This is a genomic window from Paenibacillus sp. S29, from assembly GCF_049319765.1.
GTDB lineage: Bacteria > Bacillota > Bacilli > Paenibacillales > Paenibacillaceae > Paenibacillus > Paenibacillus polymyxa_B.
In genome coordinates, this window is the sequence record NZ_JBMOUI010000009.1 from 57,672 (window position 1) to 173,014 (window position 115,343).

The 115,343-nt window shown below is 47.1% G+C and carries 102 protein-coding genes (1 of these 102 only partly in view); 27 read left to right on the forward strand and 75 right to left on the reverse strand.

The window, feature by feature from the left end:
* The first annotated feature begins 61 nt into the window (after positions 1–61).
* Positions 62–1,528: an amino acid permease gene (locus ACL9RM_RS16450; protein WP_069290395.1), complete on the forward strand. Its 1,467-nt coding sequence runs from the start codon at positions 62–64 to the stop codon at positions 1,526–1,528.
* A 118-nt stretch (positions 1,529–1,646) separates the two neighbouring features.
* Here ACL9RM_RS16450 and ACL9RM_RS16455 read toward each other — a convergent pair whose 3' ends face one another.
* On the reverse strand, positions 1,647–3,023 hold the full coding sequence (locus ACL9RM_RS16455; protein ID WP_250260417.1) for an MFS transporter: 1,377 nt from the start codon (positions 3,021–3,023) through the stop codon (positions 1,647–1,649).
* 47 nt (positions 3,024–3,070) lie between these two features.
* Entirely contained in the window at positions 3,071–4,198 is a 1,128-nt protein-coding gene (locus ACL9RM_RS16460; protein ID WP_250260416.1) for a transglutaminase domain-containing protein, read from the reverse strand.
* A gap of 280 nt (positions 4,199–4,478) precedes the next feature.
* Here ACL9RM_RS16460 and ACL9RM_RS16465 point away from each other — a divergent pair, with 280 nt between their 5' ends.
* The 3 genes from ACL9RM_RS16465 to ACL9RM_RS16475 are packed head-to-tail and all read left to right on the forward strand — an operon-like array spanning position 4,479 to position 6,937.
* Positions 4,479–4,724: a FeoA family protein gene (locus ACL9RM_RS16465; protein ID WP_016820309.1), complete on the forward strand. Its 246-nt coding sequence runs from the start codon at positions 4,479–4,481 to the stop codon at positions 4,722–4,724.
* A complete protein-coding gene (feoB, locus tag ACL9RM_RS16470; RefSeq protein ID WP_250266685.1) occupies positions 4,715–6,724 on the forward strand; it encodes a ferrous iron transport protein B in 2,010 nt (669 codons plus the stop codon). Before ACL9RM_RS16465 ends, feoB begins: the two co-directional genes overlap by 10 nt.
* 36 nt (positions 6,725–6,760) lie before the next feature.
* Entirely contained in the window at positions 6,761–6,937 is a 177-nt protein-coding gene (locus ACL9RM_RS16475) for a FeoB-associated Cys-rich membrane protein (protein ID WP_081112420.1), read from the forward strand.
* 74 nt (positions 6,938–7,011) lie between these two features.
* Here the strand turns inward: ACL9RM_RS16475 and xylB are convergent, their stop codons facing one another.
* Both xylB and xylA read right to left on the reverse strand, forming a co-directional pair.
* Complete coding sequence (gene xylB / locus ACL9RM_RS16480) at positions 7,012–8,535, reverse strand: xylulokinase (protein WP_250266686.1); 1,524 nt, start codon at positions 8,533–8,535, stop codon at positions 7,012–7,014.
* A gap of 57 nt (positions 8,536–8,592) precedes the next feature.
* Entirely contained in the window at positions 8,593–9,909 is a 1,317-nt protein-coding gene (gene xylA / locus ACL9RM_RS16485; RefSeq protein WP_013311966.1) for a xylose isomerase, read from the reverse strand.
* Between the two features lie 134 nt (positions 9,910–10,043).
* On the opposite strand from xylA, the gene ACL9RM_RS16490 reads away from it, so the two are divergent.
* Complete coding sequence (locus tag ACL9RM_RS16490; RefSeq protein WP_250266687.1) at positions 10,044–11,216, forward strand: ROK family transcriptional regulator; 1,173 nt, start codon at positions 10,044–10,046, stop codon at positions 11,214–11,216.
* Between the two features lie 179 nt (positions 11,217–11,395).
* Here the strand turns inward: ACL9RM_RS16490 and ACL9RM_RS16495 are convergent, their stop codons facing one another.
* Both ACL9RM_RS16495 and trxB read right to left on the reverse strand, forming a co-directional pair.
* Positions 11,396–11,626: a glutaredoxin family protein gene (locus ACL9RM_RS16495; protein ID WP_007432162.1), complete on the reverse strand. Its 231-nt coding sequence runs from the start codon at positions 11,624–11,626 to the stop codon at positions 11,396–11,398.
* A 58-nt stretch (positions 11,627–11,684) separates the two neighbouring features.
* The gene (gene trxB, locus ACL9RM_RS16500) at positions 11,685–12,626 is read right to left on the reverse strand and encodes a thioredoxin-disulfide reductase (RefSeq protein WP_023990316.1); all 942 of its coding nucleotides are present in this window, start codon (positions 12,624–12,626) and stop codon (positions 11,685–11,687) included.
* 281 nt (positions 12,627–12,907) lie between these two features.
* Here trxB and ACL9RM_RS16505 point away from each other — a divergent pair, with 281 nt between their 5' ends.
* Positions 12,908–13,639, forward strand: a complete 732-nt coding sequence (locus tag ACL9RM_RS16505) for a ZIP family metal transporter (protein WP_061828899.1) — start codon at positions 12,908–12,910, stop codon at positions 13,637–13,639.
* Positions 13,640–13,720: 81 nt separating this feature from the next.
* Here the strand turns inward: ACL9RM_RS16505 and ACL9RM_RS16510 are convergent, their stop codons facing one another.
* Both ACL9RM_RS16510 and ACL9RM_RS16515 read right to left on the reverse strand, forming a co-directional pair.
* Complete coding sequence (locus ACL9RM_RS16510) at positions 13,721–14,182, reverse strand: hypothetical protein (protein ID WP_250266688.1); 462 nt, start codon at positions 14,180–14,182, stop codon at positions 13,721–13,723.
* A gap of 10 nt (positions 14,183–14,192) precedes the next feature.
* Positions 14,193–14,747, reverse strand: coding sequence for an NAD(P)H-dependent oxidoreductase (locus ACL9RM_RS16515; protein ID WP_061828901.1), 555 nt, complete (start codon positions 14,745–14,747; stop codon positions 14,193–14,195).
* A gap of 132 nt (positions 14,748–14,879) precedes the next feature.
* Between ACL9RM_RS16515 and ACL9RM_RS16520 the strand changes: the two genes are divergently transcribed.
* Both ACL9RM_RS16520 and ACL9RM_RS16525 read left to right on the forward strand, forming a co-directional pair.
* On the forward strand, positions 14,880–15,515 hold the full coding sequence (locus ACL9RM_RS16520; RefSeq protein WP_025724158.1) for an HlyD family secretion protein: 636 nt from the start codon (positions 14,880–14,882) through the stop codon (positions 15,513–15,515).
* Positions 15,516–15,524: 9 nt separating this feature from the next.
* A complete protein-coding gene (locus ACL9RM_RS16525; RefSeq protein WP_069290403.1) occupies positions 15,525–17,048 on the forward strand; it encodes a DHA2 family efflux MFS transporter permease subunit in 1,524 nt (507 codons plus the stop codon).
* A gap of 101 nt (positions 17,049–17,149) precedes the next feature.
* On the opposite strand, the gene ACL9RM_RS16530 is transcribed toward ACL9RM_RS16525, so the two are convergent.
* The 28 genes from ACL9RM_RS16530 to ACL9RM_RS16665 all read right to left on the reverse strand — a co-directional run bounded on the left by ACL9RM_RS16530 (position 17,150) and on the right by ACL9RM_RS16665 (position 55,268).
* Positions 17,150–19,132 (reverse strand): heavy metal translocating P-type ATPase, encoded by a 1,983-nt coding sequence (locus ACL9RM_RS16530; RefSeq protein ID WP_414126422.1) that lies wholly within the window; start codon positions 19,130–19,132, stop codon positions 17,150–17,152.
* Positions 19,133–19,561: 429 nt separating this feature from the next.
* Positions 19,562–21,013, reverse strand: a complete 1,452-nt coding sequence (locus tag ACL9RM_RS16535; RefSeq protein WP_414126407.1) for a PEP-utilizing protein — start codon at positions 21,011–21,013, stop codon at positions 19,562–19,564.
* A gap of 306 nt (positions 21,014–21,319) precedes the next feature.
* Positions 21,320–23,761, reverse strand: a complete 2,442-nt coding sequence (locus tag ACL9RM_RS16540; protein WP_414126408.1) for a heavy metal translocating P-type ATPase — start codon at positions 23,759–23,761, stop codon at positions 21,320–21,322.
* 186 nt (positions 23,762–23,947) lie between these two features.
* The gene (locus tag ACL9RM_RS16545; protein WP_007432172.1) at positions 23,948–24,316 is read right to left on the reverse strand and encodes an ArsR/SmtB family transcription factor; all 369 of its coding nucleotides are present in this window, start codon (positions 24,314–24,316) and stop codon (positions 23,948–23,950) included.
* A gap of 158 nt (positions 24,317–24,474) precedes the next feature.
* Complete coding sequence (locus tag ACL9RM_RS16550; protein WP_250260407.1) at positions 24,475–25,596, reverse strand: NADH:flavin oxidoreductase; 1,122 nt, start codon at positions 25,594–25,596, stop codon at positions 24,475–24,477.
* 202 nt (positions 25,597–25,798) lie between these two features.
* On the reverse strand, positions 25,799–26,134 hold the full coding sequence (cyoD, locus tag ACL9RM_RS16555; protein WP_013311980.1) for a cytochrome o ubiquinol oxidase subunit IV: 336 nt from the start codon (positions 26,132–26,134) through the stop codon (positions 25,799–25,801).
* Entirely contained in the window at positions 26,135–26,743 is a 609-nt protein-coding gene (cyoC, locus tag ACL9RM_RS16560) for a cytochrome o ubiquinol oxidase subunit III (protein ID WP_023990327.1), read from the reverse strand.
* Entirely contained in the window at positions 26,743–28,719 is a 1,977-nt protein-coding gene (locus ACL9RM_RS16565; protein WP_013311982.1) for a cbb3-type cytochrome c oxidase subunit I, read from the reverse strand. Before ACL9RM_RS16565 ends, cyoC begins: the two co-directional genes overlap by 1 nt.
* Before the next feature lie 25 nt (positions 28,720–28,744).
* Positions 28,745–29,728 carry a ubiquinol oxidase subunit II gene (gene cyoA, locus ACL9RM_RS16570; RefSeq protein WP_250260406.1) on the reverse strand — a complete coding sequence of 328 codons (984 nt, stop codon included), beginning with the start codon at positions 29,726–29,728 and terminating at the stop codon, positions 28,745–28,747.
* A 346-nt stretch (positions 29,729–30,074) separates the two neighbouring features.
* Positions 30,075–30,323 carry a hypothetical protein gene (locus ACL9RM_RS16575; protein WP_061828909.1) on the reverse strand — a complete coding sequence of 83 codons (249 nt, stop codon included), beginning with the start codon at positions 30,321–30,323 and terminating at the stop codon, positions 30,075–30,077.
* A 223-nt stretch (positions 30,324–30,546) separates the two neighbouring features.
* The gene (locus tag ACL9RM_RS16580) at positions 30,547–31,893 is read right to left on the reverse strand and encodes a GH1 family beta-glucosidase (RefSeq protein WP_025721514.1); all 1,347 of its coding nucleotides are present in this window, start codon (positions 31,891–31,893) and stop codon (positions 30,547–30,549) included.
* Positions 31,890–34,367, reverse strand: coding sequence for a glycoside hydrolase family 95 protein (locus ACL9RM_RS16585; protein ID WP_414126409.1), 2,478 nt, complete (start codon positions 34,365–34,367; stop codon positions 31,890–31,892). The genes ACL9RM_RS16580 and ACL9RM_RS16585 overlap by 4 nt, the downstream gene beginning before the upstream one ends.
* Positions 34,368–34,473: 106 nt before the next feature.
* Complete coding sequence (locus ACL9RM_RS16590; protein ID WP_250266695.1) at positions 34,474–36,168, reverse strand: ABC transporter substrate-binding protein; 1,695 nt, start codon at positions 36,166–36,168, stop codon at positions 34,474–34,476.
* Positions 36,169–36,242: 74 nt separating this feature from the next.
* Complete coding sequence (locus ACL9RM_RS16595) at positions 36,243–37,145, reverse strand: carbohydrate ABC transporter permease (protein WP_025721946.1); 903 nt, start codon at positions 37,143–37,145, stop codon at positions 36,243–36,245.
* A gap of 15 nt (positions 37,146–37,160) precedes the next feature.
* Complete coding sequence (locus tag ACL9RM_RS16600; RefSeq protein WP_250266697.1) at positions 37,161–38,174, reverse strand: ABC transporter permease; 1,014 nt, start codon at positions 38,172–38,174, stop codon at positions 37,161–37,163.
* A gap of 444 nt (positions 38,175–38,618) precedes the next feature.
* Positions 38,619–39,035 carry a cupredoxin domain-containing protein gene (locus ACL9RM_RS16605; protein WP_250266698.1) on the reverse strand — a complete coding sequence of 139 codons (417 nt, stop codon included), beginning with the start codon at positions 39,033–39,035 and terminating at the stop codon, positions 38,619–38,621.
* 90 nt (positions 39,036–39,125) lie between these two features.
* Positions 39,126–40,892 carry a thiol reductant ABC exporter subunit CydC gene (gene cydC / locus ACL9RM_RS16610; protein WP_414126410.1) on the reverse strand — a complete coding sequence of 589 codons (1,767 nt, stop codon included), beginning with the start codon at positions 40,890–40,892 and terminating at the stop codon, positions 39,126–39,128.
* Positions 40,873–42,633: a thiol reductant ABC exporter subunit CydD gene (gene cydD, locus ACL9RM_RS16615; RefSeq protein WP_250266700.1), complete on the reverse strand. Its 1,761-nt coding sequence runs from the start codon at positions 42,631–42,633 to the stop codon at positions 40,873–40,875. The genes cydC and cydD overlap by 20 nt, the downstream gene beginning before the upstream one ends.
* A complete protein-coding gene (gene cydB, locus ACL9RM_RS16620) occupies positions 42,633–43,646 on the reverse strand; it encodes a cytochrome d ubiquinol oxidase subunit II (RefSeq protein WP_061828918.1) in 1,014 nt (337 codons plus the stop codon). The genes cydD and cydB overlap by 1 nt, the downstream gene beginning before the upstream one ends.
* Positions 43,633–45,039: a cytochrome ubiquinol oxidase subunit I gene (locus ACL9RM_RS16625; protein ID WP_061828919.1), complete on the reverse strand. Its 1,407-nt coding sequence runs from the start codon at positions 45,037–45,039 to the stop codon at positions 43,633–43,635. The genes cydB and ACL9RM_RS16625 overlap by 14 nt, the downstream gene beginning before the upstream one ends.
* A 403-nt stretch (positions 45,040–45,442) precedes the next feature.
* Positions 45,443–47,101, reverse strand: coding sequence for a response regulator transcription factor (locus tag ACL9RM_RS16630; RefSeq protein WP_250266701.1), 1,659 nt, complete (start codon positions 47,099–47,101; stop codon positions 45,443–45,445).
* A complete protein-coding gene (locus ACL9RM_RS16635; RefSeq protein ID WP_165179320.1) occupies positions 47,094–48,884 on the reverse strand; it encodes a cache domain-containing sensor histidine kinase in 1,791 nt (596 codons plus the stop codon). Before ACL9RM_RS16635 ends, ACL9RM_RS16630 begins: the two co-directional genes overlap by 8 nt.
* Before the next feature lie 162 nt (positions 48,885–49,046).
* On the reverse strand, positions 49,047–49,628 hold the full coding sequence (gene def / locus ACL9RM_RS16640) for a peptide deformylase (protein WP_165179319.1): 582 nt from the start codon (positions 49,626–49,628) through the stop codon (positions 49,047–49,049).
* A 299-nt stretch (positions 49,629–49,927) separates the two neighbouring features.
* Positions 49,928–50,902, reverse strand: coding sequence for a polysaccharide pyruvyl transferase family protein (locus ACL9RM_RS16645; RefSeq protein WP_023990345.1), 975 nt, complete (start codon positions 50,900–50,902; stop codon positions 49,928–49,930).
* The gene (locus ACL9RM_RS16650) at positions 50,877–52,256 is read right to left on the reverse strand and encodes a lipopolysaccharide biosynthesis protein (protein WP_023990346.1); all 1,380 of its coding nucleotides are present in this window, start codon (positions 52,254–52,256) and stop codon (positions 50,877–50,879) included. Before ACL9RM_RS16650 ends, ACL9RM_RS16645 begins: the two co-directional genes overlap by 26 nt.
* Before the next feature lie 72 nt (positions 52,257–52,328).
* Complete coding sequence (locus ACL9RM_RS16655) at positions 52,329–53,282, reverse strand: glycosyltransferase family 2 protein (RefSeq protein ID WP_254329508.1); 954 nt, start codon at positions 53,280–53,282, stop codon at positions 52,329–52,331.
* 39 nt (positions 53,283–53,321) lie between these two features.
* Positions 53,322–54,263 (reverse strand): glycosyltransferase family 2 protein, encoded by a 942-nt coding sequence (locus tag ACL9RM_RS16660; RefSeq protein ID WP_235309915.1) that lies wholly within the window; start codon positions 54,261–54,263, stop codon positions 53,322–53,324.
* Positions 54,264–54,467: 204 nt separating this feature from the next.
* Positions 54,468–55,268 (reverse strand): DUF1836 domain-containing protein, encoded by an 801-nt coding sequence (locus tag ACL9RM_RS16665; RefSeq protein ID WP_250266703.1) that lies wholly within the window; start codon positions 55,266–55,268, stop codon positions 54,468–54,470.
* A gap of 206 nt (positions 55,269–55,474) precedes the next feature.
* Between ACL9RM_RS16665 and ACL9RM_RS16670 the strand changes: the two genes are divergently transcribed.
* Together ACL9RM_RS16670 and bacA are read left to right on the forward strand one after the other, a co-directional pair.
* The gene (locus ACL9RM_RS16670; protein ID WP_196765432.1) at positions 55,475–56,863 is read left to right on the forward strand and encodes a hemolysin family protein; all 1,389 of its coding nucleotides are present in this window, start codon (positions 55,475–55,477) and stop codon (positions 56,861–56,863) included.
* Between the two features lie 127 nt (positions 56,864–56,990).
* Entirely contained in the window at positions 56,991–57,788 is a 798-nt protein-coding gene (gene bacA / locus ACL9RM_RS16675) for an undecaprenyl-diphosphate phosphatase (RefSeq protein WP_081112421.1), read from the forward strand.
* Positions 57,789–57,922: 134 nt separating this feature from the next.
* Here bacA and ACL9RM_RS16680 read toward each other — a convergent pair whose 3' ends face one another.
* The 7 genes from ACL9RM_RS16680 to ACL9RM_RS16710 form a co-directional block, all read right to left on the reverse strand.
* Entirely contained in the window at positions 57,923–58,249 is a 327-nt protein-coding gene (locus tag ACL9RM_RS16680; protein WP_025721930.1) for a thioredoxin family protein, read from the reverse strand.
* A gap of 210 nt (positions 58,250–58,459) precedes the next feature.
* Positions 58,460–59,371 carry an aldo/keto reductase gene (locus ACL9RM_RS16685; RefSeq protein WP_250266704.1) on the reverse strand — a complete coding sequence of 304 codons (912 nt, stop codon included), beginning with the start codon at positions 59,369–59,371 and terminating at the stop codon, positions 58,460–58,462.
* Between the two features lie 157 nt (positions 59,372–59,528).
* Positions 59,529–60,272: an alpha/beta hydrolase gene (locus tag ACL9RM_RS16690; protein WP_250266705.1), complete on the reverse strand. Its 744-nt coding sequence runs from the start codon at positions 60,270–60,272 to the stop codon at positions 59,529–59,531.
* 33 nt (positions 60,273–60,305) lie between these two features.
* Positions 60,306–61,286: a siderophore ABC transporter substrate-binding protein gene (locus ACL9RM_RS16695; protein ID WP_250266706.1), complete on the reverse strand. Its 981-nt coding sequence runs from the start codon at positions 61,284–61,286 to the stop codon at positions 60,306–60,308.
* Positions 61,287–61,298: 12 nt separating this feature from the next.
* Positions 61,299–62,057, reverse strand: coding sequence for an ABC transporter ATP-binding protein (locus tag ACL9RM_RS16700; protein WP_250266707.1), 759 nt, complete (start codon positions 62,055–62,057; stop codon positions 61,299–61,301).
* The gene (locus ACL9RM_RS16705) at positions 62,051–63,001 is read right to left on the reverse strand and encodes an iron chelate uptake ABC transporter family permease subunit (RefSeq protein ID WP_209940458.1); all 951 of its coding nucleotides are present in this window, start codon (positions 62,999–63,001) and stop codon (positions 62,051–62,053) included. The genes ACL9RM_RS16700 and ACL9RM_RS16705 overlap by 7 nt, the downstream gene beginning before the upstream one ends.
* Positions 62,991–63,944: an ABC transporter permease gene (locus ACL9RM_RS16710; protein ID WP_129550005.1), complete on the reverse strand. Its 954-nt coding sequence runs from the start codon at positions 63,942–63,944 to the stop codon at positions 62,991–62,993. The genes ACL9RM_RS16705 and ACL9RM_RS16710 overlap by 11 nt, the downstream gene beginning before the upstream one ends.
* A gap of 324 nt (positions 63,945–64,268) precedes the next feature.
* Between ACL9RM_RS16710 and ACL9RM_RS16715 the strand changes: the two genes are divergently transcribed.
* The 4 genes from ACL9RM_RS16715 to ACL9RM_RS16730 all read left to right on the forward strand — a co-directional run bounded on the left by ACL9RM_RS16715 (position 64,269) and on the right by ACL9RM_RS16730 (position 69,188).
* Positions 64,269–64,946, forward strand: coding sequence for a response regulator transcription factor (locus ACL9RM_RS16715; RefSeq protein WP_250268965.1), 678 nt, complete (start codon positions 64,269–64,271; stop codon positions 64,944–64,946).
* A gap of 1 nt (position 64,947) precedes the next feature.
* Positions 64,948–65,865, forward strand: a complete 918-nt coding sequence (locus ACL9RM_RS16720) for a sensor histidine kinase (RefSeq protein ID WP_250266708.1) — start codon at positions 64,948–64,950, stop codon at positions 65,863–65,865.
* A 108-nt stretch (positions 65,866–65,973) separates the two neighbouring features.
* A complete protein-coding gene (locus tag ACL9RM_RS16725; RefSeq protein WP_250266709.1) occupies positions 65,974–66,651 on the forward strand; it encodes an ABC transporter ATP-binding protein in 678 nt (225 codons plus the stop codon).
* Positions 66,648–69,188, forward strand: coding sequence for an ABC transporter permease (locus ACL9RM_RS16730; RefSeq protein WP_250266710.1), 2,541 nt, complete (start codon positions 66,648–66,650; stop codon positions 69,186–69,188). Before ACL9RM_RS16725 ends, ACL9RM_RS16730 begins: the two co-directional genes overlap by 4 nt.
* Positions 69,189–69,299: 111 nt before the next feature.
* Here ACL9RM_RS16730 and ACL9RM_RS16735 read toward each other — a convergent pair whose 3' ends face one another.
* The gene (locus ACL9RM_RS16735; RefSeq protein WP_250266711.1) at positions 69,300–69,830 is read right to left on the reverse strand and encodes a GNAT family N-acetyltransferase; all 531 of its coding nucleotides are present in this window, start codon (positions 69,828–69,830) and stop codon (positions 69,300–69,302) included.
* A gap of 262 nt (positions 69,831–70,092) precedes the next feature.
* Between ACL9RM_RS16735 and ACL9RM_RS16740 the strand changes: the two genes are divergently transcribed.
* Positions 70,093–71,064 carry a ring-cleaving dioxygenase gene (locus ACL9RM_RS16740; RefSeq protein WP_061828937.1) on the forward strand — a complete coding sequence of 324 codons (972 nt, stop codon included), beginning with the start codon at positions 70,093–70,095 and terminating at the stop codon, positions 71,062–71,064.
* A gap of 89 nt (positions 71,065–71,153) precedes the next feature.
* On the opposite strand, the gene ACL9RM_RS16745 is transcribed toward ACL9RM_RS16740, so the two are convergent.
* The 4 genes from ACL9RM_RS16745 to ACL9RM_RS16760 form a co-directional block, all read right to left on the reverse strand.
* Entirely contained in the window at positions 71,154–72,851 is a 1,698-nt protein-coding gene (locus ACL9RM_RS16745) for a M3 family oligoendopeptidase (protein ID WP_053326125.1), read from the reverse strand.
* A gap of 237 nt (positions 72,852–73,088) precedes the next feature.
* Positions 73,089–73,898, reverse strand: a complete 810-nt coding sequence (gene thiD / locus ACL9RM_RS16750; protein ID WP_250266712.1) for a bifunctional hydroxymethylpyrimidine kinase/phosphomethylpyrimidine kinase — start codon at positions 73,896–73,898, stop codon at positions 73,089–73,091.
* Between the two features lie 197 nt (positions 73,899–74,095).
* A complete protein-coding gene (locus tag ACL9RM_RS16755; protein WP_165179296.1) occupies positions 74,096–75,502 on the reverse strand; it encodes a DNA-binding protein in 1,407 nt (468 codons plus the stop codon).
* Positions 75,503–75,748: 246 nt separating this feature from the next.
* Complete coding sequence (locus tag ACL9RM_RS16760; protein WP_250266713.1) at positions 75,749–77,659, reverse strand: bifunctional 2',3'-cyclic-nucleotide 2'-phosphodiesterase/3'-nucleotidase; 1,911 nt, start codon at positions 77,657–77,659, stop codon at positions 75,749–75,751.
* Between the two features lie 257 nt (positions 77,660–77,916).
* Here ACL9RM_RS16760 and ACL9RM_RS16765 point away from each other — a divergent pair, with 257 nt between their 5' ends.
* The 4 genes from ACL9RM_RS16765 to phnE (ACL9RM_RS16780) all read left to right on the forward strand — a co-directional run bounded on the left by ACL9RM_RS16765 (position 77,917) and on the right by phnE (ACL9RM_RS16780) (position 81,434).
* A complete protein-coding gene (locus ACL9RM_RS16765) occupies positions 77,917–78,885 on the forward strand; it encodes a phosphate/phosphite/phosphonate ABC transporter substrate-binding protein (RefSeq protein WP_250260388.1) in 969 nt (322 codons plus the stop codon).
* Between the two features lie 133 nt (positions 78,886–79,018).
* Positions 79,019–79,789 (forward strand): phosphonate ABC transporter ATP-binding protein, encoded by a 771-nt coding sequence (gene phnC, locus ACL9RM_RS16770; RefSeq protein WP_039273947.1) that lies wholly within the window; start codon positions 79,019–79,021, stop codon positions 79,787–79,789.
* On the forward strand, positions 79,786–80,640 hold the full coding sequence (phnE, locus tag ACL9RM_RS16775) for a phosphonate ABC transporter, permease protein PhnE (protein ID WP_250266714.1): 855 nt from the start codon (positions 79,786–79,788) through the stop codon (positions 80,638–80,640). Before phnC ends, phnE (ACL9RM_RS16775) begins: the two co-directional genes overlap by 4 nt.
* Positions 80,637–81,434, forward strand: coding sequence for a phosphonate ABC transporter, permease protein PhnE (gene phnE, locus ACL9RM_RS16780; RefSeq protein WP_013312028.1), 798 nt, complete (start codon positions 80,637–80,639; stop codon positions 81,432–81,434). The genes phnE (ACL9RM_RS16775) and phnE (ACL9RM_RS16780) overlap by 4 nt, the downstream gene beginning before the upstream one ends.
* Positions 81,435–81,520: 86 nt before the next feature.
* On the opposite strand, the gene ACL9RM_RS16785 is transcribed toward phnE (ACL9RM_RS16780), so the two are convergent.
* The 14 genes from ACL9RM_RS16785 to ACL9RM_RS16850 all read right to left on the reverse strand — a co-directional run bounded on the left by ACL9RM_RS16785 (position 81,521) and on the right by ACL9RM_RS16850 (position 95,451).
* Positions 81,521–82,651 carry an aminotransferase class V-fold PLP-dependent enzyme gene (locus ACL9RM_RS16785; protein WP_414126411.1) on the reverse strand — a complete coding sequence of 377 codons (1,131 nt, stop codon included), beginning with the start codon at positions 82,649–82,651 and terminating at the stop codon, positions 81,521–81,523.
* 162 nt (positions 82,652–82,813) lie between these two features.
* Positions 82,814–83,689, reverse strand: coding sequence for a sulfate ABC transporter permease subunit CysW (gene cysW / locus ACL9RM_RS16790; protein WP_069290433.1), 876 nt, complete (start codon positions 83,687–83,689; stop codon positions 82,814–82,816).
* A gap of 92 nt (positions 83,690–83,781) precedes the next feature.
* Positions 83,782–84,615 (reverse strand): sulfate ABC transporter permease subunit CysT, encoded by an 834-nt coding sequence (gene cysT / locus ACL9RM_RS16795; RefSeq protein WP_235306376.1) that lies wholly within the window; start codon positions 84,613–84,615, stop codon positions 83,782–83,784.
* A gap of 78 nt (positions 84,616–84,693) precedes the next feature.
* Positions 84,694–85,758: a sulfate ABC transporter substrate-binding protein gene (locus ACL9RM_RS16800; protein WP_235306377.1), complete on the reverse strand. Its 1,065-nt coding sequence runs from the start codon at positions 85,756–85,758 to the stop codon at positions 84,694–84,696.
* Between the two features lie 354 nt (positions 85,759–86,112).
* A complete protein-coding gene (locus tag ACL9RM_RS16805; protein ID WP_250266716.1) occupies positions 86,113–86,796 on the reverse strand; it encodes a hypothetical protein in 684 nt (227 codons plus the stop codon).
* A gap of 116 nt (positions 86,797–86,912) precedes the next feature.
* Positions 86,913–87,407, reverse strand: coding sequence for a hypothetical protein (locus ACL9RM_RS16810; protein ID WP_250266717.1), 495 nt, complete (start codon positions 87,405–87,407; stop codon positions 86,913–86,915).
* A 28-nt stretch (positions 87,408–87,435) separates the two neighbouring features.
* Positions 87,436–88,485 (reverse strand): leucine-rich repeat domain-containing protein, encoded by a 1,050-nt coding sequence (locus ACL9RM_RS16815; RefSeq protein WP_235306380.1) that lies wholly within the window; start codon positions 88,483–88,485, stop codon positions 87,436–87,438.
* 135 nt (positions 88,486–88,620) lie between these two features.
* Positions 88,621–89,922 (reverse strand): pyrimidine-nucleoside phosphorylase, encoded by a 1,302-nt coding sequence (locus ACL9RM_RS16820; protein WP_235306381.1) that lies wholly within the window; start codon positions 89,920–89,922, stop codon positions 88,621–88,623.
* Positions 89,923–89,954: 32 nt separating this feature from the next.
* A complete protein-coding gene (deoD, locus tag ACL9RM_RS16825) occupies positions 89,955–90,662 on the reverse strand; it encodes a purine-nucleoside phosphorylase (protein ID WP_250266718.1) in 708 nt (235 codons plus the stop codon).
* Positions 90,663–90,750: 88 nt separating this feature from the next.
* Complete coding sequence (gene deoB / locus ACL9RM_RS16830; protein WP_250268966.1) at positions 90,751–91,932, reverse strand: phosphopentomutase; 1,182 nt, start codon at positions 91,930–91,932, stop codon at positions 90,751–90,753.
* Positions 91,933–91,964: 32 nt separating this feature from the next.
* Positions 91,965–93,143, reverse strand: coding sequence for a NupC/NupG family nucleoside CNT transporter (locus ACL9RM_RS16835; RefSeq protein WP_250266719.1), 1,179 nt, complete (start codon positions 93,141–93,143; stop codon positions 91,965–91,967).
* Positions 93,144–93,218: 75 nt separating this feature from the next.
* Entirely contained in the window at positions 93,219–93,614 is a 396-nt protein-coding gene (locus ACL9RM_RS16840; protein WP_013312039.1) for a cytidine deaminase, read from the reverse strand.
* Between the two features lie 30 nt (positions 93,615–93,644).
* The gene (gene deoC / locus ACL9RM_RS16845; protein WP_134903747.1) at positions 93,645–94,307 is read right to left on the reverse strand and encodes a deoxyribose-phosphate aldolase; all 663 of its coding nucleotides are present in this window, start codon (positions 94,305–94,307) and stop codon (positions 93,645–93,647) included.
* A 208-nt stretch (positions 94,308–94,515) separates the two neighbouring features.
* Positions 94,516–95,451 carry a sugar-binding transcriptional regulator gene (locus ACL9RM_RS16850; protein WP_039273918.1) on the reverse strand — a complete coding sequence of 312 codons (936 nt, stop codon included), beginning with the start codon at positions 95,449–95,451 and terminating at the stop codon, positions 94,516–94,518.
* Positions 95,452–95,726: 275 nt separating this feature from the next.
* On the opposite strand from ACL9RM_RS16850, the gene ACL9RM_RS16855 reads away from it, so the two are divergent.
* The gene (locus ACL9RM_RS16855) at positions 95,727–96,140 is read left to right on the forward strand and encodes a chemotaxis protein CheW (RefSeq protein ID WP_250260382.1); all 414 of its coding nucleotides are present in this window, start codon (positions 95,727–95,729) and stop codon (positions 96,138–96,140) included.
* A gap of 60 nt (positions 96,141–96,200) precedes the next feature.
* Here ACL9RM_RS16855 and ACL9RM_RS16860 read toward each other — a convergent pair whose 3' ends face one another.
* The 7 genes from ACL9RM_RS16860 to ACL9RM_RS16890 all read right to left on the reverse strand — a co-directional run bounded on the left by ACL9RM_RS16860 (position 96,201) and on the right by ACL9RM_RS16890 (position 104,687).
* On the reverse strand, positions 96,201–97,319 hold the full coding sequence (locus tag ACL9RM_RS16860; RefSeq protein WP_250266720.1) for a slipin family protein: 1,119 nt from the start codon (positions 97,317–97,319) through the stop codon (positions 96,201–96,203).
* 344 nt (positions 97,320–97,663) lie between these two features.
* Positions 97,664–97,801, reverse strand: a complete 138-nt coding sequence (locus ACL9RM_RS16865) for a hypothetical protein (RefSeq protein ID WP_250260380.1) — start codon at positions 97,799–97,801, stop codon at positions 97,664–97,666.
* 345 nt (positions 97,802–98,146) lie between these two features.
* Entirely contained in the window at positions 98,147–101,065 is a 2,919-nt protein-coding gene (locus tag ACL9RM_RS16870) for a glycosyl hydrolase (RefSeq protein ID WP_250266721.1), read from the reverse strand.
* A gap of 334 nt (positions 101,066–101,399) precedes the next feature.
* Positions 101,400–101,633, reverse strand: a complete 234-nt coding sequence (locus ACL9RM_RS16875) for a hypothetical protein (protein WP_422759382.1) — start codon at positions 101,631–101,633, stop codon at positions 101,400–101,402.
* A gap of 13 nt (positions 101,634–101,646) precedes the next feature.
* The gene (gene ribD / locus ACL9RM_RS16880; RefSeq protein ID WP_250266723.1) at positions 101,647–102,747 is read right to left on the reverse strand and encodes a bifunctional diaminohydroxyphosphoribosylaminopyrimidine deaminase/5-amino-6-(5-phosphoribosylamino)uracil reductase RibD; all 1,101 of its coding nucleotides are present in this window, start codon (positions 102,745–102,747) and stop codon (positions 101,647–101,649) included.
* Positions 102,744–103,508, reverse strand: a complete 765-nt coding sequence (locus ACL9RM_RS16885) for a GTP cyclohydrolase II (RefSeq protein WP_235306387.1) — start codon at positions 103,506–103,508, stop codon at positions 102,744–102,746. Before ACL9RM_RS16885 ends, ribD begins: the two co-directional genes overlap by 4 nt.
* An 81-nt stretch (positions 103,509–103,589) precedes the next feature.
* The gene (locus tag ACL9RM_RS16890; protein ID WP_250266724.1) at positions 103,590–104,687 is read right to left on the reverse strand and encodes an FAD-dependent monooxygenase; all 1,098 of its coding nucleotides are present in this window, start codon (positions 104,685–104,687) and stop codon (positions 103,590–103,592) included.
* A 251-nt stretch (positions 104,688–104,938) separates the two neighbouring features.
* On the opposite strand from ACL9RM_RS16890, the gene ACL9RM_RS16895 reads away from it, so the two are divergent.
* Positions 104,939–105,274: a winged helix-turn-helix transcriptional regulator gene (locus ACL9RM_RS16895; protein ID WP_250266725.1), complete on the forward strand. Its 336-nt coding sequence runs from the start codon at positions 104,939–104,941 to the stop codon at positions 105,272–105,274.
* A 177-nt stretch (positions 105,275–105,451) separates the two neighbouring features.
* Here the strand turns inward: ACL9RM_RS16895 and ACL9RM_RS16900 are convergent, their stop codons facing one another.
* Positions 105,452–105,844, reverse strand: a complete 393-nt coding sequence (locus ACL9RM_RS16900; protein ID WP_039273904.1) for a winged helix-turn-helix transcriptional regulator — start codon at positions 105,842–105,844, stop codon at positions 105,452–105,454.
* 149 nt (positions 105,845–105,993) lie between these two features.
* Between ACL9RM_RS16900 and ACL9RM_RS16905 the strand changes: the two genes are divergently transcribed.
* Together ACL9RM_RS16905 and ACL9RM_RS16910 are read left to right on the forward strand one after the other, a co-directional pair.
* Complete coding sequence (locus ACL9RM_RS16905; protein ID WP_165179278.1) at positions 105,994–106,512, forward strand: DJ-1/PfpI family protein; 519 nt, start codon at positions 105,994–105,996, stop codon at positions 106,510–106,512.
* A gap of 196 nt (positions 106,513–106,708) precedes the next feature.
* A complete protein-coding gene (locus ACL9RM_RS16910) occupies positions 106,709–107,410 on the forward strand; it encodes a YoaK family protein (RefSeq protein ID WP_134904075.1) in 702 nt (233 codons plus the stop codon).
* Between the two features lie 12 nt (positions 107,411–107,422).
* Here the strand turns inward: ACL9RM_RS16910 and ACL9RM_RS16915 are convergent, their stop codons facing one another.
* Entirely contained in the window at positions 107,423–108,598 is a 1,176-nt protein-coding gene (locus ACL9RM_RS16915; protein ID WP_250266726.1) for an alanyl-tRNA editing protein, read from the reverse strand.
* Between the two features lie 237 nt (positions 108,599–108,835).
* Here ACL9RM_RS16915 and ACL9RM_RS16920 point away from each other — a divergent pair, with 237 nt between their 5' ends.
* The 3 genes from ACL9RM_RS16920 (at position 108,836) to ACL9RM_RS16930 (ending at position 112,057) form a co-directional block, all read left to right on the forward strand.
* The gene (locus tag ACL9RM_RS16920) at positions 108,836–109,369 is read left to right on the forward strand and encodes a MarR family winged helix-turn-helix transcriptional regulator (RefSeq protein WP_414126413.1); all 534 of its coding nucleotides are present in this window, start codon (positions 108,836–108,838) and stop codon (positions 109,367–109,369) included.
* 134 nt (positions 109,370–109,503) lie between these two features.
* Positions 109,504–110,823: an HlyD family secretion protein gene (locus tag ACL9RM_RS16925; protein WP_250266727.1), complete on the forward strand. Its 1,320-nt coding sequence runs from the start codon at positions 109,504–109,506 to the stop codon at positions 110,821–110,823.
* A complete protein-coding gene (locus ACL9RM_RS16930; RefSeq protein ID WP_250266728.1) occupies positions 110,807–112,057 on the forward strand; it encodes an ABC transporter permease in 1,251 nt (416 codons plus the stop codon). The genes ACL9RM_RS16925 and ACL9RM_RS16930 overlap by 17 nt, the downstream gene beginning before the upstream one ends.
* Positions 112,058–112,153: 96 nt before the next feature.
* Here the strand turns inward: ACL9RM_RS16930 and ACL9RM_RS16935 are convergent, their stop codons facing one another.
* Positions 112,154–112,714, reverse strand: a complete 561-nt coding sequence (locus tag ACL9RM_RS16935; RefSeq protein WP_061828945.1) for an NAD(P)H oxidoreductase — start codon at positions 112,712–112,714, stop codon at positions 112,154–112,156.
* Positions 112,715–112,875: 161 nt separating this feature from the next.
* On the opposite strand from ACL9RM_RS16935, the gene ACL9RM_RS16940 reads away from it, so the two are divergent.
* The gene (locus ACL9RM_RS16940; RefSeq protein ID WP_061828946.1) at positions 112,876–113,271 is read left to right on the forward strand and encodes a winged helix-turn-helix transcriptional regulator; all 396 of its coding nucleotides are present in this window, start codon (positions 112,876–112,878) and stop codon (positions 113,269–113,271) included.
* Positions 113,272–113,312: 41 nt separating this feature from the next.
* On the opposite strand, the gene arsC is transcribed toward ACL9RM_RS16940, so the two are convergent.
* The 3 genes from arsC to ACL9RM_RS16955 all read right to left on the reverse strand — a co-directional run.
* Complete coding sequence (gene arsC / locus ACL9RM_RS16945) at positions 113,313–113,732, reverse strand: arsenate reductase (thioredoxin) (protein ID WP_061828947.1); 420 nt, start codon at positions 113,730–113,732, stop codon at positions 113,313–113,315.
* Positions 113,733–113,757: 25 nt separating this feature from the next.
* Complete coding sequence (locus ACL9RM_RS16950; RefSeq protein ID WP_061828948.1) at positions 113,758–115,047, reverse strand: arsenical efflux pump membrane protein ArsB; 1,290 nt, start codon at positions 115,045–115,047, stop codon at positions 113,758–113,760.
* An 88-nt stretch (positions 115,048–115,135) separates the two neighbouring features.
* Positions 115,136–115,343 carry the 3' portion of an ArsR/SmtB family transcription factor gene (locus tag ACL9RM_RS16955; RefSeq protein WP_061828949.1) on the reverse strand. Its footprint extends 146 nt past the window's final position, so the window shows 208 of its 354 coding nt (coding positions 147–354); its start codon lies off the right edge, out of view — the gene reads right to left on this strand; its stop codon occupies positions 115,136–115,138.

Sequence of the window (115,343 nt, forward strand, 5' to 3'; positions counted from 1 at the left end):
TCCCCCTCCTTCTGGCTCTTGCCCTGACATGAAATACAATTTCATGAAGGAGTGTTTGAACGTGCAACACAAAGCAACACCTGACGCAACCTTGCGTAAAAGTCTCAAAGCCCGCCATATGACGATGATCGCCCTCGGCGGCTCTATCGGTACGGGCCTGTTCCTCGCCAGTGGAGGCGCGGTTGCCGAAGCTGGACCCGGCGGTGCGCTGCTGGCTTATGCAGCAGTTGGCCTCATGGTCTACTTCCTTATGACCAGCCTCGGTGAGTTGGCTACATTTATGCCTGAATCCGGCTCTTTTAACACCTATGCAGGTCGCTTCGTCGATCCGGCTTTCGGTTTCGCCATGGGCTGGAACTTCTGGTACAACTGGGCGGTGACGATTGCTGCCGAATTAGCAGCAGCGACCGTGCTCATCAAATATTGGTTCCCGGAAAGCCACTCTGCCTGGTGGAGTCTGTTATTCCTAGCCGTAATCTTCGCGTTGAACGCATTGACAGTTAAAGGCTACGGTGAGTCTGAATACTGGTTCGCCATGATTAAAATTGTGACCGTGGTCATCTTTTTGACCGTAGGTGTGCTGATGATCTTCGGCATTATGGGTGGTCCTGCGGTTGGCTTTGCCAACTTCACGGTAGGAGACGCCCCGTTCCATGGCGGATTCTTTGCTGTATTGGGCGTATTCATGGCAGCCGGCTTTTCCTTTCAGGGAACGGAGCTGATTGGGGTAGCCGCTGGAGAGAGCGAAAATCCGCGTGAAAATGTGCCGCGCGCCATCCGTCAAATCTTTTGGCGCATCCTGTTCTTTTATATTCTCGCGATTCTCGTGATTGGATTGATCATTCCATACACCAATCCAAATCTGCTGCGGGGAGATATCAGTGACATCGGGGTCAGCCCGTTCACGCTCGTATTTGAAAAAGCAGGGCTTGCGATTGCTGCTTCTGTTATGAACGCCGTTATTTTGACTTCCGTATTATCGGCAGGTAACTCGGGTATGTACGCGGCAACTCGGGTACTATACGCTTTGGCACGGGAAGGTAAAGCCCCGCGTTTCCTCGGACGTATCAATAGACGAGGCATTCCTATGAACGCTCTGCTGATCACGACCGCTGTCGGTATGCTAGCCTTTCTCGCCTCCCTGTATGGAGACGGTGTAGTCTATAACTGGCTGCTGAATGCTTCTGGAATGTGTGGGTTTATTACGTGGGTCGGGATTGCAGTCAGCCATTATCGTTTCCGCCGTGCCTTTACTGCACAGGGCCACAGTCTGAGTGAGCTTCCATACAAAGCCCGCTGGTTCCCGTTTGGGCCGTTGTTTGCCTTCGCTCTGTGTATCATTGTCATTATCGGGCAAGGGGCGGATGCCTTCACCGGACAGGAGATTGACTGGAAAACGATGATCGCTACGTATATGAGTGTGCCGCTGTTCCTTCTGCTGTGGCTCGGCTACAAATGGATCAAACGTACTAAAATCGTTCCGTTAAAAGAATGTGATTTGAGTCCAGATGCTTCTTCGGATAAATAATAGAAAACAGTAAAAAAAGCCCGTCTCCACATATCAGGGAAAACACGCTGGTAAGCCTGGTCCAAGACCATTTATCCGCATTTTCACCTGTATATGCCCGGAGACGGGCTTTTTCTGTTTATTTGGAGGAAGGTTCCAATGAAGCTGACAAAGACATGGATAAGGCACGACGACTAAAAACACCATATATAACAGCAATCAGCGTCAGCACTGCAGAAAACAAGTACAAATTAACGATGCCTAGATGATCTGCAATCCAGCCCATTAACAGGAGCGAAATACAAAAGGTCAAACTTGTCAGTGTGGCCTGGGCAGACAGCACCTTGGGCAAATCATGTACAGACACACTCATCTGCATCATCGTGCGGCGGGATACGACAGACATTTCCGCAGGTAGTCCCATCAACAACACGATAAGCAGCGTCAGCGGCGGTAATGTGTTCAGTGCGTACCATGCTGTCAGCAGCCCATAACCTGCCATCCCCGCCAACATGGCGGGCAGCAGCCTGCGCTGCAAATGCTTGACGCAGGCGAGGACAACGATGCCGCCGCCAATCGCTCCTGCAAAATACGCTGCATTGATGTATCCCCACCATGCTTCGCTCTTGTGCAAAACCTGCTGGGCGAAAGCAAGCGTGAACGCGCCTACCCAAACCGAACCCCCTAGAAGGTCAATCATATCCATAAAAATAAGAGCTTTCAGTCTGCGACTGGCTCCGATAAGGCTCCAGCCCTCACGAAGTATTTCCTTTTTACGTTTGGGAGGTAGTGCGGGGCTCTCTGATTCCGGGCCATACAGTGTATCTTCCAACTGTGAAGGGGGCAAGTCATGATGCCCTTGCCCGGGCTCAGTACCAGTTTCGGAAACCGAAACATCTCCACCTCGTACCCTTGTTCCAGGTTGCAGCAAATAATGGGCTTTGCCCTCTAGTGGATCTCGAATCAAGCTGGTGAAGATCATTGCTACCATATAGAGTCCGCCAGCCACTAGCAGTGTTTTTTCCGAGCCTAGCATGGCTACGAGCACACCACTAAGCCCCCACCCCGCTAATTGCACCGTCTGATCGCTGACCGACACCAGACTGTTTGCCCGCATGAGTCCTTCCCCGGACGCAAGGCGGGGAATCAGCGCATTACGTGCAGGCGTGGTCCAGCCGTCCAGAAAGGACATGGCTGCCACCAACGTAAACACAATCACCCATATCGGTTCCGTACCCGCTGACCACAAGTGGCCCAGCAGAATAGCGAAGAAAACCAGCTGTCCGAACTGAGAAACGAATAAAATAAAAGGAAGCTGGAATCGGGCCAAAATGAGCGGTGCTAAAAAGCCGCTGATCATCTGTGCTCCCATTCGCAGCAATGGAACGAGCACCGAAGAGAAGATGGAGTCCGTTTCATGAAAAACCAGAGACACAAGTGCCATAATGTAAAGAATGTCGGCCGCATTAGACATGGTCTGCGTGCCAAGCAAATAGGTAAAGGAACGCTTGTGCATATAAATAAAATACTCCTTTGTTAATGTAGCTTTTTACAGCAAGATGATTAGGTCCATTTCAGGGTTACACGAAGATTGCCGGTACTTCCTAGATCCGTAATCTGATAGGAAATGGATTTCAAACCGAGTTGATATAAGGATTGTAAATCCTCCTTGAGACTTCGCTCCGTTCCCTGATAGGCAAAGGTAAGTGTCGTCCCTCCCTTATTTACAATCTTACGTACCTGTTCCTTAATGTCGGCAGATGATTTAACCAGACCCTTGCCGTCTTGCAGCGGATATTCGAGGGTATTGTACAGTTTTTGATACACAACAGCCTTTGATCCTCCGGCAGTTACCAGTGCTGACAAGGTTTCCCGATACGATGTATTCGCTTGAGGATACGGCTTAACCCATGAGTGATCCCGCCGCATTTCGGTATCCGTTAGCAGATAATATGAAGTGCTTACCTCGTTCGCGCGATCCGGGGTTGGATCATCCCATGTCGTATCCATGTGATACCATCGACCATCTAATAAAACCAGATTCCATGCATGCAGCTGGCCCCCTGCTCTTCCTTCCACAATCCGGTTCGTAATGCCTGCACGTTCCAGCATTTTATAGGCCAGCAGTGAATAACCCTGACAGACCGTGCTTCCCGTTTTCAGGCCATCATAGGCTGTGTACTTTTGCTGTGCTTCATCATACTTCAGGCGAACGACGATCCAATCATGAATGGCCTTTACCTTCTCATGATCCGTCATTCCCTTCGTAATAATATCCCCCAGCACCGCTTTAACTGTGCTATCCACATATGCTGTCTGTTCCTTCGTCTCCCGGTAGCTTAGACGAATCGTAACCTGAGCGGAGGTCGTTGTCCCTGTATAGCTGAATGCGTAGCTTTTGATCGTATAATTTACATACGGATCGCTCTCCATGGCCTGTTGGATGGCCGTCTGTAATTGCTGCTTGAGACCGTTCACTCGCCCTTGATATGTAAAGGTCAGCGTTTCACTCCGCGTAGCCATTGCCTGTAAAAGCTTGTTCTGAAGCTGCTGCGATGATACGGATGGAGCCGGCTTAACCGACGTCGCATACACATTGCTGCCCCACTCCACAGCCTGCGGCAGCAACACAGCCAGCGCTGCACCCGCAACCAGACATTTTACAAGCCTAACCCCGATTTTTCTGTTCATACAGAGCGTTCCTGCCCTTCTTAGCATAGTTGTAAACAGCTATATCTTACCATAAAAACAGTTGCCCCAAACGCTCTAGTTTTGTCAGTTGCAGACGAGTAAGGGTGCAGTTCAAGACAGGTTGTGACATCATACTCGGCTATATAACAGATCGGATAATGAGCAAACATGTCGTTCGTAGAGAGTTTTATCACAGCAATCTAGATTTCCTCATGATATGGTACTGGCATCGGAAGTAAATGATATTGATTCTCATTCTAGATCAGAAAGGCTGAGCACTATGCCAGAATGTATCTCACTCCTTCGTACGCCACTGGGTCAGACTGTGCGTTTGCAATCTCTCGCCCCTCTTCATCCCTCATTGCGCCGCCGCTTAACAGACATGGGCATTAACGAAGGTTCCATCATACGGTTAAAAAAAATCAGTTTATTGGGCGGTCCTATTGTCATTGAATGCAACGGCCAGCTGGTCGGCCTTCGCCAAAATCAGGTGAAGCAACTGGAGGTTGTTCCAACATGGACATGATCGCTCTATTCGGTAATCCCAACACAGGAAAAACCTCATTATTTAACAAGCTGACTCGTACGTATGCAGAAGTAGGAAACTGGTCCGGCGTCACAGTGGAAAAGAAAACAGGCATCCTGCGTGACAAGTCTGCCGTATTGGTGGATTTGCCGGGCGCCTACTCTTTACTCCCTCTTTCGCTGGATGAAGGTGTCGCAACTCGATATTTGCTGGAAGAACCTCCTACGGCCCTGATTAACATTGTGGATGCCTCCCAGCTCCAGCGTAATCTCTATCTAACCGTACAACTACTGGAGTATGGCCGTCCGCTTGTACTTGGCTTAAACATGACTGACGTAGCCGATGCCACGGGTCTTCGTGTAAACAAGGATTTGTTAGCTAATCAATTGAACGTTCCCATCATTCCTATGGTGGCGCGTACAGGCAGTGGAAGTAAGCAAATGCTCGCTTCTCTTCGGGAGGTAAGACGTACATCCAATGCTTTTCAATTGGACTACGGCCCTGCCGTTGAAGCTGCTATTACCGATATTTGCGACTTGCTGCCAAATGCACCTGTGCCGCAACTGCGGTGGGCCGCACTGCAATGTCTGGAAGGCAATCCTGTCGTCATGGAATGGATGACGAATGAGGTACAGCGTGAACAAGTAACTGCACGCATCCAACGTTGCGAGGAAGAACTTCTCGGTGAAGGCCATGCCATCACCCCTGCTCAGCGTATTCGTTCTGTACGAACAGCATGGATTGCTGATCTGTGCACCAAGGCACTCGACACCTCCAAACTCAGACCGCACAGCCTGACGGATAGGCTCGATGCACTATTAACTCATCGGTATCTGGGGATTCCGATCTTTTTGCTGCTGATGTACGCTACCTTCAAGTTCACCTTCGATTGGGCGGGTACGATCCTTTCAGATATGCTGGATGGATTTTTTTCAGGGACACTCAGCACTTGGATTTCTGAGTTACTCGTTCACTTGAACGCGTCTGCTTTTACGCAAAGTCTAGTCGTGGACGGCATCGTGGCTGGAGTCGGGGGTGTGCTTGTTTTTCTGCCTCAAATTGCTATTTTATTTCTGATAATTTCAGTGATCGAAGACTCTGGTTATATGGCACGGGTCACGATACTCATGGATCGCCTGATGCAAGCCGTTGGCTTGAACGGGAAAAGCTTCATTCCCTTCATCATCGGATTTGGCTGCAATGTCCCTGCGATTATGGCGGCACGCACCATTGAACAGCCCAGAGAACGCCTCATTACCACATTGCTGGTGCCCTTTATGTCGTGTTCAGCCCGCCTGCCGGTATATGCGTTGTTTGCGGGTGTGTTTTTCCCAACACATGCGGCAAGCATTATCATGCTGATGTATGTGTTAGGAATCATCGTTTCACTTATACTTGCCAAAATTTTTTCCAAAGTATCCATTTTGTCGGGTGAGCCCTCCCTCTTTATCGTGGAACTTCCTCCCTATCGAGTGCCGCAGGCTCTTACACTATTCCGCAGCACATGGGAGAAGGTCAAAGGCTTCGTCCGTAAAGCCGGAACCATTATTCTTGCAGGTTCCGTTGGCATCTGGCTCTTGTCCAATTTCGGTCCGCAGGGCTTCGGGGCAGAAATGAATGACAGCCTGCTTGCCACCGTTGGAGGTTGGTTCGCTCCATTACTGGCCCCTCTCGGTTTTGGCACCTGGCAAGCAGGAGCTTCCCTGCTCACAGGCTTTATGGCCAAGGAAGTTGTCGTATCAACGATGAATATTATTTACCACGTTCCCGATATGCAGGGACTTGAACTACAAGTCAGACAGGCCTTTACACCGCTTGCCTCTTTTAGCTTTATGGTGTTCATTCTGCTGTATGTTCCGTGTCTGGCTACGGTAGCGGTCATTCGTAAAGAAACCCTTTCGTGGCGTTGGACCGCATTTTCTGTGATCTATCCTTTGACCGTCGCATATATCATCGCCGTTTTGATCTATCAATGTGGCAGATTATTAGGTTGGGGTTAAGTCAGGCCCTATAGTAAATAAAAGGAAGTGAATTCCATGATCAATATCATCATTTTATTGGCGATCCTCGGTTATAGTGCGTGGGTGCTGGTAAGATTTTTGCGAAAAAGCCGTCAAGGCGCCTGTGCGGGGTGTTCGTCGAGCAAGTCATGTCCTGGCTGTGCCGTGAGTTCTATGAATGAAGATCATGCGAAAATCAAGAAAAGTATTTAATTCAAAAACTCATCATCACAAAAAAAAGCGGCTCCGGGGGTTTCTTACACCCGGAGCCGCTTCTTATTTACGCTTCACCGATATACTGCCAAATGCTCACTTAGCTCTCGCGTGTGCAAGTAAACTTCACGGTACAGCTCGTATAGGCCTTCATACTGTGCCACACGTTCTGGGTTCGGGGAATATCTCGCTGCTTCACGCAGAAAAGCTTCAGCGCACGCTTGCAGAGATTCAAACCAGCCGCTACCATAAGCAGCCAGCATGGCCGCTCCCAAGGCAGGTCCCTGTTCGCTTTCCAGCTTAATGATATCCGCGTTAAAAATATCTGCCTGCATTTGCAGCCATGCCTCATTACGCGCACCGCCGCCGATGGAAATCACTTCATTCACCATTTTGCCCGTTCCTCTGAGAATATCAATGGATTCCTTGAGCGAAAACGTAATTCCCTCCAGTACTGCCCGTGTAAAATGCGCAAGCTTATGCCCCGCATCCATCCCGATAAAGCTACCTCGAATGGTTGCATCTGGATGAGGTGTACGCTCGCCGACGATATAAGGCGTGAACAGCAGCCCTCGGCTGCCTGGTTCAATAGAGTTCACATCTGCCAACAGTGCATCAAAAGAATGCTCTGGTGCAAAGGTATCCTTAAACCAAGTCAAGCTGTATCCGGCCGCGAGCGTAACCCCCATAATATAATAAGCATCCTGCTCACTATGATTAAAAAAATGTGCCCGTCCCTGCACATCAATATCCTTGCGCTCCTCATAGGAAAGTACAACCCCTGAGGTGCCGATGCTGCACAGGGTGCGGCCTTCGCTCAAAATGCCAGCGCCAATCGCGCCACATGCGTTGTCGGCACCACCTGCAAAGACCTTCGTTTCAGGCGAAAGCCCGCTCTGCTCCGCAATCTCCGGCAGTAGCGTACCCGTCTGATCAAAGGATTCCACCAGCGGCGGGAACAGCGACAACGGTAGGTCAAACGCGGCAGCGATCTCTTCGCTCCACTGCTTGTTCGCAATATCCAGCAGCAGCGTGCCCGCCGCATCCGAATACTCCGTCGCCAGCTCTCCTGTCAGACAGTAGCGCACATAATCCTTGGGCAGCATAAAATGTGCCGCACGGGCCAGCACCTCTGGCTCATGCTCCTGTACCCACAGCAGCTTGGGCAGCGTGAAGCCTTCCAGCGCGCGATTACGTGCGATGTTCAGCAGCTCCGACCCGAGCTTTCCTTCAATACGACGGCATTGTGCTGTTGTACGCGTGTCATTCCACAGAATAGCCGGACGAAGCACTTGTCCTTCCTTGTCAGTCAGCACAAGCCCATGCATCTGTCCCGAAAAGCTAATACCGTCCACAGCATCTGTGTCGCCGATTCCGGCCTTCTCCACAAGCTGTTTCAGTGATGCTAACGTGCCACTGACCCAGTCCTCAGGGTGCTGTTCGCTATACCCTGCCTTCGGCTGATGGAGCGGATAAGACTGGGAGGTTTCATAGGCCACCTGCCCCTTGCGGTTAACCAGCACCGTTTTGACCGCGCTGGTACCCAAATCTACGCCAATGACATAGCGTTCCTGCTCCTGATTTAGCTTCTCCTGCATTGGAGTTCCTCCTTCCTTGTCATCGTGCAGCCGTTGTTTCATATATAAGTCCTGGTATTAGTCAGCCAAAATGTATTGATTTAATGTTGCTTTCAGATATTCCTGACGACCGGATACGTTTTTACGTGGTGTTTCGTTCGCCAAAGCATATTCAGCCAGAGAAGCAAGCGTTGCTTTTCCGGATACGATGTCTGCTCCAATACCTTCTTTAAAGCTGCTGTAGCGCTTCTCAATAAAGTCCTCAAACACACGATCCTCGATCAGTTTGGCAGCTACCTTCAACCCCTTCGCATACGTATCCATACCTGCGATGTGCGCAAGGAACAAGTCTTCCGGCTCAAATGATGCTCTGCGCACCTTGGCATCAAAGTTGATACCGCCACGGCCCAAGCCTTCATTTTGCAGCACTTCATACATGGTTAGTGTGGCATCATACAGATCCACCGGGAATTCGTCCGTATCCCAGCCCAGCAGTAAATCTCCCTGATTTGCATCCAGTGATCCCAGCATGCCGTTAATCCGTGCTACACGTACTTCATGATCAAAAGTATGACCCGCCAAAGTTGCATGATTAGCTTCCAGATTAAGCTTGAAATGCTGATCCAGATCATATTTTTGCAGGAAAGCAATCGTCGTCGCCGCATCAAAATCATACTGATGCTTCGTTGGCTCCTTCGGTTTTGGCTCAATCAGGAACTGGGCGTCAAAGCCAATTTCACGCGCATAGTCTACGGCCATATGGAACATACGTCCCAAATTGTCCTGCTCCAGCTTCAAATCCGTGTTCAGCAGTGTTTCGTAGCCTTCACGGCCTCCCCAGAAAACATAGTTATCTGCGCCCAGACGTTTGCCCACTTCCAGTCCTTTTTTAATCTGAGCAGCTGCGTGTGCGTAAACATCTGCATTGCAAGTCGACGCAGCTCCATGCAAATAACGTGGATGACTAAACATGTTCGCCGTGTTCCACAGCAATTTTTTCCCCGTAGCTTTCATATGTTCCTCAATTAGATCCACGATGGTATCCAGATTGCTGTAAAATTCCTTCAATGACGCGCCTTCTGGTGCAATATCCACATCATGAAAAGCAAAATAAGGTAAATTCAGCTTATCCAGCAGCTCAAAGGCAGCCTCCACACGTGCCTTTGCCAAATCCAGCCCGGTAAACTTGGACCATGGACGTTCCGCTGTTTCTACACCAAAAGGATCGGAGCCGCCTGCAACCAGTGTATGCCAATAGGCCATGCTAAAACGCAAATGCTCCTCCATCGTTTTTCCCGCTACAATTTCCTGTGGATTATAAAATTTGAACGCAAAAGGATTGTCGGATTGCTTGCCCTCAAAGTTAATTTTAGATACCTGTTCGAAATAAGCCATTATAAGTTCCTCCTTTGTAGTAAACGTTTACAAAACCGATTCTAGCACAGTCGAAAGACTTTGTCTATTGCTTAAACTAAGTTTGTTTTTATGATATAATATCAGGAATTACACCAACAGGAAGTGAATTAACCATGAATGTCACTGGCGATCAGGCGCTTGTCAAAAAGCTAAATAAATCCATTGTGCTGGAGCGTATTCGCCTTCATGCTCCGCTATCCCGGGCACAGTTATCCAGTCAAACTGGATTAAACAAGGCTACCGTTTCCAATCTGGTGGCAGAGCTCATCACCGATGGACTTGTATATGAGACGGGATTAGGGGAATCCAGCGGCGGGCGTAAGCCTTTAATGCTGCTATTCAACAGCCGTGCAGGCTTTGTACTCGGTATTGAGGTGAGCGTACAGTACATCAAGGGCGCTCTGACTGATCTGGCAGGCACCATTGAAACTGAGCTTAGCCTTTCCCTTACTCAGCATGATCCCGCCTTTGTTATGGAACAGATTCGAAAGCTCGTTCTGGAGCTCATGCAGACCACTCCTCCCTCCCCTCACGGTATTGTCGGCATTGGGCTGGGGGTGCCGGGTATGGTGGATGAAACCGGAACCGTTTTGTTCGCACCCAATCTGGGCTGGGAAGAGGTTCCGCTGCGGCAGCAACTTGAGGCCGAGCTAGGTCTACCCGTCGTAGTGGATAACGAAGCTAACGTCGGCGCACAGGGCGAGTTGTACTATGGGATGGACGGCGATCACCGACAGCAGGTGCGGGATCTGGTCTACATCAGTGCAGGGGCCGGGATCGGGGCCGGGATTATCATTGATGGCAAACCGTATCAAGGAGCTTGGGGGTACGCCGGAGAGACGGGTCATATGACCATTGATTGGAACGGACGACTCTGCTCCTGCGGTAGTCGCGGCTGCTGGGAACTCTATGCTTCAGAGAAGGCGTATGTAGCATCCACATTGAAACTGCCTGCACAGAATACAGCGGAATTACTGTCATTTGCTCAGCAAGGTGAAGCAAGCACATTAAGCGTCCTTGATGATATTGGGCGATATTTGGGTGTGGGTATTACCAACATTGTGAACAGCCTCAACCCCGGAATGCTTATCATCGGCGGTCCACTGGCGGAAGCCAGACCTTGGTTGGAGCAAAGCATGCGTGATGTGATTGACGAACGTGCCCTGCCCTATCACCGTCGGCAACTACAGATTCGTTTCTCCACGCTTGGCAGCCGTTCGACGATGCTAGGTGCCGCCTATGCAGCAACAGCTCCTTTTCTGGGGCGAGTACGCGTGTCTTTATAAGAAAAAAAGCATACGGGAACACTTAGGTTCCTGTACGCCCACTTTTCTCGGAATTTTGCAAAATCCTATAAAAAAGATTAGAGACTATAAAAGGCCCCCTCCGCAGTATGTAACTGCGATGGAGGCCTTATCTATACCCTATAACGATCCACAGGACCGTCGTCTGCTCTTAGGTTGGATTAAGCGTTCAATACTTTTTCAAACTTGGTTTTGTTCATACCGGAAATACGTTCTTCTCCGATCAGAGTCAATGGAACGGCACGAATGCCCATATCCCAAACCTCTTGTGCAAAAGCTTCATTGGTTTCAATGTTGCGTTCTTCGTACTCTACGCCTTTTTCACTCAAATAGCTTTTTACTTGACGGCAATGCGGGCAGTTTGTAGATGTGTATACTATTGCTTTTTCCATGAATATCACCTCATCATTTATTTTGTTACATCATATTTATTCATATTTCCAAGGATCATTACAGGGCCAGTGCGCTGTGCTCCAAGCTTTCGATGTACTTCTCGCTGTCCATAGCAGCCATGCAGCCACTACCTGCTGCGGTAATCGCTTGTCTGTAGCGAGTATCCTGTACGTCACCACAAGCGAATACGCCAGGCACGTTTGTTTCGGAAGTACCCGGATTTACGACGATATAACCGTTCGCATCCGTTGTAATTTGCCCCTCAAGGAAGCCCGTATTTGGATGATGACCAATCGCCACGAATACGCCGCTAACTGTAATGATTTCCTCTTCACCTGTTGCATTATTCAGTACTTTCAAGCCAGTGACTCCATTCTCGTCCGCAATCACTTCTACAGGAGTACGATTAAGCGCCCATTCAATTTTGTTGTTCGCACGAGCACGATCCTGCATAATTTTGGAGGCGCGCATTTCTTCACGACGATGCACCAATGTCACTTTGGAGGCAAATCGAGTCAGGAAATTGGCTTCTTCCAATGCAGAGTCTCCACCGCCGATGACAACAATTTCTTTGCCACGGAAAAAGAAGCCGTCGCATGTTGCGCAAGTGCTTACGCCACGTCCGATATTATCCTGTTCACCGGGAATACCCAGATATTTGGCAGTCGCCCCTGTGGAAATAATCAGCGTATCAGTAACCAGTTCACCCAAACCTTCTACATCCAATGTAAATGGACGAGCCGTTGTGTCTACTTTGTTTACCCAGCCTGTGCGGAATTCAGCGCCAAAACGCTCCGCTTGCTTACGCATATTATCCATCAAATCGGGTCCCATGATTCCTTCAGGAAAACCTGGGAAATTTTCGACTTCCGTAGTCGTAGTTAATTGTCCGCCTGGCTGTGGTCCTTCGATCACCAGTGGGCTCATGTTAGCGCGTGCCAGATAAATTGCAGCGGTCAAACCGGCAGGGCCGGTACCTATAATAATGGACTTGTACATATCTTGGTTCCTCCTAAAATATCATAAGTATTATATAACGAGTTTTCGGCACCGGGCGCTGGGCAGCTGCATATACTCTAAAAGTAATTCCACCAGAAGCTTATCCCAAAATGTGGACACCCGGATATTGCAAAAACGAATCACTTGTTTTGTAGCCTCTTATGACTTAGACTGATTCTAAATCCTAATTTCATTATGCGGAAATAGCTGTAAACAGTCAAATGAAGTTTTCATGAAGCGAAGTATAAAGATAAATCAGGTATGGAGGGATTATCCCGATTATGAATGACGTTTTTTTAGGTAGCTTTATTTCTGCCCTGTCCACTGGACTCGGCGCCGTGCCCATACTGTTTATGCGCAATATCACGCATCGACTTCGCGATGTTCTGTTGGCTTATGCCGCAGGAATTATGACCTCTGCATCCGTGTATAACCTCATTCCCGAAGCAATCCAGCATTCCAATTGGTTCGTGCTGACTGCGGGAATCCTGCTCGGCTGTCTCGTATTACTAGTGATGGAAATGTACATTCCCCATGCGGATTTGGAGGACCCAGACTCCAAGACCTTTCAACTGGAGTCCAAATCTTTTCTCATTATCGCAGCTATTACATTGCACAATTTGCCAGAAGGACTCTCTGTTGGGGTCAGCTATGCAAGTGAAACTCAAAATCTCGGCAATCTGATCGCCTTCTCTATCGGCCTGCAAAATGCCCCGGAAGGCTTTATCGTAGCGTTGTTCCTTGTGAATCAAAATATCGGCCGTTTCAAGGCCTTGGGCATTGCTACCCTCACCGGAGCCGTGGAAATCATTACGAGTCTGATCGGGTTTTATTTGAGTAGCTGGGTGAACGGACTGGTACCTTACGGCCTTGCTTTTGCCGCCGGAGCCATGATGTTTATTGTCTACAAGGAATTGATTCCCGAGAGTCACGGGGATGGCAACCAGCGGATCGCCACATTCTCTTTTATTCTCGGCTTAATTACGATGATTGGGCTAACCGAATGGCTATAGCCGAGCAACACAAAAAGGCTGCCTTCTGCCTGTAATTCAGACAGATAAGCAGCCTTTTTGGCATGTTCACATGGAGATACCTCATTTTTTTTGGTTCATGGAGCGCAGTGCTTCACGATACTGCTCGTCCTCACTTTTGTGAGTCTCCTTCTCTCCATTGGATATTTGGGAACGTCTATCCTTTTCTTGGTCTTTTTTGGCAAAACCACGTAAAGCCGCACGATAATCCTGATCTCCGTAAGCATCCTTGATGTTCTCGCGATCCTTTTCTACCTTCTTATCCGTCTGGATATCAGGCACCTTGTGTTGTTCCTCCGCATGATGTTCTTCGACGTCGATATCCTTATGCGGCATCTCTCGCGTAGAATCTATCCTTTCACGCACCTCGGGTTCCACCTGTACAGGATAAGGACGTTTGCTTCTTTGCCGTGACTCCTCTTCCGCGGGGCGAGTTTTGGGAGAGGATTTGCGCGTCATCTTTGTATTAAATACCAGCAAAAAAATAAAGGCAACCGCAGCTACTACGATAAAAGCAATGGTCATCGGTAGCCTCCTATTCCCTTTCAGCGCTACGGTACCGTCCCGCTATCTCAGCGACCCGTTTGCCCAAAGAACGACCTAGTGCAAGATCATCACCCGTTGGAAGATTAGGCGGACCATTGGGGTCTGTCTCCACTGGACATGTTACCCCTACGCCGTAATAGGAGCCGTATAATGCATTTTCCGTAATATTAGCGGGCAGTCCTACAATAATCATGCCTTGATGAAGCATCGGAGTAATCAAATTCAGAAGCGTAGATTCCAATCCACCATGAACGGTAGCTGTTGTGCAAAACACAGCGCCGATTTTATCTACCAGCTTGCCCTGCGCCCACAGATACCCCAGCTTATCAATCCAGCTTTTCAGACCGCTGCTGATGGTACCAAAATGGCCCGGACAACCCCATATAATGGCATCCACACTCACTAGCTCATTCACATCGGCCTCATTCACATGCTTTAACAACACTTCCGTATGCTCAAGGTGTGCTCCTTCTGCGATCGAGCGAGCGAGACGTTCGGTATGCCCATTTTCACTGTCATATACAATCATGATTCTGGTCGTCATTATGCGCATCATCCTTTGTCAGCAAAATCATCTTTTTCGCATGCGCTCTTAACCTTGCCCAAAACCCATCTGAATATTATGAATCATTTGACGCATACTTTGAAAATCCAAGAACTAGGGAGGCATGTAAACATGAATTCACGCGCCATATTAGTCAACCTGCTAGTTATTATCATTATTCTGGCAGGTGGTGGAGCCGCCGCCTATTACTACAATCAATCCGCCAACTACATAAAAACCGATAATGCCCAAGTGAGCGGACAAGCAGTTACCGTTGCCTCTCCAGGCGCTGGCAAACTCACAGGCTGGAATGCTGAAGTTGGTAAGACCTACACCGCTGGAAGCACGCTTGGTAATGTAGAAGGGGGAGGAAGCCGAATTAGCGTTACGATTCCAACCGATGGTACCATCGTACAGCAATCTGCAGTCAACAACTCGATTGTTGGGGCAGGCACACCCTTAGCGAAGGCTTTTGATCTAAATAATTTATGGATTACCGCCAATATTGACGAAACGGCTGTACAGGATCTTCAAGTAGGACAGACGGTAGATGTATATATTGATGCTTACCCGGATACGTCCCTGAGCGGTAAACTCGAAAAGATCGGCCTGGCGACCGCATCAACTTTTTCACTACTGCCCACTTCTAACACCACTGCCAACTATACCAAGGTGACACAGGTCGTGCCTGTCAATATTTCCATTCAAGGTTACAAAGGGCTGGGTATTATCCCGGGAATGAGTGCGACCATCAGAGTTCACAAGTAGGAGGCTGTCATGGATCAAAAAATGTCCGTCGGACGTATTCTGTCCGTGCTGCTGCTAGGCGCCTTCATTTCGATTTTGAATCAAACGCTGCTCAACGTGGCCATTCCACATTTGATGAATGATTTTAATGTATCTGCAACAACCGTTCAATGGCTATCCACCGGATATATGCTAACCAACGGGATTCTGATTCCTATCACTGCTTTTCTGATTGAGTCATTCGGAACACGTGCGCTATTCATCTCCGCGATGGGGTTATTTACGGCCGGGTCTGTCGTCTGTGCTACCAGTACCGGCTTTGCGCCTATGCTGGTTGGACGCGTTATTCAGGCCAGCGGAGCGGGCATTATCATGCCTGTGGTCATGAACGTGTTCCTGACTGTGTTTCCCCCCGAAAAACGAGGCGCTGCTATGGGGACCATGGGGATTGCCATGATGTTTGCCCCGGCGGTTGGACCGACTTTATCCGGTTGGATTGTGGAGCACTATAGTTGGAGACTGCTATTTTTGCTGGTGATTCCGTTGGCAATCATTGATATTCTGTTTGCCATACGCTGGCTCAAAAATGTATCCAAGCTAACGAAACCGAACTTTGATCTGTTGGGAACCATCTTTTCCACACTGGGCTTTGGCTTCCTACTGTATGGCTTTAGTTCAGCTGGAGACAAGGGCTGGGACAGCAATACGGTAATACTTACACTCGCTGCCGGGGTTGTGTTTATTGTAATGTTTATCGTGCGCGAGCTGAATATGGTACAGCCGATGCTGGAGTTCCGTGTGTTTAAATATGATATTTTTACCGTATCGACCTTAGTCGGGGCTACCGTCAACATGACGATGTTTGGCGGGATGCTGCTGCTACCGATCTATTTGCAAAATATACGCGGCTTTACGCCGCTGCAATCCGGTCTGCTGCTGTTGCCGGGTGCACTGCTGATGGGTGTGATGTCACCGATATCAGGGGCAGTATTTGACCGTATAGGCGCAAGGCCATTGGCGATCATTGGACTGATTATTACAGCAGTCACAACCTGGGAATTCAGTCTGCTGACCGATGCCACCACCTACGGACATATTATGATCATCTATACGATTCGCAGCTTCGGAATGTCATTGCTGATGATGTCCGTCCAGACGGAAGGGTTAAACCAGCTACCTGCCCATCTCGGTAGCCACGGTACAGCCATGTCCAACACAGTACGGCAAATTGCCGGGTCTATCGGTACCGCTTGGCTCATTACTGTAATGAGCAGCCGAACGACAATTCATGTAGCGGATTATGCGAATGTCGCTACCACCGCCAATGTTCCTTTAACCGAAGGGGTAGCACAGTTGGGACAAACCCTCGCGCAAACGGCGGGCATTTCAACAGAAAGTGGCTCATCGTTGGCGCTACAACAGGTGTACCGAAGTGCCGTTACAGAATCAACGATCCATGGCATTAATGATGCCTTCATCATTGCTACAGGGATTGCGCTGGCGGGGCTATTGTTTTCCTTGTTCTTACGACGATCTACGCCGCGCCGAAGATAGACGTACAGCGTTTCGAGGCTGCAAAAGAAGGAGCATTCACCCCCTTGGATTTTAAGAGGTATGAATGCTCCTTCCTGTTTGTCATCTTGTGATTATTAGTCCTATGACCGCAATAAGCGCAGGCCATTCAAAATGACCAGTATTGTGCTGCCTTCATGCCCAATAACCCCAAATGGCAAGGCTATATCCTGCACAAAGTTGCTGATCACAAGCAGGAAAATGACACTTACCGCGAAGATCATATTTTGTTTGACCACCCGCTGCGCCTTGCGCGCCAGTGCTATCGTCGGAGCGATCTCCTCGATTCCATCATTCATCAGTACCACGTCTGCGACCTCTAGCGCTGCTCCGCTGCCATGCATCCCCATGCCTAGTCCTACGGTTGCTGCTGTCAACGCAGGAGCGTCGTTCACACCGTCGCCGACCATGACGACATGCCCGTACTGCTCCCGCAGCATGCGAATATGGCTGACTTTGTCCTCCGGCATTAAGCCAGCATATACAGCGTCGACTCCAGCCTGCTCCGCGATCACAGCGGCCGTTTCTGGACGGTCTCCGGTTAGCATGACAACCCGGATACCCTGCGCTTGCAGGCGTTTCACGGACTCTTGAGCCTGCGGACGCAGCTCATCGCGTAGTGCCAGCATTCCGGCAATCCGATCATCCGCGAGGATGATGGATACGGTTTTGCCCTCAGCTTCCAGCCGGGCCCGACTCTCCATCCACTCTGGCTCTGCCAGAGGACTAGGTCCATCCAGCACATCTGTGCGACCGATTTTCCATTTCACCCCGCCTATGATGCCTTCCATCCCCCATCCAGTGAGTGCCTGTACTTGCTCAGTTGGGAGAAGCTCTCTCTGTCCCCATTCAGCTTGAGCTTTGGCTACAATCGCTCGCGCCAGCGGATGCAAAGAATAACTTTCAATTGTGGCAACAATCTGCAATAGCTCATCGGCATCGTATTCTGCGGCGGTAATCCAATCCGTGACGACAGGTGACCCCATCGTTAACGTGCCTGTTTTGTCAAAAGCAACAACAGAAGTCAATGCCATATTCTCCACATGTGCACCACCTTTGAACAGGATTCCCCGTCGGGCACGGTTGGAAATGGCCGATAGCATCACTGGCATAATGGATGACACGAGCGCACAGGGTGAGGCCACGACGAGGAACACCATAGCCTTGTAGAACGCTGCTGCCCACGTCCAGCCTAATGCTATGGGTGCACCGGCAATGACGATCAGCGTGACAGCAACAACAATTCGGGCGTACACCGATTCGAACGTTTTAATAAACCGCTGGGAATCAGGAACTTCGGTCTGAGCCTCTTCCACCATACGAATGATTTTTGAAAATAAAGTGTCCTCCGAGGACTGACTCACCTCTACATATAGCACGCCTTCTCCATTAATGGTGCCGGCATATACTTCGTCATCTTCCACCTTATTTACCGGAACAGACTCCCCGGTAATCGATGCCTGATTCACTGCCGAAACGCCCTTGGAGATTCGGCCGTCCGCCGGAATCAGTTCGCCCGGCTTCACCAGCAGCAGGTCGCCTGGCAACAGTTGCTCAATGCCGACTGTTTCCGTCCCCTCGCGAGACAAGCGCAAAGCCGTTTCCGGCTTCAACGCCATAAGCTCAGAAATATCCTTACTACTACGCTCGGTGGTATAGCTCTCCAGCGCACCGCTGAGTGCAAAAATAAAGATCAGCATGGCTCCTTCATTCCAATAGCCAATGGCCGCAGCTCCTAGGGAGGCAGCGATCATGAGCAGATTAACATCCAGATCATGTTCTCGGATCAGTGTTTCGACCCCTTCTCTGGCTTTGGACCAGCCCCCAAGGGCATAGGACACTACATACAGAATGACCGATAGCCATTGCCACCAATGGGAGACTCCCCATGCCATCAGCATCAGCAATCCACTACCTAGAGCAGCTTGCATCTCCTTATTTTTCAGCATGCTTTTAAGCTGAAATTGCGGCTTGCGATTCGGACCGGGTCGTCCGCTGCCACTGTTTTTTGAAAGGGTTCGGTTAGAGGGAGACAATGTATCTTGTAATCGTTGAGCAGCTTGCATCATGTCACGTTCCTTTCCATATTTTGTTCCTTGTACTAGCATTTCATTGAGAATGATATCCATTGTTAAGTGCCCTAAAATAGCACATGCTGCTTCGGGAAGTCCGAAGCAGCATGTTTGACAATGAGAATGATAATCATTTTTGCATCTATACAATTATTTTGGATTAGAGAAACTTTTGTTTTATTATATACCTTTTCTTTTCCACTTGTAAACCAGCAATGGCCTAAATAAAAAAAGATACCCGCGCAAACACCGCAGGTATCCTCCATATTTAAAGCATCCTATTCAGGATTTGCAAAATTCGATTCCAGTCGCTCCAAAGTGCAATATATAGACGAACTAGACCATTTCGATCTATATATTGTTCATTGAAAGTCGCTTATTGGATTTTTGCAAAATCCTCTATTCCAAGAATTCCGGTTATCTTCAGGCTAAAGGAAACTTCCACGCATGATTGTGTGCAGTTCCTGAAGTGTGCTGACGATCTGCGGGCTGTTGCAGTCCCAAACGCGCAGCCGCAAGACGTGCAGTGGGAACCGCTGTGTCCGGGCAAATGACCCCCGTCAGCTCATTCTCCCAGATCGAAATTATATCCAGATAATGGTTAATTCCATCTATTACTACCCATAAAGGAAGCTCAGGCTTTACACGTCGAACAGCTTCCATTATGCATTTTATCGTATCACTATTATTCTCATGACCATCGACACCGGATGGAATCAACTGCTCCTCAGCCCTAATGTCATCGGATGGAGTTGGTATGACTTCTAAAATGACCGTATCGGCAAAACGTGCCAGATCTGCAGCTTGAGCCACCTGCTTGATCTGCCGTGCGCTCACTTCGGACATGTTATTGGAATGGGCTGACTCCCCCGACCGTGCAGCTTGCCTGTTCCCTGTTTGGCTTACGTTAGGCACCAAAGACGGGTCAACTGTCAAAAGCACGCCTACCCGATATGGAATGCACCGAAGACGCCCGCATAAAGTCTGCTCTGCAACGCCGTCAATCCAGTCTCGCGCTGCCCGGAATTCGTCCACGTCAGCCGGATTGCGCACTATAATCTCCAGCTTGGGTTCTCCCCCCTGCCGCACGCTCCGCAACGCCGCACGCAGTAATGCCTCCAGCTGCATATCTTGCAAGCTTCCAATACCCACCGCATTGTTCTGCTCAATTAGGGCTATAGTGAGTGGTGATCCGTTCAAAGACTCGAATAAGCTTTCATATTGTGTTTCCAGCAAACTGATAATTCGGCGGGACAAATGCTCACACAATCCAGGCAGGCCAGATGCCTGGTTAAAGGTTTTGTACGTGTCAGATGCACGTGAACCGGGAATAAGGATGGGATCAGGCTCCCCGTCAGGGGCATGAATCGTCTGTCCAGACTCTGCTACGTCCAGATAGGCATAGCATAGTTTCCCTACACGGCCAGATGCCTGTGACAAGGGACCATGCAGAAGACTATAACCGTCATAACTGCCTATTTCTGATGCTGTCTCTGTGCTTATACGACTCAAACTTGCAGGAGCATCGGCATAAATCCGTATGGAGGTGCGCCTGTATTCATCGCTCCATTTTAGGAGTGTGCCCATTGCTTGCCCAATATCGTTGCCGTTATTCAGCATCGTTTCCCCAAGTAATTCCGGATTCGCAGCCATCAAAGCCTCTGCTCGACTGATTACGCCCTGCTCAGCTAAACCAACCAGCCAGCCCAACGGATCTTCCTCCTGCGTAGCAGATACTTCATGGCTGCCTGCCTTTAGCGTCTCCATAGCCAACCTCTGTGCAGCAGCCTCCATACCCGGCTCTGGAACTTTGAGATCCCGGCTATTTTTGCCACCCAACAGCTCTGCGAATACATGCATCAGTTTAGCCTCCATGCTATTAATCCATCCTTTCTTCCGTCAGCAAGTTGGCACACACGAATTCGAGTACCCCTCCAAACAAAGAAAACGCTTACCCATAATGGAGCAACCGAATCTTACATGGGCCTTACTTGTAAAGCCCCTACCTTAACGTATTAGGCACGCCACACATTTATACATTTCGGCACAACTACCCTACATCCCAAAATAAATCTCTATCCTGCTGGTACAAGACCACTCGAAAAAGGAACCTATAAGATAAACACCCCCGGTCTTCACAGGATGCCTACATCCGATGTTAACCCGGGGGTGTTTATTTTTTTACTCGTAAGAACGAACCTTCAATACACGCATCACATTCAATACGGCTAGCAATGTTACACCTACATCGGAAAATACAGCCTCCCACATCGTAGCAATACCGAATGCTCCCAGCGTAAGAAAAACCGCTTTGACACCTAGCGCAAATATAATGTTTTGCCATACGATACGACGTGTGCGCTTGGCGATATGGATCGCCGTAACCAGCCTTGAAGGCTCGTCGTTCATGATTACGATATCTGCCGCCTCAATCGCAGCATCCGATCCCAAACCGCCCATCGCTACACCGACATCTGCCAGCGCCAGTACGGGTGTATCATTAATTCCATCGCCTACGAACAAAATTTTGTCGCTCGTTTTTTTACTTGCAGACAACTGCTCGATGGCTTCGGCTTTGTGCTGAGGTAACAGTTCTGCCCGTACTTCATCCAAACCCAACTGTCGTCCTACGGCCTCGGCAACAGTCCGATTGTCACCCGTCAGCATGATGGTTTTCACCACACCCAACTTTTTCAGTGAAGCAACCGTTTGGGCTGCGTCTTCCTTAACCTCATCCGAAATCAGAATGCACCCGGCATACGTTCCGTCTACAGCCACATGTACGACCGTTCCTTCATCCAGCGTCCCTGCTTGCTGCGCCACGTTAAATGCCACATGCTCCCGCTCCATCAGCTTGGCGTTCCCGGCTGATACCAGACGACCGTCAATTTGTGCCTGAATCCCGTGACCGGATATTTCACTATATTGCTGAACCCGTTCTGCTCTGAGTTCATTACCGTAGGATTCACGCAGAGAAGCAGCAATAGGATGTGTGGAATGCAGCTCGGCCAAAGCGGCGGTTTCGAGCAAGGTTTCGTTTGTAAAATCTCCGGCAGGATAAATCCCTGTTACACGGAAAACACCTTTTGTGAGTGTGCCTGTTTTATCAAAAACAGCGTATTTCACATGATTCAGAGCTTCAAGATAGTTCCCGCCCTTGATCAGGACACCTGAACGGGAGGCTGCCCCAATTCCCCCAAAGAAGCCCAGTGGAATGGATACTACCAGCGCACAAGGACAAGAAATAACGAGGAAAACAAGCGCACGGTATACCCAATCTGCAAATTGTGCATCTGGCACAACAAGCGGTGGAACAACCGCCAACAACAGCGCTACAATAACCACTACTGGAGTATAGTATCTGGAAAATTTCGTGATAAACTTTTCAGTCGGCGCTTTTTTGGCACTCGCATTTTGCACTAATTCCAAAATTTTCGAGACCGCCGATTCACTAAATTCTTTGCTAACCTCTACCGTTAGAAGTCCGTTCGTATTGATAAATCCACTCAACACGTTGCTTCCCGGCTCTACGGTACGAGGCACGGATTCACCAGTCAACGCAGAGGTATCCACATGCGATTTACCATCTATAACTTTACCATCCAGCGGGATCTTCTCGCCCGGCTTAATTACAATCAAATCCCCAATGCGAACGTCTTCTGGGGACACTCTCCGTACGGACTCAGCCGTCTTCAGATTGGCATAGTCCGGTCTAATATCCATCAGATCACTGATGGATTTACGTGAACGGTTAACTGCAATGCCTTGAAACAGTTCTCCGATTTGATAAAAGAACATGACAGCTACGCCTTCCGGGTATTCCCCAATCGCAAATGCACCAACTGTAGCCAGCGTCATCAGGAAGTACTCGTCAAAGGCCATTCCACGTATCAAACTGCGTACAGCCTGCAAGACAACATCACCGCCAACGATGATATATGCCAGTAAAAATAGGGCCAGCTTGCCTACACCTTCGACAGGTAACCACCAGGCAACAGCCGCAACTACCGCACCAATAGCCAAACGCGCAATCATGCGGCGCATACCGTCCGTACCGTGATCATGCGTATGCCCAGCGTGGCTATCCTCTCCATGCGAATGTGAATGAGTGTGGGTGGCTTCACCATGTTCGTGCTCTGCATGGTGGTTGTGATGCTCGTGTGCATGATCCCCGTGGTCGTGTCCATCGTGCGTATGGGCTTGCTTGCCATGTGCTCCATGATGATGACCAGCGTGGCTGTGAGAAGCATGTTGCCCGACCTCGTGTGTATGCCCTTCACCTTCACTATGATGCTCATGACCGCATGCACAACCATCTGTGCAGTCTGGCTGTACTGCACCAGCATTGCTTCGGCTGTCTTCACGCAGGCGTCCACGAGCATTTTTTACAACCATTCGAACATGTGGCTCAAGTCTGTGAACCTTCCGTTCGGCTTGACGAAATATCTCTTCTTTTTGATCCGAACTTGTGGTCATCGTCAACGTTTTCGTAACAAAATTGACCGAGCAATCCATGACCCCTTCTATTTTACTGACTCCATTTTCAATCTTGAGAGCACAGTTCGCGCAATCCAAACCTTCCAAAATCCATTCATGCCGTTCCGTTCTTTTTAGAGCATCCATAGTCATTGGCCTCCAATTAACTATATATGAGCAACTGTTCATATATTATTTGTTAAGGCCATTATATTCAGGATCAGGGTCAAAAGTCAATGACTCTAGCCCTTTTTAACAAAAAAATCGACTTCAACGGACGAACGCCAAAAGAGCGCCAATCGCTTGGCGCCCTCTGTTGTTTTATCCCAAAAATTATTGATGTGATATGTGCTGATGGGTTTGCAAAAAGATCTGCTCCACATGATTATCATCCAGTGAATAAAACACCGTCTTGCCTTCTTTGCGTCGTTTGACAATACGCAGGTTGCGCAAATAACGAAGCTGGTGGGATACCGCAGATTGTCCCATGTTCAACACCTGGGTCAGATCATGAACACACAGTTCTTTTTGTGCCAGGGCATAAATCAGCTTGATTCGTGTCGGGTCACCCAGTGCTTTGAACAGCTCCGACATTTTGTAGGCGATGGAATCCTCAACAAGGGAAGATTTTATGCGCTCAATTTCCTGATCTGAACCGTGACAAGCCGGCTCGCAATCCAAAGCTTCCGTTTCAGAATTCATCCTTTTCACCCCGTGTATTTCGACTTGATGCTCCTATTATAGCAAATTCGTAGAGTTTACGAATAGCTTATATTACAGCTTGCCCTGTAACAGAAAACTTCCAAGTCTCAATGCTTGCCTAACACTATAGCTTTACACTACTTAGAGCTTTATAAAGCTTAATTCAATGTTTTTAATACTTCATCACTGTAAGGAATAATTTCATCTATTTGTTGATCACGTAACTTCACCGCAAACGCTGGATCAACCAGCAAAGCACGCCCAACCGCAACCAGATCAGCTTCCTCTCGTTCTACTTGCCCCACGAGTTGTTCTAATCTTGCCTCTACATTACTGGATTGATCGGTTTGACGATTATTATTTTCCAAATCACTCAAAAAGGCCTTCTCCAAACCAATCGAGCCCACAGTAATCACTGGCTTGCCTGTTATCTTTTTCGTCCAAGCTGCCAGGTTTAGATCAGACCCTTCAAATTCCGGTTCCCAAAAACGGCGGCTTGAGCAATGGAATACATCCACTCCGGCCTTCACTAATGGAGTGAGAAATTGTTCAAGTTCCTGTGGTGTTTGGGCCAGCTTTTCTTCATAATGGTACATCTTCCACTGGGAGAATCGCAATACAATTGGGAAATTCGGCCCTACTGCACGACGACAAGCCTCAATGACCTCCACCGCAAACCGAGTACGCTGGACCAAGTTGCCTCCGTATTTGTCGGTGCGCTTATTGGTTTTGTCCCAGAAAAATTGATCGATTAAATAGCCATGTGCTCCATGAAGCTCAATACCGTCAAAACCCACTCGCTGGGCATCGGCAGCGGCCTGTGCATAAGCTGAAATAATATCCGCAATCTCAGCCTCCGTCAATGGCTCAACCACCTTTTCGCCGGCGGGAGAGATACCGGATGGACCGACAGGCAATGCCTCGGGATTCGGTTGATTATCTGCACCTATTTTACGGGCCGTACCCACATGCCAGAGCTGCGGTATAATCTTGCCACCTACCGCATGAACCTCCTCAACTACCTTGGCCCACCCCTTTAATCCCTCACCATAAAAATTAGGAATGCTTGTGTGCTCCACAGCTGCGGGATGATTAATAGCAGTGCCCTCTGTAATAATCAATCCTACTGCATTTTCGGCACGGCGACGATAATACGCGGCCACGTCAGGCCCTGGAATACCTTGAGGAGAAAAATTCCGTGTCATTGGCGCCATAACAATCCGATTGGGAAGAGATAAATTACCTAACTTAAAAGGTTTAAACAGTAATTCTGTGTTCATTACTTTTTCCTCCGCTCTCCACTAGTATTATCGTTTTCACTCTACTGTTATACAATTCCATTTTACACATATGTAAACTTGAGTTCAAGAAGCCACAGTTTTTATTTTAATAAGCTACACAAAAAAAGAAGAAGCGGCTCTAAGTCCGCTTCTTCTTTCCTAATTCGTTTGTACTTGAGTAATTTTGCAAAAATCCTACTTATTAGTGTGCTACCATGTTGTATTCCATAATCCATACAGAACCACCAACAACGGTCAACAGGATAACTACCCCGAAAATCAAAGTCATGACATTCCAGCGTGGTCCATTGCTCTCACGAATGTGCATGAAGAAGAAAAGCTGAACCAGAAATTGTAGCACTGCCGCGGCTAAAATAACAACCATGGTCGAAGTGCGGCTCAACATATGATTCATAACCACACCGAGAGGAATGATGGTCAGTACGATGGACAGAATAAACCCGATAACATAGGATTTCACTGAACCGTGAGAATCATCATGACCATGCGAACCCGCTCCTGTTTGATGCTGTGCCATCTACATCACCCCCATCAAATAGACGACTGTCAGCAAGAAGATCCAGACAGCGTCCAAAAAGTGCCAGTACAAGCTCAATGCGGAAACTTTCCCCTTCGTCTCTGGTGTAAGCCCGCGTTTTTTCAACTGGAACATGAGTCCAATCATCCAAACCAGACCTAACGAAACGTGAAGTCCGTGCGTTCCGACTAAAGTGAAGAATGCCGACAAGAACGCACTGGTTCCAAAATTGGCTCCTTCGTGTACCAACTCAACAAACTCGTAAACCTCAAAACCGATAAAGCCAAGACCCAGGATCGCCGTCACGATTAACCAGTTAATTAATCCCTTCATGCTTCCTTTGTTCATGGCCAACACAGCCAGACCACTTGTGAAGCTGCTCGTGAGCAAGAGGAACGTTTCAATAATAACGCCCGTCATGTTAAACAGCTCTGCGCCACCCGGTCCTCCGGCTGTGTTGTTCCGAAGGACGACGAAGGTTGCGAACAAGGTACTGAACAGGATTACGTCCGTTACGAGGAAGATCCAAAAACCAAGCATCTTCAATTCTTGCGGATCGTGATGCCCGTGGTCATGATCATGGCTTTGGTGTGCTGCTGCTTGTGCCATTATACAGACCCCCTTATTGCCGCTTCCGTGCGTTTTACTTCATCCGCAGGGATATAGTAGTCGCCATCATAGGAGAAGAACGAACGGCAAATCATACAAATTGCCACACCGATCAGTCCTGGAATATAGAAGAACGACCATCCGAATACGAACCCGAAACCTGCAATGAAAAAGAATACCGACATAATGAATGGAATCGCCGAGTTCTTCGGCATATGAATCGCTTCAATTGGCGGTTGCTTTCTGAAAATACCTTTTGCACGTTTATCTTTTTCTGCCCACCAGTCATCACGTTCTTCTACTTGTGGAATGGTAGCAAAATTGTACTCCGGTGCAGGTGAAGGAATCGACCATTCCAACGTATGGCCACCCCAAGGATCGCCTGTTGTATCCTTCAGCTTACGGTAATTCTTGATGCCCAGAAGAATTTGAAGAACCTGGAACAAGAAACCAATCCCCATCAAGAATGCCCCAACGGTCGAAACGAGGTTAAGCGGCTGCCAGCCGGTATCCCAGCCGTAAGTGCTCAGACGACGCGTCATACCCATCAGACCGAGAGAATATTGCGGAATAAAACATACATAGAAACCGATGTTCCAGAACCAGAAAGCCCATTTACCAGGCGTTTCAGGCAATGTGAAACCGAACATTTTAGGCCACCAATAGTACAGACCTGCCAAGTAACCGAACACTACACCACCAATCAGAGCGGAGTGAAAGTGAGCGATCAGGAAGTAACTGTTATGGAACTGGAAGTCAGCAGGCGCTACAGACAACATGACGCCTGTCAAACCAGCAATCAAGAAGTTCGGAATAAAAGCAATTGACCACATCATAGGAGTCTTGAATGTAATCTTACCCCGATACATCGTGAACAGCCAGTTAAATACTTTAACCCCTGTCGGTATTGCGATAACCATCGTCGAAATCGCAAAGAATGCATTAACATCTGCGCCTGATCCCATCGTGAAGAAGTGATGCGCCCAGGTGAAGAAGGACAAGATCGCAATAATGAACATGGCGTAAACCATGGACTTGTATCCAAACAATTTCTTTTTGGAGAATACGCTGATAACCTCGGAATAAATACCGAAGGCAGGCAAAACTACAATGTATACCTCAGGGTGACCCCACATCCAGATCAAGTTGATATACATCATTGGGTTACCGCCGAAATCAAGCGTAAAGAAGTGTCCTCCTCCGAAGCGGTCAAGGAACAGCAATGCCAAAGTAACCGTCAGAATCGGGAATGCGAAAATGATAATAACACATGACGAAAATACGGACCACGTAAAGACAGGCATTTTCATCCAAGTCATACCAGGTGCACGCATTTTAATAATGGTCACAATAAAGTTGATCCCCGTAGCCAATGAACCTATACCCGAAATCTGAATACCCCAGATATAGAAGTTCTGACCGACGCCTGGACTAAATTGCAGTTCTGAAAGCGGTGGATAACTCAACCAACCTGCATCTGGCGAACCGCCGATAACGAAGGACAGGTTGAACAACATCGCTCCCATAAAGAAAAGCCAGAAGCTTAATGCGTTCAGGAAAGGGAACGCAACGTCGCGCGCACCAATTTGAAGTGGTACGGCAATGTTAAACAAACCAAACATCAACGGCATCGCCATAAACAGGATCATGATCGTGCCATGTGTTGTGAAAATCTGGTTGTAATGCTCAGGATGCAGTAGTGTAACATCTGGTGTAGCCAGTTGAACACGCATCAATAATGCATCCACGCCTCCGCGGAATAACATCAAGATGGCCGCAAGAATATACATAATACCGACTTTTTTATGGTCAACAGTAGTCAACCAGTTTTTCCAAAGCCAGCCCCATTTTTTGAAATAAGTGAGCACAAACACGATCCCGATCGTCGCTAATGCGATGGAGACGTCCGCTCCATAGATCATTGGGTCTCCAGTAACGAAGAAAGTGGATGCAAACTCTTTTATTTTGTCAAGCATTGGGGGCCTCCTTCCCTATAATCATTTAATTGTGTCCGCTCATATTCATATGACTCATGTCCATTGCCGCATGATCTTCTATGCCGGACTGAGAAGAACCTTCTGTGGATGTAGCTTCACCATGTCCAGCATGTGGGTTAGAAGCACCCTCCACTACATACTTGTTAACAATGTCTTTGAACAAGCCATCTGGAATCGAAGAATACTCATCAGGCTGGGACAAACCTGGTTTTGCAAGCGCCAAATAGCCGTCTTTCGTCAGCGGCTTAGACTGCTTTTTGATGTCAGCGACCCAGTTTTTATACTCTTCATCCGACTGGACTTCTACATCAAAACGCATTTGTCCAAAATGCTCACCGCTAAAGTTTGCACCCGAACCAAAGTAAGTTCCTTCGTGATCGGCCTGCAAATGCAGTTTCATAGCCATGCCTGACATGGTGTAGATTTGTCCGCCCAATTGCGGAATCCAGAATGAGTTCATCGGGGCGTCAGCAGTCAGTTCAAAACGGACTGGAACACCTTTAGGAATGTGAACTTGGTTAACTGTAGCTATACCTTCCTCTGGGTACATAAAGAGCCATTTCCAGTCCAGTGAAGTCACTTGAATGGTTACTGGCTTTTGCGTACTTGCCAACGGCTTGGAAGGCTCCAGCAAGTAGGTATATCTTGCAGTAATGACAGCAATAATACAGATAACGATAATTGGAATAGCCCACCATGTGGTCTCCAGCTTTTTGCTGTCATCCCAGTGGGGTTGATACTTCACCTTGTTTGTCGGTGTATCACGATACCGCCAAATGATGAAGAAAGTCAAAATCATGACCGGTACAATTATTAGCGCAGACAATGCCGTTGTAAGAATGATCAGCTCTTTTTGTGCTTGCCCAACGGGTCCTTTCGGATCGAAAACAACGTATTTTCCGCCAGCATAAAAACACGTCCAAATGAGCAATGCTACCGTGAGCACGGTCAAAACCAACGCAATAATCGCTTTTGGTTTTTTGTTCATGTTGTTCCCCTCTCCTTAAATAATAAATTACTCAAAACTTTACGAACTCCTGTAATGTTGCCCCTATATAAGATAGCAGAAAAGTGGCCACTTTTTTTATTGTTAACAGAATTGTCGATTATTTGTCCGTTTTTTGTGAAAAACATCTCTAAAAATAAAATTTCTCTTGCAAATTCAAAATTTCTTATTAATACAAAGATGACATAATAAAAACGTTATTTGTGTATCTTAAAGAAGTTATATTAAAGAAAAAAGCGGGACTCCTTACAGTTATCATCCTACACTGCTCGAAGCCCCACATTGTTGTTTTCGGCATATCTTTGCTTTAAATCATTTTTAAATTGTATTAACTGCGGCCGTTTTCCTGGTCTTCCTTCTTGCGTGCAATGACAAATGATTTCCCAACTAGAAAAATAAAAATCCCGGCAACAACGCAGCCAATGCCTGTCATTAAATATATATTCCGATCAGTTAAATTACCTATATCAAGCAAAATAAGGATAATACCTGCAATACAGGCGATCCAAGCGATAACAGATACCGTCCGGCTCATTTGCCCGTCAGTTGATCCTGATTTCCTAAAATTTGCAGCCATACCCTCCACTCCCTTCGGTCTAAAATAATTTTTAGCGCCCTCGTCCGGTATTTTTGTCAGTATGCACATATCTTGCTTCTTTATTCTCTTGGTCTCTACATACCTGAAACAACCCTCTGCATATCTTGACTATTATTACCCCGGAAGACCCAGTGTTCAAACAAAAGGGAGCAGAGACAGGCCTAAATCTGCCTTATTTTCAAAACATCTCTTCGTTTATCGTTTAACGTCTGGTCTCCAACCAGTTATTACTTACTACATTTCGATACCAATAGTAACTTTCCTTCGGGGTGCGGACCTGTGTGCGGAAATCGACATGAATCATGCCAAATCTCATATTATATCCCTCTGCCCACTCAAAATTGTCCATAAGTGACCATGCCATATATCCTTTGACATGAAGGCCGTCATGAATAGCCCGGTGTACCTGCACCAAATGCTGCTGCATATACGAAATACGACGGTCATCCTGAACCTTGCCATTCACGACATCATCGTTGATGCAAGCCCCATTCTCTGTGATATAAATATCGAGGTTACCGTATTTTTGCAAATAATGCAGTACCTCGTACAGCCCACGCGACTCCACTGGCCAACCGATATCCGTTACAGGTAGCCCCATATTGATTTCTTCAGATTGAAGAAACCCGGCTTCAGGATTAAAACGATTAACTGACATAGCATAGTAATTGATACCGATCATATCAATAGGCTCTCCGATAATATCCATATCCCCATCCTGAATAGGCACGGTGGCTCCCTGCTCCGCAAACCAGTCTACCAAAAACTGAGGATACGAGCCTTGATAAATAGGTTGAAGAAACCAGTCACTGTGCAGGGAAATGGTGCGCGCACAAGCGGCTTTATCTTCCTCAGATGTGCTGTAAGGAACAGCCCAGGAGACATTGGGAGCGATACCGATCTGGCCACTGGTGCCCAGCTCGCGAAAACGGCGCACAGAGAGACCATGCGCAACTAGCAAATGATGTCCTACATCAATGGCTGTCTGAAGATTTGTCAGACCCGGGGCATGAACACCCAGCATATTAGATAAAAAGGCGATGCACCATGGTTCATTGAATGTTAGCCAATGGTGTATTTTACCGTGAAACTCGCGGAACATCGTTTCTGCAAACTGGACAAACGCTTGAATCGTGCGACGATTCTCCCATCCTCCAGCATCCTGAAGCGCTTGAGGCAGATCCCAATGGTACAGTGTACAAAACGGTTCAATCCCATTTTCGTTCAACAAATCGACTACGCGATGATAATAGTCCAATCCTTCTTGATTGACTTCACCGTCACCATTGGGAAATATACGCGGCCAGGACACTGAAAAACGGTATGTACGAATGCCCAGTTCCTTCATTAGGCGGATATCTTCCTCGTAGCGATGATAGCTGTCACAAGCTACATTGCCGTTATCACCGTTGAATACTTTGCCAGGCGTATGGGCAAAGGTATCCCAGATCGACAAACCTCTCCCATCCTCCTCATAAGCTCCCTCGATTTGATAGGCTGCCGTCGCGGTCCCCCACATAAAGTCCTGCGGAAATTGAAAAATGGTCATATTGTCTCTTCCTCTCCTTCAATTATAATCGTATGTTGGTTCGTTATTTCCTGCTCTTTGGTAAAAATCCATGACAAAATAAATCCTCCATGCTCAGGATCAGGCAGAGCCTGACGAGCATCTGCGCTAAACGGATGTGAATAGCGAATCGTGCAGCTACCCGTCGGGACAGACGCGGTCAATTCAGCACGGACGAGCCTGGAACCAGACCATTCCATGCCGACCGTCATCCCGCCATGCCCCATCAATCCACTGACCCGTCCCTCCGACCATGCCGTTGGCAAGGCAGGCAGTAACGTCAGCTCTCCCGGACGGCTTTGTAGCAGCATTTCTGCAATCCCCGCCGTCGCACCAAAATTACCGTCGATCTGAAAAGGCGGGTGAGCGTCGAATAAATTAGGATAGGTCGATCGCGACAGCAACGTGCGAACATACCGATGTGCGGCGTCGCCATCTTCCAGCCGAGCGTACAGGTTAATCAACCAGGCACAGCTCCATCCGGTATGCCCACCACCGTGATCAAGCCGTCGACGCAGCGATATGCGGGCTGCCTCAGCCAGCTCCGGGGTATCACGGATGTGAATTTGTCGACCGGGATATAACCCATATAGATGCGAAACATGTCGATGCCCAGGCTCCGCTTCCTCAAAATCGACAAACCATTCCTGTAACTGACCGTGACGGCCAATTTGATAGGGCATCAACCTGTCCCGTGTCTCCTCGCAGCGGGTGCGGAACTCATCGTCTAATTCCAGCAGGCCCGCAGCTTGAATGCAGTTATCCAACAGCTCCCGAATCAGCGTCATATCCATGGTGGAGCCCATAGATATACTGCAATCCTCGCCGTCCGGCGTTTTGAATTTATTTTCTGGTGATGTAGATGGGGACGTCACAAGCCGACCCCCCGGGCCTTCCACGAGCCAGTCCATGCAAAAGGCTGCCGCCCCCTTCATGAGGGGATAAGCTTGTTCTGCCAAATAGGCTGTATCCAGGGTAAACAGATAGCGCTCCCATAGGTGAGCAGTTAGCCATACACCCCCAAGCGGCCAAAACGCCCAACTGGCATGGTCTCCTGAAGGTCCGGCGTATCTCCACACATCTACATTGTGATGAGCTGCCCACCCTTGAGCACCATAATGGATGGAGGCTACCCTCCGTCCCGTACGAGCCACTTCTCCAATCATGTGCAGCAATGGTTCATGGCACTCGGCAAGATTGCATACCTCTGCGGGCCAATAGTTCATCTGCGTATTGATATTGGTTGTATAATTACTGTTCCACGGCGGCTGCACCCGGTCATTCCAGATGCCCTGAAGATTTGCGGGCTGACTCCCCGGACGCGAGCTGCCCATGAGCAAATAACGGCCATACTGAAATAACAGTACCTCCAGCCCCGGGTCGGCCTGACCTTTCTGATAACGTTCCAATCGCAGATCGGTCGGTAGAACGGACTCGTCGGTTAGAGTATCACCTCCCAGTTCTAATGCAACGCGGTCAAACAGCTTTCGATGATCCTGTTCATGGCGTTGCCGCACCTGCTCACTTCCCAGCGAAATTGCTTTGTCTAAAGTGACTTGACATGCTTCTACTGACTCTGTTGCATCACTATTCGGCATAACGTGGAATCCCCGAAATCCGGTAGCTGCTGCCAAATATACCGTGATTTTATCCGCGCCCGAGATGATCAGTGCTCCATCAGCACCCTTCGTCAAGGTTCCTCCCTCAGGAATAACCCTCGCCTGAACTGCAAAAGCCATCCCCAAATCATTTTCATAAACGACAGACTGTGGATGATCACCGTGATAATTAGATTCCACATGACTGGGCGCTCGCCCAGTCAACGTAATAAAGTCCCTGATCGGCTCATCGGATGGACCGCCATTATCGCTATCCCATTTGGATGAATCACCAAAATGTGCATCCTCTCCAACCTCGTCTTCACAAGGATGGGGGGAAGTGATGCGCACAGATGCATGGATCTTCCCAAGCTTATTCGCAGTCAGTGACACCATCATGATTCCATCTGGCGCACTGGCGATAACTTCACGAGTATAGCGGACTCCATCACTTTGAAAAGTGACCGCTGCCGTTCCGGTCAGCAAATCCAGTTCCCGTTCATAATGCACAATTTCCCCTAGGCCCTCCTGCGTAATCCACAAATCTCCCAAAGGCTGATAGGCTTCCGTATCGCGACCTAGCATATCCGCATTAATCAGTTGTTCCGCTTCCTTGTATTTTCCATCTGCAATCAGCTTTCTGACAGGCTGCAAATATCGCAAAGCATCATACTGAACGCCGTCTCTGGGAAACCCGGACCAGAGCGTATCCTCGTTTAATTGCAAATGCTCCTCTCTGATTCCGCCAAACACCATAGCTCCCAGTCTTCCATTGCCGACTGGCAATGCTTCCTCCCATACCTCAGCAGGCTGGCGATACCATAAACGCAGGGACTGTGGTCTTTTGCCTTTCGTCACATCAAACCCTCCCCCATCAAGATGAAACAGAGCGCTAATCCTGTATGGACCATAAGGACAAGCGCTCTGTCATTCCGGCATTCAAAATTTCGTTAAAAGCAGTCAGCTATTTAGAAGCCTTACCGCTCCATAACTCCACTCTGTCCTTCACCAGTTGCGTGTACTGCTGTTCCATTTGGACAGCTCCGGCGGCATCCAGTTCTTTAATCATGTTGTCGTATACCGTATCAAAATTGGAAGCTGGTGCTAAAATAGCTTCGGGTATACGTTTGCGGATAATGTCTGTCGTTTTTTTGAATGTAACGTTATAGTTGGATTCATTGTCTGTTGTCAGGTTATAGGCTGCGCCCCAAGGCTTTACATCAAATTCTTTCTTGTCCGGGAACAGATCTTTCCACGTTTTTACGCCATACGCTTTAAGCGATTCTTTCTCTGGCTTCGAATAAGCCGCGATAATTTGCTCCGGGAATTTGGCAGTATAGTAGTTGCCTGTAGGGTCCTTCACGCCGTCACCATAGTGTCCGCTGATGAGCGTGTACAAATCTATACCCGTAGATTTATTGAAGTTGGTTGTATTGTTCGTTTTTTGCTCCAGTACATCAGCTGGAATGACGCGTTTGCCGTCTTTGATCTCATAATGCTTGCCCTCGATCCCCCAGTTCACTAGCACCTGTCCTTCATCGGAAGCTAAATAATCAAGGAATTTAATAGCCCGCACCGGGTCCTTGCAATTTTCCGTAATCCCTACACCATAACCGGACGCGAAGCCCGTATCCTGAAAGGAGCTATCCTTGTATTTCTCCGAAAGTGTAACTGGAAAATGCGCGTAGCTGGAATCGGCCTTGCCTGAAGCTTTTAACGCATTTTCGGCATCCTGATACCCCCACTCCTGATCAATCAGACCAAGGACACGGCCGCTGGCAATTTTGGATTTGTATTGATCACTTTTTTGCACAAACGAATCTTTATCGAGCAGCCCTTCATTATACATGTGGTTCAACCAACGGAAATATTCCTTTTCTTCAGGACGTTTGTAATGAAGCTTCGCTTCAAATGTTGTGGGATCAATAAAATATTCACCATCATCTGGCGCTCCAGTCGTCTGGAAGGCAGGATTCGTTACGGTAATCATAATTCTCCAGTCGTCTGCATCCAGCGTGAGTGGGATCGTTTTTTTGCCATTGATCGTTGGGTGCTTGGCTGTATAGGTTTTGAGTACGTTTTCATAATCCTGTAGCGTTCTTACCTTTGGATATCCTAACTCCTTGAGCACCTTATGCTGAATTTCAAATCCGCCCGTCGCGTCAAAACTCTCCTGTCCCACACCTGCATATGTAGGAAGGACATAGATGGATTGATCTTTATTACTGTATTTCAAACGATCCATATAGGGTCCATATAGCTTTTTGAGATTGGGTGCGTGATCGTTGATCAGATCTGTCAGATCAATCATGGCCCCCGCATCCACAAGCTTGTTAATATTCGCTTTAGGAGAAACCAAGTCCGGGTATTCTCCACTTGCTGCCATCAAAGCAATTCGGTCATCTCCACCTCCGCCGCTGACATCAAATTCCGCATTCAAGGTTACACCTGTTTTCTTGGTGATTTCCTTGCCTATTTCATCCTTCATTCCATTCCATTGCGGGCTTGTATCTGCTCCGAAGAAGCTAAACGTAATCGGGTCTGTACCGCTGGATGTGCCCTCCTTCGCTGCTTTATCGCTTCTCCCACAACCTGCGAGTGCGGTAAGTGACACCGCGAGCAAGGGAATCAGTGCTAATCTGGACCAGTGTTTGTTCATATATAAATCCTCCTATATTCCTATGATGACTTCTCCTGCAAATAACTGCTATTTCACTACCGGGATCCCGTTTTTTATGATTTCACTGCTCCCAGCGTCATACCGCCTACAAAATATTTTTGCAAGAACGGATACACCATCAGGATGGGGAGCGTAACCGTAATCGTGATTGCCATTTTAATCGACTCTGGTGAAATTTGAGCCATTTGCTTAGCCATATCGTTACTATTCGTCATACTGGAGCCGCCTTGCTGCGTACTTTGCAGTATCTTCATCAGCTCATACTGTAGCGTCGTCCATTGCGGCGCCCCACCATTATACAAATACGTATCAAACCAAGCATTCCACTGACCTACTGCCAGAAAAAGAGCAATCGTTGCCAATACTGGTTTGCACAGCGGCAAAATAATCTTCCAGTAAATCGTAAAATCATTCGCCCCATCGAGTTTGGCAGACTCCTGCAGCGCATACGGCAAACCGTCCATAAAGGAACGAATAACAAACACGTTAAATGCGCTAATTAAGCCTGGGAAAATGTACACCCAAAACGAACCCAGCAGATGCAGATCCCGCATCAAAATAAACACGGGCACCATCCCGCCGGAAAAATACATCGTCAACGCCAAAAACGTAGAAATAAACTTACGAGCGCGAAACTCGACCCGACTCAATGTAAAAGCAAGCATAGACGCGCAGATCAATCCGAGTACCGTCCCAACCAAAGTACGAAGAATAGATATTTGCAGTCCCTGAAGAAGGCCATCGTACTGGAAAATCGTTTTGTAATTTTCGAGCGTAAATTGGCGGGGCCATATATAAATACCGCCGCGAACCGTGTCCGTTGAATTGTTCAGGGAAATCGCAAGTACGTTCAGAAACGGGTACAGCGTCAACACCACGATCAGAGCCATGAGGATATAGTTGAACAGATCAAACAGCTTCTCAGATCGGGTAGCATTAAATGCCTTATTCGTCATTTCGCCTCTCCCTCCCTACATAATGCTTTCTTTAGTTAGTTTTTTGAATATACCGTTCGCCGTAAACAACAGCAGAATGCTAACCAGCGAGTTGAAAATACCAATTGCCGTCCCATAAGAGAAGCGACCCAAATTAATCCCATAATTGAGCGCGTACAGATCCAGCACCTCGGAATAATCCGTCACGAGACTATTGCCAAGCAAGAATTGCTTTTCAAAACCGTTGCTCACCAGATGTCCAATCGCCATAATGAACAGAACGGCAATCGTCGAGCGGATACCCGGCAGTGTTATATGCCACATCTGTCTCCAGCGGCCCGCTCCATCCACGCGTGATGCTTCATACTGTTCCTGATCAATTCCGGTGATTGCAGCTAAATAAATAATCGTATTCCAGCCCGTCTCTTTCCAGATGTCGGAAGCGGTTACAATGTACCAGAACCAGCTCCCCTTTGCCATGAACTGAATCGGTTCATCCACAATATGAAGCGCTACCAATATATCGTTGACAATGCCTCCGTCAATGGACAGCATCTTGGTGACCAAACCGGCTACAACTACCCAGGATACAAAATGCGGGAGGTAGGATATTGTCTGCACAAACCGTTTGAACAGCATAGCGCGCAGCTCATTTAACAGAATTGCAAAGAAGATCGGTACGACAAAACCAAATATAATCCCCATCAGGCTCATCGCTAGCGTATTGCGTAATACCAGATAAAATCGTTCATCCTGAAATAGCTCAATAAAGTTATTCAGCCCTACCCATTTCTGGTCCGAAAAAGATTTGGCTGGCTTATAATTTTGAAACGCCATCGTCCAGCCCCAGAGTGGAAGATAGCTGAAAACAAACACCCATATGACGAAAGGAATAGACATAAAATAAAGATACTTTTGCTGCTTCACACTGTCCCACAAGCCTTTTCTACCACGTTCAGGCTTCGGGCCGCGAGCCTTGCGCGGTCTTCCCCGGTTGGATTCAGGAATCACAGCTCCATTACTGGAAGCGGTTTCAGTTGAAGATCCCATAACAAGCTCCTCCTCATCTCTAGATACTATTATCATACTTTGCTGGCTTGAAAGCGGGTACCCGACGAATTAGGAGAAAAATCAGTTCAAAATTAGATATATGGGATGAAAAAAATTACATTCGTACCACTACGCATGCGGATGGTGCTTCCCTCGCTGTTGTCCCCGGATTTCTTGAATAAGCAACCAAAGGTAGAAATCCGGGGACAAAGGCGACCGCTTCGCTTGTCCAGCACCATTCCGCCTGCTCCGTTCTTATGTAAATTTTCTGAGAGAAGTCTTGTAAAAAACAAAAGATCAGCAATGTAAGCTGATCAGTGGTAAAGGATAATGCATATTGCACCACAGGTGGATGATGGTATATACAGACTGTCGCAATTAACCTAATTGATTAAAGGAAAAAAATAGCTTTCTAGCATCAATGTGCTAGAAAGCTATTTTGATTTATTTTACCGTGATCGTCCCAAAGTACATGTACATGCCACAATTATACTCATATACCCCCGGCTTCAAGTCCTTGACGGTAAAATAATTATTTTCGTGATCCAGGTAAACGTCCATTCCGATCTTCAACGACTGCACTTCATCAATGCAAGTAAAGGATGTCATTTTCTTGAAATTGATTTTGGTTGGAACGCCAGCTTTCACTTCAATATTTTTAGGATAGAAACCGTCCCCTTTTACACCCACTGTAACAATCTCATATTTGATCTTGTCGGGCTCTTCCTGAGCTTGTTTAGGTTGACTGGCCGGAAACGACGACACGCTCCCTTGAAAATAAAACAAGACAAACCCGCCCATACTCAGGGCTACAAAACCAATCAGCATCAAATGCCAATGCTTAGAGATAAGTGCTTTCATTCATATCAGCCCCTCCAGTTGAGTGTCTACACGTGACGCATCAACTCTAACCAGTATATAAAAGTTAATCAAAATTTTAAATACCTCATTTCACAGGCTCGGATGATCCAGCTCATACAGGCTGCGGTATCGGGACTGCTCCTGCCACAGCTGTTCATGGCTTCCTCGCATGGAAATGACCCCTTTTTCCATAAAGATCACCTCGTCCATATGCTCCATCCCCGTCAGATGATGCGTGATCCAGATGAGCGTTTTACCCTCCAGCACTCGAAACATCGTCTGCATGAGCTCATGCTCTGTCAGCGGGTCAAGCCCCACTGTCGGCTCATCCAGTAAAACAATCGGGTGATTTTGCAGCAAAATCCGCGCCAGTGCAATTCGCTGTTTTTCTCCACCGGAAAAACGAAGACCTGTCTCCTGCATTCGGGTATCGTAGCCCTCCGGCAAAGAATCAATCAGGGCTCCAAGCCCTACCTGCTCTGTTACTGCACGAACCTCATCCAGCGTAGCATCGGGTCGTCCCAGCCGAATATTGTTCGCTACCGTTGTATCGAATAAATACGGCTGTTGGTTTAGCACTGCAAATAGACTGGAGTATGCTCCACCTGTGTATACGGGAATCCCTGCGACAGTGACGCTACCTTCATCAGGCTGCAATGCTCCCTGAATCAGGTTCAGTAGCGTGGACTTGCCCGCACCACTGCGGCCAAGCAATGCAACCTTGCCCCCCTGCGGTACGTGCAGGGAGATATTACGCACGTTCCATTCCTGCGTTGCCGCATAGCGGTAGCTTACGTTGTTCAGCAGCAGGTCTCCTCCGTGGCCCAATCGCATAGCGGTAGCCTGTTCCTCTAGAGTGTCTGCTGTTCCACCTGCTCCAGGTGTAGGTGTGTCTTTCTCCGAATCCTTTAATCGTCGAAGTGAATCCTGATACTCCGGCGCATGAACCACCGCTTCTCCAGCGCGAACGAAGGCATCCAGCAATGGAAAAGCCACAAGGGCAAAGGATGCCAGCCATGTGGCTTCTATACGATTCTGTGCTACCAGTCCTCCGGCCCACATAGTCATAATCACAACCCCGCCACCTACAACGCATTGTGCGATCCAATGAGAACGCCACTCGCTCCGGCGAAGTGAATTTTCCATTACGGCAGCCCTATTGTGCCGTTGTGTAAAGGTGCTCAGGAAATGCCCAGTCCGTCCGCTCAGCACCAGATCACTCATGCCGAACAGAGCATCCGTTAGCTCCTGATAGGCTTTACTCCGTTCCTGCTTAAACACTCGCCGTTTGGCGAGTGAGGTCCATAGTGAGATAGCTGGGGCAATAAAAAGCAAAAATCCACCATATAGTGCCATGAGCAAGGCAAAGGTTCCGTCCATCCGTCCAAGCGCCCAGATGCCTGCTGCATAAATTAGCAAAGCCGATAGCGCAGGCAAAACTAGCTTCAAATAGATGTTTTGAAGCTGCTCAATATCCTCTGCCAGCAGTCCCAAGAGGTCCCCTGTACGGAATTTGCTGCGAATCATCAGCGCCTGCGGTTCCACTGCCCGATATAAGCGTACCCGCATACGGGACACAAGGCGCAGTGCGGCATCATGTCCTACCAAGCGCTCCAGGTACTGAATAACCGCTTTACTAAAGCCAAATGTTCGCACAAGCACAATTGGAACGTACACCATTAATATATTTTCCGGTTTTAAGGCCGAACGGGTAATCAGATGACCGGACGTAAAGAGCAACGCGCCCGCACATCCAATGGCCAATGCACCCAAAAGAGCAGCTACCAGAAAGGCCCAAAAATATTGTCTCAGATACGTCACAAACCAGCCTTGTCTGCTATTGTCCGTTACTCTCATATCGTCCGTTCCCTCCTTCCGACATCCCCGTCAGCAATCGGTAATATGCCCCCTTACGGGCAATCAATTGTTGATGGGAACCTACTTCTTCCAGACGACCTTGATTCATCATCCAGACACAGTCCATATCTGGCATCCAATGTAGCCGGTGGGTGGCAAGAAACACTCTTTTGTGTTTCAAAACCGATAAAATCGTCTGTTTTAGCTCCCACTCTGTCTCAATATCCAGATGCGCCGTAGGCTCATCCAATAAAATGACCGGACGGTTACTGAGCAATGCCCGCGCCAATGCAATCCGCTGCGCCTGCCCTCCGCTCAGTGTCCTACCCGCTTCACCAATGGGCTCATTCATTCCACCCGGAAGACCGTCTACCAGTTCACGCAGTCCAACCGCGTCAATCGCCCACTCTACCTGCTGGTTGGATGCCTCCGGTTCATAAAAGCGAATATTATCTGCCAAAGATGCGCTAAACAGGTATGGATGCTGTGGAATATACGCAATATGCCGTTGCCATTCAGTTTTGGCTTCCCCAGCCAATCCGCATCCATTCAGGAGTAGCTCGCCTGAAGTCGGATCAGCAAAGCCGCCAAGCAGACTAAGCAGCGTCGTTTTACCTGCACCGCTAGCTCCCACGATGCCGATCATGTTCATGTGCGGTTCAACATGTGCAGACACATGTTCAAGCCGGGCCGAACCGTCTTCATTCAGGAGGCACACGTCAGACAGCTCAAGAATGTCCTGTCCCGTGATGTCCAATCCTTTATCGTTAGCTGCCTGTTTATTCGGCTTAGTCGCATCATCCTCTGTACTGAGAATGGAGCGCATTGCTCCCCAAGCCTCCTTACCATCCAGTGAAGCATGATAGTCTGATCCCAACTGGCGTATAGGCATAAAATATTCTGGCGCCAAAATAAGCACCGCCAGCGCTGCCTCCAAACCCACCGAGCCACTAATCAGGCGCAACCCCAAGCCTACCGCGACAAAAGCGACCGATAGCATACTAAAAAAATCAAGGGCAAATGAGGAAAGAAACGCTACCCGCAGCGTGCGCATCGTTGTCGTGCGGTATTGGTCGCTGACCTTCCCAACCGTTTCCCCATGCTCTTGGCTACGACCCAAAAACCTTAGTGTCTGAAGTCCACGCAGCGAATCCGTGAAATGGTGAGATAACAGACGATAGGAACGCCACTGCTTGTCTGCCTGCTTCCGCGCCGCCAAGCCAAGCAAAATAAAAAAGCCTACCAGGATTGGCATCGTAGTCGTCAAAATCACACCTGAAATGACATCCAATGTGAAAACATACACAAGCACAAGTATAGTTACAGCCATCATGTCAATCATACGAGGAATGGACAGTTCCAAATACGTGCGAAAACGATCCATGCCGTCCAGCGCTAGCGTCACCAACTTGCCGCTACCTTCCCGCGCTGCAAAACCCGGCCCCCGTTCGAACAAACGTGCAAGCAGACGCTCCCGTAAGGAAGCGCCTGAAGCTTCAGCAAAACGGCCTGCTGTCCGGCGTTGCAGCCAGATCGCCGTATGCCTCGTTGCAAAAGCTGCGAAAAACAACGCCAGCGAAGGCCAAGCCATCAGCAGCGGATTTTTATCAAATAAAATCGTAATAGCCTTTGCCAAGAAGACTGCTTGTGCAATCACTGCGGCCCCCTGGAGCAGGGAAAGGGCAGCCAGTAGCAGCATCACTGGCCGAATGCCCTTTAATTCAAACCATGCCTTATCCATTAGTATTCCAAATGATCCTTCTCACTGAGACGCTTATGGAAAACAAAATAGCTCCATGCCTGATAAGCCAACACAAAGGGTAAAAGCGTTGCTGCAACAATCGTCATGGCTTTCAGTGTGTAATGACTGGAGCTTGCATTATAAATCGTTAAATCAAAAGCACTGTTAATCGAGCTCACCATAAATCTTGGGAACAAACCGACGAATAACGATACGAAGGTCAGTAAAATCACTGCACCTGTCATCCCGAAGGCCCATCCTTCACGGCGCTGCTTCAGGAAGTACCATGTCAGCACATAGGCGACAATTCCCACCGCAACCGCAGCATACATAAAGGGACCGCGACGTGCAAATAAATCCGTTGCAAAATAAGTCCATACCACCATGCCCGCGAGTAAAATGCCCAATACCGGAAGAAACTTGGACGCAATCACACGCGCGCGATCCCGTACTTCTCCAATCGTCCGCAGGGAAATAAACGTCAGTCCGTGCATTAGACACATTCCGACCACTGTCAGTCCAATCCATACGGTGTATCCATTGAATACATCGGAAAATCCAGCTTTCAAATCCATGTTTTGCTGAATAGGTACACCTTTCACCAAAGCCGCAAAAGCCATACCGAACAGCATCGGCGGTAGAAAGCTGCCAATCAGAATGCAGGCATCCCACGTTCCTGTCCACCATTTCCCTTCAGCCTTGCCGCGGAACTCAAAAGAAACTCCACGCAAGATCAAACCTAGCAAAATAAAGACAAATACCAGATAATATCCGCTGAACATGGTTGCATAAAAATGCGGGAATGCGGCAAACATCGCACCTGCTGCTGTAATCAGCCACACTTCGTTGGCATCCCAGAATGGACCAATCGTATTGATCATCAAACGTTTTTGTTGGTCATTACGCGGCACCAATCCTGTGGCCATTCCTACGCCAAAATCAAAGCCTTCCAGAAAAAAGAAGCCAGTAAACAGCACAGCAATCAATAGGAACCATAAATCATTTAGCGACAATGGTGTCACCCCCTTGAGCAAAAGGATCATGAATTACCGTTTGTTGATACGGCTCAATATCTGGACCTTTGCGAGCCGTACGGTAAAACAAAAACGCCAGCACACCTGTTAAAATTAAATACAATGTGGTAAATGAGATGAACGAGAACAACACTTCTCCAGCCACAACAGTAGGCGAAACAGAATCTTTCGTTTGAAGCAGACCAAATACAGTCCACGGTTGGCGACCTATTTCAGTCATGATCCAACCTGAAGTATTCCCAATGAATGGAAGGGATATCCCCCATATCATAAGACGGAAGAACCAGCGATGTGAACCTTCCAACTTTTTACGGAACGTCAGGTAAGCTCCGTATAAAGCGAGTGCAATCATGCCACATCCCGCCGCAATCATAATGCGGAAGCTCCAGAACGTGGTTCTTACTGGCGGGATATAATCTCCCGGACCATAGGTTTTCTCATATTCTGCCTGAAGCTCATTCATACCAGGCACAGAGCCGGTAAATTTACTATAGGATAGAAAACTCAAAGCAAAAGGAACTTTAATCTCAAAGGTATTTTCCTTTTTTCCAGGATCAATCCATGCGATAACTGTCCAAGGAGCGGGGTCACCGCTGTTCTCCCATAAGCCCTCACTGGCAGCCATCTTCATCGGTTGTGTTTTCACTAAATATTGAGCCTGACCATGACCAAACAAAGGGATAGCTATGGCGCTGATTAAGGCAACAATAATGCTCAATTTGAAAGAAGGTTTAAAAAAGTCCATATTCTTTTTTTGCATCAGCTTCCATGCACTGATACCCGCGATCAGAAATGCTCCTGTCGCAAAAGCAGCAAACAGCGTATGCGGAAATTCCCATAGCAGTTGTTCGTTCGTTAGCAGAGCGGCAAAATCTTTCATTTCTGCACGTCCATTTTGAATCTCATATCCTACGGGACGCTGCATGAATGAATTAGCAGCTAGAATCCACAATGCCGATAACATCGTACCGATTGATACCAACCACATACAGATTAAATGGACCGTTTTGGACAATCTTTCCCAACCGAATACCCATAATCCGATAAACGTCGATTCCAGGAAAAATGCAAGCAATGCTTCAATCGCCAGCGGCGTACCGAATACATCACCGACAAAACGGGAAAAGTCCGACCAGTTCATCCCGAACTGGAATTCTTGCAAAATCCCGGTGACGACGCCCAGTGCAAAGTTAATCAGCAGAAACGTTCCCCAGAATTGCGCCATTTTTTTGTACAAGTCATTTTTCTTGATAACATACATCGTCTCCATAATTGCCACTAATAACGACAATCCAATAGAGATCGGCACATAAACAAAGTGAAGAATCGTTGTGGTTGCAAACTGCAACCGTGCCAAATCCAATACGTCCATGATGTTGCTCCCCCCTGCACTTCTCTTAACAATGATTTATAGTATTTATAATCTGAAGTCTTCTCCATTTGTGATAGTATTCACATTCTTACATATGCAGCGGTCACTTTTTAGAAAATGACTCACTCCATACCTTCACCATGGTTGTCATGATCCGGCTTCAGATTTATCCCCATTATATAGAATAAATTTAAATGAAATAGAATCGAAAATGTGAACATCGTGTCAAAGCTGTGTCATAATGGTGGCGATTTGATGAAAACGCCCTAAACTCCATAACAAATGTGACATTTTCGATTGATCTATCCATTTTTTCACCATAAAAAAAGAGTCTCTCTTCGTTCGAAGGTTATACCTCCGACATCTGCAAGAGAGACTTCATAGCGTTAAACCTAGGAATCTATCAACCGCCATCTGTTCCTCCGTTCTTTTGAACCCGATTACGGTAGGAGGAAGGTGACATTCCAGCATACTTTTTAAATTTACTATGAAAATAATCTGCATTCGCATATCCCACGCGTTCCGCCACCTGGTGTACCTTAATTCCTTGTGCAAGCAATTCCCTTGCTCGCTCAATCCTCACCTTATCCAGGTAGGCATTAAAGGCCTCGCCAGTATGACTTTTGAACAGTTTGCCCAAATAGCCACTATTGTAATTGAACATATCTGCCAGTAACTCCAGTCGCAAATTTTCATCATAATGACTATGTATAAAGTCAATCATTTGTTTCATGATGATGCCCTTGCCACCAGATTCTGTCTGGCCAATCCATTGCAACACATGCTCCAGCGAGTGATCCACCAGCTCGCCCAATGTGGAATAAGCATATACATCGGTTATAAAGCTGGAGTGCTCCTCCAGCACGGTTCTGCTGTGATCCTGTCCGGCTGCATACTTGTTCAACGCCAGTGTGAATGTTTGGGCGAACGCCGCCTTGATTGCAGATTCTGAGCGATAAATCCGTGGAAATTGGTCTTCCATTTCCTTAATGACACGGGTTGCAGCTTCACTATTAGCCATATCTAGCGCATAGTACAGCTTTTCTGCATAACGTAGGGGATCATTTGTAGCACGATCAGACGCTCCACTCATTTCAGTCTCAACTGTCTCCAATTCGTGCAGGTCTCCGGAAAGCATGACTCTTTCTGCCCGGAACAAAAACGTACGTTCTAACAATCGTAGTGCCTGCTCAAAAGATCTGGGAATTTCGTTAAGAATGGATACAGGATCACCGGCAGCCACATAAATTTCCGTTGCCCACGGCTTTAGCTCCTGTCGCCAAGTAGCCAGTAACTGAACAGCATCTTTCTCCGTTTTTAACGTGGCGGGAAGCAAAAGACCCATATATATTCCAGCCTCAAACACGATACCTCTGCCCTGCTCATGGCACAATTCCGTTAGCCGTTGCTTTGCTGCCGACTGCCGAGCTTGCCGATCCCAGTCAGAAATACGTAAATCCAGCAGAATAACCTGATAGCTACTCCAGTCCAACGCTGGTAACGCGGGCTGTTGTCCATGTTTTCCGGTACCGCTTTGATGTTCAGCTTGCTCGGATGCTTTGTGCAGAGAATCGCTGCTTTCTACGGCATTACGAGCATGCTCTCGATGAACCGGAAACAATAATGCTTCGATCCAATTACGCTCATGGGAAGGCGTACTTCCCCATTTGCCGTCTTCTTTCTCGTCCTCAATGTTTTGCCATACCCGTTTCAACTCTGTCGTCATTTCTTCCTCATCAACTGGCTTCAGTAGATAGCCATCTACCCCGAAGCCCATGGCTTGCCGTGCATAATCAAAGTCTGCATATCCGCTTAATATGAGAAAATGAAACGGCTCTCCGTTCTTTTCACGTATGCTTCGTATGACCTCCAGTCCACTCATCCCGGGCATACGAATATCTACAATGACCAGCTCCGGCCGATGCTCTCCGAACTTATCCAGAGCCTCGCGTCCGTTCCCTGCCGTATCGACAATACGGAAGCCACAATTCCCCCAGTCAATAATAGAGGACAATCCTTCACGAATCGCAGGCTCATCATCTACAATCATTGCTTTATACATTTGACTCTTCCTCCCTTGGTATGGAAAAGTATACGGTTGTTCCTACTTGTAATGCGCTTTCAATATGCAGTCCATAACGTTCGCCGTACATCAATGTCAGACGTTGATGTACATTACGCAGGCCAATACTGCTCCCTTCCGGCTCATCCGCCCCCCTGATCCGATCTAGCAGACGGGTCAGTTGCCCAGCTTCCATGCCGATCCCGTCATCTTCTACTTTAATTTTCAACTCTCTTTGTTCTATTGTAATATCTACCTTCACGGTAACTGGCTCTTCCTTATTTTCCAGGCCATGAATGACTGCATTTTCCACCAGCGGTTGTATGATTAAGGGAGGAATCGACATGTCCGTCGCGCTTTCTTCCAAATTCACTTCATAGATCAAACGATTTCCAAATCTGAACTGCTGAATTTGCAAATAGGATCGCACCATATCCAGCTCCTGTAGTACCGTCGTTTTACCACTGCCAATCTCCAGATTCCGGCGCATCAGCCTGCCAAGCAAACGCACCGTCGTTGCAATTTCCGCTTCCCCATTCAGATGTGCTTTCATTCGAATGGACTCTAACGCATTAAACAGAAAGTGCGGATTAATCTGGCTGGCCATCATTTTTAGCTTGATATCCTTTTGTGCCAATTCCAGCCTGTTGTTGTGCTCACTCGTCTCATAGACCTGCGCCATGAGTTGGCGAATACTACTCACCATATAGTTGAAACGGCGGGATAAATCCCCGATCTCGTCCTTTCCCTCCACACTCGATACCACATGAAAATCGCCCGCGGCTACCTTACCCAGCTCATAGCTCAACCGCTGTAGTCGTTTGGTAATCAGCCAAGAAATGATGGTGATTAGAATCAGTGCCATAACCAGCACTGCAAGAACACATAAAGCACCAATCAGGCTGATTCGGTTGGCTCCCTGTACAATATGCTCCGTCGAAAACACTGAAATAATCGTAAATCCGCTCACACTGGAGGCGGGCAGCAGCTCATCCACGATGATGTTGGAGGGCACTCCGTTGATTTTCGCTTCATATATTCCCTTACCCGCACGTTGGACGTCAAAGCCCAAATGTAAATCGCTCAACGTTTGGCCCACCGACTGTGGACGAGTAGCTGCGACCACAATCCCGTTACGATCCGTAATCAATGTTTCAAAAGGCTCCTTGCTCAGCATATGATTCAACTCGGTCTGGCTCAGCGATATCATCAGAACTCCCTTGGTATTGTATTCAGGAAATGGAATTTGCCGTACCAGGCTCAGGCGATTAACCGGATTATCTTCCTTATCCTGAATGTAAAACCAGTTAATCGCCGTCCCCTTCAAAGCCATCTGAAACCACGGCTGCCGCTCAATGTTAGAGTCCACTGGAATAAACTCCAGATTATTGACAAGCGTCGGATTGTACGAATAGAACCGGATGGTAGCAACTTCTCTATATTGCTGAGTATACTCATTAAAATCCTTGTATTGATGATACGCATTCATCAGCTCTACCATACCCGGATACCGTCGGTTCGCCATCTCCCTCAGCCTTTTATCGAACATGAGCCCATTTGAAATATCCGTTGGCACACGCAGTAAATTTGCCGTCTGGCTCTTGATCTTTTCCACATTGTTTACCGTCTGGGCAATTGCACTATTCAATGCCTGCTCTCGCAAATAAAAAGTAACGCAACCGCCCACCACCAGCACCGGGATCATGACAATCAGTACGTAGGAGAACAGCAGCTTATTCCGCATACGCATATTATTCATCAAAAGCCGTACTCCACGATTCATGCCATCCCTCCCATAAGATAAGCGCTTACATTTTTATGTATTTTCACATTCTCTATCACAATCTACACGTTTCTAGTTTAAAGCTTCGTAACCTCTATATCTATATTTTTGTAAAATTTAAAAATGTGGCGAACGGAGTCACCACACTTTACAATTCCTAAACTATTTACGTACAAAAGGTTCGATATGCACTCCCTGCGGCAGCTTGTGCGGATCTTCCGGGTTGATACGGTCATAGAACATAATGCCGTCCAAATGGTCCATTTCATGCTGCACGACAACCGCTGCATAACCTTTGAAAGTCAATAGCTCCTGTGTTCCGTCTGGTAAAGTGGCCTTAATACGAATTTTTTCGTAACGCGGTACATATCCGGCTACGTACCGATCTACAGACAAGCACCCCTCTCCCTGTTCCAAATAAATCATGGACGTGGAGTGACTGACCAGCTTCGGATTAAACAATGCATACTCTACCGTTTTGTCCCCATCTTCATAATAAATAGCGCACATTCTTTTGTTCAAACCAACCTGGTTGGCGGATAGCCCCACACCCGGGCGTAGATCATAGCGAGTGGCCAGCTCTTCATTTTGGCTATTTTTCAGATAATCCAGCATCCATTGCATCTGTTGCAGGTCCTCTTCAGACAGCGGCAGGCATACCGGCTCAACCTTTGTGCGCAAAATCGGTTCCCCTTCACGCACGATATCCTTCGTGAGAAGCATGTCCATCGATTGATTACTCATTCGTCAGCCTCGATTCATTTAAATAAATATACTTTCATGTTATTCTGCAAAAGTTAGGGAGTTCCCAATATTCCTACAAGTTTTATCCCATAAATTATATCTATTCATGAAATGAATTGTCAAAATGAAGCGGTATTTAAGCCATTAAATATTCATTGCCTTAATGGTTTATCTAATTAACAATTATACTGATGCTCTATATATCCTTAAACGAAAAACCCCCTTAACCAATGAAGTGGTCAGGAGATTTTTTGCCGTTATCATACCTTTGAAATTAATCTACGTATCTTTTCTTACTATTAAGATGGCTGCTCCAACGCACTTGGAGCTTCACTAAACAGCTGCGCCTTTGGATTCGGCTGTGTCCAGGTATTATAATATTGCGAGTTCTTGCCGTAGGAGTTGTCAATGACAACATGCGGCATATCAAGCAGACAGGCCAGAATGTGACCGTGCAGCCGTGAAGTGCGAACCTCTCGGTAAGAGCTGAACAGCGTAACCGCCTTGTTCATGAGATGGTCTGTGTACTTGTACCAGAATGTTCGCGTAGGCAACGGGCCACCAATTTTCTTATCCAGTCGATAAAACTTCTGGAAATAGACAATTCCCTTCACTTCCAGCGGAGTGAACAAAGTATCCCAGTCCAGCCGGTGAGCGGCATCTGCCTCGTCATCGAACTTCTTTTGTCCACCCACCGTTTCAATATCAGTCCGCAGGAAATACAATACATCCTTCACGGTTTCCGTAGTCGGCTTCAATGGCCAGAGCTGGTGTGCCATATCAGGACATAGTGTGATACTGCACTGGTTCAGCTTGTCCTTAGCCCACTGATAAGAGCGAGTATCCCGCACAAACATATGTAGATCCGGATGAGCATTGAACAAGGCAGCGACTTCATTAGCCTTCTGTTCAGATTGAAAGTGGATCGTCTGCGGCATAATCACAATTCGGTGGTTAGGGAAATCGCGAACGATGCGTTCTCGCAAATTTTGGTGATTTGAATAGAGATCGCCGAAGTTGCCGCCGCCGTGGCACACGATAATCCAGTCACCCGGAATTTGGAGCCGATCGGGAATATCCATAGCGCTATAACGGGCACGGACACGTATGCCATTATCCTTGAAGAACGCTTCAGTGCCTTTCATGATGAGTACATCCCCACCGTTATTATAGACGGGATAATCGACATAAATGATATTCGAACCTTGGGGGACTACGTCGAGAATGACGCTCAGCTTATTTTTCAGTTTAGCCATGGGATGCAAATTCGGCATCTTTCAGTTCTCCCTTCCTGCGCTTCTTTTGTATAGTCTGAATGACAAATGTAATATCACTTTTATCAAAAATGATCCGTGATAGCGGAACATTGAAAAACATCGGGAATGAGAACAGTGAGAACGCCAATCGTACACAAGCGCCTACAAGCAAAGCAATCGCAATGCCGTCCAGACCGAAGATCGGTGTACAAATAAAAAATAGACCGACGGTGATCGCATAGGCTACAATTTGCCGGAACAATACCAGTCCCGGACGTCCCAGCGCGTTAAAGGCCGAAGCCAGAATCCATGAGCCGCCACCAATGATACATTCCAGTGACAGCAGATAGAACGTTAGCGATGCTTCCAGGAAAGCGGGGCCGTACAGCAAACCCAGCATGTATCGTCCAATGAAGAGAGCAGGCACAATGACGATTAGCATCGCAGCCATAGAGATGCGAAAAGCACGTCCTACCGTTTCGACAATCTTGCTATGCTCCATCCCCGTCACTTTTGGAAAGGTAACGTTAGTGACGGCATTTTGCACCACATTGAACACACGAGACAAGGCGTAGACGACAGAGTACAGGCCGAACGCTTTGGGTGATAGCAGCGCCACTATAACGATTTTGTCCGTTTGTGTAGACAGCGTCCCCATCAGCTCCATCCCGTAAACCCTCGCTCCATAGCTATAATAAGGACGAAGCACTTGGCGGCTGGTAAATGGACGGAAAGCACGCACATTCATATACTTGCGCAAACGGAGGAACGCCCACACTAGTGCAAGGAAACTCGCGGCAAAATTCACTGCCCCAGCCAGCTGCACATTGAGCAAGCCCATCAGCCACAGTGTCACCAGACCGATGAAATTCAGTAACGGGTAGTAAAACAACAGACCATTATATACGCTAAACCGATCCAGTCCTTGCGACAATGCTGTCGTCAGCGCTGTAAGCACTGCCAGTGGTATGGCTGCCGCACAATAAAGCTGGGACAGTTGGATGATGTCCGCACCATAACCATTCAGCCACAGCGGCATGCATATCCAGGCCACAGCCCCTGCCAACAAGCTGGCAGGCAACTGAATCCAGAGCGACAACGCCAGCAGTTCTTCCGTCGTGCCTGTTTTCTTCTTGATGTTGTAAATTAACGACGTTGGTAATCCGAAGCTCAACACACTGCCGATCAGTGTAGGCCAGAACAGAACTGCCGCCAGTTCTCCTTTCCCCTCTACTCCGAGCATACGTGCGGTCAGGATGGAAGTCAGGGTCGTGACGATTAGCACAAAAAAATTGTTAAAGCTCGTGCGCATGATCGTTTTAGCGAGACTGTCACCCGTGAATACTTTCCTTGCTGCTGTCCATGTGCTCATGTTACGTCCAACTCCTGTTCCTTATTAAGCCTCTCGTCTCTATGCTCAATCGCGTCTTATGACGCACCTCCATCAGCCTACCGTTTTTTTGGAATTACGTTCAGGCAACTGTCCCCCGCCAACAGGCTCCTTCGGGCTTGAAAAGATCGCTTTCAGCGCTCTTCTATAGCCTTGAATGGCAGTATGATTTTTCTTGGGCTTTTCTCTCAAAATCTGATACAACGTCGTCCAGTATAGTGCTGCATAACCGATAGGCCCAGACCCCTCGTCACGCAGCAAATGAATATGATTCATCACCCGCATATAAGTAACCTGCTCCATATTGTCGCGTGAGGACGGCGATTCGTGATGAAGCAGCGTAAGCGCCGGGTTAATGTATAACGGACCGCTTTTCATCGCGATGCGCGAAAGTAATAAGTCCTCGCCTACGCTATAGCTTTGCAACCAAGGTACCGGCTCCAGACCGCGAATCGCTTCACGACGAAATGACATATTACAGCCATGGAAAAACTGGGTTCTAAACGTCTTCTTGGCCTTATGCCAGTTATACATCGAGCCGGACTGACCGCTGAGGGATAGCCTTCCTTTGGACAAAGACTGCTGGAATGACAGCAAGCATCGAATTGTTCCCATGAAGCTGTTACTCATTCCCTGTGCGATACCGCCGACACCAGCGGCCTGCGGGTAAGCCTCATAGGTACGCATCAACTCATTCAAATAGCTGCTCGGCAGCTCAACGTCATCGTCAAGGAACAAAATGATGTCACCCTGCGCAAGTTCAGCTGTCTTTACACGAGATAACCATAATCCCGGCTGCTCCTTACGATGATATCGGTAGGTAATTCCCGCTCTGCCCAACTGACGCTCATAACGTTCCAGCACATGTTTCGGCAGTTCTCCGTCGTCAATAATCCATAGCTCGGTTTCACATGCCTCCGGTGCTCCCCCGATGGCAATTGAATTGATGCATCGGGTCAGATCATCAACCCGATTTCGGGTGCACAGAGCAATGGACAAGCTTAACATCATACTCCCCCTTTATCCTGTCAATGTGTATAAAACGGATTACTGAACCGCCGGGCCTAAATATTCGTTATATTTTTGCTTACGCGGGTTCAGAATGAACAACACCCCCTGCTTGTATCCATCTGCGGCATTAAAATTGCGACGCAGCGTTTCTTTGAGCATCAAGTAGGATAAGGTCCATAAAAGGGCTCCATACTGAATCACTCCAGCCTTTTTCAAGGCAAGAAAATAATAGTGGTTAATCGCTGTAGCCTTGGCTACTTTGCCTGCCTTATCGCGCGAGCTTGGGGATTCATGATGAATGATGGTTAAGTCAGGATTGATAACCAATTTGCCGTAACGGCTCGCTAACTGGCACATGTACAAATCGTCAGCCACGGCATAACTGGTCATCCACGGATACGGCTTCATGTCCCGAAGCGCATCTCTCCGAAATGACATATTGCAGCCATGGAAAAATTCTGTATCGAAAACCTCCGTTGCTTCGCCCCAACGCAGCAAAGAACCTGCCAGACTACTAGGCGAGAGCTTGCCGAGGGATGGAGACATCTGAAATGTCAAAACGCCCAGCAGCTTTCCTGCCCGGCTCGAATGTAATCCCTTTGCAATCCCTCCAACACCCACAATCGTTTCATCCTGATCATAGGTATCGAGCAAGCGCCGGATATAGAGTTTATCGTCCAGTTCTGCATCATCGTCAAAATACAGCACAATATCATACCGCACAAGGGACAAGGCCTCATAGCGGGATAACCAAACGCCGGGACGACTTTTTTTATAATATTTCAAAACGCTTTGAGGCAATCCGGATACCATGTGACGGTACTGCTCGATCTGTTGGTCGGAAATATCGCCGTCATCAACAATTAGCAGTTCTACAGCCGTATGCTCCAATTGCTGCTGTACTGCAATAGATTGTATACAGCGTGTCAGGTCTTCGATCCGGTTGCGGGTACAAATGATGATGGAGACATCGGACATGCCATTACCTCCTGTGTGTGTATCCAGATGCTTTGGAAGAGATATTCAAAGTTTTTCCAATTGCTGGATTATATATGTTTATTGTATCTTTGACAGCGTTTTAGTGTATATACCTCTTTTGTATACTTTTTCAGTCTCCAAAAGGGTAGACAATCCTCTAAAAAGAGAAAAAAAATAGGATTGGCTTCTAGTGCCAATCCTGATTTACCCTTGGAAGTCCAGAAACAACGTCGCATTCACATACCGACGTGCCATGGACAAAAAATAACTATTTTGTACCGCTACTGCTGCCACCAGCAAAGTATTACGCACCGCTTCACACTGGTTAGGGGTCAAATGCTGTAAACGACTGGTGTATTGATCAGCCGCCTGAACCAGCAACTCCTCTGTCGCACTTTCTTGACGCTGCTGTCCTTTAACGGAAATTCCGTTGTCTTTTGCAAAGCCTGCTACTGCCACATCAAGCAGTTGGTCTCCGTTCGCATCCAGCTCCTCAAACAAAGTTGAATAGGCGGCGTACAAATCGACCGGCTGAATCAGATCGTCCGTATCATCTTCGGGTTGTTGGAACAGGATATGAAATAGCTGACGGATGGATTCAAAATCAAGACATGATTTTAAATCTTCTACAATGAGCAATATAGCTGCCTGGTTGACCGAGTATTTTTTGCCGATCTTCGGAGCGCCGAGAAATTCCTTGAAGTCGCGTTTGACCCAATTTTGCATAGAGGCCAGTGAGACATGGCTGTATTCGACCAGTTGACCCAGGGAAACAATCTCCTGCAGCGAAAAGGCTGCGCTATGCTTACCCTTGATGATTTTATCTAGCACAGGTGTCACGTCGGTGTATAAAAATGTCGGTATCGTGCTCCCGGAGCGGGCAAGATGGCTATGAGTGCGCCTCCAGGCGTCCTGCAGAACGGCCAAAGGCTGCAATTCGCGGCGACCTTCCATGGCCAGCAGCAAATGGGCCATATCACGACGAGTAAGGGTAAAAGACTCCATCTGCTTTCCTCCCTTTCTTGCATTTCAAGTTCATATGAACTCATCATACGCCCTCAAACTAGGCTTGTAAAGCGAAGCAATGAGCCGTGCGGGTTCTATTATGCCTTATTTTCCGTGTAAATTGGAGGTAGGTGACCTGCTACGATTCCATATGAACCTTGTATATTTTCTTTTAAGTTCTTAAAATAAGTTCAAGTGAACTTAAAATGGAGTTCCTTAAAAAATTGAACGAAAAAGGGATGAGTGAAAATTATATGGGTATAGGTGTCAGTCTATTTTTGTTTGCGGTGTTGATTTTATTTAGTGCTTTCTTCGTGGCTACCGAGTTTGCGATTATTAAAATCCGTTCCAGCCGGGTCGATCAGCTGGTCGTGGAGAACCGTAAAAACGCACTGGCGCTACAAAAAGTCGTCAATAATCTAGACGGCTACCTGTCCGCCTGTCAGCTTGGTATTACGATTACAGCGTTGGGACTCGGCTGGCTCGGTGAACCGACCGTAGTCAAACTGCTGGAGCCTCTCTTTCAACAGCTCAACATCAATGGGGATTTTTCACATATCCTGGCCTTTATTATTTCATTCGTCATTGTAACTTACCTGCACGTGGTGATCGGTGAATTGGCTCCCAAAACATTGGCAATCCGCAAGGCGGAAGCTGTCAGTCTGTTAACCTCTCCAGTTATCGTGTGGTTTAACCGGATTATGTATCCGTTTATTTGGCTCCTTAACGGCTCGGCCAATCGTCTGGTTCGTCTGTTTGGTCTTCAGCCGGCTAGTGAGCATGAAGAAGCGCACTCTCAGGAAGAAATTCAGATCATTTTGTCCGAAAGCGTGGAAAGTGGTAAGATCAATAACACCGAATATGGCTACGTAAATCGTATCTTTGCTTTTGACGAGACCGTTGCCAAAGAAATTATGGTGCCACGTACAGATATGGTATGCTTGTTTACGAATCGCTCGCTACAAGAAAACATGCTGACTATTCACGAAGAGCAGTATACCCGTTTTCCGGTGGCGACAGATAGCAAGGATCAGATCATTGGTATGATTAATACCAAACAGCTATTCCTTGAGTATGATCGCAATCCCGAGCTTGTTTTCGACAGCCTGATTCAACCGATCTTGACCGTTCCGGAAGTTATCCCCGTCAACACGCTGCTGAAACGTATGCAGAAGGAGCAGGTTCATATTGCTCTCCTGGTCGATGAATACGGTGGAACCTCCGGCCTCATTACCATTGAGGACATTTTGGAGGAGATTGTTGGCGAAATTCGGGACGAATTTGATAAGGATGAACGGAAGGAAATCGAGAAACTGACGGAGAACAGTTATTTGATGGATGGTAAAGTGATGCTTTCCGATCTGAGTGATCTGACTGGCTTGACATTGGACAATGAAGACGTGGATACTGTCGGAGGGTGGGTGTATAGCCGGGTTCCGGAACCTAGACAGGGCAAGGAATTCATAGAAGATGATGTGAAATTTATCATTCGTGAAATGGGTAAAAATCGTATTCGTCGGGTGGAGATTATTTTACACCACACATCCCCCGCATCTGAATTGGAAGCAGAATCGGACACTTCTTCCCGGGAGTGAACCGTGTGACCTGAGCGTTTATCTTTGCACTTGTGACACTTGCGTTCACTCCTACTGAAATGACATATTCCCAGGGCAGACGACTTAGGTCGTTTGCCCTGCACGCGTGTAAGGAGGAGCTAGTAAAGTGGATATTTTATCTTCTATTATTATGGGAATTATTGAAGGACTGACAGAGTTTTTGCCGGTCTCTTCGACGGGTCACATGATCCTCACGGCTAATCTTCTAGGATTAAACACAGAGAATGATACGGTCAAAACGTTTGAGGTTATCGTGCAATTAGGTGCTGTGCTGGCGGTCGTCGTATTATACTGGCGCAGATTCCTGAGTCTGTTTGATTTCAGACGCAAAATCTCAAGTCAGCCACGTCTAAACCTGTTACATATTATTTTAGCCATGATCCCTGCGGGCCTGATTGGCGTACTGTTCCGTGATGTAATCAAGCAATACCTGTTTGGTCCTGAAACGGTTTTATATAGTTTGGTGATCGGGGGCCTGCTCATGATCGCGGCTGAGAAATTCCATCCGCCTATTAGATCACATACGCTGGATGAGATCACGTACAAACAAGCATTTACCATCGGTGTGTTCCAAGTCCTAGCTCTGTGGCCAGGCTTCTCCCGTTCAGGCTCAACCATGTCTGGGGGCCTATTCGCACGTGTAAGTCATACGGCAGCCGCGGAATTTACATTCCTCGTATCAGTTCCGATCATGCTGGGTGCATCGGGTATTGATATGATCAAAAGTATGGATCATCTGTCTATGAGTGATTTTCCAGTGTTCGCGGCCGGCTTTATTACTGCCTTTATCGTCGGGATGCTGGCGATCAAAACATTCCTTGGTCTGCTCAAACGCTTGAGCCTGACTACGTTCGCCATTTACCGCTTCGTGCTGGCGGCTGTGTTCTTTTTCATTATTTTATAAGCCATTGTTTGGTACCCATAACCAATAACTAAAAAGGGATATCCATACGGTCTGAATGATCAGCCTTGGATATCCCTTTTACTATTTTGCAGAAAGGATAGATCGTACTGAACTATCCCTATCATGCGTTCTGATTATTGTTTGGATTCTAGCGTAGTCAAATATTCCGAAATTTGAGCTGGCGTTTTAGCGTATTTGCTGTGCAAATGAGCAATTTTTTCGCCATTACGGAACACGAGCAGACTCGGAATGCCGCGCACTTGATTTTCGTCGGCAATCGGCTGAAATTTCTCTGCATCAAGCGCAAAGAAACGCTTATCCGCGTTTTCCTCAATAATGCCGTCCATAAATTTATCCAGTGTCTTGCAATCCGGACACCAGGTTGTATCAAATTTCACGACAGTCAGACCGTCACCGTTAATTAAATCCTGATATTGCTGCTGAGATTCGATGCGTTCCATTCGTTGGTCCCTCCTAGAGTGTATTTATAACGTCTCCATATTCACATATGAATTATAAACCGAGGCTTATTCTTATATTGTAATGGTTCTTTTATAAATTGCAACTGGGATGGGTACATGTTCAAGCGTGTACTTCGGTTATAGACTGAAATGTAGCGTTTATAGCTAGGAGCAACAGATGAACACGCTTTTGTACCATCATTGCCCTTATCAGCGGTATTGCGCATCATAACGATTGGCTCGGCTGATTTGCTGTAGCGTCTGCCGCTCTTGTTGAGTTAGCGGTGCAATATCCGCAGCAGAAATATTATGCTCCAATTGTCCCAAAGAGCTTGCACCCGGGATCACAGCAGCGACAGTCGGATGTGAAAGACTATAACGAATCGCTGTCTGACCCATACTACGGTCCGACCCTGCAAATGCCTTTAATTGCTTACGCACATCCAGCAGCTCTGCTTCATTGTAGTCCAGATATCCCTTAGCTATCTTCCCTTCCCCTTCGTCAGCCAATACACCACTGGCCACTGGCCCACGTGCAATCACGCTAATTCCCCGCTCCTGAAGCAAAGACAGTACCTCCTCCTCTGCACGCCGATCCAGTAAACTATACTGATTCATAACACTAACGATATTCGAACGTTCAACATATTCACGGATGACATGAGGGCGAATGGAGGAAATACCATAGTAACGAATAACGCCCTCCCGCTGTAGTTGCTCAAAAGCCTCTATGGTTTCGTCCATCGGATCGTCAATCGTCCCTCCGTGCAGCTGATACAGGTCGATGTAGTCCGTTCCAAGGCGACGCAAGCTCTCTTTAACAGCAGACAGAATATATTTCTTGGATGGGTCCCATCCCCAGCCCTCCTGCCCCGATATACGCCGGTTGCCGACCTTGGTCGCCAGGATGACCTCCTGCCGCCGTCCACGGATCGCTGCACCTACGATTTCTTCATTGCGTCCGTGCTGGTACAAATCTGCCGTATCCAACAGGTTTACGCCCCTGTCTAGCGCTTCATGAATCAAGTAAACACCTTGCTGCTCCTCCGTACCGACCGACATACATCCCAAACCAATCTCACCTACCAGCAAATCGGATGATCCCAGGCGGTTTTTTTTCATTTATGCTCCCCTCACTTCCAACAACGTATAACTTTAAATTTTTAATATTTCTCTATTATACGAAAAAAATATACAAAAAAAACAACCCCAAAGACATAGAGACTCCACGCTCTCCAATCCTTTGAAGTTGTTGTATGAGATTCGTATTCCATTCATGCTATCCGAACAGCCATTGGACGGCCTTAGGAAGTTGACGCTGAAAACAATCCACACGATGCACCGCATCCTGATCCAACTCAAGAAGCACATCTTTTGCGTCAAGTCCCTGTGTCCGCAGCACCTCGTGTGCCTGAAGAGTCAGCGGAACCATATCTTTTTGTACATTCGTCTTCCCTTCACCTTCACGGGTCCCGACAGATATATACAAGCGATGTGTCCCATCCCTCACAGTTGCACAAGATGCAGATTGCATATAATCAATCATACCCGGATACCAATACGAGCCTGAGATGGAACCGACGCGTCCGAATACATCCTTATACTTGAATACGGCATACATGGAAATTAATCCGCCCAATGAGGCGCCAATGATCCCCGTATGCTCCGATCCAGTGCGCACTGGATATCTTGCCTCGACGTACGGCATTACTTTTGTAACCACAAACGCCAGATAGGCATCTCCACCACCGCCAAAAGCAGGTCTTCCTTCTACTAAAGCAGCTGCCTTCCAAGGCGTGTAATCATCCAGTCGATTTACGGGATCAATACCTACCAGCACCACACGGGGCAACTCTCCCGTAGAAAAACCTCTTTCCAGCTCATCCAACCCGCTTAGAAATAAAGAGCTGCCATCCTGCACATACAGCACAGGATACAGCTCATTATGATTCATGGAGACGGGAGGTGTATAGACGTGCACAAGGTACCCATCTAATAGAATTTCATCTATATGACCTTTCATCCTACACAGTCCTCCATGATGTGAATGTATTCATTACAGTGCAGCATCCATTTCCTTGATCATTTCAGATACGGATTCCAGACCATTACCTGACAGGTACCAGTAGTTAGGATCAAGGTATACAATATGACCGTTTTTGAACGCATTGGTTTTCTTCACCAGTTCATTCTCCATGGTTTGTTTGCCTGTAACCTGTTCCTTGCCTTCTTCGACCACCACAGCCCCACGGTCAACGACAAAAATATAATCTGGATTTTTTTGCTGTACATATTCAAAAGAAACCTTTTGTCCATGCGTGGATACTTTAATGCCAGGATCTACAGGAGTTACGCCAAAAGCATCATGAATGATACCAAAGCGAGATTGTGAGCCATATGCGCTCAGGCTTCCTTCATTCGTCAGCACGATCAGTCCTTTAGCTTTGCTCGCTACGGCCTTGTCATGTACGGCCTTGATGGAGCTATCAATCGCAGCCAGTTCCTGCTTGGCAGCATCCTCTTTGTCGAAGATTTGACCTAGTGTTTCAACGTTTTTCTTAAAGGAATTGATATAATCCTTGGTGTCTACAGCCATCGAAATGGTCGGTGCAATTTTGCTCAACTCTTTATATGCATCAGCTTGTCTGCCGCCGATGATGATCAGCTCAGGAGACAGATCACTGATTTTCTCGTAATCCGGTTCAAACAGCGTGCCCGCACTTGCATATTTGGAATCTTTAAATTTGCTCAGATACGTAGGAAGATCCTGCTGCGCTACTGCCGCAACGTCAACGCCCAGCTTATCCAGCGTATCCAATGAACCGAAATCAAAGACAACGACATTTTTTGGATTAACTTTGACTTGGACCGGGTTTTCATCCAGTGCGTGTTTGACCGAGATGGTTTTGGATTCCGTTGTTGCAGCAGAAGAGCCGTTTCCAGTCGCTTCCGGTGTTCCCGGAGCTGCTGTGCCACAGGCTGACACAATCAGTACCAATGCAAGCATTAACGTTAAAAACATCATATTTTTCTTCATTTAACATTCCCCCTAAGTGAAATAAACGCAAATTTTATGGTCACCGATCTGTTGAATCGGAATATCCATATCGTACAAATCCTTTAATACCTGACTATCAATCATCTCGTCAGCCGTTCCTTGTTTTAGCAACCTGCCATCCTTCATCCCTACAATATAGTCTGAATAGCAGGAGGCAAAATTAATGTCATGCAACACGACCAGAATCGTTTTGCCGAGATCATTCACCAAACCGCGCAGCGTCTTCATAATCTGAACCGAATGCTTCATATCCAGATTGTTCAACGGCTCATCCAACAGGATGTATTCTGTGTCCTGAGCCAGAATCATGGCAATAAAAGCCCGCTGTCGCTGTCCCCCACTAAGCAAATCAATATGCTTATCTTTCATATCATCCAGTCCCATGTAGGCCATAGACTGCTCCACCATTTTGCGATCCTCGCTGTTCAATCTGCCTTTGGAATACGGAAAACGGCCGAAGCTGACCAGCTCCTTCACGGTTAAGCGAATATTGACATCGTTGGTCTGTTTTAAAATAGATATCTTCCGGGCTAGCTCCTCGCTTTTCGTCAGGCTCACGGCCTGCCCGTCAATGAGGATTTCTCCCTCATCACTGTCAGTCAGGCGACTGATCATCGACAATAAGGTGCTTTTTCCAGCGCCATTAGGGCCAATAAAGGAGGTAATGGTTCCTTTAGGTACAGTGACGGATACCTGATCCACCACATTTTTATTCCCGTAGCGTTTGGTTACGTTTTTGACTTCTACCATGATTTATTCTCCCGCAGCAAAAGGTACAGGAAGTACACCCCCCCGATAAAGTTAATAATGACGCTGACCGTTGTCGATAAGTCGAATACTCTTTCTGCCAGCAGTTGGCACCCTGCCAATGCAATGACGCTAACACAGATAGAGGCCGGAATAATATAACGGTGCTGATAGGTTTTCATCACCTGATAAGCCACATTGGCCACAATTAATCCGAGAAATGTAATCGGCCCGACAAGCGCTGTAGAAATGGAAATGAGAATCGCTACGATTACCAGTAGCCTTTTAATGATAAAACCATAAGGAAGACCCAGGTTAATCGCATGCTCCCGTCCCAGCGACAGCACGTCCAGATACTTGATGAATCTCCACGCATAAGCGAATACGAGAACAAGAATGAATACAGAAAGCCACAATAGCTCGGTATTTACGTTACTGAAGCTAGCAAAGCTCTTGTCCTGGATTTTCGCAAATTCGTTTGGATCAATCAGTACCTCCATAAAGGTAGATAAACTGTTAAACAGCGTGCCGAACACCAGACCAATCAGCAAAAGTACATAAATCCCGCGTCCATCTTTGCGGAAAATTAATTTGTATAGCAGTCCTGCGAAAAGCACCATCAGCCCCACCGATATCAAAAAGTTCAATTCTTTGCTGGTCGAAATGAAAGGGACGGAACCAAATGCAAAAATAATCGTCGTCTGAATCAGCATATACAGTGAATCCAGTCCGATAATACCGGGAGTCAAAATCTTATTATTCGTAACCGTCTGGAAAATAACGGTTGCAAAAGCAATGGAGCCACCTGTCAGAATGAAGGCTGCGATCTTTTTTAATCGTCGTGGCAGCGCGTAATGCCAGGTATGCGGAAGATCTATAAACACGAAAGCAGCAATCAACACAAGCGCGGCAGCGGCTAATATTCCGATTTTTAATTTAGGATTCATAAGCCCTTCTCCTCAGCAGCAAATACAAGAACAACGCGCTCCCGATCACACCAACCGTAAGCCCTACAGAAATTTCATACGGATAAATGATCACCCGTCCCAAAATGTCGCAAAACAGCACAAAGACGGCGCCCAGGATCGCTGTATGAGCCAGACTTTTTTTCAGATTATCCCCCATATACATGCTGACCAGATTGGGTACAACCAGCCCCAAAAAGGGAATCGTCCCGACCGTTAAGATGACAACAGAGGAAACCAAAGCCACGATCACCAAACCGACATTGACGGTGCGCTTGTAATGTACACCCAAGTTGGCCGCAAAATCCTCACCCATGCCTGCAATTGTAAAACGATTCGCATATATGTACGCCAACGCAACCAAAGGAACACTAAGATATAGCATCTCGTAGCGACCACTCATGATTAGAGAAAAATCCCCCTGCATCCACGAAGAAATTCCCTGGATCAGATTGTATTTGTAAGCAAAAAAGGTCGTTACCGAATTTAAAATGCCTCCAAACATCAAACCGACAAGCGGGATAAATACCGGGTCCTTGAAACGGATTTTATCCAGTATTTTCATGAAAATCAGTGTTCCCCCTAGAGCAAATCCAAAAGCCGTCAGCATCTTCGTCCAAAATCCTGCCGCTCCAAACACCATAATAGCCATCAGCACACCCAATCGTGCCGCATCCATCGTCCCTGCGGTGGTGGGCGATACAAATCGGTTCCGGGTAAGCTGCTGCATGATCAATCCACAGATACTCATACTCGCCCCTGCGATAATGATACTGATCAATCGTGGGAATCTGCTAATCAGGAGTACCTGCGCCTGATCGTTGGTTAAGTGGAACAAATCAAGTGGAGTTACATCATGAACACCAATAAAAACCGAGGCGAAGGCCAGTACCAGAAAAGCCAGTATTAAATAACGTAATTTCATCTCTAACTAAGGGAGCCTGTCCAATAACTTGTACCAAGCTTCGGCCCTGTCCTCCCCTCCAATAATGATAATCATTATCAAAAATCAACTAGCATAAATTATATCAGTGATATTGTATCTGTCAAATTTTTTGCAATGAATAAACCATGTCAAAAAAGTGTTAGCAAAACCTGAATAGTCTAAAGAGCAAATGAGCAAATAAGAGCAATATCCTGTAAAATAGAGGCGGAAGATTTTGGGGCCCTCTTTTTCTATTTTACTGTAAGCAGTTCTTGGAATTCGGGATTCATTAACTTGATGAATCAAAAAAACAGGAGGAAAATGATGAATCACATACTAATCGTCGAGGACGATATCGCCTTGAGTAACGGTATTGTTCTTGCTCTTAAAGAACCTAACAACGTATTTACACAAACGTATGACATAGCTACTGCAAAAGAACAGTTGAATGTTACTGCCTTTGACCTAGTGATTCTTGATGTAAATTTGCCGGATGGAAGTGGACTCGACCTTTTAACCCATATACGTAAAACAAAAGCTTTCCCAGTCATTGTTCTGACTGCGAATGATATGGAAACAGATGTCGTCACTGGTTTTGAGCTGGGTGCTGACGACTATATCACCAAACCTTTCAGTCTTATGGTACTGAGAGCGAGGGTTGGTGTTCAGCTAAAGAAATCCGGATACTCGCTTACAGACTCCATTCAGCTAGGAAATTTTTCTTTCTCATTTGAAAGGATGGAATTTATTAGAAATGATACACCTATTGAACTAAGTAAAACAGAGCAAAAATTGTTGCGCATTCTAATCAACAATCGAGGAAATACCGTTTCACGCGATCATTTGATAGACAGCATCTGGACTGACGGTGCTGAATATGTAGGTGAAAATGCCTTGTCAGTTACGATAAAAAGGCTACGTGACAAGCTCGAGGATCATCCTTCTTCCCCACAATATATTAAAACGGTGTATGGGCTGGGCTACACATGGGCGTTGAAATGAGATGACGACATTCCTATATATATGTATTGGAATTGCCGTCGCTGCTGTATGCACTGCTATGTGTGCTATTATGCTGTATCGCAGGAGCATCCAAAAAACAATGAAAACTATTGAGAACATGCTGGATGCTGCGCTAAATGGCAGCTTCTCGGAGGATGTCTTTGATGAATCCGTTCTTTCTTCAATAGAAGCTAAATTTGTGAGATTTCTTTCCATTTGTTCCGTGTCCTCCAAAAATCTGCTTGCTGAAAAGAATAAAATAAATGAGCTGATTTCCGATATTTCACACCAAACGAAAACACCATTGGCCAACATCCTGCTTTATTCCCAACTACTTAGCGAATACGAACTATCACAGGATACCTCCACTTGTGTGAAAGCTCTATCTGCTCAGGCCGAAAAGCTTAACTTTCTGATCCAGGCATTGTTAAAAACATCGCGGCTTGAAACGGGGATTATCACGGTAGCGCCAAGACGAGAATCTGTTCAAAAGCTCCTTGATGCTGCACTGGAGCAAATAACGCCAAAGGCAAATGCCAAAGGGATTCCAGTTGTTAGGGAGGACACCGTTATTCATGCTTATTTTGACCTAAAGTGGACGAGTGAAGCTGTCTATAACATTATGGATAACGCCATAAAATATACAGAGACAGGCGGAAGCGTAATTATAAAAGTGATGGCTTATGAATTGTTTTGCCGAATTGATATCACTGACAACGGCATAGGGATTGCAGAAGAAGAACAAGGTAAAATCTTTACCCGCTTTTATCGCTCCCCTACTGTTAACTCGCAGGAGGGTGTAGGTATTGGACTGTTTTTAGCTAGAGAAATCATCGCTGCGGAGGGTGGTTACATCAAGGTAAGGTCATGCTACGGCAGTGGCTCCACCTTCTCGATTTTTCTTTCTATGGATACTTAATTCTTTCAATACCGTTAGATTTCAGAAAGATTGTAGAAAGATCAGTGTGTTAATGTCTGTACTGTAGATGACTACGATACAGACATTTTTTTGTGGAGGAGAACGTATATGGCTCTATTGAAAACTCAGGCATTAAAAAAACATTATGGAAACGGAGATACTGCTGTTCATGCCTTAGACGGTGTGAATCTGGAGGTGGAAAGCGGTGAATTTGTCGCTATTGTTGGTACGTCCGGGAGCGGCAAATCTACCCTTCTCCATATGCTGGGTGGACTTGATCGTCCGACAAGTGGAAACGTTACGATTGACGGCAAAGATATTTCTACATTAAAAGACGAAGAATTGACTATTTTTCGTAGACGAAAGATTGGCTTTGTTTTTCAAAATTACAACCTGGTGCCCGTTTTGAATGTCTACGAGAATATTGTGCTTCCTATTGAACTGGATGGTAAAGAGCCAGACAAAACCCACATAGATAAAATAGTACATACCTTGGGCCTTAACCACAAAATGAATAATCTGCCAAACAATCTTTCCGGTGGACAACAGCAACGTGTAGCTATTGCCAGAGCACTGGCAGCCAAGCCCGCCATTATCTTGGCAGATGAACCCACTGGAAACCTGGACAGTAAAACCAGTCTGGATGTGATGGGATTAATCAAAGTATCCAGCCAGCAGTTCCGCCAAACGATAGTGATGATTACCCACAACGAGGAAATCGCGCAAATGGCAGACCGGATCATCCGGATTGAGGACGGTAAAATAGTTGGCGGTGAAGGCAAATGATCAAGGTAAAGAACAAAAAAGTAATCCGCAAGCTGGCAGATAAGAGCTTCAAAGTAAACAAAGCCCGTAACCTCATTGCTATTGTTGCCATAGCACTAACCTCATTGCTATTTACAACACTGTTCACTATGGGGCTTGGCGCTGTGGAAAGCTTACAACGGGCGACCATGCGACAGGCCGGTGGAGATGGTCATGCCATACTTAAATATATAACAGATGACGAATTTAATCATGTCAAGGATCATCCGTTGATCAAGGAAATAGCTTATAACCGTATATTAAGCGATCGAGTTATGAACGATAAATTTCTAAAACGCCATACGGAGTTCTGGTATTACGACGATGTAGGGATGAAGCTTGGTTTTATTAACCTTAAAGAGGGGCGTAAGCCTGCAGCGGAAAATGAAGTAATTGCAGACTCCAAGACGTTGCAGCTATTGGGTGTTCCACTGGAGGTTGGAGCACCTTTGAGGCTAAAGCTTGACATACGGGGTAAAGAAGTACAGCGTGATTTTATCCTATCCGGCTGGTGGAAAAGCGATCCTGTGTTTAATGCAGGACAAATATTGGCCTCCAGATCCTATGTGGATGCTCATGCCAAGGAATTACAAAGCAACTATAAAAAGGATCATTTCTATGCTGGCACCATTAGTGCATATATGATGTTCGACAATAGCTTTGATTTGCGGGGAAAGCTCAGTAAAGTGATTACCGAAAGCGGGTACTCGCTTGACGAAGATGCACCAAACTATATCGTGAATAATGTAAATTGGTCATATATATCGACCAATTTTAGTATGGATTCGGGAACAATCATTGCACTTACTTCCGCCCTAATACTGATTGTATTTACCGGCTATTTGATCATCTATAACATTTTTCAAATATCGGTGATGCGAGATATTCGTTTTTATGGTCTTTTAAAGACGATCGGCACAAGCGGCAAGCAGATCCGCCGGATCATTCGCAGACAGGCGTTAGTTCTTTCAGTGATAGGAATCCCATTTGGATTAATAGCAGGTTTTTTTGTTGGTAAATCGTTTGTTCCTTTTATTATGAATATGACTGTGTATAACGGTACCGAAATCTCGGTATCCCCTAACCCATGGATTTTTGTCGGATCTTCTCTGTTCGCGCTCATAACCGTAATCATTAGCACCTTTAAGCCAGGCAGAATTGCGGCAGCTGTTTCGCCAGTTGAGGCAGTAAGATATACAGACGGAAATACCAAGGGCGGCCGTAAGCTGAAAAACTCCACTGAAGGGGCTAAAATGATCCACATGGCTCGCTCCAACTTGGGGCGCAATACAAAGCGTACCGTGTTGGTAGTCATCAGTCTTTCGTTGAGCCTTGTACTTCTTAACACGGCCTTCACCCTGTCTCAGAGCATTGATATGAGTAAGTTTGTATCCAAATTCAACGACACTGACTTTCTCATTGCTCATGCTGAATATTTTCATAGCCCCTATTTTAGTGGCCCTGAAAATGAGACCTCCGAGAGCTTTATTCAGGCTGTACAGACACAGCCCGGCTTTGAAGAAGGCGGTCGTTTGTACGGCGGCAAATTAGTACTTACTGTCGAGAATGGAAAAGACACCAATGAGCACGATGTAACTGACTCTCGCGGCAACTTCACAGCGACAGTGTATGGGCTGGAGGATTTACCACTGCACCAATTGCAATTGTTAGACGGTGAGCTTGACTTTGAGAAGCTGGCTTCCGGTAAGTATATATTGGAAGGGGTAAATTTAGATGACCATGACATCCCCCATATGGAAGAAGCTCTATATAAGGTGGGTGAAAAGGTCACGCTTCACAGTTATATGGGAGTAGCAGAAGCTCCGCTGGATAAAGAGTATACTACGCATGAATTCACAGTGCTTGGTCATGTTGCAATTAAATATGCGACCAATTCTGATCGCCTTTCAGATAAGTATAACTTTTATCTTCCGGCGAATATTTACAAGCCGCTTGCGGAGCAGCCTGCTGTGATGAGCTATGCCTTTAATGTATCCCCTGATCAGGAAGAGGCCATGGAGAGCTTTTTAAAAAGTTACACCGAAACTACAGAGCCAGTAATGAACTACACATCCAAATTTACTTCAATGAATGAGTTTTCCGGTATGCAAAACACCATCATGATGATCGGTGGCACGCTCAGTCTGATTATCGGCCTAATTGGTATCCTCAACTTTGTAAACGCAATTCTAACGAGTATATTGACACGGCGTCAGGAGTTTGCCATGCTGCAAAGTATCGGCATGACCAAAAAGCAATTGCGGGGTATGCTGATCTATGAAGGGCTATATTATGTTCTCGGCACCGCCCTATCCTCCATTTTATTAGGGATCATATTCTCTATTTCAATTGTGAAACCCCTAAGCAGTATGATGTGGTTTTTGAGCTATCACTTTATAATCTGGCCACTTCTAGCCTTATTGCCTGTACTATTATTGCTGGGGATACTTATTCCAGTAGCAGTCTATTCTATGAACAACAAACAAAGTATTGTGGAGCGACTTCGAGAATCAGAGTAGATGCACCTAAAAATAAGAAAGTAAAATACCCATACGCGTCAAAAAAGATGACTCCTGATCCATTCAGAAGTCATCTTTTTATGCTTAGTAAGGCCTTATTTTACAGAATACCTATAACCTCCACTCTTCCCGTAGAAGCCCCATTCGGATCGAATCATAATACTCTCCATTATAATATCTGCACTTGCGAAGCTTGGCTTCGAGGGTCATGCCCAGCTTCTCCCCCACCTTCATCATCCGATGGTTTCCTGACCAGGTTGTAAAGCCTACTCTTACTAGAGGTAATGTATTAAACAAATGCGTGATCCACAGTCGAAGCGCCCTCGTACCATAACCACCGCTCCAATACTGCGAATCAAAGATACCTATCCCCATTTCAAGCCATTGAGAAGGCTGATGCTCCCAATAGTAGCTCACCGATCCAATGATCTTGCCTTCCACTTCAATGATCCAAAAGTCATCTTGTCCGATTCGCTTTTCCTTCTCTTTTAAATAATCATCCAAAGAAAGTGGCTTATGTTCATAATAAGGTGCATCCCACTGCTTCCATTCCGGTGCTTCTTCCTTGTAAGTTAATGTCCAAAGGGCATGCAGGTCTTCTTCTGTAACAGGCCTAATCGTTAAATCCTTATCCGTATACATCGAGTACACTCCTTTTATAATAAAATTCATTCTATCTACTTTGAGCTATATTGAGCTTCATTGTATCTGCTTTTGCATTATTTCGAATTCAATTTTTGTCCATCATGAAACTGTATTGTGGCAAGATCGCAATTCATGTTGACAAACAATCAAAAATAATATATCTTAATATAAAGATAATAAATATAAAGAAAAATTTACGACGACGGTTTATTTTGTTTAGAAAAAACCTAATCATATAAAAACCAAGGAGGATAATGACATGAAACTATTAGGATTACATCACGTTTCGGCGATTACAGCGGCAGCGGCTAAAAATGTTGATTTTTATACTCAGGTAATGGGACTTCGGTTGATCAAGAAAACGGTGAACCAAGATGATGTTAGTGTGTATCACCTTTTTTACGGAGATGAGCGTGGAACTGCGGGTACCGAAGTCACTTTCTTTGAAATTCCACATGCGGGACAAACTCGTACAGGAAATAATAGCATTTCAGCTCTCTCCCTACGGGTACCAAATGACAAGGCACTGGATTACTGGAAAAACCGCTTCGAGCAGCTGGATGTAAAACATGGTGAAATTACGGATCAAGCAGGACGCCTGGCGCTTTCGTTTGAGGATTTTGAAGGACAACGCTTCTTCCTCGTTTCAGATGAGCATGATCATGGAATGCGCGGCGGCACGCCTTGGGAGAAAAGCCCTGTCCCTGCCGAATACGGCATTGTAGGACTTGGGCCGGTTCATCTGACTATTCCCAAAGCGGAGAATACCATTCTTATTCTTGAACAGGTTATGGGCTTCCGCAAAAAGGGCTCCTATCCTTCTCCTGTTGCTGGACAACCGGATGTGGTCATCTATGAAACGGGTGAAGGCGGTACAGGAACCGAAGTTCATCTGGAAGAGCGCAACGATCTGCCACAAGAGCGACCAGGACGCGGCAGTGTGCACCATGTAGCTTTCCGTGTTGAAACCGAGGAAGAGCTCAAACAATGGGTAGACCGTATTGGGCAGCTGCAAATTTCCAACTCAGGCTTTGTAGATCGCTTTTACTTCCGTTCATTGTATTTCCGTGAGCCGAACGGCATTCTGTTTGAATTGGCAACCGATGGACCCGGCTTTGATACGGATGAAGAACTCGAGTTTCTGGGTGAATCGCTGGCTTTACCGCCATTTTTGGAATCGCGCCGCGCATCTATTGAAGCCAATCTCAAACCGCTTAACACCAAACATTAATTGAAGTTTCATTTACACAAAAGGGCATTCCGCTATCTGCAAGCTTTTCAGCTTTGACAGGTAAGCGAAATGCCCTTTTTTAGTTATGTTTACAGCTTTTTATCATCCACACTGTTCAGCCATGCTTCGATTTCTCCGATTACAGAGGCGATACATCCATCTTGGAACGGCGAGATCAATCCAGCCAGCTCAACCAATCCGGTAAAGGATCGACTTCCCCCAGCACGGCACAGCTTCAAATAATCTTCCCACGCCGCTGTCCGGTCGATACTCATGCGTTTCCAGAATTGGAACGCGCACAGTTGCGCGAGTGTATAGTCAATATAGTAGAACGGGGATTGAAAAATATGACCCTGTTTGTGCCAAAACCCGCCCTGCTCCAGATACTCGTTGCCTTCATAATCCAGATGCGGTTTATACTTACGTTCAATGGAGCGCCATGCGCTTTTACGTTCGGCTGGGGTCCAGTCTGGGTGTTCATATACGGCATGCTGGAATTCGTCCACGGCTACGCCGTAAGGTACGAACAGCAACGATGAAGATAGATGTTCAAAGTGATACTTGTCCGTATCTTCTTCGAAGAACAGATTCATCCAAGGCCATGCGAAAAACTCCATGCTCATAGAGTGGATCTCAGCCGCCTCCATGGTTGGCCAATGGTACTCAGGAATTTCAAAATGTCGGCTTTCATAGACCTGGAAGGCATGACCTGCTTCATGCGTCAATACGTCGATATCACCGGATGTACCATTGAAATTCGAGAAAATAAACGGCGTGCCATATTCACTCAAAAATGTACAATAGCCTCCGCTTTGCTTGCCCTTTTTGCTGATCAAATCCATCAATCCACGTTCGATCATAAAGCTAAAAAATTCATGTGTTTCCGCTGAAAGTTCCTCATACATACGTGCTCCATTACGAATGATCCACTCCGGGTCACCTTTAGGCGTAGGATTGCCTGACAGGAAGTTGAAGCCCTCGTCATAATAGCGAAGCTGATCTACTCCGATCCGTTCGCGCTGCCGCTCCTTCAGCTTGGTTGCCAGAGGAACGATGTGCTTCAGCACCTGCTCGCGGAAATTGGCTACCATTTCGGCATTGTAATCTGTACGTCCCAAGCGGGCATAGCCCAATTCTACGAAGTTGTCATAGCCCAACTTGTGTGCCATGCGCGTGCGTACCTTCACCAGTTCATCATAAATCCGGTCCAGCTCGTCCTCATGCTCACTCATAAATTGATATTTAGCCTCGGAGGCCTGTTTGCGCGTCTCCCGGTTGGTAGCCATTTCAAAAGGCAGGAGCTGCGACAATGTGCGTTCTTCTCCCTCGAACGGGATCTTCGCTGAAGCAATCAATTGAGCATATTCCGAGGTCAGCTTATTTTCCTGCTGTAAATCCTCAATAATATCCGGATGGAACGACTTGAGTGCTACCTCGGCAATACTGAAAAGCTGGCTGCCCCATTGACTCTCCAACTCGGTTCGGAATGGAGAATCCACCAATGCCCGGTAGTAATCGGTTACATACTCCTGAATAACCGGCATGAAATCATCAGCATACTCTTGCTCCGCTTTGTAAAAGGCATCCTCCGTATTAATAGAGTGCCGAACTTCCACCAATTGCAATTGTGTTTCCACATTACTGCGCAGCTTGTTAATCGCATGAATCACTTCATTTTGACGTTCTACGCTGTCTGCTTCACGAAACTGCTGCAACAGCGTTTTAAACCGCTGTTCAATTTCAGGTTGCTCTGGTCGACTGTAAGCCATTTGGCTGAATAATGTCATTGCTTCGGTTCCTCCTTAAATGTAATAAATCTGATGCCTATTATACAGTACGATTAGACCAAACTGGAAGCTGCAATTCCAAAAAAATACAACCTCAAAAGCCGCAATACTATGTATTGCGGCTTTTGAGCCTCATCTAACTCTATATATCAAAAAAGTCATGATCTAAAACAATCTAATATATATTCAGCCTGATGGAGATTTATAAGTCTTTCTAAGATCGCAGACCTTCATGCTTTATTGATTTTGCAAACGATGTGCCGCATGCAGGGTCGGACCGACGAATTCATTCAGCTTGAAGCTACCTTTAATGGCCTGTGTAATAAATCTCTTGGCCTGATCCACTGCTTCACGTACAGTCAGCCCTTGAGCCAAACCAGCCGTTACCGCTGCCGAAGTGGTGCAGCCTGCACCGTGGGTAAAGTTTGTTTTTACAACATCGGCTTCAAACCAGTCAAAAGTGATTCCGTCATATAGCAGATCCATCGCTTTACCTGCGCGAATTTTGCCACGGTCCTTGATCAGTACATGCTTAGCTCCACGCTCATGGATAATCGCAGCCGCTTCCTGCATCTGCTCCAGTGTCGTGATCGGTCCATTCTTCGCCAGTTGCGAAGCCTCGAACAAGTTCGGTGTTACCAGGTCAGCGCCAGGAATCAACAATTCCAGCATCGCCTCTGTATTTTCCGGCTGAAGCACTTCATCCGTGCCTTTGCAGACCATAACCGGGTCAATTACGATCCGCTTCAGATCATGCTTTTTCAAATGGCTGGCTACCAGCTCGATAATTTCAACAGAACCAAGCATACCGGTTTTCATCGCATCAAAACCGATACCTTCCAATACAGTACGCAGCTGCGCTTCTACCACATCCAACGCAACAGGATATACAAGATGATCCCAGGTTTTAGGACCCATCGCTACTACGGTTGTCAATACGGTCATGCCATATACGCCAAGCTCCTGAAAGGTTTTCAGGTCTGCCTGAATACCCGCTCCACCGCTTGTGTCGGAGCCCGCTATCGTTAATGTTTTGGGAATCGTCATTTGTACATGCTCTCCTTCACTTTCTGTGCTGCATTTATCCTAATCCCGCTTGCGAAACTTGTCAACGCGCAAAACGGTCCTCTCTATGTTAAAAGTCACAAGCGACAGCAGCAGCTAAAAAACGAGAACATCCCCTTTTGAAACAGGAACATCCTCGCAATAACGTGTTATATGAAGAATTCGAAAGAAATTTGGAATTATAAATATCCACCGGTACTGTGATCATAGGCATGATTCTTTTCATTTGCACGTACGCCCAGACACAGACTCTGATACAGCTGCTGCTGTTCCGGTGTAGCAAAATTCCGATGCTGCTCAAATAAAGCCATACAACCAATGATATGTTCGGTATAGCTATTATCAACAGACAGTTGCAAGCAATGCAGTATTTGTCCCACTCCCTCGGGGTAATCGCCTTTTCGGAAATAATATTCCGCATACACCTTACAAAAGGATGCAAAGCGAAATGCATTAAAGTGCTTGCGATAATGAGTGTCCCATCGTTCCGGTGCAAGCTCCCAGAAGCTCTTGAGTTGCTGACTAAACAGTCCCAGTTCGGCATCCACGAAATAACCGAACCGGTTCGCCGATTCGAGCAAGGTGTTCAAGCCTTCCAGTGTCTCATCCGGATGCTCACGCAGGTAAGTAATATATTCATAGATTGCAGAAGTGTTGCCCATTTTAATTTCAATACAAAGTCGGTTGCCCTGTGCATATACACGATGTAGGTTGACCACTTTCCAGCCTTCTTCGTCTAAACCCTCAAACCAGCTCAAATCTGCATAACCCTCAATCCATTGCTTGGATTCCTCATATCTGCCCTGAAACTCATAGCAGCTGGCCTTGAGCAGATGCCCCTGAGCATAGTAATAAACGAGCGGTTTAAGCAGCTCCAGGTGCTCATCTCCAAAACGGTTCCGATTGCGATACAATGCCTGCGCCAGCTCTCTTAACTCGTCCGCATACATTTCCATCTCGGACCATTGCATTTTTAAAGCAAACACTTGAGATAGCATATGTAAGCCTTCCAGTGCGTAAATTTCCGGTAGACGACTACGGTACAAATGGAATTGTACAGCAGCCTTCAAGTTCCGTTGGTTATCCTTAATCTGAATCTGGAATATACGGAAATAGCTGATCGCCAACCGTTCAGAGTGGGTATACTTCTCACTCTCGATGACACAATCATACAGAAGCATAGCGGCTTCATGTCTGCCATCCTCAAACATCGCTTCTGCGGTCTCAAAAATAGCAGGAACGTTCGATAAATCGTCCATCAAATAGCCAAGTACACTGCGTATACACTCCAGCTTGTTCAACTCTGAGCAACGTAGGAGAAACGGACGCAACCTCCTCCAGTGTGGTAAGGAATGAATAAAACATTCATCCACATACATCTCGAACAAAGATCCTTCTTCCAATCCCATGGCCTCGGTAATCAGATCAAGCTGATTGACTGAGATAGGCCGTGGTGGGTTCCGATTAAGTATACCGCTAAGTGTACCCGGATTTACCTTGGAAGCATCTGCAAAACATTGCATTGAAATGCCTTCACTTTGAATATACTTTTCTATTTCTGCGCGGATCGTGGTGTTTTTTTCCAAAGGGACACCCCCTCAAACGAATGATGGTGACTTTTTCATTACCTTTTAAACCAAAATTTGTTTAATCAAAGTATATGTCTATTTATACGAGAGGTCAATAACTTTAAACACGACTCAGGACATATAAAATCACGAATTTTGTACGATTTTAAAACTGTTTTATGAAAAAAGACCGTCCTCTGCGGGACAGTCTATTTCTATTATTTTGATGCTGTGGACTTATAGGACAAAAACTAGTCAGTAGTTCTACCGTGAACGTGCGAAATCGATGGCAAACTTAGCATATCCCTCTACTGTTAACCCTTCATAAAGCAACTCCGAATAGGCATTAGCGGCATCCGTTGCTTGCGGCGAGGTCAGGAACGTCACATGCGGACGCCCCGACCATGGGGCGAGGGACCAATGGCCGTCAGCTTTTGGCGTTAACGTCTTCATATGCCGCACGTATTCGGTCAGCACATGACGGTTCTCATCCGGTGAAGCAAGTATAATTCGCTCTCCACCCGGATTGACCAGCGCAGAGGAAAACGCGCGATAGTTATTCGTAACAACCAGATAATTTCGCTGCATATCCATCGGTTCGCCATCAAAAGACATCTGAATGATTCTGTGTGCATCTGGGTCCTTTAGACCCCCGTCAGCATCATATCTGGCTGGCTGTGTTACATCAATTTGATACCTGATGCCGTCGATGATATCGAAATTAAAGCTTGGAAAGTCAGAATTAATCAGCTCTTGCTCTTGTTCTGCTGAAGGATCAATTTGCCGGAATTGTCCAGCAGACCACTCCAGCCATTCCCGGATTTCCGTTCCGCTCAGTCGAACGACATGCAGCGTATTCGGAAAATTGTACAGATCGGCGATATGCTTGATCGCCAACGTCCCCGCCGGAATATGGGTATAGTATGATGGGCCATATCTGCCGCCTGTTTTAAAAGGAGCTGCTGCCGACAGAACGGGCAATCCTTCGTACTCGCTCCCTTGCATCTGCTGCTTCACATACCACATTTGCGCATCATTCACGAGCTGAACCGAAGCATCATCCATCACCTGAGCAAAAAAGCTGCTCACCGCCACCGTCGTCTGACCTACAGGTGCACGAATATACTCCAATGTTCCGGCGTGCTCTTCTGCTACCGCCAGCTGAATGGCAGTATCCGGTTGTACCAGCGCCTCCTTGCGTATCGGATCATACACCGGGCGTACCTCGGCAGCAGATGCAGCCACTTGCCACTTCCCTCCACTAAAGGCCAGCTCCAGATCAATGATACCCAGATGATCCCCCCAAAAACCCGGTTCCACTGCTGGAATATCGTGGATGGTACCTCGCTCTAGATCAACACCTGTTTTCCCCATAAACGAAGGTCCGGGAAATACTTTATGGGCATGACCAAACACAATGGCATCGATCCCTTCCACCCTGCTCAGATGCAGCACTGCATTTTCCATATCAAGCGTTTCGGGAATATCCTCTAAGCCTGCATGGGGCATAGCAATGATCAGATCGGCTCCCGCTGCCTTCATTTCTGGAATAAACCGTCTTGCCGTTTCCAGCATATCTTTGACAATGATTTTTCCCTCCAGCCACGCCTTGTCCCATTGCATAATTTGCGGAGGGACAAAGCCGATGACCCCCACCTTCAACAGATGCTTACCGCCTGCTTCATCCTCTACCGTCTTATCCAGCAATAGATAAGGTGTAAAGTAATTTCGTTCTTGTTCTCCTGCTATATAAATGTTGGCATTCACATAAGGAAATTGCGCTCCTTGAAGGCAAGTCTGCAAGTATTCCAGTCCATAGTTAAATTCATGATTCCCGATATTACCTGCCTCATATCCAAGCAGATTCATGGCTTTATAGGCGGGATGCACCGCGCTTGGGTCCTGTTGGATTCGCTGTACAGCATAATCTCCCATTGGATTCCCCTGAATCACATCTCCGTTATCCAGCAGCAGGTGATTGTGCACCTCCGCCCGGGCTATTTGAATCAAGCTGGCTGTTTGCGCCAGACCGTAATGCAGCGTTTCCTGATCCGTATAATAATCGTAATTCCACAAACTGACATGCAAATCGGTTGTAACTATAATGCGGAATTTCACTCTCACAAGGCTTACATTGTCTTGGTCTGCCTTTTCGTTAATATCCAAAATATCCACTCTTGTTCTCTCCCTCAGCTTCGGTCATAGAGCTTGAACAAGTCTAACAGAGCACTGTTAAGAGAATGTTAAAATAAACATTTCGCATAAATCCAGAAAACGGTTTTTACCATACGATAAATTTTACATCATTTTTACCAAAGTCAGGAGTGGTTTTAACCCTAGCTGTGGGACTAGCTGTTAAGATTTGGTTTGTCACAGCATTTACAGGTTTTTAATTTTATTTTCGTTATTACTATGTTTAGGGGGAAATTATTTTGTTTAAAAAAGCACTGACCTTGTGCATGACCTTCACACTGGCAGCGGGCCTAGCCGCTTGTGGCTCCAATGCAAGCAATAACAACAGCGCGTCCACTCCGGGTACAGATGGCTCTAAAAACGAAAGCACAGCCTATGTTCCTAAGGAGTTAAAGGTACAGTTCGTTCCTTCTCAAAATGCAGATACGCTCGAAGCCAAAGCCAAACCGCTCGAAAATCTACTGGGTGACAAGCTTGGAATCCCGGTGAAAGTAACGGTATCTCCTGACTACAATACAATTGTGGAAGCCATGTCTTCCAAGCAGGTCGATGTAGGATTCCTTCCGCCGAATGCTTATGTACTGGCCCACGATAACCGTAAAGCAGCCGATTTGCTGTTGCAAGCTCAACGTTACGGCATTGAAGATGCTACAGGCAAGGACACGACTGAAAAAGTAAACTTTTATAAAGCAATGATCGTGGTGAAAAAGGATTCTCCGATTCAAAGCCTAGCTGATCTGAAAGGCAAGAAGGTTGGCTGGCAAAATGTAACCTCCTCCGCAGGCTACGTGTACCCTGCAGCAGAACTGAAAAAAGCTGGCGTGGACCCGGACACGGATGTGCAGGGTGTGACAATCAAAGGCCACGATGCTGCTATTCTGGCGTTGCTGAACGGTCAAGTTGATGCGGTAGCTGTTTTCCAGGATGCACGTAACACGGTGAAGAAGGAAATCCCGGATGTATTTGAAAAAACTCGCGTCATTCATTACACAGCTAAAATTCCAAATGACACCGTCAGCGTACGTTCTGATATGGATCAAGCGTGGAGAGACAAGATCAGCCAAGCCTTTATTGACATTGCCAAAGACCCTACAGGCGGCGAGATCATTAAAGAAATTTACACCCATGTAGGTTATGAAAAGGGTGACGATAAAAACTTCGACTCCGTGCGTGAATACGCCGAAGCCGTTGGCCAAGCGGTTAAGTAATCGGAGCAAACAAGGTACTGTAATGAAGTAACAGCTACGAAACAGGCTTTACGAATGACAGGGCAGCACCGTCCATGTATTCATGGCGGTGTTGTTTTCATTCCACCCCATCGGGGGAGAAAGTTGGGAGCATATGATCGAATTCCGTAACGTATCGAAAACATACCCGAACGGCACCAAAGGGTTGAACCATATTAATTTGACGATTCAGGAGGGGGAAATGGTCGTCATCGTCGGCTTATCCGGTGCAGGTAAGTCTACCCTGCTGCGTTCCATTAACCGACTGCATGACATTACGTCCGGCGACATTGTCGTGGGTGGCAGGTCCGTCACGTCTGCTGGAAGTAGCGAGCTGCGGCGCATTCGCCGTGATATCGGCATGATCTTTCAAAGCTTCAATCTGGTTAAGCGTTCGACAGTGCTCCGCAATGTACTTTCCGGCCGCGTCGGCTATCATTCGACGCTGCGGACCATTCTCGGTCTCTTCCCGAAGGAGGATATCGAACTGGCACTAACAGCGCTGGAGCGCGTGAACATCCGCGAAAAAGCTTACAGCCGGGCAGATGAACTGTCCGGTGGCCAACAGCAGCGCGTATCCATCGCCCGCGCTCTGGCGCAGGAGGCTAAAATCATTCTAGCGGACGAGCCCGTCGCATCGCTGGACCCGCTGACCACCCGCCAGGTCATGGATGACCTCCAGCGCATCAACCGTGAAATGCAGATTACGACCATCGTCAATCTGCATTTCATTGATCTCGCGCGCGAATATGCAACGCGGATCATCGGATTGCGCGCTGGGGAAGTGGTCTTTGACGGCACACCGGAGGAAGCTACGGATGAGGCCTTTGCGGAGATCTACGGCCGAGCCATCAAGCATGATGAACTGCTGGGAGTGGGATCATGAAGCCCGACTCTACTGCCCAGCCGCTCTCTTCGACGCAACCGTCACCGCATGCTGGACCGCCGCAGCCAGGCAAGCCGCCCGCAGGGCCACCTTTGCCAGGACGTTACAAGCGTTATGCCACCTGGATGATTTTTATCGTGGTGCTGGTAGCCTGCTCCATTCATACGGATGCCACACCTTACCAGTTGATCGTCGGCTTGCCGGAGATGGGCAAATTGTTGGGCGAAATGTTTCCACCCGACTGGAGCTACCTGCCTACCATCTGGAAACCCATGCTGGAAACGATCCAGATCGCCATTGTCGGCACGACACTGGGAGCCATATTGGCGATCCCTGTCGCGTTGCTGTGTGCCTATAATGTGATGCCGCGCAAACTGATTTCGCTGCCGATGCGCACGATCCTGAACCTAGTACGGACAATTCCTGATTTGCTGTTTGCCTCAATCTTTGTGGCGGTGTTCGGCATCGGGCCGTTTGCAGGGATGCTCGCCCTGCTCTTCTTCTCCTTTGGCATCATAGCCAAGCTGACCTTTGAGGCGATTGAAGCCATTGATCCCGGGCCGCTGGAAGCCATGACCGCTGTTGGCGCGAGCCGCATTCAAGTCATCGCCTTTGGTGTGGTTCCGCAGGCTCTTCCTTATTTTGTGTCGTACTTACTGTATACCTTTGAGGTTAATGTGCGCGCGGCTTCCGTTCTGGGCCTGGTCGGGGCTGGCGGTATCGGTCTGTTGCTTGACCGTTCTCTGGGGCTGTTCCGATATGATCGGGCAAGCATCATTATTCTACTGACCCTCGTCATCGTCCTTGCGATTGATTACGGCAGTAACCTGCTACGGAGGAAATTATTATGAATGATCCTACGCTTCGCAGACCTATTGGCTCCCGCCTACGCCTATGGGCGATAGCTATTCTGCTAATCATCATTTATATTTGGGCTTTTCGCGGGATGCAGTTTGAAGGATTACAGGGAACGGCTAAAAGTGTCTCTGTCGCTATATTGGACGGCTTCCTTCATCCCGACTGGTCGTTCGTCTACATCCCTGAGGGAGAGGATTTACTGCGCGGGTTGCTGGATACGCTGGTCATTTCAGTGCTCGGAACCTTCGTGTCCGCATTTGTCTGCCTTCCGTTCGCCTTTTGGGCGTCCAGCAATATGACCCGTCTACGTCCCTTATCGGGTAGCGGGAAATTTGTGCTTAGTGTCATCCGGGTTTTTCCCGAAATGATCGTCGCCATCCTATTTATCAAAGCCGTTGGCCCCGGCTCGTTTGCGGGTGTGCTTGCCCTCGGCATTCACTCCATCGGCATGCTGGCGAAGCTTTTCTCGGAAACGATCGAAAGTGTCGATCACGGGCCTCAAGAGGCTTTGATCGCGTGCGGTGCCAACCGTTGGCAGGTGATTTTCTTCGCCGTGCTACCGCAGGTGATTCCACAGTTTCTTTCGTATTCGCTTTACCGTTTTGAAATTAATATCCGTTCCGCTACCACGCTCGGTCTGGTCGGTGCAGGTGGTATCGGTACTCCGCTACTGTTTGCACTCCAAATGCGCAACTGGAACCGTGTAGGCGTTATCTTGCTCGGCATTGTGGTCCTGATCATTTTGACGGATCTGATTTCCGGCTGGCTGCGCAAACGGATCGTATAATTAAATTCTAAACGTCCAAAAAGCCTCTCCTGTGTAAAAAGGGATGTTATACTCCCATTCACTCGGAAGAGGCTTTTGCCGTTCGTTCACCATCGCCCTGCCAATTCATCTATGACCCGTCGGACTTCCTCAGCCGTATTGTAAAAATGCGGAGCCACACGGATAACATCCTTTCGTGCTGAAACGATCATATTTTGGCTTCTCAAATTCCTTTCCACAGCCGACACGTCGGCTACTTCAACAGCGAGCAGGCTTGGTAATGTGCCTCCCCTGTAAGGTACACGTATGTGTAACCCTTTGCGCCGTCCATATTCAACGGAAAAATCCAACAACTCACTCATATAGGCCTGAATACTCGTGACTCCAATCTCTAGCAGCAGCTTTAAGGCCGCATTGGCAGCAAAAATGCTAATGAAAGAAGGCAATCCCGTCTCAAAGCGTCGGGCTCCCGCCGCCGGAAGCGGGTGAGCAATATCAAACCGGGAAGCGGGCTCCTGCCCAAGCCAGCCTGTAAGACGGGGCTTGAAGCGGTCTATTCGGTCCTTACTTACATAAAGAAAAGCCACGCCTGGAATTCCAAGCATATATTTGCGTGCTCCCGCGACCAAAATATCTACGCCCATTGCCTTTACATCCACTGGAATGATCCCTGCAGACTGATAAGCATCCACAAACAGCAACGCCTGCTTTCGGTGGGCTATATCGGCAATGGATTTTAAATCCTGCTGAAATCCGTTGGTATAGTTCACTTGTGACACCATAACGAGTGCAGTTTTCTCCGTAACATGCTCCTCATACTGCTCTATCGTCACTTCTCCCTCGATGGAGGGGATACAGCAGATGTGATCCCGGAACATCTCCTGTGCCTGCCAGATGTGTCCCACCGTCGGAAAGTCGGTGTCCGCATACACAATGCCTTCTTTTCCCCGTACATAAGGAAGGGCTGTGGCCACCCCGGCAATCGCCTCAGAGGCTGAGGACAGGACCGCAATTTCGTCAGGCTCCGCCCCAATGAGCTTGGCAAAATGCCCTCTAGCCTCCTCCAAACGTGCCATAGACAGATCGCCGTTATGACCGTGTTGCAGCAAACTTCGATGATATTCCTCAATGGCAGCGGAAACCGGCCTTGATACGGCCCCCTGGGAACAACTCCCTACATGGATATGTGAGGACAGTACTGGAAACAGCTGACGGTAGGACTGAAACGGATGTTTCATTTTTCCCTTCGCTCCTCCTGGGCACACCAACGTGCCTTGATATGATCATTTTATTATCCATATAAGCTACCTTAGAACAAGGGCCTCTCTTCCCATCTTCTCGCCGTTAACAGACGATAGACGCAAAGAGAGGCCCTGAGGGATCATATACAAAATCATAAATTAATGCACGCGTTTGCGTCCAAACCAGCTTTTAAGCACCAAAGTAGCCAGAGCTAGTAACAATAACAACGAGGCCACCGCAAAAGATGCCGAGAACTGATATTCGTTATACAAAATTTCTACATGCAGCGGCAGTGTATTCGTCTCTCCCCGGATATGTCCAGAGACGACGGACACTGCACCGAACTCACCCATGGCTCGCGCATTACACAAAATGATGCCATACAGCAGACCCCACTTGATATTCGGCAGCGTCACTTTCCAGAAAATGCGCCAGCCGCGCGCGCCCAGCGTGACCGCCGCTTCTTCCTCCTGCTGTCCCTGATCTTCCATCATTGGAATGAGTTCTCGCGCCACAAATGGAAAGGTGATGAACAGCGTCGCTAAAATAATACCAGGCAGAGCAAATATAATTTTAATATCATGCTCGTCCAACCACGGTCCAAGCCAGCCCTGTGCGCCGAACACTAATACATACATCAGCCCTCCGACGACAGGAGAGATGGCAAAAGGTAAATCAATCAAGGTGACCAGCAAGCCTTTGCCGCGAAATTGAAATTTCGTGATCAGCCAAGCGGCAGCTACACCAAATACCGTATTCAGCGGTACCGTTATCGCTGCCACCAGCAGCGTCAACCGCAATGCAGACATGGCATCTGGGTCCCGTAACGCTTCGACGTAGACGCCCCATCCTTGCTTGAGCGCTTCGGTAAGCACGACGATTAGCGGCAATACCAGCACCCAGAGCAAAGCTAAAAAAGCAGCACCAATCAGCGTCCACTTCACCCAAGTGGCCTCGGTTGTGACCCTGTTGGGCGGTGCGGATGAAGGCACTGGTGCAGAAGCAAGCTCCTGCCCAGTTATTGCTTGTGACATGGTGTATCCCTCCTTAGAATGCGGGTATCATGCGTAGCCCTGCATGTTAACGTTAGATAATTACATTAGACAGTTGCGTTTAGGCAGTTACGTTAAACTGCACGGCGCCGTGACCAGCGCTGAATGCTGTTAATCACGAGTAACAGCACGAATGAAATCACCAACAGCATCAACGCTACCGCCGTAGCTCCTGCATAGTCATTTTGCTCCAGCTTGGACATGATGAGCAGTGGAGCAATTTCCGTTTTCATCGGCATATTGCCAGAGATGAAGACGACAGAACCGTACTCGCCAATACCACGGGCAAAGGCGAGCGCAAAACCCGTCAGCAGCGGTGGCACCAGCTCCGGCACAATAACGCTGCAGAAGATACGCCATCTGCCAGCTCCCAGCGTAGCAGCGACCTCCTCCTCATCCTTATCCAGCTCCTCCAAAACCGGCTGAACTGTCCGTACGACGAACGGAATGCCAATAAACATCAATGCTAGCGTAATTCCCGTCTGTGAGTATGCCAGCCTCCATCCAAGCGGTTCAAACAATGAACCGATCCAGCCGTTCTGCGCATACAGAGCAGTCAAAGCAACCCCCGCTACGGCAGTAGGCAAAGCAAAGGGTAGATCAATCACCGCATCAAAAATTCGTTTCCCCGGAAACTCATAACGCACCAGCACCCAGGCTATCAATAAACCGAGAAACAGGTCGATCAGCGCCGCAGCCGCGGCACACAAAAAGCTTACCTTGTAGGAAGCCAGCACCCTGACATCAGTCGCCACGTCCCAAAATTTTTCCCACGTCAGTCCAGTTGAATTCAGAAGCAGTGCCGATAAAGGCACCAGCACCACCAGACTGAGATACAGCACACTATAACCCATTGTTAACCCGAACCCGGGAAGTACGCGTTTTCGGGTGGCTTGCACTTGACTCATGTTCTGTTCATCCCTCTCTGAATCCATTCACTATGACACTCGCGGCTACCGATCCAATCCCTACACAGTCCACCTATTTTATGAACTGCCGGGTACATAAATCTGGTCAAAAATGCCTTTGTCGCTGAAATGCTTCTGCTGCGTCTCCTTCCATGTCCCGAATACATCCTTCAAGGTTACGAGCTCCAAGTTAGGAAATTGATCCTTGAACTTTGCCGTCACACTCTCCAGTGTTGGGCGATAATAATTTTCGGCAGCAATGGTCTGCCCTTCTTCACTGTACAAATATTTCAGGTACGCGTCCGCCACCTCGCGTGTACCTTTTTTATCTACCACCTTATCGACTACTGCTACCGGAGGTTCAGCCAATATACTGATCGATGGATATACGATATCGAATTTATCCGCACCCAGCTCCTTCACGGAGAGCAATGCTTCATTTTCCCATGCAATCAGCACATCGCCAATTCCACGCTCTACAAAAGTCGTTGTCGCTCCACGTGCTCCGCTATCCAGTACGGGCACATGCTTATACAGGTCCTGTACAAACTGCTGGGCTTTAGTTTCATCGTTATTGTTCTTCTTGAGCGCATAGGCCCAGGCTGCAAGATAGTTCCAACGTGCCCCGCCCGAAGTTTTAGGATTCGGTGTAATAACTTGCACATCGCCACGGATTAAATCGTCCCAGTCCTTGATCCCTTTCGGGTTCCCTTTGCGCACCAGTAACACGATGGTTGAAGTGTACGGGGCGCTGTTATGCTCATATTTACTTTGCCACCCCTCTTTAACAAATCCTTTTTCCTGTAGCGCATCAATATCGTAGCCCAGGGCCAGAGTTACCACGTCCGCATCCAGCCCGTCCTGCACAGAACGACTTTGCTTGCCAGATCCTCCATGAGATTGCTTGATCGTAACCTTCTGTCCTTTTTCCTTCTCCCAATGGGCGGCAAACGCTTTATTATATGCCTCATACAGCTCACGGGTCGGATCATAAGAAACATTGAGCAACTCCACTTCCTTGGAACCGGCAGCAGAACTACCATCCGCCTGCGTCCCTCCCTTGCTTGCCCCGCAAGCGCTCAGCATAATCGTTAAAACCAAAGATAGTCCGAGAATAAGTCCACTTTTCCATTGCCTTTTCATCAAGACACCCCGCATTCTATGTAATTTGTATTCATTTACGCCTGTTATTTACAGACATAATCAAAAAAAGAGCGGAGAATTCCCTGATGCAGCTCTGATAGGTCAAACCTGTCGCGTGGACAGTGTCTGCCTGCTGTTCCTAGAGGTTCTCCGCCAAAATGGCGAGATCATACTTTAATTCTTTAATTCCTACCTGTTTAATGAGTTATATGGATATAATACGAGAGTTTAGGAGTGATGTCAAACCTTTTTTTGGTATGTATCATCTATACTTTTCTTTCTTTAAAGGGGGGCAGTCAGAAACATGATATATGTTTCCGACCGTTTAGAGGTCATTTACACACGGAGTACGACTTAGTTGGCAACCGTTTCAAGATTAATCGAAAAGACTCCAAAAAGCTTCGGATTGTCCGTAGCTCTTCTCAACCACAGTTCACCGGAACCCACCATGACTCCCTGATAATTAACAAACAAATCATCTGTCTTTTGATTCACCAGCGCCTCACGAATTGCGTCCGTAAAAATCTGATCATACTTGGCCATAAAATCTTTCTTATTCGGAATCGTTAGCGACTTTTCACTATCATTAACACGCAGAGGGTACAAAATATAATCGGCCACTTTCTCCTTGTCATTGTCGGCAACTGCCTTCTGCAGCGCTTTGAACGTGTTCAAAAACGCTTTAGGATCTTGAATACCTGCTACCTCAAATGGATTTTGCGATGGATTGGAGACTGCCGGAGAAGAAGATGTATCCGATGAAGCAGCTGGAGCCGAAGGAGCTGACTTTTGTGCATCCGTACCGCTGTTTTCTGCACTCTCGCTCTCTTTCGCTGCTTTGTCACTTTGGGCTGAACCGCTACGATTACCACCGGCTCCGTTCTCGATCACGCTTGTACTGCTTCCAGTATCAATGGTTTCAGCATTCTTATCCTGACCACAGCCAGTAAGTGCTACAAAAGTAAGTGTAAGTAAAATGGCTGTGAGTGACAGCCTCCGTGACATCTTTTGATTACCGAATTCATGGTTTCTGGGCACAACGGGTCATCCTTTCTGCTTTCTGCTCTGACCTATTCTGTTCATTAAGTCTTCAACCGTTCTATTGTAACATAAGTAGACTAATGACCGCATGTCGCACCCTTTCTGGAAGGGGCTTACAGTGTAATATATGCGAAGGTTTTAACGCTTCCTTGCGATCCATCGTCCGTACTTACTTTCAAAATCATCTCTTTCAAGGAGTCACTTACAGCTTCATCCTGCCCCTCTGGCTTTACAAACAGCAGATCGTGGCGTTCTCCCGGCTGCAACGTTTGGCTGGAAAACCCGCTCGTTGACCCTTGCAAGTCTAATCCATTTGCACTATTGAGCTTGTATTGTACGGGTTGCTTGCCTGTATTCTTAATACTGATGTACAACTTGCGCCCCTCTTCAAATCTAAAGCTCGTTTGTCCTTGTCCTCCAAATTGCATCTCCTGGTCATGTACAACGCGTTTCGCTGCACTTCCTTGCTTACTCTGCATACTAAGCGGAACAGTCGAATGACTCTGATTTACTTCTGTAATAGTTGATGTAGGAACGCTCATATTAGCAAAAGTGGCATAACCCACAATTGCCCCTGCAACCCCCATCCAAACCCATTTCTCCACCATTTGATTTCCTCCTTTTCTTATCTATCCTTCAGTCGTCACCGTGATTGCACAGATGGAACGGCTTATCTTCTATAAGGAAGCGATCCAGCCAAGTCATTTTATATATAAAGTCGGGTGCCGATTCGATGAATCCGTTCACAATGTCCAAAGAGCGTAGATTGTTCAAGTTTTGTATTTCAGGAGGCAACGTACGGATTCCGCTATACTGGATATCCAGATACTCCAGTTGTTGCAGCTCTCCGATTTCAGGAGGCAAATGCCGGAATGCCAGCTCCTCTTTGGGAATTACTTTGACATCTGGTGCCGGGCGATCATAGCATCCACAGCTGATCCTCAGGCTTTTGAGCCGGGTCAGCTTGGCAATATCAGCCGGTAGCTCTTCCAAATCCGCTACTTGTATCGTCAGTGACTCCAACGATTCCAATTCGAACAAAGCGTGCGGTAGTGTTCGTATATCCTGCTCGAAAATGGTCAGATGCTTCAGAGAATGCAGTTCTCTAATCCGTTCCGGTATCTCCCTCAAGCCAAACGACATAAGCTCCACTCGATCCGGTTGATGCCGAATAGCATCGTCCAGAAAAACATCTATATTCTGATGATATTCAGGTTTGTGAATAAACACACCGGGAATAAGCTTCTCCAATTCATCCGCTTCTTCTGTAGCCATGTTTAGTCTACCTATTCGTTCGTGAGCTATGTTAATGATCCAATCCTCTCCATCCGCATTCTGGAAGCACAAATCTTCAGGCAATTGGGGATGTACCCAAGAAAACAAACTAGACGCCGCCTGCTTTAATAATCCCCCTGCCTCAGGCGCACATTGGTATCGGTAAAATGTTCCTTGTGTGTAGGCAATGGAATGCATGCCCCTAATTTCCTCATATGAGTGTGTGGACAGTAAAAAAGGTTTCAATTGCTGTAGTAATTCCTTGAACAGAGTATCCTGGTCGATCACTCCATTCTCATCCTCTGTCGCCCATTTATGTATGCCTAGCATAAACGTGTCTGCCCGTTCCATAGCATAATCAATCAGTCTTTCATAGGCTGCTCCCCGAAGATCGCTGTATAATCTGAACATGTCTCTCCTCCTCTGTGCCCTCGGCCTTACAATAAAAAAAGCCGAACTCATATCTATTATGAGTCCAGCTGTCATATTTTTCAAACTTGATCAAAGACACCCAACAAAACTTTTTGAATAGGTCTTACCGCTCGCTTACTCTGTCACCGTTCCGTAGATCAGCACTGGTGCTTCCGCATGATCCGCAATACGGATGTTCGCGTAGATTTTCTCCAGTACTTGAGCTACATCTTCACGGTTCGCATGGATGGTAACCAGTGAATCGCCTTTTTGAACAGCATCCCCGACCTTTTTGTTCAGCATCAAGCCGACAGCCAGATCAATCTCGGATTCTTTGGTCGCACGTCCTGCTCCAAGCAACATCGCAGCGGTACCGATTTCGTCAGCCACGATTTCAGCTACCACACCATCCTGCTTCGCAGGCACCTCAATAAGATACTGTGCTTGTGGCAAGCGTTCAGGATGATCTACCACAGAAGCGTCGCCGCCCTGATTCGCAATAAACTCTTTGAATTTCTCAAGTGCTTTGCCATTGCGAATGACTTCTTTGAGCTTCTCTTCGGCGTTTTCAAGGGATTCTGCTTTCCCTGCCAAAAATACCATCTGACTGCCCAAAGTCATACACAGCTCTTCCAGATCTTTCGGTCCTTGGCCGCGCAGCGTATCAATCGCTTCTTTTACTTCCAGCGAGTTACCGATGGCCACACCCAGCGGTTGACTCATATCGGAAATGACTGCCATCGTTTTGCGACCCACATTGTTACCGATGCTCACCATGGCATGTGCCAGTGCTTTGGCATCATCTACGGTTTTCATAAATGCTCCTGCACCTGTTTTTACATCGAGCACGATGGCATCGGAGCCGGCAGCGATTTTCTTACTCATAATCGAGCTGGCAATCAGCGGAATCGAGTTGACCGTCGCCGTAACGTCACGCAAGGCATACAGCTTTTTGTCCGCAGGTGTCAGGTTACCGCTTTGTCCGATGACCGCAATTTTGCTGCGATTCACCAAATCCACAAATTCGTCCTTGCTGATTTCGACGTGGAAGCCTGCAATAGCCTCCAGCTTGTCGATTGTTCCTCCGGTATGTCCGAGGCCGCGGCCTGACATTTTGGCTACCGGAATGTCCAAGGCCGCTACGAGCGGAGCCAGTACCAGCGTTGTTGTATCACCCACACCGCCAGTGGAATGCTTATCGACCTTTACACCTTCAATCGCGGACAGATCAATGGTATCACCCGAATGAACCATCGCCATCGTCAGATCAGCGCGTTCGCGTTCAGTCATATCTTTGAAGAAAATGGACATCGCCAATGCACTGACTTGATAATCGGGAATTTCACCCTGAGTGTAGCCTTGGATAATAAAATTAATTTCCTCCGTACTCAGTTCTTTTCCGTCACGTTTTTTCTCAATCAAGTCTACCATTCTCATATGTCATTTCTCCTCACTGTGCGTATGATCGTTTACAGAGATACTGCTGTATCCAGTGCAACTTCCATCATTTCTTTAAAGGTTGTTTGCCGTTCTTCTGCGGTCGTTTCTTCCCCCGTCAGCAAATGATCGCTTACCGTCAGAATCGTCAGTGCGTTTACGCCAAACTTGGCTGCCAACGTATATAAAGCCGAAGTTTCCATCTCTACACCCAGCACGCCGTATTCCATCAGCTTTTGTACCACTGATTTGTCATCACGGTAGAAGCTGTCTGAGCTGAATACATTACCGACATGCATGTTCAAGCCTTTGGCAACACCGCGATCATAAGCGCCCTTCAATAGATCGAAGCTGGCAATCGGCGAGTAGTCGTAGCCGCCAAAGATATGGCGGTTCATACTGGAATCCGTACAGGATGCTTGTGCCAAAATGACGTCACGAACGTGCACATGCTCCTTCATTCCGCCGCATGTACCTACGCGGAACAGGTTTTTCACACCGTATTCGCTAATCAGTTCGTTGACATAAATACTGATTGAAGGTAGCCCCATCCCGGTTCCCTGCACAGATAGGCGTTTGCCTTGGTACGTACCCGTGAATCCGAGCATTCCGCGAACCTCGTTGTAACAGATCACGTCCTCCAGATACGTGTCAGCAATAAATTTTGCCCGTAGCGGGTCTCCTGGCAGCAAAATCGTTTCTGCAATTTCTCCGGGTTTGGCTCCAATGTGTACACTCATGTTTTTTATTCCTCCGTCCCATTTGTCCATGCTTGTATCGTTATTTATATGGTTACTAGTAATCTTGCTTGCTCTTGCTGTTCCTTGATTACTGAAGCTCTGCCAAAAAGCTCGTTCCGTATTCAGGCAGTTTCACACCAAAGTTATCCGCTACAGTCGCTCCAATATCAGCAAAGGTTTTACGAACCGCAAGCTCCTTGCCCCCAGTTGTAAAACGCGGGGAATATGCCAGCAAAGGTACATATTCGCGGGTGTGATCCGTTCCCCGATACGTCGGGTCATTCCCATGGTCTGCAGTGATGATCAGCAGATCGTCATCAGTCATTTTGGCAAAAACCTCTGGCAAACGCGCATCGTAATCGTCCAAAGCTTGACCATATCCCTGCGGATCACGACGGTGACCGTATACAGCGTCAAAGTCCACCAAATTCAGAAAGCTTAATCCGGTGAAATTCTCATCGAGCGTAGCCACCAGCTTATCCATGCCGTCCATATTGGACACCGTACGCACCGCCTTCGTCACACCCTCACCGTCATAAATGTCGGAGATTTTACCCAAGGCGATCACATCCAGGCCTGCATCCTTCAGCTCGTTCATGGTGGTGCGACCAAACGGCTTGAGCGCATAATCATGTCGATTGGAGGTACGGGAGAAGTTCCCTGCCTCGCCTACGAACGGACGTGCAATAATGCGACCCAGCATGTACGGATCTTCCAGCGTGATTTTACGGCAGAACTCGCAAATCTCATAGAGCTCCTTCAAAGGTACAACTTCCTCATGCGCCGCAATTTGCAGCACAGAGTCCGCCGAGGTATAGATGATGAGCGCTCCAGTTTTCACGTGTTCTTCGCCCAGTTCTTCAATGATTTCCGTTCCGCTAGCAGGCTTATTGCCAATAACTTTGCGACCTGTGTGCTCCTCAATGCGTTGAATCAGCTCATCCGGGAACCCATCAGGAAATACACGGAAAGGAACTGCAATGTTCAAGCCCATGATTTCCCAATGGCCCGTCATCGTATCCTTGCCATTGGACGCTTCCTGCATCTTAGTGTAATACGCGAGCGGCTTGTCGGCCGCTGCTACCCCTTCTATGGAACGAATATTGGACAGACCGAGCTTACCCATATTCGGCATCTTCAGGCCACCGCGTTCGCGGGCAATATGACCGAGCGTATCTACATCGTAATCATCAAACTGGGCAGCATCCGGCGCTTCGCCGATACCAACCGAGTCCATAACCACCAAGTGAATCCGTTTGAATTTAGACATCATAAAAATCCTTTCCTGACTCGCTGTTTTTTTTACAAAAACAACCCTGCAATCGTTGCCGACAGCACGCTAACCAGCGTTGCCCCGTACAACAGCTTCAGACCAAAGCGGGCCACCACATTTCCCTGTTTTTCATGCAGACCCTTCACAGCCCCGGAAATGATACCGATGGATGAGAAGTTAGCAAAGGATACGAGGAATACCGATACGATCCCGACCGTGCGCTCCGACAAGCCTGTTTGCTTGGTCAGATCCAGCATGGCCACGAATTCGTTGGATACGAGTTTGGTAGCCATAATGCTGCCCGCCTGAACGGCTTCGTTCCACGGAATACCCATGACAAAAGCGAAAGGCGCAAACACATATCCAAGCAACGCCTGAAAGCTGATTCCAAACAACCAGGAGAAAATCCCGTTAACCATGGCAATCAGCGCCACAAAACCGATCAGCATTGCAGCTACCGTAATAGCAACCTTGAAACCGTCCATAATATATTCCCCGAGCATTTCGAAGAAGGACTGCTTCTCTTCCTCCTGAACCTCCAGTAAATCGTCTTCCTTCTCAATCTTGTACGGATTAATAATGGAAGCGATAATAAAGCCGCCGAACAGGTTCAATACCAAAGCTGTGACCACATATTTGGGATTTAACATTTGCATGTAAGCTCCCACAATCGACATGGACACTGTAGACATCGCAGACGCACACAGCGTATACAACCGATGTTTTGGCAGCAGACCAATTTGCTTCTTAACGGAAATAAACACCTCGGATTGACCCAAGATAGCCGAAGCTACAGCGTTGTAGGATTCCAGTTTACCCATTCCGTTTACTTTGCTCAAGACAAGCCCGATATATTTAATAATAAAAGGTAACACTTTTACATATTGCAAGATACCAATCAGCGCGGATATGAACACGATTGGCAGCAGTACACCGATAAAGAACGGTGCTGCTCCTTCATTCGCAATTCCGCCAAAAACGAAGTTAATCCCTTCCATAGCAAACCCAATCAGACTATTAAACCCTTTTGCAAAACCTTTGACTAGAATTTCACCAATCCCTGTATTCAGCAATACGAAAGCAAGCGCTGCTTGCAGAACAACCATAACTATCAGCGGACGATACCTGATTTTACGCTTGTCACTGCTGGCAACGTAAGTAAGTGCAAATACAACGAGCAGTCCCACCAGAGCGATTACATATTTCATTTAATTTCCCCCTCATTACATTAAGCGCTTACATTCCCTATAAAAAGAATGCGCTCCAAAGAGGCATTCTTTTTTTTATTTGCCCAGATCCGCAGGTCGAAAAGCACCCGGCAGTAATTGATCCACCGTCCACTCTTCCGTGTTGCCATGAAGGTTTGTCAGATAAATTTTGGTATCTTGATGAGCAAATTCGGAAATAACCTGACGACAGGCCCCACATGGAGACACAGGCCCTTCCGTATCAGCTACAACCGCAATCGAATCAATTTGACGGCAGCCTTCGGATACCATTTTAAAAATCGCTGTCCGCTCTGCACAATTGCATAAGCCGTAGGAGGCATTTTCCACATTACATCCGTGATAAATGGTGCCATCGCTTCCGAGAACCGCAGCACCCACCTGAAAATTCGAATACGGAACATATGCCTGTTTACGCGCCTCAAGCGCTTTCTGAATCAATTGATCCTTCATCGCGAATCCCTCCATGACTTTAAAATAAACTTAGTAGGAAGATGTAGACTGCTCGCCCTCGATGATCTTCACACCGGAACTTGCACCGATCCGACTTGCGCCAGCTTCTACTAATTTTTGCACGTCTTCCAGACTGCGTACACCACCTGAAGCCTTAACACCAATCTCAGGTCCTACCGTTTTGCGCATCAAAGCCACATCTTCCGCAGTAGCTCCACCTGTTGAGAAGCCTGTCGAGGTTTTCACAAAATTCGCTCCCGCTTTGACGGATAGTTCACATGCCAGTACCTTCTCTTCGTCTGTCAGCAGGCATGTTTCGATAATCACTTTTACCAGTGTACCGGCAGCTGCCTCCACGACCGCACGGATGTCCTGCTCGACGAGCTGTACATCACGTGCCTTCAAAGCGCCTATGTTAATAACCATATCAATTTCAGTCGCGCCGTTAGCAATAGCATCTTTCGTTTCAAATGCTTTCGTTGCCGACGTGCTCGCTCCCAGCGGAAAACCGATAACTGTACAGATGGCTACACCTGTGCCTGCGAGCTGTTCTGCTGCATAAGCTACCCACGCCGGGTTCACACATACAGAAGCAAACTGATATTTTTTGGCTTCGGCAGTCAATTTCGTAATTTCATCCTTCGTCGCATCTGCACGCAACAATGTATGGTCGATTAATGCTGCAATGTTCATATCTAAAAGCTCCTTCATTAGATAAATAGTGTGAAGACAAAAGTCATTTATTTCTCTGTGATGAGACCATCATAGCACGGCTTTGAACATATGTAAAACACATTTTGAAATTATGTTCAAGCTTATGCACAAGGCGTCACCTACAATTCATATTACCCTGTAGGGACGTGCCATAACCGTATATTTTGCTGGGTTGAGACGACTTGCTCTATTGTAAAAGTGCTTGAGCCGTAAACTGATCCGTCACCAAAATATTCGCATACTTGCCACGCAGCGATGCCCGAATGGCCTCCACTTTACGCTGGCCTCCAGCGACGAGAATAGACTTCTCCTTCTTTCGCAAATCAGGCAAATCAATCCCGACGGTACGGCTATTGATTTCCTGACTGCATATATTGCCCTCAGCGTCAAAAAAGCGCGAGCAAATATCGCCCTTGCCAATTCTTTGCAGTAGCTTCTGCTCTTCCCCGTTAAAATAGCCCAATCGGAACAGCAACGCATCCTCCTTGACCGTCCCCACCGTAAACACAGCGATGTTCGCCTGCTTGCCAAGTTCGATGATGCGCTGGATATGCCGATCCTCCTCGACCATTTTCTTAACTGCGTGACTGTCAAAAATCACAGGCAGCGGCAAATACCTTGCTATGGTATGAAAGGCTTCTGCGAACAAATTCACGGTTTCCACGGCATATGTGTTGACATGCGAATGGCTCACGCCTCCTTTGAGCTGAACCACCTCAACACCCTTAACCTGCTTTTGTTGGAGATGAAGCGCCACGGCATGCATTGTTGTTCCCCATGTCACTCCAATAATATCAGCATCCTGTACCGTTTCATGCAAATAATCGGCTGCTTTTTTGCTAATATGCTTCTTAATCTCCTGGTATTCATTTAACGGCGAATAACAGACTAACACAGTATCCAGTCCGAATTTCTTCTTCACCTGCTCTCCGAGCGCGTCCATATCCTCCATCGGGTCCACAATACTGATCCGCACGTATCCCTGTTCCTTGGCAGCCTGAAGTAACCGCGATACTGTAGGACGCGAAACCCCGAGTCTGACCGCGATATCTTGCTGACTGTAGTCGTTTAGATAGTATAATCTGGCTGCCTCGATACTTAATCGCTGCTTTTCATGATCCATTCTACCTCAACCCGCTTATCTTAAAATGTAGTGCCATCGGACACAGCTTTAGTCCCAATCATTATATATGAAGGGAAACTTGAAGCCACGCCTTGGCCGTATGGTTGTTATTTTGGAAGATTTAACTGCTCGTTTGTGATATTCTGTGATTAACTACAACTACTTTACCGCATCCTCAACTTTATCGTTCCATCTGTCAAAACGCAATAGCTAACCCATTTTACCGCTCATTCACAACCTGTGATGGCTTATCTGAATATGTAAGGAGAATTGCTATGTCTGAATTTATTGTGTGCAGTCTGGCGGACAAAAAGTTCGCTTTAAACTTTCTGGAAGTAGAAGAAGTCATGAATGCCAAAAAAGGGACTCCACTTCCCTTTTCCGAAGCGTGGCATGAAGGAATGGTAACTATTCGCGGTGGTGTCTTTACAATCCTTAATTTACGCAAAAAGCTGCTTCTTCCTGCATCAAGCGATTCCTCCGAGGACAAAATGATTTTGCTCAGCCGTGCGAAGATTGCTCTGCTTGTCGATCAGGTAGAGGACACGGCTTCTGCCGAGGACAGTCAGCTACAAAGCAATGAGGAAGAGTGGCAGCGCGAGTTGTTCCCTACTGTGATGGAGCATCAGGGTATCCTCATTCCGGTGATCGATATGGACGCTTTTCTTGCATCCACCAAGACGAACTAAAACGCAAAATACTCCCGAACCTTGAGCCGGCTTGCACTCATCGTTCGGGAGTATTTTCCGTTATTGGAGTCCCTGCCCCTCTTTCATGTGAACCAGCGTGTTCAGCTGCTCCAGCAACGTATTCCCGCCAGTCAGCGAAATCGTGCCAATCTTCTCGCAGATTTTTTCCATGAATTCCAGTTCTTTAAGACGATAGAGGGTGGCATTCTCGTCCATCAGCTTGGCCGTATTGAGCAGACTACGAGTGGATGCCGTCTCTTCACGTCGTGTGATAAGGTTGGCCTGTGCCTTCTTCTCTGCCAACAGCACGGTATTCAGAATATCCTTGATATCCCCTGGCAAAATAATATCCTTCACCCCTGCTGACGTAAAAGTCACTCCATATTCGCCGCTCTGCTCATTTAGTCGACTCAAAACATATTCCGCAATCTCCTGCTTCATTTTCAGCAAATCATCCAGCTTCATCGTGCCAACGTACTCGCGCAGCAGCAGTTGAAGCATAATGTACATTTGTTCCTCGTATGCTCGGAATTCCAACGCCTGCAACGGGTCGATGATACGGTACTGACAGACGAAGTTGAGGCGCAGCGTGATTTTGTCCTCTGTCATGATTTCCTGTCCCATCAGGTCCAACTGCTGCTGTCGCATATCTATCGTTTTGATCTCTGTATTCACCGTGGACATCCAGAAATAATATTTGCCCGGTTTCAGCTCACCCTGCAACACATTATCGTAATACAAAAAGCCCATTTCATAGCTGGCCACCTGAAGTGCCTTCCAGAAGCCCGGTGTCTTGGACAAGAATGCTTGCCCCAATGCTTTATCAATTGCAGGCTGCCGAGTATCTGCACGAACAAAACGATGCTCCTTAAGCATGTTCCAAAAAGCATATTTCCCAGCCGTCAGAAGCCCCACAAACCGATTATCCTCATAATGCAATACATATTCATGGTCCTCTACATCGATGACATTCAATTGTTCAAGCAATAGGGGATCTGTCAAAAACAAACGAATATCATGATCCGGTACAAAAAATGGTTCGGCTACATTCAAAATTTCAACTGCTTCCTGCTGAAATGTCTTCAATAGGTAAGTTCCTGGGTGCAACAACTTGTGGTAGCTTCCTTTTTTGAACAGCAGCCCGCGCTCATCAGATTTAATCGTTATCTTCTTAAACATCGTATCACTCCTAGTATTAAAATCCTCCACTTAAAAGTATGCTTCTTTCTATGTGTGGCGGCTCCGCGGTCCATTTGATCTTCCGATCGCTGTTGCCACTGAATTTTTAGAATGGATGAACCCGTTAAAGGGTTAAAATTCAGTGGCAAAGGCGAACGCTTCGCTTCTCCAGATTCAAATGGCCGCTCCGCTGCTATCCGCCTTAAAATCAACACACTTTTAAAATGAGGATTTTTTATTTTTATTCGTTGTAGTAGGGGTAGGACCCTTGCAGAGCATTCCTTCGGGGTGGATGGCGGAGCCGAGCTTGAGGAGAAAGGAAGATACCGCCTGTTCCCGTGTTCCTAAGATGGTGTCCAGCAGTCCAACTTCGACTGTGAACTCGCATCTCCCGAAGCTTCGGAGCCTGTCGGCGCTTGCTCTCCCCGGTATCCGCTGGCCGCATAGCCATCGCCCCGATATCTGTCATCGAGACCAGACATGGGATGCTCTCATCCGGGTCTTTTCATTGTTTTTATTCGATCATTCGAATACTCTACCAGACGTCGCGTGGAAGGCGATTGGGAATTGAACCCTAATGTTGGTGGATACATCAGATTTACAGGATAACTGACCCCATCAGGGTAGGCACTGCGGGACCTTTGGAAATCCACGCCTCGGTAATATCTTCCTGTATCAGCCTTTATCATTATCGCGCAACCTGGAACTCACGAACATGGCGAAAGTATTACGACCCTATAAAAAAAGACACAGGAGAAGCGTATGTGCTTCCCTTGTGTCTTTCTTTCTATAGTTAACTGTCGCGTTCGTATCTTAGACCTGATCCACTAGGATGTTTTTTCGAAAACGGGATCAGCGCTCGGTAGTGGAAGTTGTGGAACGTCTGTCGTTGTAGAAGCAGTCTGCTGGTGTGTATAGCTGAATGAAGGGGTCTCGTATTGCAATCCCGCCTTTTCATAGGTAAACCAATAGCTGACAGCCTTCCCGATATCGAGGTCTGTAACCCGCTGCTCCCAGACACCGCCGTTGTTTGTCATCCGGTAATTGAGCTGTTGTCCACCCGTTAAAGTATAATGCACGTCAACATAGGCTGAGGCTGTTTTGGGTGTAAATTGAAGCAATGCTTCACGATCGCTGACAAAGCGAGCTCCTACTTTATAATCTTCCGTTTCTCCGCCACCGTCATTACCACCAGATGCTGGCTCTGTCGTTACCCCTACCGCATTGCTTGCTGCAGATAGGTTACCAGCTGCATCTCGAGCCTTAACGGTAAAGCTGTAAGTGGAAGCTGCACTCAGCCCTGTAATTGAAGCGGAAGTACCACTTACCTCTGCTGCCTGAGCCCCGTCCTTATAAAGGATATAACCCGTAACGCCAACATTGTCTGTAGCTGCATCCCACTCCAGAGTGACTACCGAAGCCGTTTTGGTCGTAGCTCGAACATTCGCCGGGATGGATGGAGCCTCCGTATCAGGCTGCGGATTGCCACCGCCGCTTCCATTTCCGGTATTAAAGCTATTCGGCTGCACAGTAATACTATGCCCATCTGAGAAGGTTACCGTTTTGACCTGGTTTGTAAAGTTGTAGGCCACATAAGTTTTCACACCATTTTTATCAAATACGGCATAAATAGGTGAATTAGCGGTGATGCTGCGGTCGATGTTGCCTAAAGCATCCAAATTGTAGATCCAGTGGTAGGCATTCGCCTTGGAATTCCCTGCTTCCGGTGTCATGGCTGCTACGCGTGCACTGAATTTCGCCTTGGCATCGGACGGGTTCGAGATTGCTCTGTACATATACACAATATCTTCCCACGGACTGAAATTCCCACCGCTTTTTCTCAGGAGATCGTTATAATTTTTAGCCGCATACTCCGAATATTGCGTCAGATACAAGGAGGCCGAGGTAATCGGGAGCCAGTTGATACCATGCACTTCTGTGGCATTATCGGTCCACCATGTTGCATTCCCTACCGTTTTACCGCCCCAGATCATGCTTGCCGTCGCGCTTTGCATCCCTGCAGGGGTGTTTGTGTCATGCACATCAAACCAGTATTCGTTAATCGCATTCATTTCCGTTGTATATAGATAGATGCCGAGATCACGAGTTTGAGTATTTCCCGTCGCCTCGCCCCATAAAATAAGACCGGCCCAAGCATTCATCGCCTCCGAGGAGGATTCATTGTTGTTGCCATCGCCAAATTTGGCATGGCCGGAAGCCCAGGTGTGCCCGGCATAGGGATCAAAATTACGCAAATACGGAAATTTTGAATCAGACCTGTCGGTATTGGCAATGTCGCGAATGAGCAGCTGCACCATTTGTCCCCATTGGGAATCGGATGCCCAGCTCTTGTCCACACGTGCAATTTCGGCCGCAGCCTTAATAAAGTAGCCATAATGGAAATGATGGTCATTTAATTCTACCGCACTACCAAAGCTGTCGGGATAACCGATCAATGTCCCCCAATGGTTGTTATACACAAATAGACTGGAGCTTTTCAGATTCCCCGAGCTGTCACTGGCCTTAAACCAGTCCTGCAGCCGGCTTTTGATCTCATTGCGGAACTGGATCGCTGCTGCGGTATTGCCAGCCTGGTCGGCAATCGGCGCCAGCGCTGCTAGCTTGCCCAGACGTTTTCCAGTCCAGTACGTATCTCTATCGCCGGAGTAGACTTCTGCTTTCGCTTCGTTTATATAATTGTTGAGCGTATTTTTATCGTAGGACCCCAAGTCGGGCAAGGAAGGCAGTACTCCTGTAAATTTCATTTTCGTTTGAAAAGACGCACCCTCTGCTGTTTTCATCAGACCGCGTACAGAATTGTACGTATAGCCTAGCAGGGGTTGTGATGAATTTTTCCACTGATGCGGGTATAAGGCAAAAATAGTGCCGCTTTGTGTGCCTTCCTTCGCTGTGGTTGCAACGTTAAAGGTGGTCGTTACCTCGGAAGAGGCTTCGTTATAGCTGTACTGTGCTTTGGAGTTTGTAACGAAAGAATAAGCGTATTGCTGAAACTTGTCCAATGTCGCTTTTGTTTTGTCAGGCAAAGCCGCCACTGTAAAATAGTTTTTCCCGTTCAATTGATTGATCAGAGTACTCGTTCCGAGGCCAGACCAGGTGGTGCCGGAAGGACCAAACAGACCATAGTGTGAGCCATTAACCGTAATGCCAAGCACAGGAGAACTAGCTGACCCAGACCATACCTCTGGTACCCCATTAAATGAAAGCTTGGGATTGCCACCGCCAAACTCAAAAAAAACATAGGGGGAGCCGTGTCCATAGGTAGCACTCATTTTATTGCTGCCGCTTTGAAATAATGATTTGACAAACCAGTCGCTGAAACCGTCCACCTTGGCATCGAGAAATGAAGCGCTTACAGAATGACCGACGGTAAAATCGTTCACATCATCCATCCAGCCTGCGATGTATCCCGGATTTACCGTAATTTTCCCACTCGGGTTAAAGATGCGTAAACCGTTTTGCTGATTTTTCAAGGCAAGGGGATGCGGATATTGAGCCTCGGAGTACGGTACCCAGGCGAGGCTGCTCCACCAATCATTGGTAGGCATTGGGCTGGTTATATTCGCTGTTTTGTAAATCTCGTTTTGCGGTGTTGCTGCTCCGGTAGGTAGTGTGGTTGAATATGAGCCAGCGCCTTGTGTGACCTCACCCGAAAAGGCTTTAGTAGAAACTGGTGCAGCTAAAAATATCAGACTGGCACTTAACAAGCATAATATCGTTTTTTTCACAACCTACATCCTCCTTTGGTTTCTCTAATCCCTTTTACTGCAAGGCTTTTCCCTTCTCTCTTCCAAGTTGAATTCAACTTCATTGTGCTCGATCTCAATTTCCAGGTCAATCCTTTTATTTCTATATTCTAACTAAAAGAGGCGAAAGTATCTAAAAATACATAAGAAACCAGGACGAAAAACCCAAGCATGCGTAATTATGTTATCTCAACTTCACCCCATAAGACATTCACCTTATGAGTTATTTATCCCATTAACCATTCACCCTAATAACCGTTTAGCATATAAAAAAAGAATCCTCCAGGCCTTTTTGCCCTTCAGATTCTCTGTTCTTTTAAGTATATAAGCTTTTGAGCTTTTGAGCTTTTGCCTTTCCCATGCTCCACACCATTTCGGAAAAAGAGTGACTTTGCGGCGGGCAGTGGCGGAGCGAAGGGGTTGAATCTGGAGAAGCGTAAGCGTTCGCCTTTGCCGTGGGATTCTCACCTTTAAATATCTTATACAATCCGAAGAATCCCAATGCAACAGCGATCGGAAGATCAACCCCTTCGCGGAGCGCCTTCTTCACCCGCAAACAACACTCATTTTTCCCGCTCAAAATACCCTTCTATTTTCCAGTCTACGCCCACCTGCGTTACGCTCAAATCCTGCAATGCCACCGCATCGCTCATCGCAGACACGCCCTCTCCCCCGAGAAAGCCCGGGGCTGCGCGCCCTCCAACCAGCTTTGGTGCAATGTACAGCACCAGCTTGTCTGCCAGCCCTTGCTGCACGAACGAAGCGTTCACCTCGGCTCCGCCTTCCACGAACACCGATGATACCTCCGCCGCACCCAGAATATCCAGCATTTGCGGCAGGTTCACCCGATCGCTGTTTTCATCCTGTGTCGGATATATCCTCACACCAAGCTGTTCCAACTGGCTTCGCTTGCTTTCATCATAAGTGCGTCCTGTGAATATCCAGGTAGGTGCCTCCCCATCTGTAATGACACGGGCATCCAATGGAATTCGAAGCTTGCTATCCAAAATGATACGAATCGGATTCCGTCCTTCCGGTAGACGAGTCGTAAGCTGAGGATTATCGTGAATCACCGTCTGTACACCGACCAGGATTCCCACATGCACGTTACGAAGACGATGCACATCCTCCCGTGCAGCCTCAGATGTAATCCACTTGCTTTCCGAGGTCCGGGTCGCAATTTTACCGTCCAGCGTTACTGCCGATTTGATCGTAATAAAAGGACGCTTGCTCACGATATATTGATTGAACACTTCATTCATGCGGATGGATTCCTGCTCACATACTCCGACAATGACCTCAATGCCCGCATCTTTCAAAATCTGTACCCCTCTGCCGGAAACCAGCGGGTTCGGGTCCAGCGCTGCAATCACCACTCGACGAATGCCAGCCTTCACAATCGCTTCCGCGCACGGGCCTGTCCGGCCGTGATGGGAACACGGCTCCAGCGTTACGTAAATCGTCGCTCCCTGAGCGTGTTCACCCGCCATACGCAACGCATGAATCTCGGCATGTGGCTCGCCGGGCTTCAGATGAGCGCCGATCCCAACGATACGACCGTTGCTGACAATGACTGATCCGACGAGCGGATTCGGTTCTGTTTGCCCTTTAGCACTTCTGGCATTTTCCAGTGCCAGGCGCATATATTTTTCGTGAGTGGTCATAGAACCTCCCTGAGATCGGAATCCCGCAAATGGCCGGATCGTTCCACTTTTGTATTCAAATACCGTTCATTATATTGCGACACATCGCCCCAGAGCGGCATGCGACCCGCCACATTCATACCCGATTTCTTCAAGGCATCCATTTTTTTAGGATTATTTGTAATCAAAGTTACCGGTTTTTGTCTCAGGTGACGGAGCACACTAATGGCATCCGCATAGTTGCGTGTATCATCTTCAAAACCCAATTGATGATTGGCTTCGACAGTATCCATGCCCTCTTCCTGCAGAATATAAGCCATTGCTTTACTAAACAAACCGATTCCGCGGCCTTCATGGTTAGCCAGATAGAACAATGCACCCGTTCCATGCTCCACGATCATTTTCATGGACTGGTGGAGTTGAAATCCGCAATCACAACGCTTGCTACCAAAAATATCTCCAGTATGACAAATACTATGCATGCGAACTAATGCATTTTCCGACTGTTGAAGATCACCGTACACCAAAACGCTTGACTGTTGTCCCTCTGCCAAATCCAGTGTGGACAATCGCTTCACAATCGTTTCAGCAGTGGCATTCAGTAAATCCTGACGATCTTCCTCATCCCGTACGGGCAACCAGCAGTACCACTGAAAAACAACCGTTTCTCCTTCCAAATTAACTGGCAGCTTGATCGGTCCTACCAAAATCGTCGAAGATTGCTCTCCGCGAACGGTTTGAATTTTATCGTTAAGTAGCGTAGCTACATCTTTTTGGTTCATCTCTCTGCACCATCCTTTATATGAGCTCTATATAGAAAATGCCTATTCTTCAAAGGCTAATCGTTATTGTCAGGGTATAAATCATTGAACTATGTGTAAGAAATGTTCATGAAACGTGGATTCCATCGTCAGCTGCCGTTCCTGAAGCTCGGTGACAGCTTGTCGTCGTCCGTCTTCGAACGCCTTTAGGTCTCCTGCGGTATAGCTCTTCTGTCGTAAACGAAGAAGCTCACTGGCTAGCACATCGGCATCCTTCAAAGCTGCATTCAAGCCAAAAGCTCCGGTAGGTGTCATGGTATGCGCCGCATCTCCAATAAGGACCAGTCCGTTCTGCGTCCAGGTGTCACTGCGGCTGCTGAAAATATCCAACGGTACAAAGTCCTTCCATGAACGAATGTGATCATGCACACTATGCTTCAAATCTGGAAAAGCCTCGGTAAACAGTTGTATAAATGGTGCAAAGGATTGCTTAAACAGGGTTGAAAAGCTACCTTCCTCCACATTCCAGCCAATTTGAATATAGCCCTCAGCCTGCGAGAATAAAGCCAACTGCCCTCCGTTGACTCGTGCCAGACGAGTGACGGGCTCCCACCCAGCAGGTGCTGTGATTTTCGCCCATAGCAGGTCATAGCCGTGTCGAATGTTCGTCACAGGCATCTGAGCCAGCTTGCGCACAGTCGAATAGCGACCGTCTGCCCCTACAATCAACGAACTGTCAATCGTGATCTCATGACCGTTCTTATCGCGGGCGCTCAAGCCCGTGTAGCCCTTTTCGCTGTTACCTTCCAACGCAGTCACCGTTGTACCCGCCAGGTAACGGAAGGACTCGTAGGTTGACGCCTGCTTGAGCAGAGCCTTCAAAAATCGAGGCTGTGGAATATGAACCCCTACATTACCATTTACTGAACCCGGCTTGACCGTTTTTACCTGCTGCTGGTGCTCCCAATATTCGATTCTTGTAGAGGCAAGAACGTAGTCCTCATGAATTTGTTCGAGCAGCTTATGCTTTTGGATCACTTCCTGACCCTCATCATTTAAAATTTCACCGCGGAAAGCCTTTCCGGGCAAGCTCTGCCGCTCAACCAATATCGTGGAAACACCCTGCTCCGCCAGTAGACAGGATAACAAAGTCCCTGCGGGTCCTCCCCCAACTACACACACTTCACATTCCAGCTTCATCCGACTTCCCCCTGCGCCCAAACCATAACCACAACGATTCGTTCGTACCTGTTCATTTTATCATTAATCATATCAAAACAAGTTCAATTTTTAAGTATTCACATATAAGGCTCCGTATCAAATCCAACAAGTTACTTTATGTAACAAAGTATATTTATATCATTCAGTTTCGTCAAGTAATAAATTTATGTAAAGTAAAATCATTTACTTTTAACAGTGAATCGTTAATAATAAGAGCATGAGGTGATCACATGAACATTCCGCAGATGTGCCCACGGTTTGAAAAAGCTATGGAGCTACTAAGCAAACGTTGGACGGTGTTGATCGTATTTCAACTAACGAATGGACCGCAACGTTTCGTCGCTATTGAGAATTCAATTCCTAATTTAAGTGGAAAGGTCCTTTCGGACCGTTTGAAAGAGCTGGAGGAAGAAGGAATCATACAACGTACGGTTTACCCTGAGAAGCCCGTGCGGATTGAATACTCACTTACGGATAAGGGACGCGATTTAGCTCCTTTATTTGACCATATCGGTACCTGGGCTACACGCTGGATTGAGGTTTTACCCGTACTTGAACAGCAATGATTCATATTGAAGCAATACACGGCTACCGCTATTTTTCCTAGACTAATATGTTAAAAACAGACTGCTAACATGCCAAAGAACGCCTTTGCTCTAAGTACAATTGTACTCTTAGCGCAAGGCGTTCTTTTTTTCATATGACAAAGCGATAATGTCCACCTTAGATAGGCATCCAAGATCTTAGACGTTCCCCTCACCGCTGCGTTGCATTTCCTCACGAATGGATTGCACCCGTTTTTTCCCCCAGTCATACATCATCTCCACAATCGGTAAAATCGTCATTCCCAGCTCAGTCATTGAATATTCCACTTTTGGAGGCACTTCGGGATACACTTCCCGGTGCACAATACCGTCCTCCATCAACTCCCGCAACTGATTGGTCAGCACTTTATGCGACAGCTTCGGAAACAGCCTTTGCAGGTCACTGAAACGGTGCGCTCCTTCCACACCCAGATGCCATAAAATGACGACCTTCCATTTTCCACTTAACACTGACAAGGTTAGTTCCTTTTCGCAGTTATAGTCTCCGTTAACGATCTTTTCCCGTATTTCTTCTCTCAGCGTATCAGTCATATATCAACTAACTCCTTTTAAATCATCATGGTCTTGCACTCTAATAGTAACCTGCAGGTAACCTCCGTACTTGAAAGTGCATTCTTCACAGCCTGACGAAGCCACCCTACAATAGTAGGTAACGTTACACATTCAAGGAGGAATAAAGTATGAGTAAAAAAGCTCTTTTTATTATACCCCCAGAGCGCTTTAATGAGGATGAATTGTTTAAACCCAAGGAAGCACTGGAGCAAGCAGGTGTTACTGTAACGCTAGCTAGTACAAAAACAGGCGAAATCACGGGTGACTACAACGGTAAAGCGACAGCTGATCTTGTTTTTACAGACGCTGTGCTGGCTGATTATGATGTAGTATCTGTGATCGGCGGATCAGGTACGAATGACCATCTGTGGAATAACGCGGATCTCCAAGCTCTGCTAAAACAAACTCATGAGCAAAAGACTTTATTGGCTGGCATCTGCGCAGGCTCTGTAGCCGTGGCTCAAACCGGACTGCTCTCTGGCAGAACGGCTACATGCTATCCAGTGGATGTACAAAAAGATCAGCTCCAATCGCATCAAGCCGAATATGTGGCGCAGCATGTGGTTGCGCATAGCGACATTATTACGGCCGACGGTCCAGATGGCGCACAGGCATTTGGCGAGGCGCTCGTTCAAGCCCTGCGATAAGCACCCTTTAAAGTCCCGTGTGGGGACTAAAAACGAGCATCCCCAAAGAAGCCGCATCACGTCCTTTCTATTGTATGGGACCTGATGTGGCTTCTTTGTGTCATTTTCATGCTAAAGTGACTAATTTAATTGTATGGTCCTGGATTTTCGTGTTAGCTTTAAAGAATCGACGTTTAGCATAGGAGGCTTATATGCCGTGATTATGAAAGGCAAAATCCATTTACATCAGGTAACGTCCGAATCGTTACGACTGGGCGCCTTACTATCATTAGTAGGGGGCTTTTTGGACACATATACCTTTGTTGGAAGAGGCGGTGTTTTCGCCAACGCACAGACAGGCAATATCGTGCTGCTGGCTGTCAAAGTCATTCAGGGGCACTGGATTCAGGCGTTATTCTATATCCCACCCCTGATCGCCTTTTCACTGGGCGTTTTTGTTGCTGAAGGGATTAAACGAAAATCAACCCACCGTCTAACTCCGGACTGGACCCGCGCAATTATTTTATTGGAAATTGCAATTTTTTTCATCGTGGGACTGATTCCGCAAGGAGTTCCCAATACGGTAGTGGTGGTGATCGTCTCGTTCGTCGCTTCCGTACAAATGACTTCCTTCCGCAAGCTCATTGATGTGCCGTACACCTCTACTGTCAGCACCGGCAACCTCCGATCAGCTATAGAGGCTGTGTATATCGCCATAACGACCAAGGACACGAACGCTGCCATTCGAGCGATGCGTTATGGTGTCATCTTGGCAGCCTTCTTGGTAGGGGCTTTGCTGGGGGGATTTCTGACTTTGACGATTGGAGATAAAGCCGTTTGGGGTGCTGTTGTTGCACTTATTTTTTCTTTTATTTTATTTACAGAAAAGGAAAAGTGGAAGCTGCCGCTGCGTCACTAATCCTCCATTACATCAGCCCTGAATGAACTGCCGCTGGGCCGTTTCAAAGAAATTCAAGAGGTCATTGCGGGACGAGAATGCTGCCTGAGCAGATTGGTTGCTACCGCCCCCTTTGCCCTGGAACGCGCCCAGATTTTCCTTTAAAAACGCTCCGCAGCTAATGGATTGGGTACCGTTGTGTGCCAGAATGATTTTGTTTTCTGCTGTTGTGGCAAATAAAACAAGCAGATCATGCTCAGCTGTCAGCTTGGTAGCCAATTGCTGCATGTCCTGAAGGGATTTTTGCTCGAATACATGAGCAAGAACATGCCCCTGCACAGCAGATAGCAACTCTTTCGCCTGGTACGAAGCATTTTCCTCTTGTAGGAGCTCCACTTGCGCCTTAAGCTGCTTATGCTCCTGCTCCCATTTTTCGAATCGGGTCAAAATATCTTTTCGCCCGGTATTGAACTTCGTAGATAACACGTCCAATATCTGAACACTATCGTTAAAATCCTGGAGTGCGCGAACGCCACATTTGAAATGGATTCTTGCCATCCCCTTCTGCTTCTCCCATTTTAAGCATTTAATGATCCCAATTTCCCCGGTCTGAGCTACATGTGTGCCGCCGCAAGCATTATATTCAATGCCCTCGATCTCGACAATCCGAATATTTTCTGTCACTTTGGGCGTTTTCACCAGCGGAATATCCTTCAATTGCTCACGGGTTACAAAAAAACTTTTTATGCTGCGATTACTATAGATTTGCTGATTTACTTCCTGCTCGATTGCCGATAGCTGCGCAGGCGTTACATCCGAACAGTTCACATCAATCGTGGCATATTCTTGTCCCAGATGAAAGCTTTCAGTACGCGCACCCAACAACTCCAGACAAACCGCTGACAGCAAGTGCTGCCCGCTATGCTGCTGCATATGATCAAATCTGCGCTCCCAATCCAATCGGCAGGCTACTTTCCCATCCTCCGGCAAACGCTCTACCTTATGCCAAATATCCCCATCCTCAAGAACAACATCTAATACACGGATGCCCTGAATTGTTCCTGTATCACAAGGCTGACCTCCACCTTGCGGATAAAATGCCGTTTCCTCCAGCATAACCAAATATTTTCCGTCTCTTTCCATGCTCTGTGTAATATGAGTGTCCCACTCCGTAAGATTTGGAGCAGTGTAGTATAATTTTGTCGTCATTCCAGGTTCCTCACTTTTGAGTTTTTGGTCTCGTACGATATCCACTTATTATCAAGCACTTCATTGTAAATATCAATGTAGGGAAAAGCTTGAACCATTGCACGAACAACCTCATATGGTGAAAAATCGCATGACGATTAACAAAATTTAGCTTGAAATTCATTTTTGAATAGATTAAGATTAGTCGGCTAACTAATTTGTCGATTGGAACATACTGTAAGAAGAAAGGAGAACCTTATGGATTTTGATTTACGGGACTTGCCCACTCGTGAGGCGTTACAAGAATTTTCTAAGCGTATCCCCGAGATTGATGTAAGAGCGACGGAAGCTATGCTATTTTTCATGCGGGTATCTTCCAGCGTCTTTAAAGTCAGTTTTGAGGGTTTTGAGAAGTTCGGTATATCTCATGGTAAATTTTCAATATTAATTCTTCTGTATCGCAACATCCATACAGGATTGCTGGCTACAGAGCTTGCGGAGAAAGTAGGGGTTAGCAAGCCTACCGTTACCGGTCTGCTTGACCGCCTGGAACGCGATGGGCTTATTATTCGATCTGTTCATCCTTCCGACCGTCGCATGAGCATTGTTAAACTGACCGATCAAGGAACAGAAATGATGGAAAGACTGCTGCCTATAAATTTTACAAGCACTTCCACACTGATGAGCCACCTGTCTACCGATGAAAAAGAGCTGCTCCTGACTTTACTGCAAAAAATAGAAAGCGGCATCCCTCAAGCAAAAGAGATATATAAAGCTGCAAAACCAGAATAAGTTTTAATTTTGCATTTTAGTTAGCCGACTAACTTTTAAATTATTAAATAAAAGAATAAATAAAATGTACATACCAGGATATTTATTCAAGTCTATGTTTAACTCATTTTATGAATTTAAGGAGTGTATTACTCATGAATCGCACACAAGTCACCAGCCTCATCATCCCTCTCATTTCTATCGCCTGTCTTATCGGCGGGGGGTTCCTGCTCCAGACCAACGGACAAGATCAAGTCAATGCTTCTCGATCCGTTAAAGGCACAACACTAAATGCGGATAGCATTCATGTATCGTTTGAACAAGTAGGAGGCAAAATCCTGAACATCCCGGTAACAGAAGAAACGAAGGTAAAAAAAGGAACTGTCCTTATGGCTTTGGATTCCACAGATGTGGATCTGCAAATTGAGCAGCTGCGGACACAAATCGCCCAGTTCAATACGCAAATCAGCCAACAACAACAATCCATCGATTTAGGGTATACACGAGCAGCAACTCAGGAAAAACAGGCACAGCTAGATATCGCGCAAGCTCAAGTGACTGAGCGTAAAAGTCAGGCGGCATTGCAGCGGGCACAAGCGGCTGAGCGTCAAGCCACTGCTGCGGAACAACAGGTCAATAACGGGGCTCGGGCTGAAGATGTTCAGCAGCAACGAATTGCCGTAGCCTCCGCTACCAAAAACGTTCAGACGGCGCAAACCAACTATAAGCGTAATAAAGCACTCTATGATGCAGGAAGTGCATCCAAAGCAGCGTTGGATGATGCCGAATCCTCTTTGACTTTAGCGACAAATCAGTTGAGCCAGCAAAAAGAGTCTCTTCAAAAACTACTTCATGGTGCCACTTCCGAAGAACGTATGCAGGCCAGTGAACAGACGACACAAGCAGCCGTTTCGGTAAAACAAGCCGAGGAAGAAATTCGCGGTGCCCAATTGTCCGTCGATCGTTCCAAGACCCAGCTGGAAACCATTCAGCAGAGTCGTCAACAGTTGGCAGATCAGAAGCTGGCTATTGACCTCTTAAAGCAACAAAAAGACACACAGGAAGTTCAGCTTAAAACGTTGCTGCTCAAAAAAGAACGCCTGGTGTTAAAAGCACCACAGGATGGCAAGGTTACTTCGATTAGTACCAAAGTCGGCGAAAATGTGGCACAAGGGGCTCCTGTGATTACCCTGGAAACCAATGATTTATATTACGATCTCTATGTGAATGAAGAACAAGCGGGGAAATTCAAGGCCAACCAAGAAATTAAAACTCATATCTCTGGTCTCAATAAGGACCTGAAAGGTACGGTACGCTATGTAACTGCTGCACCACAATTCGCTAATGTGAAGATGTCCCGTGAAAAAGGAGAAGCAGATACCGCTACATTCCAGGTACGTGTATATGTAACAAGAGAAGCAGCTTTGCTACCAGGCATGACAGTTGAGGTGAATACAAATGAAATCTCTTCGTGATGAATGGTCGTATCTGGTTCACTCCAAGTATCCGATCATAGCTATTATCTTCCCGTTGATTGCCGTACTGGGGTATTCACTGTTGCTCCCAAGCAGCCAAATTAACGACGCTAACGTGGTAGTAGTGGATCAAGATAACACAGCTTACAGCCGTGAGTTCATTCAGAAAATAGATGCTTCCCCGTATATGAACGTAGCTGAGATTGTTTCGTATACGGACAACCCTGAACAGTATTTTTATCACGAGCAATATTTGGCTGTTATTTCCTTGCCGCATGGTTTAGAGGATAATCACAATCGCTCCCTTTCCAGCCGCGTGGGTCTCATTCTCGATAATACCAATGTTCAATCTATTACTTCGATTCGTACAGCTATGCAGGAAATTAGCGTTTCCGAGAATATGGAATTGTCTGTTCCAGCTATGTTGAAAACCGGGATGAACGCAGAACAGGCTCAAGGGGCCCTCAATGGTATCGCCTTGGAAGTGCGTTCCCTGTTTAATCCAACTAATGACTATCAGAATACGACGATACTTGCATTCACTTGTATGTTCTCTTTTATGATACTGAATATAAATAGCTTACCTCTGGTCGCCAGACTCCGAGTTTCCAAGAGGCTGGCTGCTGAGCTGCAAAATCCATTCAACATCCTGCTGCGTATGCTTCCTTATACGCTGTTTTCGACGGCTGGCTTAATCTTCTCTCTCGGGATGCTTAAAGTGTTTGGGGGAGGCCGTTTCGAGGCCAATCCAATTCTCTTTATAATTCCAGTTGTCCTGTATGTATTCGGTACCGTTTGTATCAATGTCCTGGTTGCATGGGGCGCTGCACATCCGGGAATAGCCATTGGCAGAATGGTGATGATACTCATGCCTGCTTTTGTTCTATCGGGGGCTGTTCTTTCCAGATCACTGTTTCCACCTTTAGCGATTCAAATCGGTGATTTCTTCCCCTTTGTATGGATGTATAAATTCCTGCGCACCATGGGTCTGCGTGGTGCACCTTTGCAAGAGATGCTTCCCGAACTCGGTTCTCTGTTACTATATGTGGGTGTACTCTCCATGCTGGTGATCGCCAGAGCCCTGTGGGAAAAACAGAAGCTGGCCAAGCAAATTGCGGGTTCTGCTTCTGAAAAGGGATCGCCACATCCCGTTGTTCCAGCAAGCACAACTGGCGGCGGGTTATCTATGCAAGGGGCACCGTCAGCACCTATGCACGAGCCTATAAAAGGATAGAGTCTCGTCTATAAAATAAAAAAGGGTTAAGTGCCGTCTAACGAGCCTTAACCCTTTTTCAATAATATTAACTTCCCATTGTTATCAGAAAAAAATTCACTTATATTCCCGACCTAATTGATAAGCGTGCTCCAGTAAACCTTCAATGTATTCTTTCGACTCGGACAAAGTATCATAGAAGAACTCCACCTTGGACTCTCTTACTCTTGCGTAACCAGCAATGGCTTTATTCAAATAATTCGTAACCAAATCGTGATATTCATACTTGATCAGATGTTCTTTCGTCCCTCCTGCCAAGCACATCCACAAAACCTGCTTCGTTGTAAATTCCTGAAGTAAACCTTTGTTCCAGACTTTATCCAGGTACCCTTTTAGCATGGAAGGCACACTGTACCACCATAGTGGAAACACAAAAACCAGAGCATCCGCAGCTGCAATTCTATCCATCTCTTTCCGCGTTTCAGGAGCATATTGTTTATGGGTCGTATTCCAATCCAGCTCATCTGCAGCGCTGTACACCGGATTGTATCCATCCCGATCCAAGTCCAAAATATCTACCTCGTGCTTATTCTCTTTCAATCCCTCTACAAAACGATTCATGACCGCAAGGGTAAGTGAATCTTCTCTAGGATGCGTGACGACCAATAGAACTTTCATGTATCCGTAACCTTCTTTCTCCTCATAATTGTTGAACCCTGTCTACAGATGCTATTATGGATGTTATACATTAGAGTGTGAAGTACGCACTTCAATGTACTGTAGGTACTTTAAGGTTCCTTAGTGCCTTTTGTACTACAGATCGGAGAGGGGGAAAGTCTATGGAAGACAAAGCCAAAACCTATATGCTCGGGATCGAGGCAACTTTGGAGGTCATCAGTGGAAAGTGGAAAGGCATCATCCTGCATCATTTAACCAGCGGCAGAAAACGTACATACGAACTTCGTCAACTCATTCCGAAAATCACCCAAAAAGTGCTTACCCAACAGCTTAGAGAGCTTGAAAAGGATGGAATCATCCACCGCATCATTTATAACCAGGTCCCACCCAAAGTGGAGTACGAGCTTAGTGAATATGGATGGGATTTTAAAGATCTGCTGGATCGTTTTTGCTTATGGGGAGAAGATCATTTGGATAGGATCTATGGAGATAAAACAAAGGTGCTGGAAGAGTATTCTGCGAAGGAAAAAAACGCCAAACAAGCACCACCTCTTTAAGGAGGCGTGCTTGTTTGAAATACTATAGCTGTGCACCTTGTTTATTCACCAGTCTCCGCAAATTTCCGAATACGAGCCCCGACTTCATCCCGTACACGCTGGAACACGCTCCATTTCTCTTCTTCTGTTCCTTGTGCTTTAGCCGGATCATCAAATCCCCAATGTTCACGACGAACGTGCGGAGGTGTGATAGGACATTTATCTGCAGCATCTCCGCACAAGGTCACAACCAAATCCGCGCTGTTCAGCAAAGCAGGATCTATAATATCTGAAGTTTGACCGGAGATATCGATCCCTATTTCATTCATCGCTTGCACCGCTTTAGGGTTAAGGCCGTGTGCCTCAATGCCCGCACTGTATACATTCCAACGGTCTCCCAAGTATTTTTTGGCCCAGCCTTCTGCCATTTGACTGCGACAAGAATTACCAGTGCATAAAAAGTAAATTGTCTTCTTTTCCATCATTACCGTCTCCTTCAATGTTCAATTATGAAATGATTAACCATAGATATAAGCCCAGTAGGGTTATAAAAAGTGTAGGAATGGTTAAGACAATGCCTGTCTTAAAATAAGTTCCCCAAGAAATTTTCACGTTTTTCGATCGAAGCACATGCAGCCACAACAACGTGGCTAATGAACCGATCGGAGTTATTTTCGGCCCCAGATCAGAACCAATGACGTTAGCATAAATCAACGCCTCTTTGACCATACCGGTTGTATGGGTGGCATCAATGGCAAGCGCATTAATCATGACCGTAGGCATGTTATTCATGACCGACGAGATAATCGCCGCAATAAAACCCATGCCCATGGTGGCCACAAACATACCTTGATCGGCAGCCGCTTGAATCACATGGGCCAGCAGATCCGTCAAACCGGCATTACGTAGACCATACACCACAACATACATTCCGATAGAGAAAAATACGATGGCCCATGGAGCGCCCTTGATGACTTCTTTCATCGGCACTGCAGGGCTTCTACGCGCTATCAATAAGAAAAAGATAGCAATAATACCGGCCACCACCGAAACGGGAATGTTAAAAAATTCGCATGCAAAGTAGCCAACGAACAAAACCGCGAGAACGATCCAAGACATACGGAACATTTTTGGATCTTTAATCGCTGCCGCAGGCGTGATTAATTGTGCCGTATCAAACGTTTTCGGAATTCTTTTGCGGAAAAAAAGATACAGTACTCCTATACTGGCTGCTAAAGAAAATAAATTAGGTACAATCATGCGACTCGCATATTCCATAAAGGTGATCCCAAAGAAATCGGCTGACACAATGTTGACCAAGTTGCTGACCACAAGCGGAAGCGACGTCGTGTCTGAAATAAAACCGCTCGCTATGATAAAAGGAAAAATCATTTTCTCATCCAATTTAAGTGCCCGAACCATCGCCAGTACAATCGGTGTCAGTATTAAGGCCGCACCGTCATTCGCAAAAAAAGCAGCAACAACGGCGCCAAGAAGGGTCACATAAACAAACATCCGGGTTCCGCTTCCTCGTGCAGCTCGTGCCATGTGAAGCGCCGCCCATTCGAAGAAGCCGATTTTATCAAGCACCAACGAAATCAGAATAATGGCTACAAAAGCCAGTGTCGCATTCCAGACAATATGAGTGACTTCCCAAACATCATGCAAATCGACGACACCCACCAGCAAGGCGAGTATGGCACCTCCACAAGCAGACCAGCCGATAGACAGATTTCTAGGCTGCCAGATCACCAGCACTAAAGTGGCTAAAAATATAATGCATGCCAACAAAATCAATGTTTTAAACCTCCATCACATTACCTTATAAACATATAATTATGTTAAAAACACCGTCTATCCCCCAAGGAGATAAACGGAACAGCCTTTAGGATGAGCAGCAAGCCGATGAATCCGGTGCACAAGATGCTATCGGCTCCTCTTTATTCAGCCATTTTAAAATCTGCTTGGAGTCTGGCATACGCTCAAGAACGGCTTGAATATGCGGCTTGTCGTCTACATTTAAGGAATAGTATACCCACTGACTTCGTCGTTCTTCTTTTACAATTCCTTGCGACTTTAATTTTCTCAAATGT

Bases quoted from the DNA above. Each gene is read 5' to 3' on its own strand.
- ACL9RM_RS16455 (WP_250260417.1), bottom strand. From the start codon at position 3,023: ATGCACAAGCGTTCCTTTACCTATTTGCTTGGCACGCAGACCATGTCT.
- ACL9RM_RS16460 (WP_250260416.1), bottom strand. From the start codon at position 4,198: ATGAACAGAAAAATCGGGGTTAGGCTTGTAAAATGTCTGGTTGCGGGT.
- ACL9RM_RS16465 (WP_016820309.1), top strand. From the start codon at position 4,479: ATGCCAGAATGTATCTCACTCCTTCGTACGCCACTGGGTCAGACTGTG.
- feoB (WP_250266685.1), top strand. From the start codon at position 4,715: ATGGACATGATCGCTCTATTCGGTAATCCCAACACAGGAAAAACCTCA.
- ACL9RM_RS16475 (WP_081112420.1), top strand. From the start codon at position 6,761: ATGATCAATATCATCATTTTATTGGCGATCCTCGGTTATAGTGCGTGG.
- xylB (WP_250266686.1), bottom strand. From the start codon at position 8,535: ATGCAGGAGAAGCTAAATCAGGAGCAGGAACGCTATGTCATTGGCGTA.
- xylA (WP_013311966.1), bottom strand. From the start codon at position 9,909: ATGGCTTATTTCGAACAGGTATCTAAAATTAACTTTGAGGGCAAGCAA.
- ACL9RM_RS16490 (WP_250266687.1), top strand. From the start codon at position 10,044: ATGAATGTCACTGGCGATCAGGCGCTTGTCAAAAAGCTAAATAAATCC.
- ACL9RM_RS16495 (WP_007432162.1), bottom strand. From the start codon at position 11,626: ATGGAAAAAGCAATAGTATACACATCTACAAACTGCCCGCATTGCCGT.
- trxB (WP_023990316.1), bottom strand. From the start codon at position 12,626: ATGTACAAGTCCATTATTATAGGTACCGGCCCTGCCGGTTTGACCGCT.
- ACL9RM_RS16505 (WP_061828899.1), top strand. From the start codon at position 12,908: ATGAATGACGTTTTTTTAGGTAGCTTTATTTCTGCCCTGTCCACTGGA.
- ACL9RM_RS16510 (WP_250266688.1), bottom strand. From the start codon at position 14,182: ATGACCATTGCTTTTATCGTAGTAGCTGCGGTTGCCTTTATTTTTTTG.
- ACL9RM_RS16515 (WP_061828901.1), bottom strand. From the start codon at position 14,747: ATGACGACCAGAATCATGATTGTATATGACAGTGAAAATGGGCATACC.
- ACL9RM_RS16520 (WP_025724158.1), top strand. From the start codon at position 14,880: ATGAATTCACGCGCCATATTAGTCAACCTGCTAGTTATTATCATTATT.
- ACL9RM_RS16525 (WP_069290403.1), top strand. From the start codon at position 15,525: ATGGATCAAAAAATGTCCGTCGGACGTATTCTGTCCGTGCTGCTGCTA.
- ACL9RM_RS16530 (WP_414126422.1), bottom strand. From the start codon at position 19,132: ATGCAAGCTGCTCAACGATTACAAGATACATTGTCTCCCTCTAACCGA.
- ACL9RM_RS16535 (WP_414126407.1), bottom strand. From the start codon at position 21,013: ATGGAGGCTAAACTGATGCATGTATTCGCAGAGCTGTTGGGTGGCAAA.
- ACL9RM_RS16540 (WP_414126408.1), bottom strand. From the start codon at position 23,761: ATGGATGCTCTAAAAAGAACGGAACGGCATGAATGGATTTTGGAAGGT.
- ACL9RM_RS16545 (WP_007432172.1), bottom strand. From the start codon at position 24,316: ATGAATTCTGAAACGGAAGCTTTGGATTGCGAGCCGGCTTGTCACGGT.
- ACL9RM_RS16550 (WP_250260407.1), bottom strand. From the start codon at position 25,596: ATGAACACAGAATTACTGTTTAAACCTTTTAAGTTAGGTAATTTATCT.
- cyoD (WP_013311980.1), bottom strand. From the start codon at position 26,134: ATGGCACAGCATCAAACAGGAGCGGGTTCGCATGGTCATGATGATTCT.
- cyoC (WP_023990327.1), bottom strand. From the start codon at position 26,743: ATGGCACAAGCAGCAGCACACCAAAGCCATGATCATGACCACGGGCAT.
- ACL9RM_RS16565 (WP_013311982.1), bottom strand. From the start codon at position 28,719: ATGCTTGACAAAATAAAAGAGTTTGCATCCACTTTCTTCGTTACTGGA.
- cyoA (WP_250260406.1), bottom strand. From the start codon at position 29,728: ATGAACAAAAAACCAAAAGCGATTATTGCGTTGGTTTTGACCGTGCTC.
- ACL9RM_RS16575 (WP_061828909.1), bottom strand. From the start codon at position 30,323: ATGGCTGCAAATTTTAGGAAATCAGGATCAACTGACGGGCAAATGAGC.
- ACL9RM_RS16580 (WP_025721514.1), bottom strand. From the start codon at position 31,893: ATGACCATTTTTCAATTTCCGCAGGACTTTATGTGGGGGACCGCGACG.
- ACL9RM_RS16590 (WP_250266695.1), bottom strand. From the start codon at position 36,168: ATGAACAAACACTGGTCCAGATTAGCACTGATTCCCTTGCTCGCGGTG.
- ACL9RM_RS16595 (WP_025721946.1), bottom strand. From the start codon at position 37,145: ATGACGAATAAGGCATTTAATGCTACCCGATCTGAGAAGCTGTTTGAT.
- ACL9RM_RS16600 (WP_250266697.1), bottom strand. From the start codon at position 38,174: ATGGGATCTTCAACTGAAACCGCTTCCAGTAATGGAGCTGTGATTCCT.
- ACL9RM_RS16605 (WP_250266698.1), bottom strand. From the start codon at position 39,035: ATGAAAGCACTTATCTCTAAGCATTGGCATTTGATGCTGATTGGTTTT.
- cydC (WP_414126410.1), bottom strand. From the start codon at position 40,892: ATGAGAGTAACGGACAATAGCAGACAAGGCTGGTTTGTGACGTATCTG.
- cydD (WP_250266700.1), bottom strand. From the start codon at position 42,633: ATGGATAAGGCATGGTTTGAATTAAAGGGCATTCGGCCAGTGATGCTG.
- ACL9RM_RS16625 (WP_061828919.1), bottom strand. From the start codon at position 45,039: ATGGACGTATTGGATTTGGCACGGTTGCAGTTTGCAACCACAACGATT.
- ACL9RM_RS16630 (WP_250266701.1), bottom strand. From the start codon at position 47,101: ATGTATAAAGCAATGATTGTAGATGATGAGCCTGCGATTCGTGAAGGA.
- ACL9RM_RS16635 (WP_165179320.1), bottom strand. From the start codon at position 48,884: ATGAATCGTGGAGTACGGCTTTTGATGAATAATATGCGTATGCGGAAT.
- def (WP_165179319.1), bottom strand. From the start codon at position 49,628: ATGAGTAATCAATCGATGGACATGCTTCTCACGAAGGATATCGTGCGT.
- ACL9RM_RS16645 (WP_023990345.1), bottom strand. From the start codon at position 50,902: ATGCCGAATTTGCATCCCATGGCTAAACTGAAAAATAAGCTGAGCGTC.
- ACL9RM_RS16650 (WP_023990346.1), bottom strand. From the start codon at position 52,256: ATGAGCACATGGACAGCAGCAAGGAAAGTATTCACGGGTGACAGTCTC.
- ACL9RM_RS16655 (WP_254329508.1), bottom strand. From the start codon at position 53,282: ATGTTAAGCTTGTCCATTGCTCTGTGCACCCGAAATCGGGTTGATGAT.
- ACL9RM_RS16660 (WP_235309915.1), bottom strand. From the start codon at position 54,263: ATGTCCGATGTCTCCATCATCATTTGTACCCGCAACCGGATCGAAGAC.
- ACL9RM_RS16665 (WP_250266703.1), bottom strand. From the start codon at position 55,268: ATGGAGTCTTTTACCCTTACTCGTCGTGATATGGCCCATTTGCTGCTG.
- ACL9RM_RS16670 (WP_196765432.1), top strand. From the start codon at position 55,475: ATGGAGTTCCTTAAAAAATTGAACGAAAAAGGGATGAGTGAAAATTAT.
- ACL9RM_RS16680 (WP_025721930.1), bottom strand. From the start codon at position 58,249: ATGGAACGCATCGAATCTCAGCAGCAATATCAGGATTTAATTAACGGT.
- ACL9RM_RS16685 (WP_250266704.1), bottom strand. From the start codon at position 59,371: ATGAAAAAAAACCGCCTGGGATCATCCGATTTGCTGGTAGGTGAGATT.
- ACL9RM_RS16690 (WP_250266705.1), bottom strand. From the start codon at position 60,272: ATGAAAGGTCATATAGATGAAATTCTATTAGATGGGTACCTTGTGCAC.
- ACL9RM_RS16695 (WP_250266706.1), bottom strand. From the start codon at position 61,286: ATGAAGAAAAATATGATGTTTTTAACGTTAATGCTTGCATTGGTACTG.
- ACL9RM_RS16700 (WP_250266707.1), bottom strand. From the start codon at position 62,057: ATGGTAGAAGTCAAAAACGTAACCAAACGCTACGGGAATAAAAATGTG.
- ACL9RM_RS16705 (WP_209940458.1), bottom strand. From the start codon at position 63,001: ATGAATCCTAAATTAAAAATCGGAATATTAGCCGCTGCCGCGCTTGTG.
- ACL9RM_RS16710 (WP_129550005.1), bottom strand. From the start codon at position 63,944: ATGAAATTACGTTATTTAATACTGGCTTTTCTGGTACTGGCCTTCGCC.
- ACL9RM_RS16715 (WP_250268965.1), top strand. From the start codon at position 64,269: ATGAATCACATACTAATCGTCGAGGACGATATCGCCTTGAGTAACGGT.
- ACL9RM_RS16720 (WP_250266708.1), top strand. From the start codon at position 64,948: ATGACGACATTCCTATATATATGTATTGGAATTGCCGTCGCTGCTGTA.
- ACL9RM_RS16725 (WP_250266709.1), top strand. From the start codon at position 65,974: ATGGCTCTATTGAAAACTCAGGCATTAAAAAAACATTATGGAAACGGA.
- ACL9RM_RS16730 (WP_250266710.1), top strand. From the start codon at position 66,648: ATGATCAAGGTAAAGAACAAAAAAGTAATCCGCAAGCTGGCAGATAAG.
- ACL9RM_RS16735 (WP_250266711.1), bottom strand. From the start codon at position 69,830: ATGTATACGGATAAGGATTTAACGATTAGGCCTGTTACAGAAGAAGAC.
- ACL9RM_RS16740 (WP_061828937.1), top strand. From the start codon at position 70,093: ATGAAACTATTAGGATTACATCACGTTTCGGCGATTACAGCGGCAGCG.
- ACL9RM_RS16745 (WP_053326125.1), bottom strand. From the start codon at position 72,851: ATGACATTATTCAGCCAAATGGCTTACAGTCGACCAGAGCAACCTGAA.
- thiD (WP_250266712.1), bottom strand. From the start codon at position 73,898: ATGACGATTCCCAAAACATTAACGATAGCGGGCTCCGACACAAGCGGT.
- phnC (WP_039273947.1), top strand. From the start codon at position 79,019: ATGATCGAATTCCGTAACGTATCGAAAACATACCCGAACGGCACCAAA.
- phnE (WP_250266714.1), top strand. From the start codon at position 79,786: ATGAAGCCCGACTCTACTGCCCAGCCGCTCTCTTCGACGCAACCGTCA.
- phnE (WP_013312028.1), top strand. From the start codon at position 80,637: ATGAATGATCCTACGCTTCGCAGACCTATTGGCTCCCGCCTACGCCTA.
- ACL9RM_RS16785 (WP_414126411.1), bottom strand. From the start codon at position 82,651: ATGAAACATCCGTTTCAGTCCTACCGTCAGCTGTTTCCAGTACTGTCC.
- cysW (WP_069290433.1), bottom strand. From the start codon at position 83,689: ATGTCACAAGCAATAACTGGGCAGGAGCTTGCTTCTGCACCAGTGCCT.
- cysT (WP_235306376.1), bottom strand. From the start codon at position 84,615: ATGAGTCAAGTGCAAGCCACCCGAAAACGCGTACTTCCCGGGTTCGGG.
- ACL9RM_RS16800 (WP_235306377.1), bottom strand. From the start codon at position 85,758: ATGAAAAGGCAATGGAAAAGTGGACTTATTCTCGGACTATCTTTGGTT.
- ACL9RM_RS16810 (WP_250266717.1), bottom strand. From the start codon at position 87,407: ATGGTGGAGAAATGGGTTTGGATGGGGGTTGCAGGGGCAATTGTGGGT.
- ACL9RM_RS16815 (WP_235306380.1), bottom strand. From the start codon at position 88,485: ATGTTCAGATTATACAGCGATCTTCGGGGAGCAGCCTATGAAAGACTG.
- ACL9RM_RS16820 (WP_235306381.1), bottom strand. From the start codon at position 89,922: ATGAGAATGGTAGACTTGATTGAGAAAAAACGTGACGGAAAAGAACTG.
- deoD (WP_250266718.1), bottom strand. From the start codon at position 90,662: ATGAGTGTACACATTGGAGCCAAACCCGGAGAAATTGCAGAAACGATT.
- deoB (WP_250268966.1), bottom strand. From the start codon at position 91,932: ATGTCTAAATTCAAACGGATTCACTTGGTGGTTATGGACTCGGTTGGT.
- ACL9RM_RS16835 (WP_250266719.1), bottom strand. From the start codon at position 93,143: ATGAAATATGTAATCGCTCTGGTGGGACTGCTCGTTGTATTTGCACTT.
- ACL9RM_RS16840 (WP_013312039.1), bottom strand. From the start codon at position 93,614: ATGAAGGATCAATTGATTCAGAAAGCGCTTGAGGCGCGTAAACAGGCA.
- deoC (WP_134903747.1), bottom strand. From the start codon at position 94,307: ATGAACATTGCAGCATTAATCGACCATACATTGTTGCGTGCAGATGCG.
- ACL9RM_RS16850 (WP_039273918.1), bottom strand. From the start codon at position 95,451: ATGGATCATGAAAAGCAGCGATTAAGTATCGAGGCAGCCAGATTATAC.
- ACL9RM_RS16855 (WP_250260382.1), top strand. From the start codon at position 95,727: ATGTCTGAATTTATTGTGTGCAGTCTGGCGGACAAAAAGTTCGCTTTA.
- ACL9RM_RS16860 (WP_250266720.1), bottom strand. From the start codon at position 97,319: ATGTTTAAGAAGATAACGATTAAATCTGATGAGCGCGGGCTGCTGTTC.
- ACL9RM_RS16865 (WP_250260380.1), bottom strand. From the start codon at position 97,801: ATGTCTGGTCTCGATGACAGATATCGGGGCGATGGCTATGCGGCCAGC.
- ribD (WP_250266723.1), bottom strand. From the start codon at position 102,747: ATGACCACTCACGAAAAATATATGCGCCTGGCACTGGAAAATGCCAGA.
- ACL9RM_RS16885 (WP_235306387.1), bottom strand. From the start codon at position 103,508: ATGAACCAAAAAGATGTAGCTACGCTACTTAACGATAAAATTCAAACC.
- ACL9RM_RS16890 (WP_250266724.1), bottom strand. From the start codon at position 104,687: ATGAAGCTGGAATGTGAAGTGTGTGTAGTTGGGGGAGGACCCGCAGGG.
- ACL9RM_RS16895 (WP_250266725.1), top strand. From the start codon at position 104,939: ATGAACATTCCGCAGATGTGCCCACGGTTTGAAAAAGCTATGGAGCTA.
- ACL9RM_RS16900 (WP_039273904.1), bottom strand. From the start codon at position 105,844: ATGACTGATACGCTGAGAGAAGAAATACGGGAAAAGATCGTTAACGGA.
- ACL9RM_RS16905 (WP_165179278.1), top strand. From the start codon at position 105,994: ATGAGTAAAAAAGCTCTTTTTATTATACCCCCAGAGCGCTTTAATGAG.
- ACL9RM_RS16915 (WP_250266726.1), bottom strand. From the start codon at position 108,598: ATGACGACAAAATTATACTACACTGCTCCAAATCTTACGGAGTGGGAC.
- ACL9RM_RS16920 (WP_414126413.1), top strand. From the start codon at position 108,836: ATGGATTTTGATTTACGGGACTTGCCCACTCGTGAGGCGTTACAAGAA.
- ACL9RM_RS16925 (WP_250266727.1), top strand. From the start codon at position 109,504: ATGAATCGCACACAAGTCACCAGCCTCATCATCCCTCTCATTTCTATC.
- ACL9RM_RS16930 (WP_250266728.1), top strand. From the start codon at position 110,807: ATGAAATCTCTTCGTGATGAATGGTCGTATCTGGTTCACTCCAAGTAT.
- ACL9RM_RS16935 (WP_061828945.1), bottom strand. From the start codon at position 112,714: ATGAAAGTTCTATTGGTCGTCACGCATCCTAGAGAAGATTCACTTACC.
- ACL9RM_RS16940 (WP_061828946.1), top strand. From the start codon at position 112,876: ATGGAAGACAAAGCCAAAACCTATATGCTCGGGATCGAGGCAACTTTG.
- arsC (WP_061828947.1), bottom strand. From the start codon at position 113,732: ATGGAAAAGAAGACAATTTACTTTTTATGCACTGGTAATTCTTGTCGC.